Raw genomic sequence first — 81,538 nt, forward strand, 5'->3', positions numbered from 1 at the left:
TACGGCTACTGGCCGTCGATACGGACTTCTGGTTCGACAACCACTGGATCATCGACTCCACGCCGGTGGAGTGCGGCCGCTCGCGTCCGACGGTGAAGCGGTCGGACATGGCCGGCCGGGCCGGATACGGGTACTGCGCCTCGCACTCCCGGTTCTTCTGGGGCTGGACCGCGAACCGCACCTTGCCGCGGATCGGCCAAGCCTGCTGGTGATCGCGGACAAATGCTTCGCCTCCAAGGAGTTCGAGGCCGATCTGGCCTTCCGGGGCGCGGAGCTGCTGCGTCCTTCGTTCAAGCGTGAGAAGAAGCGCAAGGGCGAGAGCCTCCTGAAGTCGGTGCGGCAGCTGATCGAGTCGGTCAACGACACCCTCAAAGGCCAGCTTGACCTGGAACAGCACGGCGGCCGGACCTTCGAGGGCGTCGCCGTCCGCGTCGCCCAGCGCATCCTCGCGATGGCTGCCGCGATCTGGCACAACCACAAGACCGGCCAGCCCGTCATACGATCCTTGATCGCTTATGACCACTGAGCACATCGGAATGACTCGTCCAGGTGCAGGGTGCTGCAACCAGCACCCTTTCTCCACCCAGGGGAGTACAGCGGAGGCGGTCGGCTCATCCTCCGGGAGGCCCGGCATTCGGTACGCGGGCATGACGCCGGGTGGTTTCCGTCTCCGTAATCTTGAAGTCAAGCGGCGGGCGTGGAACTCGTCCCCCGAGGCCAGACGCCCGCCGCTCCGGAACAGGTCAGGAGAGGAACCATGGCGGACACGGCGACGCGGACCATGATCCGCACGCAAGGGCGCAGGGCGTACGCCTCGTTCGGCGTGCGTCCGTCCGGCACGCGCCACCCACTGGTGGCGACAGCCATGGTTCTTCCTCTGGCGGCCCTGCTGGTCGTCGTCTTCGGCGGCTGGGACGCAGTGGTCACACAAGCGTCGTCCGTGGGCGTGATGCTGGGGCGCTGAGCGGCGCCCCGGGTCCGGAAGAGCGGTTCGGACCGGGACATCCGGCCAACAGCCCCGTGGGGACGGGGGTGCGGCGGACGGCAGCGTTTGTCCGGCCAGCTGGGGAGCTGGCCGGACATCGCGCTGTCCGGACCCTTTTCGGAGCGGCCGCGTACGATCACCGCCGGGGCCGGCCGCGGAGCCGGCCGACCACCTCCGCGGGAGCCGAACCCATGACCACCACCCCTGTCGTGCGCGCACTCGGCGACCTCGCGCACGACAGCGCGCACGCCGGCACAGCGGCGTGCGCATGCGCCCCGCCACAGGTGCTCGCGGACCGGCCCGACGGCACGGTGGTCCGCAGCGGTCCGGTCGTCGCCAAGGCCCACGCCCCCGACTCGGAGACCTCGGCCCTGGCGGCCCGTCTGTCCCTGGCTGCCTCGGCCCCGCTGGCGGGCATCCTGCTCCCGCCGCTCGCCGTCCCGGACGGGCCGGGCGGCAGTGCCGTAGGCCGCACCGTGAGCCTCTGGCCGTACGGCGCACCCGTCGACCCCTGTGACCCCGACGCCGCGCCCTGGGAGGAGACCGCCGACCTCCTCGCCCGGCTGCACCGCACCCCGCCGCCCGATGCGCTCCCGCCGATGCGCGGACCGGTCAAGGCGGCCCGGGCCGTGGCGCGCCTGTGCGCGGCCCGCCCCGGCGACCCGGCTGTCACTCCCGTGCTGGCCGCCTGGCGCGGACTGCCCGGCTGGGCCCGTGCCGAGACCCCGACGCCCGAGCACCGGGACGGTTTCCTCTGCCACGGCGATCTGCACCTCGGTCAGCTCGTGCGGCACCCCGCGGAGCACGGTCCCTGGCTGCTGATCGACGTCGACGACGCGGGTCCGGGCGATCCCGCCTGGGATCTGGCGCGGCCCGCCGCCTGGTACGCGGCCGGGTTGATGCCGCCCGAGATCTGGCAGCGCTTCCTCGGTACCTACCGAGCCGCAGGCGGCCCGGCCGTGCGGGCCGAAGGGGACCCGTGGCCCGAGCTGGACGTCCCGGCGCGGGCGCTCACGGTACAGACGGCGGCTCTGGCCCTGGCCAAGTCCGTGGCGGAGGACCGCAGTCCGGATGAGGTGGAACAGTTGATGATCGACGCATGTGTCCGAATTGCCTCCCTCCCGCCCGAGTTGGTGACCGAACGAGCGTCGTAGGGTGAAGCGATCGCTGCCGGGCATGCTTGTCCGGTGACGTCGCCACGACCTGAGGAGCCCGCCCGATGTTCCAGTGCCCCAAGTGTCACGCGCAGATGCACACGTACAACCGCAACGGTGTCCAGATCGAGCAGTGCAGCGGCTGTCGCGGGATATTCCTCGACTACGGCGAGCTGGAGTCCCTGAGCCGCCTGGAGTCGCAGTGGGCGCAGCAGGCCCCGCCCGCGCCGCCCGCCCCGCAGGCCTACCCCGCCCCGCAGGCCCCGCACGCTCCGCAGGCCCCGCACGCTCCGCAGGCCTACCCCGCTGCGCAGCCCCCCGCCTGGGGAGCACCGCACCAGGGCGGTCACTACGGCGGCCACCACCGCCAGAAGAGCTTCGGCCGGATGCTGTTCAGCTCCTGACCCGGCCTCCCCTGCGGGGTGGTGTCGAAGGGCGGGTCCGGGCCGGCGCCCGGACCCGCATTGCATACGTCGCCCGACGCTCCTCATGATCTAGCCATGGCCATGGCTGATGCCTAGAGTGCGGATCCATGAACTTCCTCGACAGGTCCCGCACTGTCGCGCCCCCGGGGTGGAGCCGCTGGCTCGTACCGCCCGCCGCGCTCGCCGTGCACCTTTCCATCGGACAGGCCTACGCCTGGAGTGTGTTCAAGCCCCCGCTCGAATCCGCGCTCGACCTCTCGGGCACCGCAAGTGCTCTCCCGTTCCAGCTGGGCATCGTCATGCTCGGCCTCTCGGCCGCGTTCGGTGGCACTCTCGTCGAGCGCAACGGACCCCGCTGGGCGATGTTCGTCTCGCTCGTCTGCTTCTCCTCCGGCTTCCTCGTCGCCGCGCTCGGCGCCGCCACCGGCCAGTACTGGCTCGTCGTCCTCGGCTACGGTTTCATCGGCGGCATAGGCCTCGGTATCGGTTACATCTCGCCGGTCTCCACCCTCATCAAGTGGTTCCCCGACCGCCCCGGCATGGCGACCGGCATCGCCATCATGGGATTCGGCGGCGGCGCACTCATCGCCTCACCCTGGTCCACCGGGATGCTGGAGAGCTTCGGCGCGGACCGTTCCGGCATCGCCACGGCCTTCCTCGTCCACGGTGTCGTCTACGCCGCGTTCATGGCGCTCGGCGTCTTCCTCGTGCGGGTGCCGCCCGAGGGCTGGCTCCCCGACGGCTGGCAGCCGAAACAGGAGACCCGCAGGCTCGTCACGAACGCCCAGGTCTCCGCCCGCAACGCCCTGCGCACACCGCAGTTCTGGTGCCTGTGGGTCGTCCTCTGCATGAACGTCACCGCGGGCATCGGCATCCTCGAGAAGGCCGTGCCCATGATCCAGGACTTCTTCGCGGACAGCTCCACCCCGGTCTCGCTCTCCGCGGCGGCGGGTTTCGTCGCTCTGCTCTCGCTGGCGAACATGGGAGGCCGCCTCCTGTGGTCCTCCACCTCGGACCTGATCGGCCGTAAGAACATGTACCGGATCTACCTCGGCGTCGGCGCACTCATGTACGTGGTCATCGCCCAGCTGGGCAACGACTCCAAGCCGCTCTTCATCTGCTGCGCGCTCGTGATCCTGTCCTTCTACGGCGGAGGGTTCTCGACCGCTCCCGCCTATCTGCGGGACCTCTTCGGCACGTACCAGGTGGGAGCCATCCACGGCCGCCTCCTGACCGCGTGGTCCACGGCCGGCGTGCTCGGCCCGCTGATCGTCAACCGGGTCGCGGACGCGGGGGAGCGGGCCGGACACAGCGGCCCCAGCCTTTACTCGACCTCCCTGACGATCATGATCGGGCTGCTGATCGTCGGCTTCGTCGCCAACGAGTGCATCCGCCCGGTCCACGCACGCTTCCACGAGGCACAGGAAGGGAGCCCCCGTGTCCACCAGCAGTCGTAAGCCGCTCATGGTGTTCGTCTGGCTCGCGGTCGCCGTACCGTTCGCCTACGGACTGTACGAGCTCGTTCGCAAGGCCACCCAGCTCTTCACCGGCTGACCCGCACTGCCCACGACAAAACCCCCGGTCGTCGAGACGATCGGGGGTTTCGGCTGGTGCGCGATACTGGGATTGAACCAGTGACCTCTTCCGTGTCAGGGAAGCGCTCTCCCGCTGAGCTAATCGCGCAGGGCGACCCTGCGTGTACTGCGTGCGCGATACTGGGATTGAACCAGTGACCTCTTCCGTGTCAGGGAAGCGCTCTCCCGCTGAGCTAATCGCGCGGGGATCCTTGCGGACCGGTGGACGATACTGGGATTGAACCAGTGACCCCTTCCGTGTCAGGGAAGTGCTCTCCCGCTGAGCTAATCGTCCTTGGAGGTGGAGACGGGATTTGAACCCGTGTAGACGGCTTTGCAGGCCGTTGCCTCGCCTCTCGGCCACTCCACCAGGGATGGAAGTCGGCAAGACTCCCACCTTCTGCGAGCGGACGACCAGGTTCGAACTGGCGACCTCAACCTTGGCAAGGTTGCGCTCTACCAACTGAGCTACGTCCGCTTGTCTTTCCCGGCCCGCTTGCGCGTCCCGGCGACGTGTTGAACTCTAGCGGATTCCCGGGCCAGCACAAAAACGCGTTTGCGCAGCGTGCTGCGCCACCGCCGCCCGCCGCAGGTCACCCGCGTGCCGCCCGAGGGTCGTCCCGTCGTCCCTCGCGGGCGCGCGGCGACAGCTGCGGCACCTCGCCGGCTTGCCGGGACGCCCGAATACGCCCGGTATGCAGACGTCTTTTCCGCCTTGCGCGGTACCGCATCCGACGCCATGCGCTGATCTCTCAGGGGCGACGGGGCGGCCCTAGACTCGGTCACGTGCGCGACCTCACCCCCCTTGCCCGTTTCGGTGGCCTCGTGGCCTCCGGCCTACGGGACGTGACCAGCGATCCGGCGGCTCTCGAATCATCCGGCTTCTGGGCGGTATGTGACGACTTCGAAGGCCGCCTGGTCTGTGCCCGTTTCGCCACCGTACGGTCCGAAGAGGTCCCCCTCCCCGTGCCCGGTGCCTGGCGAGGGCCCGCCGCGGACGACTGGACGTCCTCACTCGACGAGCACGCCTACATGGCCGGCGTACGGCGGATCCGTGAACACATCGCGGCGGGTGAGGTCTACCAGGCCAATCTCTGCCGGGTCCTGTCCGCGCCGCTGCCCGGCCCGCAGGCCGAGGTGGCCGATGTGGACGCCCTCACCGCCCTGCTCGCCCGGGGAAATCCGGCTCCGTACGCGGGCACGATCCGGCTCCCGGAGCACGGCGTGGAGATCGCCACCGCGTCCCCCGAGCTCTTCCTGGCACGCGACGGCCGGACCGTCGAGTCGGGGCCGATCAAGGGCACCGGACGCACCGAGGGCGATCTGCTGGAGAAGGACCACGCCGAGAACGTGATGATCGTGGACCTGGTCCGCAACGACCTGGGACGCGTCTGCGCGCCCGGCAGCGTGAGCGTGCCCGACCTCTGCGCCGTGGAGAAGCACCCGGGACTGGTCCACCTCGTCTCCACCGTGCGCGGGCGGCTCGCCGACGGTGCCGGGTGGCCCGAACTGCTCACCGCCGCGTTCCCGCCCGGCTCCGTCACCGGCGCGCCCAAGTCCAGCGCGCTGGGAATCATCGACGCCCTGGAGACCGGCCCCCGCGGCCCGTACTGCGGAGCGGTCGGCTGGGTGGACGCCGACCGGGGTACCGCGGAACTGGCCGTCGGCATACGGACCTTCTGGATCGACCGCACCGGGCCCGTCCCCCTCCTTCGTTTCGGTACCGGAGCCGGCATCACCTGGGGATCCGATCCGGCGCGCGAATGGGCGGAGACCGAGCTCAAGGCCTCGCGGCTGCTCGCTGTAGCGTCGGGCGCCTACGAGGAAACAGGAAGGACCGCGTCATGAGGATTTGGGTCAACGGCGGACTGCGCGACGCCGATGACGCCCGGCTGTCCGTGCTCGACCACGGGCTGACCGTGGGGGACGGCATCTTCGAGACGGTCCGGGTGACCCGGGGCCGCCCCTTTGCCCTGACCCGGCACCTTGGCCGGCTGACACGCTCGGCGAGGGGCCTGGGCCTGGCCGACCCCGGTCACGACGAGGTCCGCCGCGCGGTGGCCGCCGTCATCGAGGCGAATCCCATGGAGCTCGGCCGGCTCCGGATCACCTGCACCGGCGGTCTCGCACCGCTCGGCTCCGACCGCGGCGACGCCGCACCCAGCCTGATCGTCGCCCTGGGCGAGGCGGCGCGCCGCCCCGACAGCACGGCCGTGGTCACCGTTCCGTGGACGCGCAACGAACGCAGCGCCGTGACCGGGCTCAAGACGACCTCGTACGCCGAGAACGTCGTCGCTCTCGCGCGCGCCCATGAGCGGGGCGCCTCGGAGGCGCTCTTCCCCAACACGGTCGGAGAGCTCTGCGAGGGCACCGGATCCAACGTCTTCGTGGTCCTCGACGGGCAGATCCACACGCCTCCGGTCACCTCGGGATGTCTCGCGGGGATCACCCGTGCCCTGGCCGTGGAGTGGACGGGCGCACAGGAGACCGACCTCCCGCTGGACGTGCTCGAGCGGGCCGACGAGATCTTCCTGACCTCGACGCTCCGCGACATCCAGGCCGTCCACCGGGTCGACGGGCGGGAACTGTCCGGCACCCCCGGTCCCGTGACGGCGAAGGCCATGCGGGTCTTCGACGAGCGCGCGGCCGGTGATCTCGATCCGTGAGCCGGCCCCTCCGCGGCCCGCATCCGGTGAGCCGGAATCCCTGAAGAGGATGACGCCCGGCCGTCCAGCGGATAGAACTCCCTGATGACCACGACCATTCGGCCGGCCGGGCCGGTCCAGCAAGGCGCCGACGGCGCGCGGGTACGCACCTATGACGTGTGCGACAACGGGCGGCCCGTTGGCGCCGTCGGCATCTCCACCGATCCGGCCTTCGGCCCCTCGGCGGGCATACTCACGACGCTCGGCATCGAGGAGGCGCACCGCAGGCGCGGCCGCGGGACCGTCGCCGCACTCGCCGCCGAGGAAGTGCTGCGCGGCTGGGGCTGTAATCAGGTCAGCCTGGTGGCCCCGGCTGAGAACGCTGCCGCCCAGGCCCTGGCGGCCGTGCTCGGCTACACCGAGCGCAGCCGGAACATGCTGAAGTCTCTCCGGCGGACCGCCCCCGCGCTGCCGGCCGGGGTCACCGGGCGGCCCATGACGGAGCTGGAATACGCCGAGTGGGCGGCCACCAGCGTCGGGACGTACGCGCGGGAATGGATGGAGCGCGGTGTGCCGGAGGAACAGGCCCGGCGCAAGTCCGAGAGGGACCACTCCATGAATCTGCCGGACGGCCTGGCCACTCCCGGCATGTACTTCCATGTCCTCGTCCACGACGGAGCCGTCGTCGGCAATGTCTGGGTGGCCCGACGTGAGATGCCGGACGGCGACGACCTCGGTTACGTGTTCGACGTCGAGGTCCGCGAGGAGCACCGGGGGCAGGGCTACGGCAGGGCGCTCATGCACCTCGCGGAGGACATCACGCTCGACGCCGGCCTCGGTCTGCTCGGCCTGCACGTCTTCGCCTCCAACACGCCCGCGCTACGGCTGTACGAATCACTCGGGTACGAGGTGACGCAGTACAACCTGGCCAAGGCGCTGTAGCCGCCCGGAGCTCCCGGTGGCCGGCGACGCCCGGCGGTCAGCCCTGGCCGTCGAGGAGACGGTCGGCGATCTCCTCGATGCGCGCGAGCAGCCCTTCCTGGCTCTTCCCGCCGTCCAGCCGCTCGTCGCCGATCACATACGTCGGAGTCCCGGTGACGCCGATCGCCTTGCCCTCCGCCTGGTCCGCGTCCACGATCAGCAGATGCCGGCCGTCGATCAGGGCGGTGTCGAACTCCTCGGCGTCCAGACCCAGTTCGCCCGCCACCTCGAGCAGCAGGGACTCGCCCGCACGGGCGAGGTCGGTGGTGCGGGCCAGTACGGCCTCGACGTACGGCCATCCCTTGCCCTGGACGACGGCTTCCTCGACGGCCTGTGCCGCCGCGTACGCGTGCTTGTGCCTCTCCAGCGGGAAGTGACGCAGCCGGACCTCCAGCCGGTTGCCGTAGCGGGCGCGCAAGGCGTGGACGTCGGAGAGGGCCCGATGGCAGTCGGGGCACTCGAGCTCGCACCAGAGGTCGAGGACGACCGGCGCGGCGGAGGGGGATTCGCTCATGCGGTCAGTCTTTCAGGCCGGACCGGCGCTTCCCAATCGGGACCTGGGGAGGGCCGCGGCCCTGAAATGACCCTGATGTGCTCCCGCACCGTGGCCTCTCCGGCAGTGGCCGGTGCAGGATGGAAGGGACGTATCCCGATCGCTGGAGGCCCTCATGCTTGCCGAGACCATCTGTTCCGCGGTGTCGGCGGCCGGTTTGGGCATCGCCGCGATCACCGCGTACCGCAAGCGGTTCCTCACGGCGACCCGGATCGCCGCCTACTCGCTGGTGCCCGTCGGGCTGGTGATGACCGGCGTCGTGGAGTGGCTGTCGGGCATCGCCTTCAAGCCGAGTGTCTGGATCGGCTTCGGGCTGCTGGCCGTGGCCTGGCTGCTCTTCATCACCACGCGCTCAGTGGAGCGCCGCAGCGGCTCCACCCGCAAGGAGCGCAAGGCCGCCCGGGCCGCGGAGCGGGGTGCCGCCGTCGCGCCGGCCGCGTCTTCGCCTTCGCTGACCTCCGGGGGCGGGACTGCCGAGCCGCAGGCGCGGGAGCGGCCGAAGAAGAAGGCGCAGCAGGCGGCCGCGCCCGGTGAGGACTTCAGTGACATCGAGGCCATCCTGAAGAAGCACGGGATCTGACCGGTCACCTGGGACTGTTCCTCGCAGCGCGCGGCGCTGCGAAGCGCCCGGTGTGAATCGATTCACTACCTTCGTAGGCATCGAAGTGCCCTTGCTCGCCTCGCGCCTCGGTATATTCGGGTTGCATCGCACCGATCTTGACGGTTTCCCGTGGGTGCGGTTAGCGTCCCGAACGGATTGAAACAATTCAATCCATCGGGCGCGGTTCGGGCGACGGCGCGACGGACCACGCCGTACGTCCGTCCATGGACCGAGGGACCCGGCGCCGACGCGCGGCGGCGGTACGTATCAGTGGGGCAGGACAAGTGGGGCGTGTGGCAGGGATCAAGGACGTGGCCCGGCAGGCCGGAGTCTCGGTGGGCACGGTCTCCAATGTGATCAACCGTCCCGAGGCGGTGCTGCCCGACACCCGGGCCCGTGTGCTCGCGGCGATCGAGGAACTCGGATACGTACGCAGCGAGTCGGCCAGACAGCTCCGGGCGGGCCGCAGCCGCATCATGGCCCTGCTCGTGCTGGACATGGGCAACCCGTTCTTCGTCGACATCGCCCGCGGCGCCGAGCGCGCGGCCCGGGAAGCCGGTCTCGGCGTGATGGTCTGCAACAGCGACCAGAGCCAGGAGGAGGAGGCCGAATACCTCGGGCTCTTCGCCGAGCAGCGGGTCTGCGGCGTGCTGGTCACCCCGGCCGACGCCACTGGGGGCAACCTCGAGGCCTTCGCCCGCCACCGGATTCCCTATGTGCTGGTCGACCGGGTGGCGGCGTCCATCGACAGCTGTGCCGTGTCCGTGGACGACGTACGCGGCGGCATGCTCGCCGTCGGGCACCTGGTCTCGGCGGGACACCGCTCCGTCGCCTATGTGAGCGGCCCCGGCGATCTCTACCAGATCAGGGACCGCCGCGAGGGCGCCCTCGCGGCTCTCACCGAGGCAGGGCTCGGCCCCGAAGCGCTCGTCGAGATCCCCTCCGACCGCCTGGACGTGGCGGCGGGCCGCGACGCCGGGGCCAGACTGCTCGGCCTCGTGCCCAGGCCGACAGCGGTGTTCTGCGCCAACGACCTGCTGGCGCTGGGCGTCCTTCAGTCGCTCTACGCCGCCGGCGTGCGGGTGCCGCAGGACGTCGCCATCGTCGGTTACGACGACATCGAATTCGCCGCGGCCGCCGCCGTACCCCTCACCTCGGTCCGGCAGCCCGCTGTGGTGATGGGCAGGATGGCGGCGGAGCTCCTCCTGGAGGAGGCGGACGACGAGGGCGGCGGCCACCGGCACCGCAGTGTGGTGCTCCAGCCCGAACTCGTCGTACGCGCTTCCAGCGCCGCCCCGCGCTGACCTCGGGGCGGGGGCGCCGACGCGATCCCGCCCCGGACGCCCCGGCGGGACGCACGCCAGGGCGAACGCGCGAAGCATCTTCGGACGCCTGAGTGGATTCCGTTCATCCTGGAGTGGGTGAACCGGCCCTTCGGCGGGTCCCGTTGATCGCCAACGGGGTCCACTCTGCGTCATGATCACTACGAGATGGTGGACACCTCCCGGGGCGACGCCCCCGCATCCCCTGCCGAAGAGCCGCGTGGCTGTCTCTTCGCGCTTTCCCAGCCCCCGCTGATGATTTTCCTGTCGGTGGTCGGCGGCCTGCTGCTGATGGCAGCCCTGCATGATCTCTTTCTCCTGTGAACGGCCGGCGGGCCCGGGTGCCCATCGCTCCGCAGGGCCGCACCCTTCCGAAGGGCGGTGGTACGGCGGGCGTGCGGACGGTCAGCGTGCCGCTTCCCGGCGTCGGGCGCGGTAGGCGGCGACATGGAGCCGGTTGCCGCAGGTGCGGCTCGAGCAGTAGCGGCGGGAGCGGTTGCGCGACAGGTCGACGAAGGCGTCCCGGCAGTCGGGGGCCTCGCAGCGCCGCAGCCGTTCCTGCTCGCCCGCCACCACGATGAAGGCCAGCGCCATGCCGCAGTCGGCCGCGAGGTGGTCCGCGATGGAGGCGTCCGGTGCGAAGTAGTGGATGTGCCAGTCGTAACCGTCGTGATCGGTGAGCTGCGGCGTGGTGCCGGCCGCGGCCACCAGGCTGTTGACGAGGTCCGCGGCGGTGCGGGCGTCGGGCGCCGCGAATATCTCGGCGAACCGGTCGCGGACGTCCCGCACGGCGCGCAGGTCCTTGTCGCCGAGGGTTCCGACGCCGCTGATGTCGTGGCGCTCCGCGAAGGTGTAGAGCGCGGAGAGCTCCGCGAGCCCGTCGCCCGCGTCGCTGTCCGGTGCGGTGTTCACCAGATCGACCACCGCTTCGAGGGCGATCCGGGTGTCGTGTGGGATCAGCACGCTTCGCTCCCTGGCCTCCGGCGGACGGGCGTCCACCGATGGCGGCTGACTCTACTGGCTCGGCGAAGGCGCCCACGGTCCGGTGCGGACCCGGAGGGGCGGGAAGGCTCCTTTTTCCCGGCCGGGGTTGCGCCGCCGGAGCCTGAAGGGCCCGCAGGCGGCGCAGGCAGCTCCAGAGGCGGTTCGGAGAGCAGTGGCGAGGTGCCTGGTGCGAATGATGCCGGGGCGCCACGTCGGCCTCCGCGCCGAGCCGACGTGACGCCCCGGCCCCCGCGCGCAGCGGCGCCGCCGCCGCGGTGGGTTCCGCGGCGACGGCGCCGGTGTCTGCCCTACGAGGTTGTCCGAGCGACGCCGTCTCCCCGAGTCGGACGGCGTCCCGCAGCTCTCGGCCTGGCTCAGCTCTCGGCCAGGATGTGTGAGAGCTCCGTATCGAGGTCGAAGTGACGATGCTCGGTGCCGGGCGGGACCGCGGCGTCGGTCCTCTTCAGGAACGACTCCAGAGCCCTGGCCGGGGCTTCCAGCAGGGCTTCGCCCTCCGGGGAGCTCAGTGCGATGCAGACGACGCCTTGGCCGTGACTTCGAGATGGCCAGACGCGGACGTCTCCGGTACCGGTGGGCCGGTGCAGCCCCTCGGCGAGGAGGTCACGGGCGAAAACCCATTCGACCGTCTCCTCCGCTCCGGTGTGGAAGGTGGCGTGCACGGCATAGGGATCGGCCGTGGCATACCGCAGGCCCGCGGGTACAGGCAGTGAGGACTCGCTCGACACAACGAGGCGCAGGTGCAGCTCGCAGCTGACCGTGGTGTTCATAAGCGCCAGGGCCTTTCGCTCAGTGTGCGCTCGGGGATTCGCACGTCGGCGAAATCGACATGCCACCTACGGTGGCGTTGTAAACCCCTCTGACCTATTTGTGATGCTTCAGCCCGCTCGTCCACTGATGTGTAACTTTGGGTCATGCGTCCATTTCGGTGACGATCGCCGTTCCGGTAGGTTGGGCTCCATGAATGCGGAGAGTGACGAGCGGAGAGAGGTCGCCGCGACGGTGGCCGCCGATTCCGCCGCGGGGGACGAGCAGACGACGGAGCGCGAGCTGGGCTCGCGGGCGCCCGGGTTCATCCGGAAGTCGAGGCTGCTTCATCTGGGCTGGCAGGTCGGGATCTTCGTCGTCGGCCTCGCCGTGGTCGGAGCGGGCGTCGCGATGCTGGCGCTGCCGGGCCCGGGATGGCTGGTGATCTTCGGTGGTATGGCGATCTGGGCGACCGAATTCGTCTGGGCGCAGATCGTCCTGCGCTGGACCCGGCGCAAGGTCACCGAAGCCGCCCAGCGCGCCCTCGACCCCAAGGTCCGGCGGCGCAACATCATCCTCACCGTGGTCGGGCTCGTGATCATCGCGGTGCTGGTCGGGATCTACGTCTGGGAGTTCGGCATAACGATGCCCTGGAAGATCGAGCAGTGACCCGGTAGTGGTCCGAAGGCGCCGCTGACATGGGGTAATGTTTGCGGTGCGCCGGGGCGATTAGCTCAGTGGGAGAGCGCTTCGTTCACACCGAAGAGGTCACTGGTTCGAACCCAGTATCGCCCACCGCGGAAACACCGATGGCCCGGAAGCTTCTCAGAAGCTTCCGGGCCATCGGTGTTTCCGCGGTGGGCGCACGGCACCGCTGCCCGCGCCGTTCGTTCGGCCCGTCGTCAGGCTGTCTGCCGGAATTTCGTCCTAACCGTTGACGCGCTCGGTGTCACTCCTTACTTTGACCCAGCAAGCGCTTTCTAAAACGATTCAATGCGAACGGTGGGGACGAGCTATGTCTCGTAACAACGGCATGGACAGGCGGCAGCTGCTGAAGCTGGCCGGCCTCTCGGCGGCCGGTCTCGGGCTGACCGCGGCCGGCTGCGGCTCGGGCAGCGGCGGCTCGGGTGGCCCTGTCACCCTCCGGCACTCGTGGTGGGGTGCGGACGACCGGGCCAAGAAGGTCCAGCAGTGCGTCGCCCTCTTCGAGAAGAAGCACCCGAAGATCAAGGTGAAGACGGACTTCCAGCAGTACCCGGACTTCTGGAAGAAGTTCAACACACAGGCGGCCGGCGGCAACCCCCCGGACGTCATCCAGAACGCCGTGACCTTCCTCCGGAAGTACGAGGCGAAGAACGTTCTCCTCGACCTCAACCCCCAGGCGGAGAAGGGCAACCTCGACCTCAGCGGCTTCCGCTCCGGGCTGGAGAAGTTCGCGGAGATCGACGGCAAGCTGCTCGGTGTGCCGGTCGGCAGTAACTCGATGGCCCTGGTCATCGACGAGCAGGTGTACGAGAAGGCGGCCATCACGCCCGAGATCGGCTGGACGTGGGACGACTGGTACGCGGGCATGCAGAAGATCAAGAGCACCCAGGGGATCGCCGGTGACTCCGGTCCGCACGGCGTGATGTACCTCTACGACCTGATACTCCGCCAGAACGGCAAGGCGTTCTTCACCGAAGACGGCATGGGTTTCGGCGAGGCCGAACTGCTGCCCTACTGGACCGAGGCCCTCGCGCGGGTGAAGTCCGGCGTCTACGCCGACCCCAAGAAGGTCGAGCAGATCAAGCCCGCTCTCGCCCTCGCGAAGGGTCTGTCGGCCGGCGAGTTCAACTGGGACAACTTCTCCGTCCGCTACAGCGCGGAAGGCAAGGGGAGGTACGGCCTGGCCCCCATCCCCAGCACGGACGGCAAGAAGACCAGCCAGTACCTGGGCTCGCTGATGCTCAGCGGCACGGCACGCACCAAGCACCCCGCCGAGGTCGCGACCTTCATCACCTTCATGACCCAGGACCCCGAGGTCGCCCGGATCATGGGCTACGACCGCGGCGTCCCCGCCACCACCTCGCAGTTCGAGGCCTATCAGCCCACCGACGCGCCGAACAAGGCGATCGCCGACTTCGAGACGAAGATCGCGGACGCGGGTCTCCTGGAGAAGATCACCCCGCACCCGGCCGGCGCGGATGTGGTCGAGGCCGCCTTCCTGCGCATCGGCGCCGACCTGTCCCTGGGCAAGGCCTCGCCGGAGGACGCCGTGAAGCAGTTCTTCTCCGAGGCGAAGACCGCCCTCGCCTCGAACTGAGAGGACAGTGGTGACTCACATCCACAGCTCCCCGGGCGTGCTCGCCGCCGGGGACGACCGCTCCGTCGCCAAGCGGAGCGGTCCAGGAGGAAGCGCGCCGCCCGACGCCTCGAAGCGACGGGACCGGCGGGAGAACCTGGCCGGCTATCTGTTCATGTCGCCCTGGATCGCGGGCTTCCTGTTCCTGATCGCCGGACCCATGGTGGTCTCGCTGTACCTCTCGTTCACCGAGTACAACCTGTTCGAAGCGCCCCGCTGGATCGGGCTGCAGAACTTCACCGACATGTTCGCCGACCCCCGTTGGCGCCAGTCGGTCGAGGTCACCTCCTGGTACGTGCTGATCGGCACCCCGATCAAGCTGGCCGCCGCACTCGCCGTCGCCATGCTGCTCGCCCAGAAGCGGTGGGGCCAGTCCTTCTACCGAGCGGCCTTCTACGCCCCGTCGCTGATCGGTGCGAGCGTCTCGGCGGCCATCGTCTGGCGCGCGCTGTTCTCGGACGACGCGCTCGTCGACCGTACGCAGAAGGTGTTCGGCGTCGACGCCGGCGGCTGGATCGGCGACCCCGCGATGATCGTCTACGCGCTGATCGCCCTCACCGTCTGGCAGTTCGGCGCGCCGATGGTCATCTTCCTGGCCGGCCTCAAGCAGGTCCCGGGCGAGCTCTACGAGGCGGCCGAGATGGACGGAGCCGGCCCCTGGCGCAGGTTCTTCCACATCACCCTGCCGATGATCTCGCCGGTGCTGTTCTTCAACGTCCTGCTGGAGACCATCCACTCGTTCCAGATCTTCGGTTCGGCCTACATCGTCAGCAACGGCAGCTGCGGACCGGCCGACGCCACGCTCGTCTACACCTGTTATCTGTACGAACAAGGCTTCGTGAACAGCCGCATGGGCTTCGCCTCGGCCATGGGTTGGCTGCTGCTGCTCGCGGTCGGCCTGGTCACCGCCGTGCTGTTCTGGTCCCAGAAGCGCTGGGTGCACTACGAGGAGGGCGGCCGATGAGTCTCCTGACAGCAGCCGTACGGCGCCGGGGACCCGGCGCACTCGCCTGGCACCTCGGTGCGCTCGTCATCCTCGGCGTGGTCCTCTACCCGGTGGTGTGGACGATCGGGGCCTCTTTCAAGCCCAGCGCCGAGATCATCGGCGCGCTCGACCTGTTCCCCGCCGATCCGATCGGTGACAACTACGCCAGGCTCACCGAGGGCATCGCCGACATACCGATCTCGACGTTCTTCCTGAACTCGACGTACATAGCCGTCGGTTCCGTGATCGGCGTGGTGCTGTCCTGCTCGCTGACCGCCTACGCGTTCGCGAAGGTGCGCTTCGCAGGCCGCAACATCATGTTCGCCATCATGATCGGCACCCTGCTGCTGCCGTATCACGTGCTGATCATTCCGCAGTACGTGATGTTCCAGAAGCTGGAGCTGATCAACACCTTCACGCCGCTGCTGATCGGCAAATACCTGGCCACCGACGCCTTCTTCGTCTTCCTGATGGTGCAGTTCATGCGAGGCCTGCCCAAGGAACTCGACGAGGCGGCGCGCCTGGACGGCTGCGGGCACCTGAGGACCTACTGGTCCATCGTCATGCCGCTCTGCCGGCCGGCGCTCGTCACCAGCGCGATCTTCACGTTCATCAATGCCTGGAACGACTTCATGGGCCCCCTGCTGTATCTCAACGAGCCGGGCAAGTACACCGTCTCCCTGGGGCTGAAGATGTTCATCGACCAGGACGCGGTGGCGGACTACGGCGGCATGATCGCCATGTCCCTGGTAGCCCTGCTCCCGGTGCTGGCCTTCTTCGTGGCCTTCCAGCGCTATCTGATCGACGGCATGGCCACCTCGGGCCTGAAGGGCTGACGCACCGTGGCGACGAAGACCCGCACCCCGGCCAGGCGTTCGCGCGTCATGGACCGCTTCGCCCTGTTCTCGGAATGTCTGCTCGTAGGCGTGTGGATCGCCGTCGCCGCCCTGCCTCTGTTCACGTTCCCCGCGGCCTTCGCCGCGGGGACCCGGCACCTGCGCCGCTACCTCGACGGTGAGCACGGCGGGCTGCGCGAATTCGCCTCCGACGCCCGGTCCGCTGCTCGCGGCGGGTGGATCGTCGGCGCGACGGTGTGGGCCGCCGCAGCCCTGCTCCTGCTCGACCTGGCTGCTGTACGCGCCGGGATACCCGGCGGCCCGTTCGTCGGCGCGGTCGGCATCCTCGCCATGATCGGTCTCCTGGTCGCCGTCCTGCGCGCCGCCTCGTGCTGGGAGCCCGGCGCCCTCTGGCGCCCCCTCCTGGCCGAGGCCGGCCGGAACACGGTCCGCGACCCGGCCGGCTCCCTGCTGCTCGTCTGCGGGATGACTGTCGTCGTGCTGTCCGGCGCCCTGGTGCTGCCGCTGGCCGTCCCCGTCGTCGGGGCCGTGGCGGCCGCGGCCACCGCGGTGCGGGCTCGCAAGCTCTCCCGCTGACCCGTTCTTCCTGTTCGTTCCCTGTCCCGAATGTGCGAGGAGAGAGGCATGCCCATGTCCAGGACGCTTCGCAGAACGGTCCTGAAGGCCGCGGCAGCGGCCGGCGCGGCCGCTCAGTTCAGCCGGTCCCCGGCACTGCTCCCGCGTCTGCGGCCCGGTACGCGGGCCACACCGACGAACCCGTCACTTTCAATGCCACCAAGAGCGAACAGGCGGCCCGCTACGGCTCCGACTTCGACAGCCTCCTCTTCCAGGGCCACTCACGGCTCGACGCCTGCGCCGCGGTCCGGACGGGCGACGAGAAACTCGCCGCCCGCGCCTGGGAGAAGTTCTACGACATTGACGGTTACAAGGAATCGGCCCCCTGGAAGACCGAGGAGGTGACCGGCCCCGTCACGACCGTCCCGGGCACCGAGGCCGACTGGGTCCACACCGACGACACCGCTCTAAGGACTCGCCGCCATCGAGAGCCTCGCCCTCATCGGGGCAGGATGCCCTAACGCATCCGGCCGAAGCTCTCCCGCACCCGGCGGGCGTCGCGCAGCCGCTGCTCGTACGTAGCACCGACGGCGAGCAGCAGCAGCCCGGCGAGCGCCGGGGGCGCCCAGCGGGGGAGTGCGTCGAAGACCTGGACCACATGCGGGGCCAGCTCGTGCAGGCCGTCCAGCGCAAGGACCGAACCACCCAGAACCAGGGGCGCCCGCAGCCGTAGGCGGGCGCCTGCCAGGGTGACCACCAGTGCGGCGACCCCCAGCAGCAGAGGCCGCAGCCAGTGCGGATCACCCCACGCCACCACGAGGCTCGGCACCATCGTCATGGACAGGGCAGGACCGTACGCCACCCACGAGGACGCGGCCGGCTCCCTGCGGCGACGCAGATACCCCACGACGAACGCGGCCACGGAGACCGGCAGCGTGTACGCCTCGGGGTCCGTCACCCCCGAAGCCGCCAGCCGCACCCACGCCGCCGCCACGAACAGTGCCGCCGCCGGGTACCCCGCCATCCGCCGGCGCTCCGGCCGCAGCGCCGTGGCCGCGGCCAGTACCCCGCACAAGCCCAGCACCAGGGCCAGGAACGGTGCGTCCGTCACCGCGAGACCCGCGGCGACCACCGCCGCGAACGCCCCCGTGAGCTCCACCGAAACCGCCACCACCGGCTCCCGCACCCGCGACCCGAGCAGCACGGTCACCGCCGTCACCACCAGCACCAGCGGGGCCGTGCGCGGGGCGCTCCACCCCAGCGACACCCCCGTGGCAGCGGCGACCGCGACCGCGCACAGCACCGAGGCGCAGGCGAGCACCGAGCGCATCGGGGGCACCTTCGAACCGGCCGAGGCGCCGGCGAACAGCACCACCAGCACCCCGAAGACCGCGTAGGTCGCGGGCTCGGCGGCCAGCCCGAGCACCCCCGCACCCCATGCCCCGACCAGCGCGCACACCAGCACCGTCACCCCGAGCGCGTCGGCACCGCGGCGTACGGCCACCGTCAGCAGCGCCGCCACCATCAGCAGCTCCGCGCACACCGCCACCGCGTAAGGCGCATCGGCCACCGCGAGCAGCGCCAACACCGCACCCCAGCCCAGGACCGAGGCTCCGGCCGCCGCCACGCGCCCACCCTTCTCCGCGAATGTTCGCGGCCACCAGACATGGAGCGCCGCCGAGAGACCCGCTGCGAGGGCGAGCACCACAGGGGAAGCCACCGCCTCCGACCACGGAAGCGAGGGGCCCAGCGCGCCACGGAAATCCTCCGGGGCACCGGACCACACCTCCGCGCTCACGGACACCGGCCCCAGCAGTGCAGCGGCCACCACGGGCGCCGCCCACAGCACCGCGCCCGCCACGACCGCCGCCGACGCGCACAGGACCCCCGAGGCCACCGGTCGCGGTACCCGGAGCCGCAGCACCACCGACAGGGCCGCACCGCACAGCAGATACACCACGACCGCCAGGTCCCACGGCAGCCCCGCCCCCGGTACACCACCGACCGCGGCCACCGCCGCGAGGCCCGCCACGACACCTCCGAGGACGGCCGTCTCCTTCGGTGCGCGCCACGCCCCGGCGGCCGCCACCGCCGCCCCTGCCAGCAGCAACGTGCTCGGGCCCACGGCCCCGAGCACGCCGTCGGCGGACACGGACAGGCTCAGCCCCAGTGCCAGCGAGATCAGTCCCGTCAGCAACGCACCGGCGCACGCCGTGATCCGCACCGCGAGCCCCCGGCCCCACAGGGCCACCGCGACATCCGCCGTCGCCGTCACCAGGAACGCCCAGCCGAAGCCGGTCGCGGACGCCCCGGCGGCCCAGGCGGTGAGCGCCAGCGGCAGTTGCCCCGCCACCACGGCAGCGGGCAGCGGCACCCTCAGCCGGCCGAGCAGCAGCCCGTACGCGGTCCACACCGCCGCCAGCACCGCCGACGCGACCGCCGAGAACAGGACCCCGTCGGCCCCCGGCGCCGCGACGGCGTGCAGCGCGACCGCGTCCAGCACCGTGAGTACCAGGGCCAGAGCAGCCACGGCCTCCGCCGTCGAGGGCAGCGCGCGGCCGAGCAGCGGCGCGGGCGCCACCAGCGCGCCCGCGGTCACCGCCGCCAGCACCGCCGAACGGCCCGCGATGCCCATCTCGCCCCAGCTGAACAGGGTGAACGCGATCGCCGCGACCGTCAACAGCAGACCACCGAGGACTAGCAGCACATTCTGCGTGCCGTGCGTGGGGGCGGCGGGCGGGGCGTACGGCCGGGGGAAAGGCGGGGCCACAGGAGCCGGAGGAGGCGCCGGCGCCTGTGGCGTACGCAGCACGCTCAGCAGCCAGGCACGGCGGTTCAGCAGCTGCAGCCGACGGGCGTCCAGCCGGACCAGTTCATGATCGAGGAGGGCCAATTCCTCGGCGGGCGGCGGCACATGTCTCATGTACGTGAGTGTGGCGGCCGCCACACCCGCGTACATGCGCTCGGGTACTCAGATCCTCGACGTTCCTCGGCCGGGTAGGGGTTTGAACCCAGGGCGCCAGGCCCTGTATGGTTCAACCCGTTCCCGGGCGATTAGCTCAGTGGGAGAGCGCTTCGTTCACACCGAAGAGGTCACTGGTTCGAACCCAGTATCGCCCACCTGGGAGAAGCCGGTCCGTCAGTGTCATCGACGGACCGGCTTTCGCGTACCCGGCCCGGATCAGGCGGCCGCAGGAAGCCCCGGACGCAGTGGCCATGCCGGATCCACCGCCTCCGCCGCACCGTTCTTCTCGAACCACGCCTGCAGCCCGCGTGCCTGAGCCCCATGCCACACCGCTTGCAGCGAGTGCACCTCCGCCGGTGACAGCCGCTCCAGCCGGGCGGAGAACCGCCGGCCCACCGCCCGCACCAGTTCGAGCGCGGCCGACGCGTCGGCCGCCGCGTCGTGCGCGCCGTCCAGCGTCACCCCGTACAGCTCGCACAGGCCCGTCAGTGTGCGACGGCCCTTGCGGTAGCGGTCCAGGTGATAGTCCAGCACCCGGGGGTCCAGTACGCACAGCGGCTTGTTCCCCGGACAGTCGGCCAGCGACGACGCCCGGTGGCGCCTCGGTTCCCGATCCAGCAGCACGGGGCACGAGGAGCAGGCGCCCCCGGTATCCCTTTCGCGTCGAGGCCCCCCGGCTCGGTACGATTCCTCTCGCGCGCGCAAGAGGAAAGCGACGCACCCCCTCAGTCAGGAGAGACCGGTGTCAGACGTCCGTGTGATCATCCAACGCGATTCCGAGCGGGAAGAGCACGTGGTGACGACGGGAACGACGGCCGCCGAGCTCTTCCCCGGGCAGCGCACCGTCGTCGCCGCCAGGGTAGAGGGTGAGCTGCGGGACCTCGCGTACGAGCTCAAGGACGGCGAGGTCGTCGAGCCCGTCGAGATCTCCTCCGAGGACGGCCTGAACATCCTGCGGCACTCCACCGCGCACGTCATGGCGCAGGCGGTGCAGGAGCTGCACCCTGAGGCCAAGCTGGGTATCGGCCCGCCGGTCAAGGACGGCTTCTACTACGACTTCGACGTCGAGACGCCGTTCACACCCGAGGATCTCAAGGCCATCGAGAAGAAGATGCAGGAGATCCAGAAGCGGGGCCAGAAGTTCTCCCGCCGCGTCGTCACCGAGGAGGCGGCCCGCGAGGAGCTCGCCGACGAGCCGTACAAGCTGGAGCTCATCGGCATCAAGGGCTCCGCGTCGTCCGACGACGGCGCGGACGTCGAGGTGGGCGGCGGCGAGCTGACCATCTACGACAACCTGGACGCCAAGACCGGCGACCTGTGCTGGCGGGACCTCTGCCGGGGCCCGCACCTGCCGACCACCCGGTTCATCCCCGCGTTCAAGCTGATGCGGAACGCGGCGGCGTACTGGCGGGGCAGCGAGAAGAACCCCATGCTCCAGCGCATCTACGGGACCGCCTGGCCGACCAAGGACGAGCTCAAGGCTCACCTCACGTTCCTGGAGGAGGCCGCCAAGCGCGACCACCGCAAGCTCGGCAACGAGCTGGACCTGTTCTCCTTCCCCGATGAGATCGGCCCCGGCCTCGCGGTCTTCCACCCCAAGGGCGGCGTCATCCGCCGCGCCATGGAGGACTACTCGCGGCGCCGCCACGAGGAGGAGGGCTACGAGTTCGTCTACAGCCCACACGCCACCAAGGGCAAGCTCTTCGAGAAGTCCGGCCACCTGGACTGGTACGCGGACGGCATGTACCCGCCCATGCAGCTCGACGACGGGGTGGACTACTACCTCAAGCCGATGAACTGCCCGATGCACAACCTGATCTTCGACGCGCGCGGCCGCTCGTACCGTGAACTGCCCTTGAGGCTCTTTGAGTTCGGGACCGTGTACAGGTACGAGAAGTCGGGCGTCGTGCACGGTCTGACCCGCTCGCGCGGCTTCACCCAGGACGACGCGCACATCTACTGCACCCGGGAGCAGATGGCCGAGGAGCTGGACCGGACGCTCACCTTCGTCCTGAACCTGCTCCGCGACTACGGTCTGACCGACTTCTATCTGGAGCTCTCCACCAAGGACCCGGAGAAGTTCGTCGGCTCGGACGAGGCCTGGGAAGAGTCCACCGAGACGCTGCGCCAGGTCGCTGAGAAGCAGGGCCTCCCCTTGGTCCCGGACCCGGGCGGCGCCGCGTTCTACGGCCCGAAGATCTCGGTGCAGTGCAAAGATGCCATCGGCCGTACCTGGCAGATGTCGACCGTGCAGCTCGACTTCAACCTCCCGGAGCGTTTCGACCTGGAGTACACCGGCCCGGACGGCACCAAGCAGCGCCCTGTGATGATCCACCGCGCGCTCTTCGGTTCCATCGAGCGCTTCTTCGCGGTGCTGCTGGAGCACTACGCGGGCGCGTTCCCGGTGTGGCTGGCCCCGGTCCAGGCGGTCGGCATCCCGATCGGCGACACGCACATCCCGTATCTCCAGGAGTTCGCCGCGGAGGCGCGCAAGAAGGGTCTGCGGGTCGAGGTGGACGCTTCTTCGGACCGGATGCAGAAGAAGATCAGGAACCACCAGAAGGCCAAGGTCCCGTTCATGATCATCGTCGGCGACGACGACATGAACGCGGGCACGGTGTCCTTCCGCTACCGCGACGGTACGCAGGAGAACGGCATCGCCCGTGACGAGGCCATCGCCAAGCTCGTTGACGTGGTGGAGCGGCGCGTACAGGTGTGATCCCTGCCGCAGGATGCCGGTGAGGCCCCCGGAGAGCTACGCGCTCCCCGGGGGCCTCTTCTCGTCCTCCCGGGTGAACACCTGCAACAGCCACGACGAGAACGACCCCGTCACCGCCCCAAGCAACGCCAGCCCGCAGGCCATCAGCCCCGTCGCTACGACCCGGCCGCCGAACGTGACCGGTACGGCGTCCCCGTACCCCACCGTCGTGAGCGTCGCGCACGCCCACCACACCGCGTCCCCGAACGTACGGATCGTGGAGCCCGGCGCGCCCCTCTCCTGGTGGTACACCGCGAGCGCCGCGGAGAAGCCGAGGAGCACGGTCGTCAGGCCCGCGTACGTCATCACCCGGGCGTACAGGCTCAGCCGGGGCCGCTCCCGTCGTCTCTGGACAGCCGTGTAGATCCGGACCACGCGCAGTGGGCGAAGCAGGGGCAGCAGGAGAACGACCGTGTCCAGCCAGTGGGTGCGTACGAAGTGCCGTCCCTCCCCGCTGAGCCGGAGCCGTACGCCGTAGTCCACGGCGAACAGAAGCCAGGTCCCGGCGACCAGCGCGAGGGCGATGTCGCGCCAGGGCTGGGCGCCGATGGGGGCGAGGACGCGGACCGCGTAGCCGGTGAGGAAGACCAATGCCGCGGCGAAGAGCGGCACTTCGGTGCGCTGCTCCCATGCCGTCAGCCGGTCGGAGGAGGCGGGGGCCGTGGGACGGTCGCTCATGGCGTCAGCATCGCGGTGCGCAGGTGGGCTCGGCCCCGGCGACACGCGCGGCGGGAGGGACGCAATATGCTGACGGGCATGACGAGTGAGCCGGAGCAGCAGATCGGAGTGGGGACGCCCGACGCGTTCCAGCGCCTGTGGACGCCCCACCGGATGGCCTACATCCAGGGCGAGAGCAAGCCGAGCGGCCCGGGAGCCGGGGACGGCTGTCCGTTCTGCGAGATTCCGTCGAAGTCGGATGAGGACGGGCTGATCGTCGCGCGGGGCGAGAAGGTCTACGCGGTGCTGAATCTGTACCCGTACAACGGCGGGCACCTGATGGTGGTGCCGTACCGGCACGTGGCCGACTACACGGAGCTCGACGGGCCTGAGACGGCGGAGCTGGCCGACTTCACCAAGCGGGCCATGGTCGCCCTGAGGGCCGCCTCCGGCGCGCACGGCTTCAACATCGGGATGAACCAGGGCGCGGAGGCCGGCGCCGGCATCGCGGCCCACCTCCACCAGCATGTGGTGCCGCGCTGGGGCGGCGACACCAACTTCATGCCGGTCGTCGGACACACGAAGGTACTCCCGCAGCTGCTCGGGGACACCCGGACGATGCTGGCCGGTGTGTGGCCGGCCGAGCTGCCGTCCGTCTGAGCGGGTGCCGCCCCGGGCGGGGTCACGCGTCGTAGACGTCGGCCTTCCTCGGGGCGGGGTCCTGGACCATGCCGCTGAGGATCATGGAGCGGTTGTCGAAGCGCTCGGTGTCGGCGCCGTGCTCCTTCAGGACCCGCATCGTCGCGGAGTGGACGACGCGCAGGACCGGGGTGGCCGTCCGCATGGCGTCGTCGGCCATGAAGCGGTGGCCCCAGGGCTTGGCCGCCCAGGCGTGGCGCAGACCGAAGGGCTCGGGCAGGACGATCTTGCCGCCCAGATAGTCGAGGAGCGGCGGGTACCAGGTGAAGGGGGCGCGCAGGGCGAGCCTGACGACCTCGGTCGCCTTGACGAGGGGGAGTGAGATCTTGCGGGTCTCCCAGAACCTGACCGCTTTCTTGACCGTCTTGGTCGGCGCCTCCGGCTTGGAGAGGAAGAGGGAGTGGATGGGGCCCAGCGCGTGTCCGGTGACCTCGATCCGCAGGGTCTCGTGGAGCACGGTGACGGTGATCAGCATCGTGATCACCAGCTGACCGTCCCAGAGGGTGAACTGGACGCCGAGGTAGTGCCGGTTGCCGCTGCCGAACTGCTGGTGGTTGCAGATGCGCTGTATCTCGTGGGGCTTGATCTGGAAGGTGGCGACGTCCTCGCCCTCCGGGCGGGAGACGGAGTCCGCGTTCTCTCCGATCGGCGAGACGATCCAGTGCTTGACGGACGGCGTGGGGAAACCACCGGTGTTCAGCGGGCCGCGCTCCAGCATCTTCAGCTGGTCGTGGATGGCGCGTACGACGTCCCAGCTGCGGAACTGGTGGATCTCCCGGGTGGGGTCCACCGGGGTGAGTTCTTCGGCGAGCTGCCAGCTGCCCCAGCGGGTGCCCATGCCGAGGATGCCCTTGGGGCCCGCGTAGAACACGGCGTTGGACTGCTGCTCGGCGGAGAGCTTCTCCAGGCCCTGGCGCAGGGCCTCGCGGGCGGTCTCGTTGGGATTCTTGGGTACGGCCTCGGGGATCTTCGCGCTGACGCCGGTGCCGGAGAGGAGTCCTTCCCAGCGGGCGCGCAGGTCCGTGGTGGAGGATTCGGCGATCCGTTTCGCGAGCAGCCAGCCGATCAGCGGGGCGACGGCGGCGGCGCGCAGGTAGAGGGCCAGGAAGCCGGTGAGCGGCATCGTGATCAGGAAGAATGCGGCGGCGCCGCCGAGCACGACGAGCAGGACGCCGCCCAGCGCCCGGAAGAACTTGTCCTTGGAGTTGGTCAGGGTGTCGCGCAGCCGGAAGGCGAGGACCCAGAGGACCAGGCCGGGCAGGAAGACGAAGCCGAAGACCGTGGTGACCAGGGTCAGCTTCGTGTCGCGGGCCTTACGCAGCCGGGTCGCGGAAAGGCAGTGCTCCACGACGGTCTGCGGGTCGGTGCCGAAGGACTGGATGAGCGCGTTGCGGCCGCCGCCGAGCATGCGTTCCTGGACGGCCCGGGAGAACGCCTCGCCCAGATTCGGCTTGAAATAGTCGGACTTGAACAGCTTCGACTCGCCCGGTTTCACCTCGGACTTGTGCCACTCGCTGTTGGCCTTGAGGATCTCCGACACGTCGCTGTCGCGGTACGCGGCGGAGGCGAGGGCGTTGGTCGCCACCGCCTGTCCTCCCGAACCCTGGAGCGGGATCTGCGCTCCGGGAGAGAAATCGAATCCGTCGTTGGCCACTGTCGCCCCCACTCGCCCGCACGGTCTGCTCCTGCGGCTGTTCCCAACTACGGTACTTCGCACACCTTCTGAGCTGGGACCACAGAGTATCGTCCGGGCCCCGCGCCCGCCCGGACGATGAGGCAGGGGCGGGCGTGAGGGGCTGTATCCAGTCGACTAGCTCACTTTTATGCTGTTTTCCGTGCTTCACGGATGCGGTCGGCGAGTTGCGGAGGCATCGGCTCGTGCCGGGCGTACGTCCGGTCGAACCGCCCGGTGCCATGCGTCAGGGAACGGAGGTCGACGGTGTAACCGCCGATCTCGATCTCCGGCACCTCGGCACGTACAAGCGTGCGCTCGCCGGTCTCCTGTTCGGTGCCGACAACCCGGCCGCGCCGCCCGGCGAGGTCGCTCATGACGGCCCCCACGTAGTCGTCGGGAACCAGGACGCCGACCGTCGCGACGGGTTCGAGGAGCTGGATACGGGTGTCGGCCGCGGCCTCGCGCAGCGCCAGCGCGCCCGCGGTCTGGAACGCGGCGTCGGAGGAGTCCACCGAGTGCGACTTCCCGTCGAGCAGGGTGACGCGTACGTCGACGAGCGGGTGTCCGGCCGCTACACCACGGGCCGCCTGGGTGCGTACGCCCTTCTCCACGGAGGCGATGAACTGCCGCGGTACGGAGCCGCCGACCACCTTGTCGACGAACTCGATGCCCGTACCGGGGGCCAGTGGTTCCACCTCGATCTCGCAGACGGCGTACTGGCCGTGGCCGCCGGACTGCTTGACGTGCCGGCCCCGGCCGACGGTCCGGGAGGCGAAGGTCTCACGCAGGGGTACGCGATGGGGTTCGGTGTCGACCTGCACGCCGTACCTGCTGCGCAGGCGTTCCAGCGCGACGTCCGTGTGCGCCTCGCCCATGCACCACAGGACGACCTGGTGGGTGTCCTGGTTCTGCTCCAGTCGCATGGTGGGGTCCTCGGCGACCAGGCGGGACAGGCCCTGCGAGAGCCTCTCCTCGTCGGCCTTGCTGTGGGCGCGGACCGCCAGCGGGAGCAGCGGGTCGGGCATGGCCCACGGCTCCATCAGCAGCGGGTCGCCGTTGCCGGAGAGGGTGTCCCCGGTCTCCGCCCCGCCCGCTTTGGAGACGCAGGCCAGATCGCCGGCGATGCAGCTGACCAGGGGGCGCTGCTGTTTCCCGAAGGGAGCGAAGAGGGCGCCGACGCGCACGTCGGCCTCGTGGCAGGGGTGTGTCCCGCCTCCGGGTTCGTCGAGGCCGCGGCCGCACACGTGCACGGTGTCGTCGGCGCGCAGGGTGCCGGAGAAGACACGGACGAGGGAAACCCGTCCGACGTAGGGGTCCGACGTGGTCTTCACGACCTCGGCGACCAGGGGCGCCGCCGGATCGCAGACGGGGGCGGGGCGCGGGGCGCCGTCCGGGGTGGTGACGGCGGGCAGGGCCCGTTCCTCGGGGGAGGGGAAGCCACGGGTGATCAGGTCGAGGAGTTCCACGGTGCCGATGCCCTGGCGGGCGACGCCGGTGGCTGGTGCGGCGGTGAGGACGGGGTGGAAGAAGCCGCGTGAGACGGCGCGCTCCAGGTCGTCGACGAGGGTCGTGGTGTGCATCTCGCCGCCGCCGAGGTAGTGGTCCATCAGGGATTCGTCCTCGCTCTCGGCGATGATCCCCTCGATGAGCCGGTCGCGGGCCTCCTGGAGCGGAGCCCGCTGGTCGCCGGCGGGCGGCGCCTCCTGCCGTTCCCCCGACGAGTAGTCGAAGATCCGCCCGGTGAGGAGGCCGGTGAGTCCGGTGAGCGGGGCGTGTCCGTCCGGGCCCTCGGGGCCCTGCACCGGCAGGTAGAGGGGCAGCACGGCGTCGGGGTCGTCGTGCCCGAAGATCCGGCCGCAGATCCGGGTCATCTCGTCGAACGACGTACGCGCGGTGTCCAGGTGGGTGACGACGATGGCCCGTGGCATCCCGACGGCCGCGCACTCCTCCCAGACCGCGCGGGTGGTGCCTGCCACCGCGTCGGCCTCCTGGGCGGCCGAGACGACGAAGAGGGCCGCGTCCGCCGCGCGCAGACCGGCCCTGAGCTCCCCGACGAAGTCCGCGTAGCCGGGGGTGTCCAGCAGATTGATCTTGTAGCCGTCCCATTCGACGGGGACCAGCGAGAGTTGTACGGAGCGTTGTCGGCGCTGTTCGATCTCGTCGTGGTCGGAGACGGTGGCGCCGTCCTCGACCCGGCCGGCCCGGTTGAGCGCCCCGGCCGTCAGCGCGAGTGCCTCGACCAGAGTGGTCTTGCCCGAACCGCTGTGGCCGACCAGCACCACGTTCCGCAGGGAAGAGGGCCGGTCGGCCGTCGCTGCCCTGCCGGCGGCCCCGGTGTGCGTATGCGTCCTGTCGCCCATGATGCGTGCCTCCCGGTCGGTGGTGCGGTGCCGCGAGAGCTGGGGAGTGGGAGCGGGCGGGGCCGACGCGGCGGCTTCGGCGACGCCCGCGGTCATTCGAGCTTTTCACCCGTGCCGGACGCCGTCCATACGTCGCGCACCGCGAAGCGTGACTTCCGGGACGTCCGGTGGGACGGGGTGCCCCGCCATGACCCGGCGAGGCTCGTGACTACGATGGGCCAGCCGGTGGCCGAATGGGCCGCGCGGTGCCCACCGAACCTCGGGAAGGCCATGCTGAACAAGTACGCGCGTGCATTTTTTACGCGTGTCCTCACACCGTTCGCCGCTCTGCTGCTCCGCCTCGGGGTCAGTCCCGACGCGGTCACGCTCGTCGGCACGGCCGGAGTGATGGCAGGTGCGCTGGTCTTCTTCCCGATGGGGGAATTCTTCTGGGGCACGATCGTGATCACGATCTTCGTCTTCTCGGACCTGGTCGACGGCAACATGGCCCGCCAGGCCGGGATCTCCAGCCGGTGGGGCGCGTTCCTGGACTCGACGCTCGACCGGGTGGCCGACGGGGCGGTCTTCGCAGGGTTCGCGCTCTGGTACGCGGGCAACGGCGACGACAACGTGCTGTGCGCGGTCGCGATCTTCTGTCTGGCCAGCGGCCAGGTCGTCTCGTACACGAAGGCGCGGGGCGAGTCGATCGGCCTGCCGGTCGCGGTGAACGGACTGGTGGAGCGCGCCGAGCGGCTCGTGATCTCGCTGGTCGCTGCGGGCCTCGCCGGTCTGCACGGCTTCGGGGTGCCAGGCATTCAGATCCTGCTGCCGATCGCGCTGTGGATCGTCGCCGTGGGCAGCGTGGTGACGCTGGTCCAGCGGGTGGTGACCGTGCGCAGGGAGTCGGCCGAGGCCGATGCCGCCACGGCCGCCCGGGACGGGGCGGCGGGACAGGGGAGCGAGGCCGCGCAGTGAGCGGCACTGGATCCGGTCTGCGGGGCCGGCTGGCCGATGGGCTCTACGGCCTCGGCTGGGGCGCGGCCAAGAAGCTTCCCGAGCCGGCCGCGGCCGCGCTCTTCCGCACTCTGGCCGACCAGGTGTGGAAGCGGCGCGGGAAGTCCGTGCTTCGGCTGGAGTCGAACCTCGCCCGGGTGGTGCCCGACGCGGACGCCGCCCGGCTCGCCGAGCTGTCGAAGGCCGGCATGCGCTCGTACATGCGCTACTGGATGGAGTCCTTCCGGCTGCCGGCCTGGAGTCAGCAGCGGATCAAGGCGTCGATCGAGGTCCGCGACGTCCACCGGCTCACCGAGGGCCTCGACGCGGGCCGGGGGGTCGTTCTCGCGCTGCCGCACCTGGGGAACTGGGACCTGGCGGGGGCGTGGGTCACCACGGACCTGAAGGTGCCGTTCACGACGGTCGCCGAGCGGCTCAAGCCGGAAACCCTCTACGACCGGTTCGTGGCCTACCGCCAGGGCCTGGGCATGGAGGTCCTGCCGCACAACGGAGGGGCCGCGTTCGGGGCCCTGGCCCGGCGGCTGCGTTCCGGCGGGCTGGTCTGTCTCGTAGCCGACCGCGACCTGTCGGCCTCCGGTGTCGAGGTCAGCTTCTTCGGCGACACCGCCCGCATGCCCGCCGGGCCGGCGCTGCTGGCCCAGCAGACCGGCGCGCTGCTGCTGCCCGTCACCCTCTGGTACGACGGTACGCCGGTCATGCGGGTACAGGTCCATCCCCCCGTCGCCGTTCCGGAGACAGGTACCCGGGCCGAGAAGACGTCCTCCATGACACAGGCGCTGGCCGATGCCTTCGCCACAGGGATCGCCGCACATCCGGAGGACTGGCACATGCTGCAGCGGCTCTGGCTGTCCGATCTGGAACCCCAGGGGGAAGCTCCGTGAAGATCGGCATCGTCTGCCCGTACTCCTGGGACGTGCCGGGCGGGGTGCAGTTCCACATCCGTGACCTCGCCGAGCACCTGATCCGCCTCGGCCACGGAGTCTCGGTGCTCGCGCCCGCCGACGACGAGACACCACTCCCGCCGTACGTCGTGTCCGCGGGCCGGGCCGTGCCCGTCCGGTACAACGGCTCGGTCGCCCGGCTGAGCTTCGGGTTCCTGTCCGCCGCGCGGGTCCGGCGCTGGCTGAACGACGGCACCTTCGACGTCATCCACATCCACGAGCCCACCGCGCCCTCGCTGGGCCTGCTGACCTGCTGGGCGGCGCAGGGCCCGATCGTGGCCACGTTCCACACGTCCAATCCGCGTTCCCGGGCCATGATCGCGGCGTACCCGATGCTCCAGCCGGCGCTGGAGAAGATCAGCGCGCGGATCGCGGTGAGCGAGTACGCGCGGCGGACGCTGGTCGAGCACCTCGGCGGGGACGCCGTGGTCATTCCCAACGGTGTCGACGTGGACTTCTTCGCCGGGGCCGAGCCGAAGGCCGAGTGGCAGGGTGACACGCTCGGTTTCGTGGGGCGCATCGACGAGCCGCGCAAGGGGCTGCCCGTCCTGATGAAGGCGCTCCCCGCGATCCTCGCCGCCCGCCCGGAGACCCGTCTGCTCGTCGCGGGACGCGGTGACGAGGAGGAAGCGGTCGCGTCGCTGCCGAAGGAGCTGCGCCCGCGTGTCGAGTTCCTCGGCATGGTGAGCGACGAGGACAAGGCACGACTGCTGCGCAGCGTCGATGTCTACGTCGCGCCGAACACCGGCGGCGAGAGTTTCGGCATCATCCTGGTCGAGGCTTTGTCGGCGGGAGCGCCCGTCCTCGCCAGCGACCTGGACGCCTTCGCGCAGGTCCTCGACCAGGGGGCCGCGGGCGACCTGTTCGCCAACGAGGACGCGGACGCGCTGGCCGCCGCCGCGATCCGGCTCCTGGGCGACCCGGAGCGGCGTACGGGGCTGGGGGAGCGGGGCAGCGCGCATGTGCGCCGCTTCGACTGGACGACGGTCGGCGCGGACATCCTGGGGGTGTACGAGACGGTCACGGACGGGGCGGCGGCCGTGGACACCGACGAACGCACGGGGCTCCGCGCGCGCTTCGGTCTCGCCAGGGACTGAGCGAGGGACACCGCCCAGGGGCGTACCGGCGGGCCCGGGTGCGTCCCACCGGCGGTAGCCTTGCCGCCCGTGATCGAAATCCTCATCTGGACCGTCGCCGCTCTTGTCGCGATCGGCCTGTATCTCAGCTGGACCGCCGGGCGGCTCGACCGGCTGCACGCCCGTATCGACGCGGCCCGGGCGGCGCTGGACGCCCAGTTGCTGCGCCGTGCCTCGGTCACCCAGGAACTCGCCACCTCCGGTGTCCTGGACCCGGCCGCGTCGATCGTGCTGTACGAGGCGGCGCATGCGGCGCGGCAGGCCGAGGAGGAGCAGCGCGAGGTCGCCGAGAGCGAGCTGAGCACCGCGCTGCGGGCCGTGTTCGGCGAGGCGGCGCAGGTCGAGGCGGTGAAGGGGTTCCCGGGCGGCGAGGACGCTGCCGAGGAACTGGCCGCAGCCGTACGCCGCGTACCGATGGCGCGCCGCTTCCACAACGACTCGGTGCGAGCCGCCCGCGCGCTGCGCAGGCACCGGACGGTGCGCCTCTTCCGGCTCGCGGGCCACGCCCCGTTCCCGCTCGCGTTCGAGATGGACGACGAGCCGCCGGTCGCCCTGGCGGACCGGCCCGGCAGCTGAGGGCTGGAGCCGACAGGCTCACGGAACGATCCACAGGCTACTCATTGGCCCTTGCTGTGGACTGCTCCCGGAGCGTTTGCTCAGGGCTGCAGGATCCAGCGCTTTCTCCACCCCAGTGAGGTCGATCCGTGTCCACGCTTCCCAGCACCCCGCAGTCCGCCGAGACCCCGGTCACCGGCACCGCCCGAGTCAAGCGCGGCATGGCCGAGCAGCTCAAGGGCGGCGTGATCATGGACGTCGTCGATGCCGAGCAGGCGAAGATCGCCGAGGATGCCGGCGCCGTGGCCGTCATGGCCCTGGAGCGGGTGCCGGCCGACATCCGCAAGGACGGCGGCGTGGCCCGGATGTCGGACCCCAACATGATCGAGGAGATCATCGAGGCCGTCTCCATCCCCGTCATGGCGAAGTCCCGCATCGGCCACTTCGTCGAGGCCCAGGTACTCCAGTCCCTCGGCGTCGACTACATCGACGAGTCCGAGGTGCTCACCCCGGCCGACGAGGTCAACCACAGCGACAAGTTCGCCTTCACCACCCCGTTCGTCTGTGGCGCCACCAACCTGGGCGAGGCCCTGCGCCGTATCACCGAGGGCGCCGCGATGATCCGCTCGAAGGGCGAGGCGGGCACGGGCAACGTCGTCGAGGCCGTCCGCCACCTGCGCCAGATCAAGAACGAGATCGCCCGGCTGCGCGGCTACGACAACAACGAGCTGTACGCCGCCGCCAAGGAGCTACGCGCCTCGTACGAGCTGGTCAAGGAGGTCTCCGAGCTCGGCCGGCTGCCCGTCGTGCTGTTCTCGGCCGGTGGCGTCGCCACTCCCGCGGACGCGGCCCTGATGCGTCAGCTCGGCGCCGAGGGCGTCTTCGTGGGCTCCGGCATCTTCAAGTCCGGTGACCCGGCCAAGCGCGCCGCCGCCATAGTGAAGGCCACTACCTTCTACGACGACCCGAAGGTCATCGCGGACGCCTCCCGCAACCTCGGCGAGGCGATGGTCGGCATCAACTGCGACACGCTGCCCGAGGGCGAGCGCTACGCCAACCGCGGCTGGTAAGCACCGATGACCGACACCCCTGTCATCGGAGTCCTGGCTCTCCAGGGCGACGTACGGGAACACCTGATCGCCCTGGCCTCGGCGGACGCCGTGGCCAGGCCGGTCCGGCGGCCCGAGGAGCTCGCCGAGGTCGACGGGCTCGTCCTGCCCGGTGGTGAGTCCACCACGATGTCGAAGCTGGCCGTCCTCTTCGGCATGCTGGATCCGCTGCGTGAGAGGGTGGCCGCCGGGATGCCGGTCTACGGCACCTGTGCCGGGATGATCCTGCTCGCCGACAAGATCCTCGACCCTTCCCCGAGCTCTCAACTCCGTTCGAGCAGGGGACACCCCATTTCCGGCCAGGAGACGGTCGGCGGCATCGACATGATCGTGCGGCGTAACGCTTTCGGGCGGCAGAACGAGTCCTTCGAGGCGGCCGTCGCCGTCGACGGAGTGCCGGGCGGACCCGTCGACGGCGTCTTCATCCGGGCCCCCTGGGTGGAGTCGGTCGGTGCCCGTGCGGAGGTCGTCGCGTCGCACGGCGGGCATATCGTGGCCGTACGCCAGGGAAACGCACTGGCCACGTCGTTCCACCCCGAGCTGACCGGGGACCACCGGGTGCACACGCTCTTCACCGACATGGTGCGCGCCGTGGCCTGATTCGATCCCCGGTAGGATCTCTCGGGTTCGGATCGATTTTGGTGACGCGAAGGAGAAGGCAGATGTCCGGCCACTCTAAATGGGCTACGACGAAGCACAAGAAGGCCGTGATCGACGCCAAGCGCGGCAAGCTCTTCGCGAAGATGATCAAGAACATCGAGGTCGCGGCCCGCACGGGCGGTGCCGACGTGTCCGGCAACCCGACCCTCTTCGACGCCATCCAGAAGGCCAAGAAGAGCTCGGTCCCGAACAAGAACATCGACTCGGCGGTCAAGCGCGGTGCCGGTCTCGAAGCCGGTGGCGCCGACTACGAGACGATCATGTACGAGGGCTACGGCCCGAACGGCGTCGCGGTGCTCATCGAGTGCCTCACCGACAATCGCAACCGTGCCGCGTCCGACGTCCGTGTCGCCATGACCCGCAACGGCGGTTCGATGGCTGACCCGGGCTCGGTCTCGTACCTGTTCAACCGCAAGGGTGTCGTCATCGTCCCCAAGGGCGAGCTGTCCGAGGACGACGTCCTCGGTGCGGTGCTCGACGCGGGTGCCGAGGAGGTCAACGACCTCGGTGACACCTTCGAGGTGCTCAGCGAGGCCACCGACATGGTCGCGGTCCGCACCGCGCTGCAGGAGGCCGGCGTCGACTACGACTCCGCCGAGGCCAACTTCGTCCCGACCATGCAGGTCGAGCTGGACGAGGAGGGCGCGCGCAAGATCTTCAAGCTGATCGACGCGCTGGAGGACAGCGACGACGTGCAGAACGTCTTCGCCAACTTCGACGTATCCGACGAGGTCATGGAGAAGGTCGACGCCTGAGACGGCGGCACGTAGTCCACCGACGGGCCGACGGGACACACCCCGTCGGCCCGTCGGATTGTCAGCGGCACCCGATAGCCTGCGGGAACAGATGACCGAGCGGGGGAGGGGCCCATTCATGCGGGTGCTGGGCGTGGACCCGGGGCTGACCCGGTGCGGTGTCGGAGTCGTCGAGGGAGTCGCCGGCCGGCCGCTCACGATGATCGGCGTCGGCGTCGTGCGGACACCGCCCGACGCGGAGCTGGGCCGCCGGCTCGTCGCCATCGAGCAGGGCATCGAGCACTGGCTCGACGAGCACCGGCCCGAATTCGTCGCCGTTGAGCGGGTGTTCAGCCAGCACAACGTGCGTACGGTGATGGGCACCGCCCAGGCCAGTGCGGTCGCCATGCTCTGCGCGTCCCGCCGCGGCATCCCGGTCGCCCTGCACACCCCCAGTGAGGTCAAGGCCGCCGTCACCGGTTCCGGACGGGCCGACAAGGCGCAGGTCGGGGCCATGGTGACCCGGCTGCTACGGCTCGACGCGCCGCCGAGGCCCGCCGACGCCGCCGATGCCCTCGCCCTCGCCATCTGCCACATCTGGCGTGCGCCCGCGCAGAACCGACTGCAGCAGGCCGTCGCCGCCCACCGCACGCTGAAAGGCCGTACCGCATGATCGCCTTCGTCTCCGGCCCGGTGGCCGCCCTCGCTCCAGCCACGGCCGTGATCGAGGTCGGCGGCATCGGCATGGCCGTCCAGTGCGCACCCGGCACCCTCGCGGGCCTGCGGATCGGCCAGGAGGCCAAGCTGGCCACCTCCCTCGTCGTACGGGAGGACTCGCTCACCCTCTACGGCTTCGCCGACGACGACGAGCGCCAGGTCTTCGAGCTCCTCCAGACTGCCAGCGGCGTCGGCCCCCGGCTCGCCCAGGCCATGCTCGCCACCCACAGCCCGGACGCCCTGCGCCTCGCCGTGGCCACGGGTGACGAGAAGGCACTCACCGCCGTGTCCGGCATCGGTAAGAAGGGCGCCCAGAAGCTCCTCCTCGAGCTCAAGGACCGGCTCGGCGAGCCCGTCGGCGCGCACATCGGGCAGCAGGGCATCGGCGCCGCCGTCAGCAGCTCCTGGCGCGATCAGCTGCAGGCCGCTCTGATCGGCCTCGGCTACGCGACCCGCGAGGCGGACGAGGCGGTGACCGCCGTGACACCGCAGGCCGAGGCCGCGATCGCCGAGGGCGGCCAGGCTCCCGTACCGCAGCTGCTGCGTGCCGCCCTGCAGACACTCAACCGCGCACGCTGACCGCAGGGGCACGACGCCCCGTACGCCGGCCGGAGCACCGCACGGACCGGCACCGAAACACCCGAGGCGGGACTGACGAGATGAACTGGGACGAGACCGGAGCCGACACGGGCGACCTCACGGACGAGCGGCTGGTCGACGCCGGAGCGGACGGCGAGGACACCGCGGTCGAGGCCGCCCTGCGCCCGAAGGACCTTCACGAGTTCGTCGGCCAGGAGAAGGTACGCGAGCAGCTCGACCTGGTCCTCAAGGCGGCCCGCGCCCGGGGTGCCACCGCCGACCACGTCCTGCTCTCCGGCGCTCCCGGCCTGGGCAAGACCACCCTCTCCATGATCATCGCGGCCGAGATGGGCGCGCCGATCCGGATCACCTCCGGCCCCGCCATCCAGCACGCCGGCGATCTCGCCGCGATCCTGTCCTCGCTCCAGGAGGGGGAGGTCCTCTTCCTCGACGAGATCCACCGCATGTCGCGGCCGGCCGAGGAGATGCTCTACATGGCGATGGAGGACTTCCGGGTCGACGTCATCGTCGGCAAGGGCCCGGGCGCCACGGCGATCCCCTTGGAACTGCCACCGTTCACCCTCGTCGGCGCCACCACCAGGGCAGGACTGCTGCCGCCTCCGCTGCGCGACCGCTTCGGCTTCACCGGCCACATGGAGTTCTACGCCCCTACCGAGCTGGAGCGGGTCATCCACCGCTCAGCCGGCCTGCTCGACGTCGCCATAGACACCGCGGGCGCCGCTGAGATCGCCGGACGCTCCCGGGGCACGCCCCGTATCGCCAACCGTCTGCTGCGCCGCGTCCGGGACTACGCCCAGGTCAAGGCCGAAGGACGGATCGACCGGGACATCGCCGCCGCGGCCCTGCGGGTGTACGAGGTCGACGCCAGGGGACTGGACCGGCTGGACCGCGCGGTGCTCAGCGCTCTGCTGAAACTCTTCGGCGGCGGCCCCGTGGGGCTCTCCACCCTCGCGGTGGCCGTGGGGGAGGAGCGCGAGACGGTCGAGGAGGTCGCCGAGCCCTTCCTCGTCCGGGAAGGCCTGCTCGCGAGGACCCCGCGAGGCAGGGTCGCCACCCCTGCGGCATGGACCCACCTCGGACTCGTTCCTCCGCAGCACGGCGCAAAGGGACAACAGGGCCTGTTCGGGGCGTGACACAGGACGGGCTGGCCAGTAGGGGAACCACGGTGCGATGCTGGACGTTGTTCCAATGATGCGGACTCGCCTAGACTCCGCCGATGCCGCCCGTACAGGTCGGTGTACCCACCCCCGTAGACCAGGCCGCGCGATTTCAGCGTGGTCGTGCGAAGGAAGTTCCGTCCCGTGAGTCTCGTGACCCTCCTCCCCTTCATCGTGCTCATCGGGGCCATGTTCCTGATGACCCGGTCCGCCAAGAAGAAGCAGCAGGCGGCTGCGCAGATGCGCAACGACATGCAGCCCGGCACCGGCGTCCGGACGATCGGGGGCATGTACGCCACCGTCAAGGAGATTCAGGAAGACACGGTTCTCCTCGAGGTCGCGCCCGGCGTCCACGCCGTCTACGCCAAGAACTCCATCGGCGCCGTGCTCGACGACGCGGAGTACAACCGCATCGTTCACGGTGACGACGAGCACGAGAGCGCCGGCACGATCGTGCCCGACGACGCCTCCTCGCTCACCGCCGGCGAGCCCGCGGACGCGGACGGGGACGACGATGTCGCGAAGATCGACCTGGGCAAGAAGGCCGAGGACGCCGCACCGAAGGAATCCGAGGTCAAGAGCGCCGAGACCAAGGACGCCAAGGCCGACGGCGAGGGCGACGCGAAGTAGTTCCACGACCCAGAGACGCCGGACACCCACAGGTGTCCGGCGTCTCACGGGCCGTGCGGTCTTCTGCGGGGGTGGGTCCCCACAACACTTCGTGGCCGCTCGGGCGCGTACCCGGCGCGGGGCGGTTGGACAGGGAGAAACGAAAAGGTGGCAGCACCGAAGAAAGGCCGGGGCTCAACCGGTGGACAGGGCAGGCCGGGGCGTGCCCTGGCTCTGATCCTCATCGCCATGGTCGCCCTGACCGGCGGGATGTTCCTGTCCGGGCACACCACGCCCCGGCTCGGGATCGACCTGGCCGGCGGCACCTCGATCACACTCAAGGCGAAGAGCCAGCCCGGCAAGCCTGAGGCGATCAACGAGACCAACATGAACACCGCGGTCAGCATCATCGAACGCCGTGTCAATGGTCTGGGTGTCTCCGAGGCCGAGGTTCAGACCCAGGGCGCATCGAACATCATCGTCAACATCCCCAAGGGGACGAATTCGAAGCAGGCCCGGGAGCAGGTCGGCACGACCGCCCAGCTCTACTTCCGGCCCGTGCTCACGGTCACCGGCGGCGCACCGACCCCCGAGGGTTCCGCCAGTCCGTCCGAGAGCGGCTCCGGAGAGGCGAGCGCCACGCCCAGTGCGAAGGCGACCGACCCGGAGACGGCCTCGGATCCGAAGACGACGCCCTCGGCGAGCGCCACCACCCAGGGCCGTGCCGTCACCGACGGGCTGAAGAAGGACACGACGCCGACCCCCTCGGGTGCCGCTGAGTCCTCCGGAGCCCCGGCGGCGACCGAGACGCCGGACGCAGCCACCGCGGCGCTCGAGAAGAAGTTCACCGCGCTGGACTGCACCGACGCGGCCGCCCGCGCCAAGGCCGGCGACGGCGTCAAGCCCGAGGACCCCACGGTCGCGTGCAGCTCCGAGGGTGACGCCAAGTACCTCCTCGGCCCGGCCGAAGTCTCCGGGACCGACGTCGACGACGCGAAGGCCCAGTTCGACCAGCAGCGCGGCATCTGGCTCGTCTCCATGGAGTTCACCGACAAGGGCTCCAAGAAGTTCCAGACGATCACCAAGAAGCTGTCGTCGCAGACGTCGCCGATGAACCAGTTCGCGATCTCCCTCGACGGTGAGGTCGTCTCGGCGCCCCAGGTGAACGAGACGCTCTCCGGGAGTGCCGAGATCTCAGGCAGCTTCACCCAGCAGTCCGCCGAGGACCTGGCCAACGTCCTGTCCTACGGTGCACTTCCGCTGTCCTTCAGCGAGGACACCGTCACCACGGTCACCGCGGCCCTCGGCGGCGAGCAGCTGGAGGCCGGTCTCATCGCCGGTGCCATCGGACTCGCCCTGGTCGTCATCTACCTGGTGGCCTACTACCGCGGCCTGGCGCTCATCGCGCTTCTCAGCCTGCTGGTCTCCGGCGTCCTGACCTACACGATCATGGCCCTGCTCGGCCCGGCCATCGGCTTCGCGCTGAACCTCCCAGCCGTATGTGGTGCCATCGTGGCGATCGGAATCACAGCGGACTCGTTCATCGTCTACTTCGAACGCATCCGGGACGAGATCCGGGAAGGCCGTACCCTCCGTCCGGCCGTCGAGCGCGCCTGGCCCAGGGCCCGGCGCACCATCCTCGTGTCCGACTTCGTGTCGTTCCTCGCCGCGGCCGTGCTCTTCCTCGTCACCGTCGGCAAGGTGCAGGGCTTCGCGTTCACGCTCGGTCTCACGACCCTGCTCGACGTCGTCGTGGTGTTCCTCTTCACCAAGCCCGTCATGACGCTGATGGCCCGTACGAAGTTCTTCGGCAGCGGTCATCCGTGGTCCGGCCTGGACCCGAAGCGGCTCGGGGCGAAGCCGCCGCTGCGCCGCTCACGCCGCGTCAACGTCCGCACCGACCACCCGAAGGAGGCCTGAGATGTCGCGACTCGGCAATCTCGGCGCCCGGCTCTACCGTGGCGAGGTCGGTTACGACTTCATCGGCAAGCGCAAGATCTGGTACGGCGTCTCCATCCTGATCACGATCGCTGCCATCCTCGGTGTGGTGGTCAGCGGCCTCAACATGGGCATCGAGTTCAAGGGCGGCGCGGTCTTCACGACCGACACGAAGGCCAAGATCTCGGTCACGCAGGCCCACGAGGTGGCGGTCGAGGCCTCCGGCCACGAGGCGATCGTCCAGGAGCTCGGCAACGGCGGGCTCCGGATCCAGATCACCGAGGTCGACACGGCCAAGGCCGACCAGATCAAGGCCGAGCTCTCCGACGAGCTGGGCATCCCCGAGGCGAAGATCAACGCGGACCTGGTCGGCCCCAGCTGGGGTGAGCAGATCGCCAACAAGGCCTGGGCCGGCCTCGGCATCTTCATGGTCCTCGTGGTGATCTACCTGGCCATCGCCTTCGAGTGGCGGATGGCCGTCGCCGCGCTCATCGCGCTGATCCACGACATCACCATCACCGTCGGTGTCTACGCCCTCGTCGGCTTCGAGGTGACCCCCGGCACCGTCATCGGTCTGCTGACCATCCTCGGTTACTCCCTCTACGACACGGTCGTCGTCTTCGACAGCCTCAAGGAGGGCGGGCAGGGGATCACCAAGCAGACCCGCTGGACCTACAGCGAGATCGCCAACCGCTCCATCAACGGCACGCTGGTGCGTTCCATCAACACCACCGTCGTCGCCCTGCTGCCCGTCGCCGGTCTGCTGTTCATCGGTGGCGGTGTCCTCGGCGCGGGCATGCTGAACGACATCTCGCTGTCGCTGTTCGTCGGCCTCGCCGCCGGCGCGTACTCCTCGATCTTCATCGCCACCCCGCTGGTCGCCGACCTCAAGGAACGCGACCCGCAGATAAAGGCACTGAAGAAGCGGATCCTCGCCAAGCGGGCCGCCGCTGCGGCCAAGGGCGAGTCCGTCGAGGACGAGCGCGACGACCGGGCCGACGAGGACACCGAGCCCGCCGGGACCGTCGTCGGCCAGCGCCGGCAGCCCGGGGGGCACGGCCGGAGCCCGAGGAACCGACGATGACCAGCACCAGCGTCACCGACGCCACCCGGGAGCTCCTGCTCAGCCGGATCCGTGACGTCCCGGACTACCCGAAGCCCGGAGTGCTGTTCAAGGACATCACTCCGCTGCTTGCGGACGCGGTCGCCTTCACCGCGCTCACCGACTTCTTCGCGGAGCTGTGCGTACGGCACGGGGCGACCAAGATCGTCGGCCTCGAGGCGCGCGGCTTCATCCTGGCCGCGCCGGTAGCGGTCCGGGCCGGGCTCGGCTTCGTACCCGTCCGCAAGGCCGGGAAGCTGCCCGGAGCCACACTCGGGCAGGCTTACGAGCTGGAGTACGGCACCGCGGAGATCGAGATCCACGCCGAGGACCTGTCCGCCGACGACCGCGTCATGGTCATCGACGACGTCCTGGCCACCGGCGGCACCGCCGAGGCCTCGCTGGAGCTGATCCGGCGGGCCGGTGCACAGGTGGCCGGGGTGTCGGTCCTCATGGAGCTCGGCTTCCTCGCCGGTCGTGCCCGGCTCGAGGCAGGGCTGCGGGACGCCCCGCTGGAGGCTCTGATCACCCTTTGACCTGCACCGCGCCGCACCGGCGCGCTCAGGGACGTACAGGACGGGCACCCGGGAACATCCGGGTGCCCGTCCCGCGTTGTCAGAGGTTCCGCACTCCCCGGGCGAGGACCTGCCCGGGGGTCGATACCATGGGCTTTCCGGTAGACCCCGGGATCCGCACGAGGAGCGCTCTTGCCAGACGAGGCCCAGCCAGTCGCCGCCCCGCAGCCCGAAAAGCCCGCGGCGGCCTCCGCCACGCCCGCGAAGGCGCAGCCCGACGCTGCGGGGCAGCCCGGGCCCGCAGGCGAGCCCACGCAGGGTCCCGCCCAGGCTCCGGCCCCCCAGACGCCCGCCGCACCGGCGAAACCCACCCCGCCGCCGGGCGCGAAGCCGACGCCCCCTCCCGGGACGAAGGCCGCGCCGGCCTCCGAGCCGAAGCCGACAACGCCGGCGGACCCCGCCTCCGGATCCACGGCACCGGCACCTGTGGCGAAGCCCCCGGCGCCCGTGCCCGCCGCGAAGCCCCCGGCCCGGCCCGCTGTCACCCCGCCGACCGCTCCCGCGCGCTCCGGCGGCTCCTCCAACCGGGTCCGGGCCCGCCTCGCCCGCCTGGGCGTCCAGCGCTCCAGTCCGTACAACCCGGTCCTCGAACCCCTCCTGCGCACGGTCCGCGGCAACGACCCCAAGATCGAGTCCGCAACGCTGCGCCAGATCGAGAAGGCCTACCAGGTCGCCGAGCGCTGGCACAGGGGCCAGAAGCGCAAGAGCGGCGACCCGTACATCACCCATCCGCTCGCCGTCACGACGATCCTCGCCGAGCTCGGCATGGACCCGGCGACGCTGATGGCCGGGCTGCTGCACGACACGGTCGAGGACACCGAGTACGGCCTGGACACCCTGCGCAAGGACTTCGGCGACCAGGTCGCGCTCCTCGTCGACGGCGTGACCAAGCTCGACAAGGTCAAGTTCGGCGAGGCCGCCCAGGCCGAGACCGTGCGCAAGATGGTCGTCGCCATGGCGAAGGACCCCCGGGTCCTGGTCATCAAGCTCGCCGACCGGCTGCACAACATGCGCACCATGCGCTACCTCAAGCGCGAGAAGCAGGAGAAGAAGGCCCGCGAGACCCTCGAGATCTACGCGCCGCTGGCACACCGCCTGGGCATGAACACCATCAAGTGGGAGCTGGAGGACCTCGCCTTCGCGATTCTCTACCCCAAGATGTACGACGAGATCGTCCGCCTCGTCGCCGAGCGTGCGCCCAAGCGTGACGAATACCTCGCCATAGTGACCGACGAGGTCCAGGCCGACCTGCGCGCTGCCCGGATCAAGGCCACCGTCACCGGACGGCCGAAGCACTACTACAGCGTCTACCAGAAGATGATCGTGCGGGGCCGCGACTTCGCGGAGATCTACGACCTGGTGGGCATCCGTGTCCTCGTCGACACCGTCCGTGACTGCTACGCGGCGCTCGGCACCGTCCACGCCCGGTGGAATCCGGTGCCCGGGCGGTTCAAGGACTACATCGCGATGCCCAAGTTCAACATGTACCAGTCGCTGCACACCACGGTGATCGGCCCCAGCGGGAAGCCCGTCGAGCTCCAGATCCGCACGTTCGACATGCACCGTCGCGCGGAGTACGGCATCGCCGCGCACTGGAAGTACAAGCAGGAAGCGGTCGCGGGCGCTTCCAAGGTCCGCACCGACATCCCCAAGAACACGGGCGGCGGCCGTGGCCAGGACACCGTCAACGACATGGCGTGGCTGCGCCAGCTCCTGGACTGGCAGAAGGAGACCGAGGACCCCAGCGAGTTCCTGGAGTCCCTGCGCTTCGACCTCTCACGCAACGAGGTCTTCGTCTTCACGCCGAAGGGCGACGTGATAGCGCTGCCGGCCGGTGCGACGCCGGTGGACTTCGCGTACGCCGTCCACACGGAGGTCGGCCACCGGACCATAGGGGCCCGCGTCAACGGGCGGCTCGTACCGCTGGAGTCGACCCTCGACAACGGGGATCTGGTGGAGGTCTTCACCTCCAAGGCGGCCGGTGCGGGACCCTCCCGCGACTGGCTCCAGTTCGTCAAGTCGCCCCGGGCACGCAACAAGATCCGCGCCTGGTTCTCCAAGGAGCGGCGCGACGAGGCGATCGAGCAGGGCAAGGACGCCATCGCGCGGGCCATGCGCAAGCAGAACCTGCCGATCCAGCGGATCCTCACCGGCGACTCCCTGGTCACGCTGGCGCACGAGATGCGCTACCCCGACATCTCGTCGCTGTACGCGGCGATCGGGGAGGGGCATGTCGCCGCGGCGGGTGTGGTCCAGAAGCTCGTCCAGGCGCTCGGTGGCGAGGACGCGGCCAACGAGGATCTGGCGGAGAGCTCGCCGCCCTCGCACGGGCGCAACAAGCGGCGCAGCAAGGCGGATCCGGGTGTGGTCGTCAAGGGCGTCGAGGACGTCTGGGTCAAACTGGCCCGATGCTGTACGCCCGTACCCGGCGACCCGATCATCGGGTTCGTCACGCGGGGCAGCGGCGTCTCCGTGCACCGCGCGGACTGCGTCAACGTCGACTCGCTCTCGCAGCAGCCGGAGCGGATCCTCGACGTCGAATGGGCGCCCACCCAGTCGTCGGTCTTCCTCGTCGCCATCCAGGTCGAGGCGCTGGACCGCTCGAGGCTGCTCTCCGACGTCACCCGCGTCCTGTCGGACCAGCACGTGAACATCCTGTCGGCTGCCGTGCAGACCTCCCGGGACCGGGTGGCCACCTCGCGCTTCACCTTCGAGATGGGCGACCCCAAGCACCTGGGACACGTCCTGAAGGCCGTACGCGGCGTCGAGGGCGTCTACGACGTCTACCGGGTCACCTCGGCGCGGCGGCCCTAGGTGTTGCGGGACATGACGTCGGTGGCACAGGCCGATGTCAGTGAAACCAAGATGCTTCGACGGGCATCGGTCGGGTAGCGTGCGGGCCATGTCGAGTCCTGAGTCAGACAAGGTGGGGGCTTTCGGTCACGCCGTCAGCCCCCTGAACCACTGAGCTCGTAGCCCTGTCGTCGCGCCGCTCTTCGCGGTGGGACGAGTGGCGCTTGGGGCTGGCCGCGGTGACGAGATGACCTTCTCGTACTTCTCCTCACCTCGGAGCCACTCGATGCCTCTCCCGCTGGACCTGCGTGCCATGGCGGTTTTCGTGGAGCGCTGCCGCACCCGTCCGATCGCGCACGTCGCCGCCGAGGCCGGTGTCTCCCGCGCCTGCCTGTCCAAGTGGAAGGACCGGTACGACACGCACGGTGAACTCGGGCTGCAGGACCGCACAAGCGTCCCGCGATCCTCACCGACCCAGACCCCAGCCGATGTCGTCGAACGGATCGAGCAGCTGCGGCGGGACAACGAGTGGTCCGCCCGCCGGATCACCCTTGAACTCGCAGGCCAGGGAGTGCAGATCAGCGAGCGCACCGTAGGCCGTCGGCTCGCGCGCCTGGGCATCAACCACCGCCGGTTCCTCGACCCTGACGGCTCGGCCAACAGGCGCCCGTCGAAACGGATCGTGGCCCGCTACCCGGGCCACATGGTCCACCTGGACGTCAAGAAGGTCGGACGGATCCCGGACGGCGGCGGGTGGCGGGCCCACGGACGCGGTTCCGAGCAGGCCGGAGCTGCACAGCGCGCGAAGACCGGTGGCGCCAAGGGCGGGTACGTCTACCTTCACTCTGCCGTCGACGGATTCTCCCGCCTGGCCTACACCGAGCCCCTTCCCGACGAGAAGGCCGCCACCACCGTGGCCTTCCTCAGCCGGGCCCGTGCGTTCTTCGCCGCCCACGGCATCCACCGGATCGTGCGCGTGGTCACCGACAACGGCGCGAACTACCGCGCAGCGATCTTCGTGCGCTCTGTGATCTCGTGGGCCTCCCGGCGAGAAGGAGAGCCGGGGTCAGAGCGGTGGCCGCGACGGTGAGGGCGGTACGGGTGAGTCTCATACGGTGGACCTGCCGCAGGTACGTAGTGATCTCGGTACCGGCGGCCGTGCGGCCGCCGGTACCGAGATCATCGCGCCGTCGGCCGCCCGGGGTCACTGCAGGGTTCCGAACCAGTCGTCATGGCTCCTTGACTGCCGCCCGGCACGCGGAAGGGGCCTCGGTACGCGTCACGTACCGAAGCCCCTCCCATGGATCCTGCGGTCAGCCGCCGAACTCCTCCAGGCCCTTCAGCGCCTGGTCCAGCAGCGCCTGACGGCCCTCCAGCTCACGGGAGAGCTTGTCGGCCCTGGCGTTGTTGCCCGAGGCGCGTGCCGTGTCGATCTGCGAGCGCAGCTTGTCGACGGCCGCCTGGAGCTGACCGGTCAGCCCCTCGGCGCGTGCCCGCGCCTCCGGGTTGGTCCGGCGCCACTCGGACTCCTCGGCCTCCTGGAGGGCACGCTCCACGGCCTGCACCCGGCCCTCGACCTTCGGGCGGGCGTCACGCGGGACGTGGCCGATGGCCTCCCAGCGCTCGTTGACGGAGCGGAACGCGGCCCTGGCCGCCTTCAGATCCTTCACCGGGACCAGCTTCTCGGCCTCGGTGGCGAGCTCCTCCTTGAGCTTGAGGTTCTCGCCCTGCTCCGCGTCCCGCTCGGCGAAGACGCCGCTGCGGGCCGCGAAGAACACGTCCTGGGCGCCGCGGAAGCGGTTCCACAACTCGTCCTCGGCCTCGCGCTGGGCGCGGCCCGCGGCCTTCCACTCCGTCATCAGGTCGCGGTAACGCGCGGCCGTCGTACCCCAGTCGGTCGATTTCGAGAGTGACTCGGCCTCGGCGACCAGCTTCTCCTTGACCTTGCGGGCCTCCTCGCGCTGGGCGTCCAGCGCGGCGAAGTGGGCCTTGCGGCGCTTGGAGAAGGCGGACCGGGCATGCGAGAAGCGGTGCCACAGCTCGTCGTCGGACTTGCGGTCCAGACGAGGCAGCCCCTTCCACGTGTCGACGAGCGCTCGCAGACGCTCGCCCGCCGACCGCCACTGTTCGCTCTGCGCCAGCTCCTCGGCCTCGACGACGAGCGCCTCCTTGGCCAGCCGGGCCTCGTCGGCCTGCTTCGCCTTCTGGGCCTTGCGCTCCTCGCGGCGTGAGTCGACCGTCGCGACGAGCGCGTCCAGCCGCTTGCCGAGCGCCGCGAGGTCGCCGACGGCGTGGTGTTCGTCGACCTGCTGACGCAGGTGTTCGATTGCCGTCGTGGCGTCCTTCGATGACAGGTCGGTGGTCTTCACCCGCCGTTCGAGGAGGCCGATCTCGACCACCATGCCCTCGTACTTGCGCTCGAAATAGGCCAGAGCCTCCTCGGGGGAACCGGCCTGCCACGATCCGACGACCTGCTCGCCCTCGGCTGTACGCACGTACACGGTGCCCGTCTCGTCGACACGGCCCCACGGGTCGCTGCTCACAGCGCCTCCTCCACCTGATGCATCGAAGGGGTTCGCCCCCCGTGCATCGTCCACAGTTTCCTGGGGCGGGCAGCGCCCGCCCTGCACAACGCCAATCTAGGCGACCGGCCGCCCGGCTGTCCGCACTCAGCGCGGCTGAAATTCTCCGGTGCGCTCCAGGAACCTCGCGCCGGGCGGCCACGGGCACGGTCAGGCCTTGTCGACCGTCGCCTTCTCGACCGTGACGGTCTTCTTCGGAGCACCGTCACCCGCCCCATCGGCGACGCCCGCCTCGGCGATCTTCTTGACAGCATTCAGGCCGGCGTCGTCCATGGTGCCGAACGGCGTGTAGCTGGGCGGGAGTTTGGTGTCCTTGTAGACCAGGAAGAACTGGCTGCCGCCCGTGCCCGGCTGGCCGGTGTTCGCCATCGCGACCGTACCCGCGGGGTAGGTCACCGCACCGTCGTCGCCCGCCTTGCCCAGCGCGGTCAGATTCTCGTCCGGGATGGTGTAACCGGGACCGCCCGTCCCGTCGCCCTTCGGGTCACCGCACTGCAGGACGAAAATGCCCTCCGTGGTCAAGCGATGACACTTCGTGTTGTCGAAGTACTGCTTGTCCGCGAGCGCCTTGAACGAGTTCGTGGTGTGCGGGGTCTTCGCCGCGTCCATCGCGATGCCGATGTCGCCCTGGCTGGTCTTGAGCGACATCGAGTACGTCGCCTTCTTGTCGATCTTCATCGCCGGCTCCGGCGTACTGCTCTCGCTCTCCGAGGGCGTTGCCGACGGGTCGGCGGTCGCCGCCGCGTCCGCGGTGTCCTTCGTGTCGTCGCCGTCGAGCGAGACATACGCGCCCGCACCGATGACCGCCACCACGGCCACCGACGAGGCGATGATCACCGTGAGGCGCCTGGTCCTCCGGCGCGTTTCCTCCCGGCGCTGCTGCTGCCGCTCGAACTTCTCCCGGGCGAGCTGCCGCCGCCGCTGATCGCTGCTGACCACCGGATGGTCTCCTTGTACGTCGTGTGATCGGGCCTGGAATGCCCGTACGGTATATGGGTTAGCTGTGGAATGCGGAGCGCCGGTAGTCTCTGATCTGCCGTATCTCCCTCCGCGGACCTCCTCGTCGGACGAACACTAAGGACGATCGTGCTCATTGCCGGGTTCCCCGCCGGGGCCTGGGGGACCAATTGCTACCTGGTCGCCCCCGCCGCCGGTGAGGAATGCGTGATCATCGACCCGGGCCACCAGGCCGCCCAGGGCGTCGAGGAAGCGCTGAAGAAGCATCGGCTCAAGCCCGTCGCCGTCGTCCTCACCCACGGCCACATCGACCACGTCGCCTCGGTCGTCCCCGTGTGCGGCGCCCATGACGTCCCCGCCTGGATCCACCCCCGGGACCGCTACATGATGAGCGACCCCGAGAAGGCGCTGGGCCGGTCCATCGGGATGCCGCTGATGGGCGAGCTGACCGTCGGAGAGCCGGACGACGTCAAGGAGCTGACCGACGGTGCCCGGCTGGAGCTGGCCGGCCTGGAATTCGGCGTCGCGCACGCGCCCGGCCATACCAAGGGGTCGGTGACCTTCAGGATGCCCGAGGCCGCGGATGTCCCGCAGGTCCTCTTCTCGGGCGACCTGCTCTTCGCCGGCTCCGTCGGACGTACCGATCTGCCCGGAGGCGACCACACCGAGCTGCTCGAGTCGCTGGCCCGCGTGTGCCTGCCGCTCGACGACTCGACCGTGGTGCTGTCCGGCCACGGCCCCCAGACGACCATCGGCCGCGAGCGCGCCTCCAACCCGTACATGAACGGTCTGGCCGCGCCCCGCCGAGGAATGTGACGAGAGAGAACAACCGTGAGTACCTTCCAGGCCCCCAAGGGCACGTACGACCTGATCCCGCCGCGCTCCGCGAAATTCCTCGCGGTGCGCGAGGCGATCTCCGCACCCCTGAAGAACTCCGGCTACGGCTACATCGAGACGCCCGGCTTCGAGGACGTCGCTCTGTTCTCACGCGGTGTCGGTGAGTCCACCGACATCGTGTCCAAGGAGATGTACGCCTTCGAGACCAAGGGCGGCGACCAGCTCGCGCTGCGCCCCGAGGGCACCGCGTCCGTGTTGCGCGCGGCGCTGGAGGCCAACCTGCACAAGGCGGGCAACCTTCCCGTCAAGCTCTGGTACTCCGGCTCGTACTATCGCTACGAGAAGCCGCAGGCGGGCCGTTACCGTCACTTCTCGCAGGTGGGCGCCGAGGCCATCGGTACCGAGGACCCGGCGCTGGACGCCGAGCTGATCATCCTCGCCGACCAGGCGTACCGCTCGCTCGGCCTCAGCCAGTTCCGGATCCTGCTGAACTCGCTGGGCGACAAGGAGTGCCGTCCCGTCTACCGGGAAGCGCTCCAGACGTTCCTGCGCGATCTCGATCTCGACGAGGAGGCCCGCCGCCGCATCGAGATCAACCCGCTGCGGGTCCTCGACGACAAGCGGTCCGACGTCCAGAAGCAGTTGACCGGTGCTCCGATGCTGCGCGACTTCTTGTGCGACGCCTGCAAGGCGTACCACGAGGAGGTCCGCGACCTGCTGACGGCGGCCGGTGTGGTGTACGAGGACGACGAGAAGCTGGTCCGGGGCCTCGACTACTACACCCGCACGACCTTCGAGTTCGTCCACGACGGTCTGGGCTCCCAGTCCGCGGTGGGCGGGGGTGGCCGGTACGACGGCCTGTCCGAGATGATCGGCGGCCCGGCCCTCCCGTCCGTCGGGTGGGCGCTCGGTGTGGACCGTACGGTGCTGGCCCTGGAGGCCGAGGGCGTCGAACTCGAGATCCCCGCCACCACCAGCGTGTACGCCGTACCGCTCGGCGACGAGGCGAGGCGAGTGCTCTTCGGCCTGGTCACGGAACTGCGCAAGGCCGGGGTCGCCGCGGACTTCGCGTACGGCGGCCGTGGTCTGAAGGGCGCGATGAAGAACGCGAACCGTTCCGGCGCCCGCTACACGATCGTGGCCGGCGAGCGTGATCTCGCCGAGGGCGCGGTCCAGCTCAAGGACATGGAGTCGGGTGACCAGGAGGCGGTCGCGCTCGGCGCGCTCGTGGCCACGGTGATGGCCAAGCTGGCCTGAACGCGGACTGTCCGTACCGTGCCCGCCCGGTTCCTCCGGGCGGGCACGGTGCGTCGAGGCGGCCTCAGCTCCAGAGGTTCTCAGGGCACAGGGGCGGGCCACGTCTCCCGTAGCGTCAATTCGGCGGGTGCGGATTCATCCTGCCGGATGCTTCCGATGCGGGGCCGTCGTCGTCGGCGGCGGCAGCGGGTCCGTGCCGAGCGCGGGTCGCCGTTCCGGCGTCGCGCGCGCAACCCCCGCACGTCGACCGCCAGTTCTGCCAGGTGGAGGAGGGGCCCCGGAGCTCTGCGTTCCACGTTCCGTTCACGCACACCTTTATGTTCAGCGAACGGTTGTCCGCGTCGGCGGTGCGGCACAATGTCCATGCCCGGCCGGCTACTCAGTGATGGAACGGCGATATGACGATGGCAGCGGTAGACCAGTCCTCCTCCCGGCAGGACGAGGACAACGGCGCGACGACCTTCGGCGGCAGTCGCGCGCTCGCGCTTCTGCTGGTGATCACGGGTGCGGCCGGGCTGCTCGCCGCCTGGGTGATCACGATCGACAAGTTCAAGCTGCTCGAGGACCCGAGCTTCACCCCGGGCTGCAGTCTGAACCCGGTGGTCGCCTGCGGCAACATCATGAAGAGCGAGCAGGCGTCCGCCTTCGGCTTCCCCAACCCGATGCTCGGCATCGCCACCTACTCGGTGGTCATCGGCATCGGCATGGCGCTCCTCGCCGGTGCCCGCTTCCGCGCCTGGTACTGGCTGGGCCTCAACGCGGGCACGCTGTTCGGCGTCGGCTTCTGCACCTGGCTGCAGTACCAGTCGCTGTACAACATCAACTCGCTCTGCCTGTGGTGCTGCCTGGCCTGGGTCGCCACGATCTTGATGTTCTGCTATGTCACCACACACAACATCAAGCGCGGCATCCTGCCCGCCCCCGCCTGGCTGCGGAACACCCTCACCGAGTTCCACTGGGTGCCGCCGGTTCTCTGGACCGGGATCATCGGCATGCTGATCCTGACCCGCTGGTGGGACTTCTGGACCAGCTGACGCGCCAGGCGTTGCTGTCAGTGGGGTGACATAGGCTTCGTCACGTGGAGCCCGACCTCTTTACCGCAGCAGCCGAAGACCGCCAGGAGAAGGACCCGTCCAGCAGCCCCCTCGCTGTCCGGATGCGTCCTCGTACGCTGGACGAGGTGGTCGGCCAGCAGCATCTGCTCAAGCCGGGCTCCCCGCTGCGCCGCCTCGTCGGCGAGGGCAGCGGAGGGCCCGCGGGCCCTTCGTCGGTGATCCTGTGGGGCCCGCCCGGTACGGGGAAGACGACCCTGGCGTACGTGGTCAGCAAGGCCACCAACAAGCGCTTCGTCGAGCTCTCCGCCATCACCGCGGGCGTCAAGGAGGTCCGGGCCGTCATCGAGGGCGCGCGCCGCGCCACGGGCGGCTTCGGCAAGGAGACCGTCCTCTTCCTCGACGAGATCCACCGCTTCTCCAAAGCCCAGCAGGACTCCCTGCTCCCCGCCGTGGAGAACCGCTGGGTCACGCTGATCGCGGCCACCACGGAGAATCCGTACTTCTCGATCATCTCCCCACTGCTGTCGCGCTCCCTGCTCCTCACCTTGGAGCCCCTCACGGACGAGGACCTGCGGGCGCTGCTGCGCCGGGCCATGACCGACGAGCGCGGTCTGGCCGCCGCGGTCACGCTGGCCGAGGCCGCAGAGGCGCACCTGCTGCGGATCGCGGGCGGCGACGCCCGGCGAGCGCTGACCGCCCTGGAGGCTGCGGCCGGAGCGGCCCTCGCCAAGCACGAGCCGGAGATCACGCTGGAGACGCTCGAGGAGACCGTCGACAGGGCCGCCGTGAAGTACGACCGCGACGGCGACCAGCACTACGACGTGGCGAGTGCCCTGATCAAGTCGATCCGCGGGTCCGACGTGGATGCGGCCCTGCACTATCTGGCCCGGATGATCGAGGCGGGGGAGGACCCGCGCTTCATCGCCCGGCGGCTGATGATCTCCGCCAGCGAGGACATCGGGCTCGCCGATCCCACGGCGCTCCCCACGGCGGTGGCGGCGGCCCAGGCGGTCGCCATGATCGGCTTTCCCGAGGCGGCTCTCACCCTCAGCCACGCCACGATCGCGCTGACGCTCGCCCCCAAGTCGAACGCGGCGACGCTGGCGATCTCCGCAGCGCAGGAAGACGTGCGCCGGGGCCTCGCGGGCCCGGTCCCGGCCCATCTGCGCGACGGCCACTACAAGGGCGCCGCCAAACTGGGCCACGCCCAGGGCTATGTCTACCCGCACGATGTGCCCGGCGGTATCGCCGCCCAGGAGTACGCCCCGGAAGCCGTCCGCGGCAGGCGCTACTACGAACCCACGCGGTACGGCGCGGAGGCGCGCTACGCCGACGTGGCGGACCGCGTCCGTGAGCGGCTCGGCCGCGGCGAGCAGGGCGGTCCGGTGTCCTCGTGACCGCCGCTCAGCAGGACGCGGCTTCGAAGAGGGTGTGCATCGCGCGGCGCAGCTCGCTGATGTCGCGTACGGGATCGGGGAATTCGAACCGCGCGTCGAAGCAGGCGCTGCCGCCCTCGACGAACCGCACCCTGAGGCCGAACCGGTCGAGCGAGACCGGGACGGCGTCGAGCCGTTGCTCCGCACGGCCGCACTCGGCGCGGTCACCGAGCAGCGCGGACAGCGTGGTCATCTGCTCGTCGTGGGCGGCGTGCAGATGCTGGAGCAGCTCGGCCTCATGAGTGACCAGCGGGTCGGCGACGGCGTCCCGGAGGGCCTCCGGCTCCACCTCTTCGCATCCCCACAAATCGTCGACCGAGGCCTCGCCGGTCTCCAGCCGGAGCATCATCCTGCCGGGCTGTGCGAGCCCGGGCACAGCGGTGAGCCAGCCGGCGATCCGGGCGCGGCCGCGGATGCGGTGCGGGACGGAGACCGGTGCGACATCGGTGAGCTCCAGCACAGCGGTCAGTTCGTCGCCCTGGGCACGCGTCGCGGCCCGTACGACCGGGGAATCGGCGGGGAAACCGAGGAACAGGTCCCCCTCGGGCCCCATGCTCCTGCTGTCGGGCATGAGCTGGTCCGGGTGGATCACCGACAGCCCGGGTACGAGCAGCACCGCGGAGCAGGTACTCTGTACGAGAGTTCGTGTGCGTTCGGCTGCTGACGGCATCCGAGTGTTTTCAAGCCCGCTGGGACGCGGCTGACCACGATCAGATCGGCCTTCCGTCGTAGCAGCACCTTCTGGTGTGCTGCCGCTGTCTGTGCTGTCCGTGACGTGTGTGGTGTTCCCAGGGCGAGACATGCGATCTCCTTGAGTAAGGTAAGCCTAACCTACATGGAGGTCTGGAGAACGTGCCTAACCAGTCGCGTCCCAAGGTCAAGAAGTCGCGTGCCCTCGGCATCGCCCTGACGCCGAAGGCTGTCAAGTACTTCGAAGCCCGCCCCTACCCGCCGGGCGAGCACGGCCGTGGCCGCAAGCAGAACTCGGACTACAAGGTCCGTCTGCTCGAGAAGCAGCGTCTGCGTGCGCAGTACGACATCAGCGAGCGTCAGATGGCGCGTGCCTACGACCGCGCCCGTAAGGCCGAGGGCAAGACGGGCGAGGCGCTGGTCGTCGAGCTCGAGCGCCGCCTCGACGCCCTGGTCCTGCGTTCGGGCATCGCCCGCACCATCTACCAGGCCCGCCAGATGGTCGTCCACGGCCACATCGAGGTCAATGGTGGCAAGGTCGACAAGCCTTCCTTCCGCGTCCGCCCCGACGACGTCGTGATGGTCCGCGAGCGCAGCCGCTCCAAGGTCCCCTTCCAGGTGGCCCGCGAGGGTGGCTACGACACCGACGGCGAGACCCCGCGCTACCTCCAGGTGAACCTGAAGGCCCTGGCCTTCCGCCTGGACCGGGACCCGAACCGCAAGGAAATCCCCGTCATCTGCGACGAGCAGCTCGTCGTCGAGTACTACGCCCGCTGATCCAGGCGTAGCTCTCAGCCGAGCTCGGGCCCGCCCCTCCCTGTCGTACGGGAGGCGGCGGGCCTTCGCGTTTCCTCAACCGTGGGGGTTCCCTCCGGCCTCTCCGGGGGCGAACCGTCGTCCGTACCGGCACGGACCGCTCGCGTCACCGCTGCCTACGTGCCCAGCCGGCGGCCGGAGCTCCGTTCCGGCCCGCTCCTCGCACTCGGCCCGGACCCAGGACCGCCCCGGCCGCCCGTAATGCGGTACGGGGCGAGACGTCCGGCGCGATAGGCTCGGGGGACGACGATCGGCAGTGGTGGCAGGACGCGCCGGCCGAGCAGTGACAGGAAGATGCCGGCCGGGACAGGCCCCGGCCGATGCGGGCGACGAGCAGAGAGCGGTGCACTGTGTCCGGTGGAGAGGTGGCCGGTATCCTGGTGGCTGTCTTCTGGGCGATCCTGGTCTCCTTCCTTGCCGTGGTACTGGTGAGGCTGGCCCAGACGCTGAAGGCGACCACCGCCCTGGTGGCGGACGTGACGGAACAGGCGGTTCCGCTGCTCGCCGACGCTTCCGCCACACTGCGCACCGCGCAGACGCAGCTCGACAAGGTCGACGCCATCGCCAGCGACGTCCAGGAGGTCACCTCCAACGCCTCCGCGCTCTCCACCACCGTCGCGTCGACGTTCGGCGGCCCGCTCGTGAAGGTGGCCGCATTCGGCTACGGCGTACGGCAGGCGCTCGGCCGCCGTACCGCCGCGGAGCCGGAACCGGCGCGCCGGACCGTGGTCGTCGGCCGTACCGTGCCGTCCGCCCGTGCCAGGAAGCGGAACGGCCGAAGCTCCCGCGGACAGAAGGACTGACCCAGCGATGTTCCGCCGTACCTTCTGGTTCACCGCCGGCGCAGCCGCCGGCGTCTGGGCCACCACCAAGGTCAACCGAAAGATCCGGCAGCTGACTCCCGAGAGCCTCGCGGCGCAGGCCGCGGACAAGGCGCTCGAGGCGGGCCACAAGCTGAAGGACTTCGCCCTCGACGTGCGTGAGGGCATGGTCAGGCGCGAGGCCGAACTGGGCGGGGCGCTCGGCATCGAGGCACCGGCCGACCCTGAACTCGTCGCCCACCGCACACTCCCCTACAAACCGAACAACCGGAATGAGGACCACTGATGGAGTCGGCTGAAATTCGCCGCCGCTGGCTGAGTTTCTTCGAGGAGCGCGGTCACACCGTCGTGCCTTCGGCGTCGCTCATCGCGGACGACCCGACTCTGCTGCTGGTCCCCGCGGGCATGGTTCCCTTCAAGCCCTACTTCCTCGGTGAGGTCAAGCCGCCCGCCCCGCGCGTCACAAGTGTGCAGAAGTGCGTGCGTACGCCGGACATCGAAGAGGTCGGCAAGACCACCCGGCACGGCACGTTCTTCCAGATGTGCGGCAACTTCTCCTTCGGCGACTACTTCAAGGAAGGCGCCATCGAGTTCGCCTGGGCGGCGCTCACGAACTCCGTGGAGGACGGCGGCTTCGGGCTCGACCCCGAGCGGCTGTGGATCACCGTCTACCTCGACGACGACGAGGCCGAGCAGATCTGGCGCGAGAAGATCGGCGTCCCGGCCGAGCGCATCCAGCGCCTGGGCAAGAAGGACAACTTCTGGTCCATGGGCGTCCCGGGCCCCTGTGGACCGTGCTCCGAGATCAACTACGACCGTGGTCCCGAGTTCGGGGTCGAGGGTGGCCCCGCCGTCAACGACGAGCGTTACGTGGAGATCTGGAACCTGGTCTTCATGCAGTACGAGCGCGGCGCCGGTGACGGCAAGGAAGACTTCCCGATCCTCGGGGACCTGCCGTCGCAGAACATCGACACCGGTCTCGGCCTCGAACGCCTCGCGATGATCCTGCAGGGCGTACAGAACATGTACGAGACCGACACCCTGCGCGTCGTCATGGACAAGGCCACCGAGCTCACCGGTGTGCGCTACGGCGCCGACCACGGTTCCGACGTCTCCCTCCGCGTCGTCGCCGACCACATCCGCACATCGGTGATGCTCATCGGTGACGGCGTCACCCCGGGCAACGAGGGCCGTGGCTACGTCCTGCGCCGCATCATGCGCCGCGCCATCCGCAACATGCGGCTGATGGGCGCCACCGGCCCGGTCGTCCGTGAGCTCGTCGACGTCGTCGTCGACACCATGGGGCAGCAGTACCCGGAGCTGATCACCGACCGCAAGCGCATCGAGACCGTCGCCCTCGCCGAGGAGGCCGCCTTCCTCAAGGCACTCAAGGGCGGCACGAACATCCTCGACACCGCCGTCACCGATACCAAGGCCTTCGGTGGCAAGGTCCTGGCCGGCGACAAGGCGTTCCTGCTCCACGACACCTGGGGCTTCCCGATCGACCTCACGCTGGAGATGGCCGCCGAGCAGGGCCTCGCGGTCGACGAGGACGGCTTCCGCCGTCTGATGAAGGAGCAGCGGGAGCGCGCCAAGGCCGACGCCAAGGCCAAGAAGACCGGGCACGCCGACCTGTCCGCCTACCGCGAGGTCGCCGACAACTCGGGCGTCACCGAGTTCACCGGCTACACCTCCACCGAGGGCGAATCGAAGATCGTCGGTCTGCTCGTCGACGGCGTGCCCTCGCCCGCCGCCACCGAGGGCGACGAGGTCGAGGTCGTCCTCGACCGCACCCCCTTCTACGCCGAGGGCGGCGGCCAGCTCGCAGACCAGGGCCGGATCCGGCTCGAGACAGGCGCCGTCATCCAGATTCGCGACGTGCAGCAGCCCGTCCCGGGCGTCTCGGTCCACAAGGGCTCGGTCCAGGTCGGCGAGGTGACGGTCGGCGCCTCCGCGTTCGCCGCCATCGACAACACCCGCCGCCGTGCCATCGCCCGTGCCCACAGCGCCACGCACCTGACGCACCAGGCGCTGCGCGACGCCCTGGGTCCGACGGCCGCCCAGGCCGGTTCGGAGAACTCGCCCGGACGCTTCCGATTCGACTTCGGCTCGCCCGCCGCCGTACCCGGCACGGTCCTGACCGACGTGGAACAGAAGATCAACGAGGTCCTCTCCCGGGAGCTCGACGTCCAGGCCGAGGTCATGTCCATCGACGACGCCAAGAAGCAAGGCGCCATCGCCGAGTTCGGCGAGAAGTACGGCGAGCGCGTCCGCGTCGTCACCATCGGCGACTTCTCCAAGGAGCTGTGCGGCGGTACGCACGTCGGCAACACCGCCCAGCTGGGCCTGGTGAAGTTGCTCGGCGAGTCCTCCATCGGTTCCGGAGTGCGCCGCATCGAGGCCCTCGTCGGCGTCGACGCGTACAACTTCCTCGCCAGGGAGCACACGGTCGTCGCCCAGCTCCAGGAGCTGCTCAAGGGCCGCCCCGAGGAGCTTCCCGAGAAGATCTCCGCCATGCTCGGCAAGCTGAAGGACGCCGAGAAGGAGATCGAGAAGTTCCGGGGCGAGAAGGTCCTCCAGGCCGCTGCCGGGCTCGTCGACTCCGCCAAGGACGTACGGGGCGTCGCCCTGGTGACCGGCCAGGTCCCGGACGGCACCTCGGCCGACGACCTGCGCAAACTGGTCCTCGATGTCCGCGGGCGCATCCAGGGTGGCCGCCCGGCCGTCGTGGCTCTGTTCACCACGGCCAACGGCCGCCCGCTGACGGTCATCGCCACCAACGAGGCCGCCCGCGAGCGTGGCCTCAAGGCCGGTGACCTGGTGCGCACCGCCGCGAAGACCCTCGGCGGCGGTGGCGGCGGCAAGCCGGACGTCGCCCAGGGCGGTGGCCAGAACCCGGACGCCATCGGTGACGCCGTCGCCGCTGTCGAACGCCTCGTCACCGAGACGGCGTGACGCCGGACATGTCGCAGATGCGCCGTGGACGCCGACTTGCCGTCGATGTCGGCGACGCCCGTATCGGGGTCGCCTCGTGCGACCCCGACGGGATCCTCGCCACGCCGGTGGAGACCGTGCCAGGACGCGACGTCCCGGCTGCCCACCGGCGGCTCGGGGTGATCGTCGAGGAGTACGAGCCGATCGAGGTCATCGTCGGGCTGCCCCGCTCCCTGGGCGGGGGTGAGGGCCCGGCGGCGGCCAAGGTCCGTGCCTTCGCGCAGGTGTTCGCCCGCGCGATCGCACCGATCCCCGTGCGTCTCGTGGACGAGAGGATGACCACAGTGACGGCCACTCAGGGGCTGCGCGCTTCGGGCGTGAAGTCCAAGAAGGGCCGGTCTGTCATCGACCAGGCTGCCGCTGTGGTGATCCTTCAGAACGCTCTGGAGTCCGAACGGGCGTCAGGCTCCGCACCCGGCGAGGGCGTCGAAGTGGTTGTCTGATCGCAATACGGTAACGTTCCGCGCGATGCGCCGGTGTTCGAACAGGCACCGCACAGCAAAGCGAAGAGACGGAGCGTCGTCTCGCGGCTCAAGGGGATCGATGACTGAGTATGGCCGGGGCCCCGGCTCCGAACCGTGGCATCCCGAGGACCCCTTGTACGGGGATCAGGGATGGGGGGGCCAGCAGGCCGACCACGGCCAGGGCCAGTACGAAGGCCAGCAGCAGCCCTACCCGCAGGACCCTTACGCCCAGCAGGGCTACCAGCAGGATGCGTACGCGCAGCAGCAGCAACAACAACATCAGCAGCAACAACATCAGCAGTACGGCGCGCCGCAGGACCCGTACGCGCAGCAGCAGCAGCCGCAGCAGCCCCAGTACGACGGCGGCTGGGACACCGGCCAGCAGCCGGCGATGCCGTACGGGGCCCAGCAGCCCCAGTACGGCAACGAGCCCGGCGGCTACGGCGAACAGGCCGACTACTACGGCACCCCCGAGGCCTACCCTCCGCCGCAGCCCCCGGGCCACCGCGAGCAGGCACCCCAGCAGCAGGGTCAGGACTGGGACCCGGACGGGCCGCAGGAGGAGACGCATCCCTTCTTCACGGGTGCGGACGAGCCTGCCGACGACCGTGACTCCCGTTCCCGCTCCGGCGAGGACGACGAGCACGACGACGACCCGCGTGAGTCCCGCAGGGGCGGCAGCGAGCGTCGCGGCAAGGGCAAGAAGAAGAGCCGCAACGGCTGTGCGTGCCTGGGAGTCGCGGCTGTCCTCGTCGGCGGCCTCGGCGGGGTGGGCTACTTCGGTTACTCGTACTACCAGAGCCAGTTCGGCGCGGCGCCCGACTACGCGGGCGAGGGTACGGGCTCGGTCGAGGTGGAGATCCCGGCCGGTGCGCTCGGCAACGAGATCGCGAGCATTTTGAAGAAGGCGGGCGTCGTGAAGTCCGTCGATTCCTTCATCTCGGCGCAGAACGGGAACCCCAAGGGGGGTTCCATTCAGGCAGGTGTCTATCTCCTGAAGAAGGAGATGTCCGCCGACAGTGCCATTGAATTGATGCTTGACCCGAAGAGCCAGAACGGACTGGTCGTCCCCCCCGGCACGCGCAACGCCAAAGTGTACGAGGCCATCGACGAAAGGCTTGGCCTCGAGGCCGGGACGACCGCGAGGGCCGCCGAAACGAATGCGGGCAGCCTTGGTCTGCCCGACTGGGCGGACAACGACCCGCTCATAAAGGATCCGCTGGAAGGCTTCCTCTATCCGGCCACCTATCCGGTCTCCAAGGGAACGAAGCCCGAGGCCGTGCTGAAGAAGATGGTCAGCCGGGCCAGCGCCGAGTACGACAAGCTCGACCTGGAAGCCTCTGCCGAGAAGCACGATCTGGATGGTCCCTGGCAGGTGATCACGGTCGCGAGTCTCGTCCAGGCCGAGGGGAAGACGCACGATGACTTCCGGAAGATGAGTGAAGTCATCTACAACCGTCTCAAGCCCACCAATACCGAGACGAATCAGTTGCTTCAGTTCGACTCGACGTTCAATTACCTCATGAAGCAGAGCAAGATCAATATCGGCGTGTCCGAGATTCACAAGAACAAGGACCCGTACAACACCTACACGCAGCGTGGTCTCACACCTGGCCCCATCGGCAACCCGGGCACCGACGCGCTGACCGCCGCACTGAACCCGACCGCGGACGGCTGGATCTACTTCGTGGCTACCGACGGGCAGCACAAGACCGAGTTCGCCAAGACCTACGACGACTTCCTGAAACTCAAGGACAAGTTCGATGCCCTCGAATGAGGCTCACAGGGCGGCCGTCCTCGGCTCGCCCATCGCCCACTCCCTCTCCCCGGTCCTGCACCGGGCCGCGTACGCGGAGCTCGGTCTCGACACCTGGTCGTACGAGCGCTTCGACGTGGACGAGGCGGCCCTCCCCGGCTTCGTCGAAGGGCTGGATCGCTCCTGGGCAGGGCTCTCGCTGACCATGCCGCTCAAGCGGGCGATCATCCCGCTGCTGGACGGCATCAGCGACACGGCGGCGTCGGTCGAGACCGTCAACACGGTCGTCTTCACCGAGGACGGCCGACGGGTCGGCGACAACACGGATATCCCCGGCATAGTCGCCGCCCTGCACGAACGCGGCGTCGAGAAGGTCGAGTCCGCAGCCGTTCTCGGCGCGGGTGCCACGGCGTCCTCGGCGCTGGCCGCTCTCGCGGAGATCTGCACCGGGCCGGTCACGGCCTATGTGCGCAGCGCGGCACGCGCCGACGAGATGCGCGGCTGGGGCGATCGTCTCGGTGTCGATGTCAGGATCGCGGACTGGGCCACGGCGGCCGAGGCCCTGTACGCCCCCCTGGTGATCGCCACCACGCCGGCCGGTACCACCGACGCGCTGGCGGACGCAGTTCCCGCGGGACCCGGCACCTTGTTCGACGTACTGTACGAGCCCTGGCCGACCGCGCTGGCCACGCGCTGGTCGTCGGCCGGGGGGACCGTCCTGGGCGGCCTCGACCTCCTCGTCCACCAAGCGGTTCTCCAGGTCGAGCAGATGACCGGACGGAGCCCGGCCCCGGTCGGGGCCATGCGGGTGGCCGGCGAGCAGGCTCTCGCGGCACGGGAACGCCGGTAGGACCGGTCACGGACGGACCGCCGAGCGTCCGTCTGCTGGACCGGCGGCGGGCCATCTCTCCTGATCGTGGGAGGATCGGGGGTGGCGGGCCAGGGCCGCGCACCCGGTCGCGCCGTTGCAGTTACAGGCGCGAGCATGAGGAGCACCGTTGAGCAGGTTGCGCTGGCTGACCGCCGGAGAGTCGCACGGCCCCGCACTGGTGGCGACGCTGGAGGGTCTTCCCGCCGGTATCCCCGTCACCACGGAGATGGTGGCGGACGCGCTCGCCAGGCGACGGCTCGGATACGGGCGCGGCGCCCGGATGAAGTTCGAGAGGGACGAGGTCACCTTCCTCGGCGGCGTCCGGCACGGCCTGACCATGGGCTCGCCCGTCGCCGTCATGGTGGGCAACACCGAGTGGCCCAAGTGGGAGCAGGTCATGTCGGCCGACCCGGTCGATCCCGAGGTGCTGGCCGCGCAGGCCCGTAACGCCCCGCTGACACGCCCCCGGCCCGGCCACGCCGACCTGGCCGGTATGCAGAAGTACGGCTTCGACGAGGCCCGGCCCGTCCTGGAGCGCGCCAGCGCCCGGGAGACCGCGGCACGTGTCGCCCTCGGCGCCGTCGCCCGCTCCTACCTCAAGGAGACCGCGGGCATCGAGATCGTCTCCCACGTCGTCGAGCTGGCCGCGGCCAAGGCGCCCTACGGCGTCCACCCCAAGCCCTCCGACGTCGAGCGGCTCGACGCCGACCCCGTGCGCTGCCTGGACGCCGACGCGTCGAAGGCGATGGTCGCGGAGATCGACCAGGCCCACAAGGACGGTGACACCCTGGGCGGAGTCGTCGAGGTGCTGGCGTACGGCGTCCCCGTCGGGCTCGGTTCGCACGTGCACTGGGACCGCAGGCTCGACGCCCGGCTGGCCGCCGCGCTGATGGGCATCCAGGCCATCAAGGGTGTCGAGGTCGGCGACGGCTTCGACCTCGCCAGGGTGCCTGGCTCCCAGGCGCACGACGAGATCGTGGCCACCGAGGACGGGATCAGGCGCGCCTCCGGCCGCTCCGGCGGCACCGAGGGCGGGCTGACCACGGGTGAGCTGCTGCGGGTCCGCGCCGCGATGAAGCCCATCGCCACCGTGCCCCGTGCGCTCGCCACGGTGGATGTCGTCACCGGTGAGGCGGCCAAGGCACACCACCAGCGCTCGGACGTGTGCGCCGTTCCCGCCGCCGGGATCGTCGCCGAGGCGATGGTCGCGCTGGTCCTGGCCGACGCGGTGGCGGAGAAGTTCGGCGGCGACAGCGTCGCCGAGACCCACCGCAACGTGCAGTCGTACCTCTCCCACCTCCAGATCCGGTGAGCGGCCCGCTGATCGTCCTGGTCGGCCCGATGGGGGTGGGCAAGTCCACCGTGGGTGAACTGCTCGCCGACCGCCTGGGCAGCGCTTACCGTGACACCGACGCGGACGTCGTGGCCACGGCGGGCAAGGCGATTCCCGAGATCTTCTTCGACGAAGGCGAGGAACGCTTCCGCGCTCTGGAGCGGCAGGCGGTGCGGGACGCGATCGACCGGCACACAGGCGTCCTCGCCCTCGGCGGCGGCGCGGTGCTCGACGCGGAGACCCGCGCCCTGCTCGCCGGCCGTCCGGTCGTCTATCTCTCCATGGACGTCGACGAGGCCGTCCGGAGGGTCGGGCTGAACACGGCCCGCCCCCTCCTCGCGGTCAACCCCCGACGGCAGTGGCGCGAGCTCATGGATGCCCGGCGCCCTCTCTACGAAGAGGTGGCCGTCGCCACCGTCGCCACCGACGCACGTACCCCCGACGAGGTCGCTCAGGCGATCCTCGAGGCACTGGAACTGCCGGAGCGTACGGGCGAGTCCGTACCGTCCGGCCAGGAGAACACACGTATGACCGAGCAGGGCACCACGCGCATCCAGATCGCCGGCACGGCAGGCACCGACCCGTACGAGGTGCTCGTCGGCCGGCAGCTCCTGGGCGAGCTGCCGAACCTCATCGGTGACCGTGCCAAGCGGGTCGCCGTCCTGCACCCGGAAGCGCTCGCCGAGACCGGGGAGGCGGTCCGTGAGGACCTCGCCTCCCAGGGCTACGAGGCCATCGCGATCCAGCTGCCGAACGCGGAAGAGGCGAAGACCGTCGAGGTCGCCGCCTACTGCTGGAAGGCGCTCGGCCAGACCGGCTTCACCCGCACCGACGTGATCGTCGGCATCGGCGGCGGCGCCACCACCGACGTCGCGGGCTTCGTCGCCGCGTCCTGGCTGCGCGGGGTGCGCTGGATCGCCGTACCGACGACCGTGCTCGCCATGGTCGACGCGGCGGTCGGCGGCAAGACGGGCATCAACACCGCCGAGGGCAAGAACCTCGTGGGCGCCTTCCACCCGCCGGCCGGGGTGCTCTGCGACCTCGCCGCCCTGGACTCACTGCCGGTCAACGACTACGTCTCCGGCATGGCCGAGATCATCAAGGCCGGCTTCATCGCCGACCCGGTCATCCTCGACCTCGTCGAGGCGGACCCCCAGGGCGCCCGTACGCCCGCCGGACCGCACACCGCCGAGCTGATCGAGCGCTCCATCCGGGTCAAGGCCGAGGTGGTCTCCAGCGACCTCAAGGAGTCCGGGCCGAGGGAGATCCTCAACTACGGCCACACGCTGGCCCACGCCATCGAGAAGAACGAGCGCTACAAGTGGCGCCACGGCGCCGCCGTCTCGGTCGGCATGGTCTTCGCCGCAGAGCTGGGCCGGCTCGCCGGGCGCCTCGACGACGCCACCGCCGACCGGCACCGCGCCGTCCTGGAGTCCGTCGGGCTGCCGCTCACCTACCGCGGTGACCAGTGGCCCAAGCTCCTGGAGAACATGAAGGTCGACAAGAAGTCCCGTGGCGACCTGCTGCGCTTCATCGTCCTGGACGGCATCGGCAAGCCCACCGTGCTGGAGGGCCCCGACCCGGCCATCCTGCTCGCCGCCTACGGGGAGGTCTCCGCATGACGACCCGCAGGGTCTTCGTGCTCAACGGGCCGAACCTCGGACGGCTCGGCTCCCGCGAGCCCGACGTCTACGGTGCGACGTCCTACGCCGGTCTCGTCGACGCCTGCCAGGCCGTCGGCAAGGAACTCGGCTTCGAGGTCGACGTCCGCGAGACCAACGACGAGGGCGAGCTGATCCGCTGGCTCCACGAGGCGGCGGACGGTTCGATTCCGGTCGTTCTCAACCCGGGTGCCTTCACGCACTATTCGTACGGAATGCGCGACGCCGCAGCCCAGCGGACGGCCCCGCTGATCGAGGTGCACATCTCGAATCCGTACGCACGGGAAGAATTCCGCCACACCTCGGTGGTCGCCCCGGTGGCCACCGGTACCGTGGCAGGGTTCGGGATCGGCTCCTACCGGCTCGCCCTGCGCGCCCTGGCCGACGAACTGACGGACTGACACCGGGGCACCTCGTACCTTCCACGCCCGTTCACAGGGTGGCGGCCGGGAGAGGTACGGTTGCCGTCGACCAGCGCCAGTTGCCTGTACGAGACGGAGTGGCCGGATGCAGCACGCAGTGGGGGCCCCGCTGCCGCCGCCCCAGGGTCCCGGAAACGGACCGTGGACGCACCAGGCCCAGCACTCAGGCCACCCCGGCCCCGCCGGGCCGCCGCCTCCCCCCATGGCGCCCGGGCCCCAGCACGCCCCGGTACCGCCCTCCCTCGAGGCCACCGGGCACATCCAGCTGCCGCCCGGCGGGCCCGTCCCGCTGCCCGCGCCGCCCGCGGAGGCGGGCACAGGCGCCGCGACCCTGGCCGTGCTCCTCATCGGGCCGGCCGGGGCCGGCAAGACCACGGTCGCCAAGCTCTGGGCGGCCCGCCGCCGGGTCTCCACCGCACACGTGTCCCTGGACGACGTCCGCGAATGGGTCTGCTCCGGCTTCGCCGACCCGCAGGCCGGGTGGAACGACCACTCCGAGGTGCAGTACCGTCTGGCCCGGCGCACCTGCGGCTTCGCCGCCCGCAATTTCCTGGCCAACGGCATCTCCTGCATCGTCGACGACGCCGTCTTCCCCGACAGGCCCGTCGTCGGCCTCGGCGGCTGGAAGCGCCACGTGGGTCCCGGGCTGCTGCCCGTGGTCCTCCTGCCCGGCCTGGAGGTCGTCCTCGAGCGCAACGCGGCCCGCAGCGGGAACCGCAGGCTCTCCGACGAGGAAGTCGCCCGGATCCACGGCCGCATGGCCGGCTGGTACGGCTCCGGTCTGCCGATCATCGACAACTCCACCTACGACGTCGAGACGACCGCACGGGTTCTCGACGACGTCCTGGCCCGCTCCATAGCCAGCCCACCGGCCTGGTGACGACCGCGCGGGCCCACGGTCGGGTGCGCTGACCGGGCGGGGCCCCACCGGCGCTCGTAGGCTCGGAACATGTCAGAGGTGTACGCCGTCCGACGCGGACTGCTGCGTGACCGGTACGCCGCCACCGGATCCGCGGCCGCTCTGGTCTCCAGCCCCGCCAACGTCCGCTATCTCGCGGGCGGAGCACCGCCCGGCGCCGTGCTGCTGCTCGGCCCCGGCGAGGACGTCCTGCTCTGCCCCCGCGCACCGGCCGGGGATCCCGCCCGCGGGCGCCCCGACGAGCAACTGCGGCTGAGGGTCCTTCCCGAGGCCGGCGGCGACCCGGTGGTCGAGGCGGCCGGCCTCGCCGGCGGCCTGGACGCCGATTACCTCGCGGTCGAGGAACACTATCTGACCGTCTCCCGCCACCGTGCCATGAGTTCCGCGGCCCCCGGCCTGCGCCTGAGCGATCTCGGCAGCACGGTGGAGCAGCTGCGCCTGGTGAAGGACGAGGAGGAGATCGCCTGTCTGCGGATCGCTGCGGAGATCACCGACCAGGCGCTCGGCGAACTCCTCGAATCCATCCTGGTGGGGCGCACGGAACGCCATCTGGCCCTGGAGCTCGAGCGCCGGCTGGTGGACCACGGTGCCGACGGCCCGGCCTTCGCCACCTCCGTGGGGACAGGCCCCCACTCGGGGCTGGGCCGCCACCGGCCCACCGACCGCAGGGTCGAGGAAGGCGATTTCCTTTCCGTCTGCCTGGGCGCCAACTACGGTGGATACCGCTGTGAGATCGGCCGGACGTTCGTCATCGGGACCAGCCCCGCGGACTGGCAGATCGAGCTCTACGACCTTGTTTTCGCCGCTCAGCGGGCCGGACGCGAGGCTCTCGTCCCCGGCGCGGCCTACCGTGACGTGGACCACGCGGCCCGCCATCTCCTGGACTCGGCGGGTCACTCGGACGGTCTCCAGCCCAGCACCGGGCACGGGGTCGGACTCGAAATCGACGAGGACCCGCAGTTGGCACCGACAGCCATGGGTAAACTGGACGCTTGCGTGCCGGTCACCGTCGAACCGGGGGTCCACCTCCCGGGCCGGGGCGGTGTCCGGATCGATGACACGCTCGTCGTGCGCCCCGAGGCGGACGGCGGACCCGAGCTACTCACCATTACGACCAAGGAGCTGCTCGCGCTCTAGAGAACTCCTCGCGGAGACTCCGGCGCGCATCCTTGGCCGTCCACCAGCTTCAGTCCAGGAGATTCCGCAACCGTGGCTTCCACGAACGACCTCAAGAACGGCCTGGTGCTCAAGCTCGACGGAGGCCAGCTCTGGTCCGTCGTCGAGTTCCAGCACGTCAAGCCCGGCAAGGGCCCCGCCTTCGTGCGCACCAAGCTCAAGAACGTGCTCTCCGGCAAGGTCGTCGACAAGACGTTCAACGCCGGCGTGAAGGTCGAGACGGCCACCATTGACCGCCGCGACATGCAGTTCTCGTACATGGACGGCGAGTACTTCGTCTTCATGGACATGGACACGTACGACCAGCTCATGGTCGACCGCAAGGCCGTCGGTGACGCCGCCAACTTCCTGATCGAGGGCTTCACCGCCTCCGTCGCGCAGCACGAGGGCGAGGTGCTCTACGTCGAGCTGCCCGCCGCGGTCGAGCTGACCATCCAGCACACCGACCCGGGCGTCCAGGGCGACCGCTCCACCGGCGGCTCCAAGCCCGCCACCCTGGAGACCGGTTACGAGATCGGTGTCCCGCTCTTCATCACGACCGGCGAGAAGATCAAGGTCGACACCCGTACGGGCGACTACCTCGGCCGGGTGAACAGCTAACCGTGGCTGCCCGGAACAAGGCCCGCAAGCGCGCCTTCCAGATCCTTTTCGAGGCCGACCAGCGCGGTGAGTCCGTGCAGACGGTCCTCGCGGACTGGGTACGGCTCTCGCGGACCGACGACCGTCAGCCGCCGGTCGGTGAGTTCACGATGGAGCTGGTCGAGGGGTACGCGCAGTACGCGGACCGGATCGACGACCTCATCGTCACCTACGCCGTGGACTGGGAGATCGACCGTATGCCGGTCGTCGACCGGAGCATTCTGCGGCTCGGCGCGTACGAGCTGATCTGGATGGACTCCACCCCGGACGCCGTGGTGATCGACGAGGCGGTCCAGCTCGCCAAGGAGTTCTCCACGGACGACTCCCCGGCCTTCGTGAACGGCCTGCTGGCCCGGTTCAAGGACCTCAAGCCGAATCTCCGCCGGGAGCAGTAACCTCCCCGGCGGCTTCGAGCCGGACGAAGAGCCCACGGTCGCATGTGACCGTGGGCTCTTCGGCGTGACCGTGCGGTGGCCGCGGGCGGCGCCGGGGTAAAGGAAACGCCGGGCCGGCGGGTCCTCAGGACCCCGCCGGCCCGGCGGCAGTGTGTGGTGGGGCGGGTCAGCCCTCGTCGTGGGCCACCGCGCGACGCGCGTCGGCGTCCAGCACACCCCAGCTGATCAGCTGTTCCGTGAGCACGGAAGGCGACTGGTCGTAGATCACGGCCAGCGTGCGCAGGTCGTCCTGGCGGATGGAGAGGACCTTGCCGTTGTAGTCGCCGCGCTGGCTCTGGATCGTCGCGGCGTAACGCTGGAGAGGACCGGCCTTCTCCTGCGGCACGTGGGCGAGGCGCTCCAGGTCGAGGACCAGCTTCGGCGGCGGCTCGGCGGCACCGCCGGGGGTCGTGCCGGGCAGGAGCTCCTGCACCGGAACGCCGTAGAAGTCGGCCAGCTCGGCAAGGCGCTGCACGGTCACGGCGCGGTCGCCGCGCTCGTAGGAACCGACCACGACGGCCTTCCAGCGGCCCTGCGACTTCTCCTCCACGCCGTGGAGGGAGAGGCCCTGCTGGGTGCGGATGGCGCGGAGCTTGGCCCCGAGCTGCTTTGCGTATTCGCTGGACATAAGGCTCCCCGGACGCTGGAACATTCTGCGGCTGGGCCGCGTGGCTGGTAACTCACTGTGAGGTTACGCAGCGTTACTTGGCTGCGTCAAGCCGAAAGGTCCGGAACTGTCTCCTCCCGGGGGTGGGGCCAGGGCCTCACCCAAGCCCTGGTAACGTGGGTGAGGCAATTTTCGACGTCCTTTAACGTCCGTCCAGTGAGGCGGAGAAGGAGGTCCGTTTCTTATGGACGCACAGCATGACCACACCGGCAATGCGGCACGCCCCGTTCTCGAGGCTCCCGACATCGCCCGGGTACTGACCCGCATCGCCCACGAGATCGTCGAACGAGCCAAGGGCGCCGACGACGTGGTGCTGCTCGGCATCCCGACGCGAGGGGTTTTCCTCGCCGATCGGCTCGCCGGAAAGCTCGAAGAGATCACCGGCCGGAAGACGCCGGTCGGGTCGCTCGACATCACCATGTACCGCGACGATCTGCGGATGCGCCCGGCGCGCGCCCTGGGACGCACCGAGATCCCCGGTGAGGGCATCGAAAACCGTCTCGTCGTGCTGGTCGACGACGTGCTCTTCTCCGGCCGCACGATCCGCGCCGCACTTGACGCGCTCGGCGACATCGGCCGGCCGCGCGCCGTGCAGCTCGCGGTCCTCGTCGACCGCGGACACCGGGAACTCCCGATCCGTGCCGACTACGTCGGCAAGAACCTCCCCACGTCGCTGCGGGAGACGGTCAAGGTCCAGCTCTCCGAGGAGGACGGACGCGACGCCGTACTGCTCGGCGTCAAGCAGACCGTCCCGGCAGGCGAGCAGTAGTCGAGTCCCGTTCCGTGCGCCCACCGGCCGCACGGCTGCTTCCGCACGCCCGCTGCCTGATCCCTCCACCCTTCACGGAGACTCCCAGATGCTGCGCCCTCCCGGGGACACCCCCCGGACTCCCCGCCACCTCATCTCGGCCGCGGACCTCACCCGCGACGACGCCGTCCTGATCCTCGACACCGCCGAGGAGATGGCCAGGGTCGCGGACCGGCCGATCAAGAAGCTCCCCACTCTGCGTGGACGAACGGTCGTCAACCTTTTCTTCGAGGACTCGACCCGGACCCGGATCTCGTTCGAGGCCGCCGCCAAGCGCCTCTCGGCCGACGTCATCAACTTCTCCGCGAAGGGCTCGTCCGTCTCCAAGGGCGAATCGCTCAAGGACACCGCCCTGACCCTGGAGGCCATGGGCGCCGACGCCGTCGTCATCCGGCACGGCGCCTCCGGTGCCCCGTACCGCCTCGCGACCTCGGGCTGGATCGACAGCGCGGTCGTCAACGCCGGTGACGGCACCCACGAGCACCCCACCCAGGCTCTGCTGGACGCGTTCACGATGCGCCGCAGGCTGGTCGGGCCCGACGCGGGCATCGGCCGCGACCTCGAAGGCCGCCGGATCACGATCGTCGGCGACATCCTGCACAGCCGCGTGGCCCGCTCCAACGTCCACCTGTTGCACACGCTCGGTGCGCACGTCACGCTGGTGGCCCCGCCCACCCTCGTCCCGGTCGGCGTCGAGCAGTGGCCCTGCGACGTCAGCTACCGCCTCGACGACGTGCTGCCGGGGTCGGACGCCGTCATGATGCTCCGTGTGCAGCGCGAGCGCATGAACGCCGCCTACTTCCCGACCGAGCGGGAGTACTCCCGCCGCTACGGCCTGGACGGCGAACGCATGGCGAGGATGCCGGAGCACGCCATCGTGATGCACCCCGGCCCGATGGTCCGCGGCATGGAGATCACGGCCGAGGTCGCGGACTCCGACCGCTGCACCGCCGTCGAACAGGTCGCCAACGGCGTCTCCACCCGCATGGCCGTCCTGTACCTGCTGCTCGGCGGTTCCGAGACCGCTCTGCCCTCCGCCTCCGCCCGTACCGAGGAGAACAAGTAACCATGAGCAAGATCCTGATCCGCGGTGCGAAGGTTCTCGGCGGCGAGCCGCAGGACGTCCTCATCGACGGCGAGACCGTCGTCGGGACCGGCACCGGCATCGAGGCCGGCGACGCCACAGTGATCGAGGCTGCGGGCCAGATCCTGCTGCCCGGCCTCGTCGACCTGCACACCCACCTGCGCGAGCCCGGCCGCGAGGACTCCGAGACCGTCCTCACCGGCACCAAGGCCGCGGCGGTCGGCGGATTCACCGCCGTCCACGCCATGGCCAACACCTTCCCCGTCGCCGACACCGCCGGTGTCGTCGAGCAGGTCTGGCGGCTCGGCAAGGAGTCCGGCTACTGCGACGTGCAGCCCGTCGGCGCCGTCACCGTAGGCCTGGAGGGCAAGCAGCTCGCCGAGCTCGGCGCGATGCACGACTCCGCCGCCGGAGTGAAGGTCTTCTCGGACGACGGCAAGTGCGTCGACGACGCCGTGATCATGCGCCGCGCCCTGGAGTACGTGAAGGCGTTCGACGGTGTCGTCGCCCAGCACGCCCAGGAGCCCCGCCTCACCGAGGGCGCCCAGATGAACGAGGGCGTCGTCTCGGCCGAGCTCGGACTCGGCGGCTGGCCCGCCGTCGCCGAGGAGTCGATCATCGCCCGCGATGTCCTCCTCGCCGCCCACGTCGGCTCCCGGGTGCACATCTGTCACCTCTCGACCGCCGGCTCCGTGGAGATCGTCCGCTGGGCCAAGTCCAAGGGCTGGAACGTCACCGCCGAGGTCACCCCGCACCACCTGCTGCTCACCGATGAGCTCGTACGGACCTACAACCCGGTCTACAAGGTGAACCCGCCGCTGCGCACCGAGGCCGACGTCATGGCCCTGCGCGAAGCCCTCGCCGACGGCACCATCGACTGCGTGGCCACCGACCACGCGCCGCACCCGCACGAGGACAAGGACTGTGAGTGGGCCGCCGCCGCCATGGGCATGGTGGGTCTGGAGACCGCGCTCTCCGTGGTCCAGCAGACCATGGTGGACACCGGCCTCCTCGACTGGGCGGGCGTCGCCGACCGCATGTCGTTCCGCCCCGCGGCCATCGGCAGGCTCGAAGGACACGGCCGGCCCGTCTCGGCGGGTGAGCCCGCCAACCTCACTCTGGTCGATCCGGCATACCGTGGAGCCGTGGACCCCGCGGGCTTCGCCTCCCGCAGCCGCAACACTCCGTACGAGGGTCGCGAGCTGCCCGGCCGAGTGACCCACACCTTCCTGCGGGGCCGTGCCACGGTCGTCGACGGGAAGCTCGCGTGACAACACTCCGCCCTGATTTTCAGCTGTACCGACTGGCCGCCGAGCAGAAGTCGGCCGAAGTGACGGACTGGTCCGCCCGCATCAGCTGGGTCCTCGGACTGATCGTCTTCATCGCCTTCGTCTACTGGCTGATGCGCCAGGGATGGAAGTGGCGAGGGAGCCTGCAGTCCGGACTGCCCGAGCTCGCGATCACCCCCGAAGGGTTCGCGGACGGCGAGACGCTGCTCACACTGACCGGCCGCTACCACGCCTCGACGACCGCCGGGCAGTGGCTCGACCGGATCGTCGCGCACGGTCTCGGCACCCGCAGCCGGGTCGAGCTGACCCTCACGGAGCAGGGCCTCGAGGTCGTACGCCCCGGGGCGGCCGACTTCTTCGTACCGGCCGCCGCACTGCGCGAGGCCAGGCTCGACAAGGCGCTCGCCGGCAAGGTCCTGCCCGAGGGCGGCCTCCTGGTCATCACCTGGGCGCACGGCGACCGGCTGATCGACTCGGGCTTCCGCTCCGACCACGCGGCCGAGCACCAGGCCTGGGTCGACACCGTCAACCACCTCACCAGCACTACGGAAGGCACCGCACGATGACGATCTCCACCCGGGGAGCCGGAAAAGCTCCCGCCGTACTCGTCCTGGAGGACGGCCGCTCCTTCCGCGGCCGCGCCTACGGGGCCGTGGGGGAGACCTTCGGCGAGGCCGTGTTCTCGACCGGCATGACCGGTTACCAGGAAACGCTGACCGATCCCTCGTACCACCGCCAGGTCGTCGTCATGACAGCCCCGCACGTCGGCAACACCGGCGTGAACGACGAGGACCACGAGTCGAAGCGGATCTGGGTCTCCGGCTACGTCGTGCGCGACCCCGCCCGGGTGCCCTCCAACTGGCGCTCCCGCCGGTCGCTGGACGAGGAGCTGGCGAGCCAGGGAGTCGTCGGCATCAGCGGCATCGACACCCGTGCGCTCACCCGCCACCTGCGTGAGCGCGGCGCGATGCGCGTCGGCATCTTCTCGGGGAACGCCATCCAGGACGAGGGTGTGCTGCTCGCCAAGGTGCGCCAGGCCCCCGAGATGGCCGGTGCCGACCTCGCGGCCGAGGTCGCCACCAAGGAGGCGTACGTCGTCCCCGCCGTCGGCACCAGGAAGTTCACCGTCGCGGCGATCGACCTCGGCATCAAGGGCATGACCCCGCACCGCATGGCCGAGCGCGGCATCGAGGTGCACGTCCTGCCCGCCACCGCCACGCTGGACGAGGTGTACGCGGTGCGGCCCGACGGAGTCTTCTTCTCCAACGGCCCCGGCGACCCGTCCACCGCCGACCACCCCGTCGCCCTCATGAAGGGTGTCCTGGAGCAGAAGACACCCCTCTTCGGTATCTGCTTCGGCAACCAGATCCTCGGCCGATCGCTCGGCTTCGGTACCTACAAGCTGAAGTACGGCCACCGGGGCATCAACCAGCCCGTGCAGGACCGCACGACCGGCAAGGTCGAGGTCACCGCGCACAACCACGGCTTCGCCGTCGACGCACCCCTCGACAAGGTCTCCGACACGGAGTTCGGCCGCGCCGAGGTCTCCCACGTATGCCTGAACGACCAGGTCGTCGAAGGGCTCCAGCTGCTCGACCAGCCGGCCTTCAGCGTCCAGTACCACCCCGAAGCAGCCGCGGGCCCGCATGACGCCGCGTACCTCTTCGACCGGTTCGTCGAGCTCATGCGAGACAACAATCAGTCCAGCGTCACCCTGAGGGAGGGCCAGCGTGCCTAAGCGCTCCGATATCCAGTCCGTCCTGGTCATCGGCTCCGGTCCGATCGTCATCGGGCAGGCCGCCGAGTTCGACTACTCCGGCACCCAGGCCTGTCGCGTGCTCAAGGCCGAGGGCCTGCGCGTCATCCTGGTGAACTCCAACCCGGCGACGATCATGACCGACCCGGAGATCGCCGACGCCACGTACGTCGAGCCGATCACCCCCGAGTTCGTCGAGAAGATCATCGCCAAGGAGCGCCCCGACGCGCTGCTCCCGACCCTGGGCGGCCAGACCGCTCTCAACACCGCGATCTCCATGCACGACAACGGTGTGCTGGAGAAGTACGGCGTCGAGCTCATCGGCGCCAACGTCGAGGCCATCAACAAGGGCGAGGACCGAGACCTCTTCAAGGGCGTCGTCGAGGCCGTCAAGGCGAAGATCGGGTACGGCGAGTCCGCCCGCTCCGTCATCTGCCACACCATGGACGACGTCATCTCGGGCGTCGACACGCTCGGCGGTTACCCCGTAGTCGTCCGCCCCTCCTTCACGATGGGCGGCGCCGGCTCCGGCTTCGCCCACGACGAGGAGGAGCTCCGCCGCATCGCCGGACAGGGTCTCACCCTCTCGCCGACCACCGAGGTGCTCCTTGAGGAGTCCATCCTCGGCTGGAAGGAGTACGAGCTGGAGCTGATGCGCGACAAGAACGACAACGTCGTGGTCGTCTGCTCCATCGAGAACTTCGACCCGATGGGGGTCCACACCGGCGACTCCATCACGGTCGCCCCGGCGATGACGCTCACCGACCGTGAGTACCAGCGGCTGCGTGACATCGGCATCGCGATCATCCGAGAGGTCGGCGTCGACACCGGCGGCTGCAACATCCAGTTCGCGATCGACCCTGCCGACGGCCGGGTCATCGTGATCGAGATGAACCCGCGCGTCTCCCGCTCCTCGGCGCTCGCCTCGAAGGCCACCGGCTTCCCGATCGCGAAGATCGCCGCCAAGCTGGCCGTCGGCTACACGCTCGACGAGATCCCCAACGACATCACCGAGAAGACGCCGGCCTCCTTCGAGCCGACGCTCGACTACGTCGTCGTCAAGGCCCCGCGCTTCGCCTTCGAGAAGTTCCCGTCCGCCGACTCCACCCTCACCACCACCATGAAGTCGGTGGGCGAGGCCATGGCGATCGGCCGCAACTTCACCGAGGCCCTGCAGAAGGCCCTGCGCTCCCTGGAGAAGAAGGGCTCGCAGTTCGCCTTCACCGGCGAGCCCGGCGACAAGGCCGAGCTGCTCGCCGAGGCGGTCCGCCCCACGGACGGCCGCATCAACACCGTGATGCAGGCGATCCGCGCCGGCGCCACCCAGGAGGAGGTCTTCGACGCCACGAAGATCGACCCCTGGTTCGTCGACCAGCTCTTCCTGATCAAGGAGATCGCCGACGAGCTGGCCGCCACCGAGCGCCTCGACGTCGACCTGCTCGCCGAGGCCAAGCGGCACGGCTTCTCCGACGCCCAGATCGGCGAGATCCGCGACCTGCGTGAGGACGTCGTGCGCGAGGTCCGGCACGCGCTCGGCATTCGCCCGGTCTACAAGACGGTCGACACCTGCGCCGCGGAGTTCGCCGCGAAGACGCCGTACTTCTACTCCAGTTACGACGAGGAGAGCGAGGTCGCGCCCCGCACCAAGCCCGCGGTGATCATCCTCGGCTCCGGCCCGAACCGCATCGGTCAGGGCATCGAGTTCGACTATTCGTGCGTCCACGCCTCCTTCGCCCTGAGCGACGCGGGTTACGAGACCGTGATGGTCAACTGCAACCCGGAGACCGTCTCCACGGACTACGACACCTCCGACCGGCTGTACTTCGAGCCGCTCACCCTCGAGGACGTCCTGGAGATCGTGCACGCCGAGTCGCTGGCCGGCCCGATCGCCGGTGTCATCGTGCAGCTCGGCGGCCAGACGCCGCTCGGCCTCGCGCAGGCACTCAAGGACAACGGCGTGCCCGTCGTGGGGACCTCCCCCGAGGCGATCCACGCCGCCGAGGACCGGGGCGCCTTCGGCCGCGTGCTCGCCGAGGCCGGTCTGCCGGCCCCCAAGCACGGCACCGCCACCACCTTCGCCGAGGCCAAGGCCATCGCCGACGAGATCGGCTACCCCGTCCTCGTACGCCCCTCGTACGTGCTCGGCGGCCGCGGCATGGAGATCGTCTACGACGAGACCCGTCTGTCCTCGTACATCTCCGAGTCCACCGAGATCAGCCCCACCCGCCCCGTCCTGGTGGACCGCTTCCTCGACGACGCGATCGAGATCGACGTCGACGCGCTCTACGACGGCACCGAGCTCTACCTCGGCGGTGTCATGGAGCACATCGAGGAGGCCGGCATCCACTCCGGCGACTCCGCCTGCGCACTGCCCCCGATCACCCTCGGCGGCTTCGACATCAAGCGGCTGCGCGCCTCCACCGAGGGCATCGCCAAGGGCGTCGGCGTACGCGGACTGATCAACATCCAGTTCGCGCTCTCCGGCGACATCCTCTACGTCCTCGAAGCCAACCCGCGCGCCTCGCGGACCGTCCCCTTCACCTCGAAGGCGACCGCGGTCCCGCTCGCGAAGGCCGCCGCCCGCATCTCGCTGGGCGCGACCGTCGCGGAGCTGCGCGCCGAGGGCCTGCTGCCGAAGCACGGCGACGGCGGCACCCTGCCGCTGGACGCGCCGATCTCCGTCAAGGAGGCCGTCATGCCGTGGTCGCGCTTCCGCGACATCCACGGTCGCGGCGTCGACACGGTCCTGGGCCCCGAGATGCGCTCCACCGGTGAAGTCATGGGCATCGACTCGGTGTTCGGCACGGCGTACGCCAAGTCGCAGGCCGGTGCCTACGGCCCGCTGCCGACCAAGGGCCGTGCCTTCATCTCCGTCGCCAACCGCGACAAGCGCTCGATGATCTTCCCGGCGCGCGAGCTCGTCGCGCACGGTTTCGAGCTGATGGCGACATCGGGCACGGCCGAGGTCCTCAGGCGCAACGGCATCAACGCCGCCGTCGTGCGCAAGCAGTCCGAGGGTGAGGGTCCGAACGGCGAGAAGACCATCGTCCAGCTGATCCACGACGGCGAGGTCGACCTCATCGTCAACACCCCGTACGGAACGGGCGGCCGGCTCGACGGCTACGAGATCCGCACCGCGGCCGTCGCCCGGTCCGTGCCGTGCCTCACCACGGTCCAGGCGCTCGCCGCCGCCGTCCAGGGCATCGACGCGCTCAACCACGGTGGCGTCGGCGTACGTTCCCTCCAGGAACACGCGGAACATCTGACCGCGGCCCGCGACTAGGCAAGACGGCAAGGGGGACACCGGAAACGGTGTCCCCCTCTTCATGAGGACACCTGTGATGTACAAATTCTTCTTCCAGCTGGTCTTCAAGCGGATGGACCCCGAGCAGGCCCACCACCTGGCCTTCCGCTGGATCCGCCTCGCCGCCCGGACGCCCGTACTGCGCACCTTCGTGGCCGCCGCGCTCGCGCCCCGCTTCGAGGAACTGCGCACCGAGGCGCTCGGCCTGCGGATGCACGGCCCCTTCGGGCTCGCCGCCGGCTTCGACAAGAACGCCGTAGCGATCGACGGCATGTCGATGCTCGGCTTCGACCACATCGAGATCGGCACGGTCACCGGCGAGCCGCAGCCCGGCAACCCGAAGAAGCGGTTGTTCCGCCTCGTCGCCGACCGGGCGCTGATCAACCGCATGGGCTTCAACAACGAGGGCTCCGCGGCCGTGGCCGAGCGCCTCGCCGCCCGCACCCCGGTCTTCCGCACGACCGTCGGCGTCAACATCGGCAAGACCAAGGCCGTCCCCGAGGGCGAAGCCGTGGGCGACTACGTGAAATCCACCGAGCGGCTCGCCGCCCACGCCGACTACCTCGTCGTGAACGTCTCCTCGCCCAACACGCCCGGCCTGCGCAACCTCCAGGCCACCGAGGCGCTCCGCCCGCTGCTCACCGCGGTCCGCGAGGCCGCCGACCGCACCGTCACCGGCCGACGGGTCCCGCTGCTCGTCAAGATCGCCCCGGACCTCGCGGACGAGGACGTCGACGCGGTCGCCGACCTCGCCGTCGAGCTCGGCCTGGACGGCATCATCGCCACCAACACCACGCTCGCCCGCGACAGCCTCGGCCTGAGGTCAGCGGCGTCCTTGGCCGAGGAGACCGGCGGACTCTCCGGCGCCCCCCTCAAGGGGCGCTCCCTGGAGGTCCTGAGCCGCCTGTACGCCCGTGTGGGGACCCGGATCACCCTGGTGGGCGTCGGGGGCATCGAGAACGCCGAGGACGCCTGGCAGCGCATCCTGGCCGGCGCCACGCTCGTCCAGGGCTACAGCGCCTTCATCTACGAGGGCCCGCTCTACGCCCGCGCGATCCACAAGGGCCTGGCCGCCCGCCTGGCCGCATCTCCGTACGCCACCCTCGCCGAAGCCGTCGGCGCCGAGACCCGGAAGAAGGCCATGCAGTGACCCCTGAACCCTTCGGTGCGCGCCTGCGCCACGCCATGGACACCCGCGGGCCGCTCTGCGTCGGCATCGACCCGCACGCCTCCCTGCTCACCTCCTGGGGCCTGAACGACGACATCGCGGGCCTCGAGCGCTTCACGCGTACGGTCGTCGAGGCGCTGGCCGACCGGGTCGCCGTCCTCAAACCGCAGTCCGCGTTCTTCGAGCGCTTCGGATCGCGCGGTACCGCCGTGCTGGAGAAGGCCGTCGAAGAGGCCCGCGCGGCGGGGGCCCTCGTGCTCATGGACGCCAAGCGCGGCGACATCGGCTCCACGATGGGCGCCTACGCGGCGACCTACCTCGACAAGGACTCGCCGCTGTTCTCCGACGCGGTCACCGTCTCGCCGTACCTCGGCTTCGGCTCGCTGCGCCCGGCGCTCGACGCGGCCGCGGTCTCCGGCTCGGGTGTCTTCGTGCTCGCCCTCACCTCCAACCCGGAGGGCGCCGAGGTCCAGCGCGCCACCGCGGCCGACGGGCGTTCGCTGGCCCAGCTGATGCTGGACCACATGGCGGCCGAGAACGCGGGCGCGACGCCCCTCGGGTCCGTCGGCGCCGTGGTCGGCGCCACGCTCGGGGACGTCGGCGCCGATCTGTCGATCAACGGTCCGCTGCTCGCCCCCGGCATCGGCGCCCAGGGCGCCACCCCCGCGGATCTGCCTCGCGTCTTCGGCACCGCGGTAGGCAACGTGGTGCCGAGCGTGAGCCGGGGCGTGCTGCGTCATGGACCGGACGCGTCAGGGCTGCGCGAAGCCGCCGGACGGTTCGCGGACGAGGTCCGTACGGCCGTCTCGGAAAGCTGACCATGCCACGTAACAGCCTGTTGACGGAATCCTGACCAAAATTCTTGGTGGTTATGGCCGGAATGTCCGGGTCGGTGGAGGCTGACCAGGACTTTTCGTCTGTTCTCGCTGACTCAGGCGGCCTTGGCCGCTAGTCTCCGTCGAGGGCCAACGAGCACAGGTTGTTCGTTGCTCACCAGGTGTGGAGCCACCAGGTTCCGCACCGGTCCGTATCCGACAGATCGACATCCGAGGTGACGTAGGCGTGGCTCTTCCGCCCCTTACCCCTGAACAGCGCGCAGCCGCGCTCGAAAAGGCCGCCGCGGCTCGCCGGGAGCGGGCCGAGGTCAAGAATCGACTCAAGCACTCCGGCGCCTCGCTCCATGAGGTCATCAAGCAGGGCCGGGAGAACGACGTCATCGGCAAGATGAAGGTCTCCGCCCTCCTGGAGTCCCTGCCGGGCGTGGGCAAGGTCCGCGCCAAGCAGATCATGGAGAGGCTCGGCATTTCCGAGAGCCGCCGGGTCCGGGGTCTTGGCTCCAACCAGATCGCATCCCTGGAGCGTGAGTTCGGCGGCAGCGCCGCCTGACGTTCTCAGGCACTCCTGAGAACCTGGATAATCGCACCATGGCTGCAACATCCCGGGGGACGTCCCCCGTACCCCCGGACGCACGTCCGCGGCTGACCGTGCTCTCCGGCCCCTCGGGGGTCGGCAAGAGCACGGTCGTCGCTCATATGCGCAAGGTTCACCCCGAGGTATGGCTCTCGGTGTCCGCCACGACCCGTAAGCCCCGCCCCGGCGAGCGCGACGGTGTCCACTACTTCTTCGTGGAAGACGAGGAGTTCGACAAGCTGGTCGCCAACGGCGAGCTGCTGGAGTGGGCCGAATTCGCGGGCAACCGCTACGGCACGCCCCGCCGGGCCGTGCTCGACCGCCTGGAGGCGGGCGAGCCGGTGCTGCTGGAGATCGACCTGCAGGGCGCCCGGCTGGTCCGCCAGACGATGCCCGAGGCGCAGCTCGTCTTCCTCGCACCGCCCAGCTGGGACGAGCTGGTACGCCGGCTCACCGGCCGCGGGACGGAGGCGCCCGACGTCATCGAGCGCCGTCTCACGGCGGCGAAGGTCGAGCTGGCCGCCGAGGCCGAGTTCGACACGACGCTCGTCAACACCTCCGTCGAGGACGTGGCACGCGAGCTGCTAACGTTGATGCTGCAGGCTTCCGGCCTCCGCGGTACCGACGACTGACCTCGCCGCTCCTCACCACACCGCGGACGCAGAGCATCACCACTGCGGAACCAGCATGATCAAAGATCTCTTTGATCTCTATCCCCTTCGGAAGGCAGAGAGTGTCCTCTTCCATCACCACGCCCGAGGGCATCATCAACCCCCCGATTGATGAGCTCCTCGAGGCCACCGACTCGAAGTACAGCCTCGTGATCTACGCCGCCAAGCGCGCGCGCCAGATCAACGCGTACTACTCGCAGCTCGGTGAAGGCCTCCTCGAGTACGTCGGTCCGCTCGTCGACACGCACGTGCACGAGAAGCCGCTCTCGATCGCGCTCCGCGAGATCAACGCGGGTCTGCTGACCTCCGAGGCCATCGAGGGCCCCGCGCAGTAAGCAGGCGGTACGCAGGAAACGCACCTTCACCACAGGCCCGGCGGACGGTATCCGCCGGGCCTGTGGTGTGCCCGCCCCGGAGACCCGGCTGAGCGCGTCCGGGGCGGTGAGGCAGCATGGAGTGCGTACGTCATGAGGCCGCACGTGAGTGCGGCCAGACACGAGTGCGGGGAGACGCAGTGGACAAGCCGAAGGTCGTCCTGGGGGTCAGCGGCGGCATCGCCGCGTACAAGGCGTGCGAACTGCTGCGCAGGCTGACCGAGTCCGGCCACGACGTACGGGTCGTCCCGACCGACGCGTCGCTGAACTTCGTCGGAGCGGCCACCTGGTCCGCCCTCTCCGGGAATCCCGTGTCGACCGAGGTCTGGGAGAGCGTGCACGAGGTGCCCCACGTCCGGATCGGCCAGGGGGCCGATCTCGTCGTGGTCGCCCCCGCCACCGCCGACATGCTGGCCAAGGCCGCCCACGGCCTGGCCGACGACCTCCTCACCAACACCCTGCTCACCGCACGCTGCCCGGTCGTCTTCGCACCCGCGATGCACACCGAGATGTGGGAGCACCCCGCCACCCAGGAGAACGTCGCCACTCTGCGCCGCCGTGGCGCCGTCGTCATCGAGCCCGCCGTCGGCCGGCTCACCGGTGTCGACACGGGCAAGGGCCGGCTGCCCGACCCGGGGGAGATCTTCGAGGTCTGCCGACGCGTCCTGACCCGCGGACCCGGCACCCCCGACCTCGCGGGCCGGCACGTGGTGATCAGCGCGGGCGGCACCCGTGAGCCGCTCGACCCGGTGCGCTACCTGGGCAACCGGTCCTCGGGCAAGCAGGGCTACGCCCTCGCCCGCACCGCCGTCGCGCGTGGCGCCCGGGTGACGCTGATCGAGGCCAACACGGGGCTCCCGGACCCGGCGGGCGCCGACGTCGTGCGTGCCGGGACCGCCGTGCAGCTGCGCGAGGCCGTGCTGAAGGCGGCGGCCGACGCCGATGTGGTGGTGATGGCCGCGGCGGTCGCCGACTTCCGGCCCGCCGCCTACGCGACGGGGAAGATCAAGAAGAAGGACGGCCAGGAGCCCGCCCCCGTCGCGCTCGTCCGTAATCCTGACGTCCTGGCCGAGGTCGCCACGCACCGGGCCCGGCCGGGGCAGCTCGTCGTCGGTTTCGCCGCCGAGACCGACGACGTCCTCGCCAACGGCCGCGAGAAGCTCCGCCGTAAGGGCTGTGATCTCCTCGTCGTGAACGAGGTGGGGGAGCGCAAGACCTTCGGGTCCGAGGAGAACGAGGCGGTCGTGCTCGGCGCCGACGGCGGCGAGACCGCGGTGCCGTACGGGCCGAAGGAGGCCCTCGCCGACACGGTATGGGACCTGGTGGCGGCGCGTTTCGGTTAGATTGCGTAGGTGCCGCCCCGGTGGGAAGAAATCAGCCACAACCGGCCATGTCTCGCGCTCCGGAGGAGGGATTGTCGTAATGCTGTCAACAGTGCCGCAGATCACAGACCTCCCAAGGGGCGAGACGCGTGACCCGATCACCGGAAGCGACCGATAAACTGGTCGACGGAATGTGCCGGGCGCAGCTCCCGGAGTTCCATCAATGATCAGCCAGCAGCCGCTGCAACCCCAGGGAGCGATGTGTCCCGCCGTCTCTTCACCTCGGAGTCCGTCACCGAGGGCCACCCCGACAAGATCGCTGACCAGATCAGCGACACGATTCTCGACGCGCTCCTGCGTGAGGACCCTTCCTCGCGCGTCGCCGTCGAGACCTTGATCACCACTGGTCTGGTGCATGTCGCGGGTGAGGTCACGACCAAGGCCTACGCCGACATCCCCAACCTTGTGCGCAACAAGGTCCTGGAGATCGGCTACGACTCCTCCAAGAAGGGCTTCGACGGAGCCTCCTGCGGCGTCTCGGTGTCCATCGGTGCGCAGTCCCCGGACATCGCCCAGGGTGTCGACACCGCGTACGAGAAGCGTGTCGAAGGCGATGAGGACGAGCTCGACAAGCAGGGCGCGGGCGACCAGGGGCTGATGTTCGGCTACGCCTGTGACGAGACGCCCGAGCTGATGCCTCTGCCGATCCACCTCGCGCACCGGCTCTCGCGCCGGCTGTCCGAGGTCCGCAAGAACGGGACCATCCCGTACCTGCGCCCCGACGGCAAGACCCAGGTCACCATCGAGTACGACGGCGACAAGGCCGTCCGCCTCGACACGGTCGTCGTCTCCTCGCAGCACGCCTCCGACATCGATCTGGACTCGCTGCTCGCGCCCGACATCCGCGAGTTCGTCGTCGAGCACGTCCTGGCCCAGCTCATCGAGGACGGCATCAAGCTGGACACCGCGGGCTACCGTCTGCTGGTGAACCCGACCGGCCGTTTCGAGATCGGCGGTCCGATGGGTGACGCCGGCCTCACCGGCCGCAAGATCATCATCGACACCTACGGCGGCATGGCCCGCCACGGCGGCGGCGCTTTCTCCG

General features: G+C 69.9%; 75 protein-coding genes, 7 tRNA genes and 4 pseudogenes. 69 read left to right on the forward strand and 17 right to left on the reverse strand.

Annotated features, from left to right (window positions below):
- The 6 genes and pseudogenes from ACWD04_RS26750 to ACWD04_RS26775 form a co-directional block, all read left to right on the forward strand.
- Window positions 1-526 (forward strand): annotated as a pseudogene (locus tag ACWD04_RS26750) (IS982 family transposase); the annotation flags it as partial.
- Window positions 527-757: 231 nt separating this feature from the next.
- Window positions 758-964 (forward strand): hypothetical protein, encoded by a 207-nt coding sequence (locus tag ACWD04_RS26755; RefSeq protein WP_203185087.1) that lies wholly within the window; start codon window positions 758-760, stop codon window positions 962-964.
- 212 nt (window positions 965-1,176) lie between these two features.
- Window positions 1,177-2,139 (forward strand): phosphotransferase family protein, encoded by a 963-nt coding sequence (locus ACWD04_RS26760; protein ID WP_451136069.1) that lies wholly within the window; start codon window positions 1,177-1,179, stop codon window positions 2,137-2,139.
- A gap of 65 nt (window positions 2,140-2,204) precedes the next feature.
- Window positions 2,205-2,543, forward strand: coding sequence for a TFIIB-type zinc ribbon-containing protein (locus tag ACWD04_RS26765; protein ID WP_451136071.1), 339 nt, complete (start codon window positions 2,205-2,207; stop codon window positions 2,541-2,543).
- A gap of 128 nt (window positions 2,544-2,671) precedes the next feature.
- Window positions 2,672-4,021 (forward strand): L-lactate MFS transporter, encoded by a 1,350-nt coding sequence (locus ACWD04_RS26770; RefSeq protein ID WP_451136073.1) that lies wholly within the window; start codon window positions 2,672-2,674, stop codon window positions 4,019-4,021.
- A gap of 7 nt (window positions 4,022-4,028) precedes the next feature.
- Window positions 4,029-4,118: an MFS transporter small subunit gene (locus ACWD04_RS26775; protein ID WP_451136191.1), complete on the forward strand. Its 90-nt coding sequence runs from the start codon at window positions 4,029-4,031 to the stop codon at window positions 4,116-4,118.
- 54 nt (window positions 4,119-4,172) lie between these two features.
- Here the strand turns inward: ACWD04_RS26775 and ACWD04_RS26780 are convergent.
- The 5 genes from ACWD04_RS26780 to ACWD04_RS26800 all read right to left on the reverse strand — a co-directional run bounded on the left by ACWD04_RS26780 (window position 4,173) and on the right by ACWD04_RS26800 (window position 4,616).
- A tRNA-Val gene (locus ACWD04_RS26780) sits at window positions 4,173-4,247 on the reverse strand.
- Between the two features lie 23 nt (window positions 4,248-4,270).
- Window positions 4,271-4,342 (reverse strand) — tRNA-Val (locus ACWD04_RS26785).
- Between the two features lie 19 nt (window positions 4,343-4,361).
- Window positions 4,362-4,433: transfer RNA gene (locus tag ACWD04_RS26790), tRNA-Val, on the reverse strand.
- 1 nt (window position 4,434) lies between these two features.
- Window positions 4,435-4,508: transfer RNA gene (locus ACWD04_RS26795), tRNA-Cys, on the reverse strand.
- 35 nt (window positions 4,509-4,543) lie between these two features.
- Window positions 4,544-4,616, reverse strand: a tRNA-Gly gene (locus tag ACWD04_RS26800).
- Between the two features lie 308 nt (window positions 4,617-4,924).
- Here ACWD04_RS26800 and ACWD04_RS26805 point away from each other — a divergent pair.
- The 3 genes from ACWD04_RS26805 (at window position 4,925) to ACWD04_RS26815 (ending at window position 7,725) form a co-directional block, all read left to right on the forward strand.
- Complete coding sequence (locus ACWD04_RS26805) at window positions 4,925-5,986, forward strand: chorismate-binding protein (protein ID WP_451136075.1); 1,062 nt, start codon at window positions 4,925-4,927, stop codon at window positions 5,984-5,986.
- Window positions 5,983-6,804, forward strand: coding sequence for an aminotransferase class IV (locus ACWD04_RS26810; RefSeq protein WP_451136077.1), 822 nt, complete (start codon window positions 5,983-5,985; stop codon window positions 6,802-6,804). The genes ACWD04_RS26805 and ACWD04_RS26810 overlap by 4 nt, the downstream gene beginning before the upstream one ends.
- Before the next feature lie 84 nt (window positions 6,805-6,888).
- The gene (locus tag ACWD04_RS26815) at window positions 6,889-7,725 is read left to right on the forward strand and encodes a GNAT family N-acetyltransferase (protein WP_451136079.1); all 837 of its coding nucleotides are present in this window, start codon (window positions 6,889-6,891) and stop codon (window positions 7,723-7,725) included.
- A 37-nt stretch (window positions 7,726-7,762) separates the two neighbouring features.
- Here ACWD04_RS26815 and ACWD04_RS26820 read toward each other — a convergent pair whose 3' ends face one another.
- Window positions 7,763-8,278 carry a DsbA family protein gene (locus ACWD04_RS26820; RefSeq protein WP_451136081.1) on the reverse strand — a complete coding sequence of 172 codons (516 nt, stop codon included), beginning with the start codon at window positions 8,276-8,278 and terminating at the stop codon, window positions 7,763-7,765.
- 154 nt (window positions 8,279-8,432) lie between these two features.
- On the opposite strand from ACWD04_RS26820, the gene ACWD04_RS26825 reads away from it, so the two are divergent.
- The 3 genes from ACWD04_RS26825 (at window position 8,433) to ACWD04_RS26835 (ending at window position 10,564) form a co-directional block, all read left to right on the forward strand.
- Window positions 8,433-8,897, forward strand: a complete 465-nt coding sequence (locus ACWD04_RS26825) for a hypothetical protein (RefSeq protein WP_451136083.1) — start codon at window positions 8,433-8,435, stop codon at window positions 8,895-8,897.
- 314 nt (window positions 8,898-9,211) lie between these two features.
- Entirely contained in the window at window positions 9,212-10,222 is a 1,011-nt protein-coding gene (locus ACWD04_RS26830; protein ID WP_451136085.1) for a LacI family DNA-binding transcriptional regulator, read from the forward strand.
- Between the two features lie 186 nt (window positions 10,223-10,408).
- Window positions 10,409-10,564: a hypothetical protein gene (locus ACWD04_RS26835; RefSeq protein WP_451136087.1), complete on the forward strand. Its 156-nt coding sequence runs from the start codon at window positions 10,409-10,411 to the stop codon at window positions 10,562-10,564.
- Window positions 10,565-10,645: 81 nt separating this feature from the next.
- On the opposite strand, the gene ACWD04_RS26840 is transcribed toward ACWD04_RS26835, so the two are convergent.
- Window positions 10,646-11,203: a CGNR zinc finger domain-containing protein gene (locus ACWD04_RS26840; RefSeq protein WP_451136089.1), complete on the reverse strand. Its 558-nt coding sequence runs from the start codon at window positions 11,201-11,203 to the stop codon at window positions 10,646-10,648.
- A 395-nt stretch (window positions 11,204-11,598) separates the two neighbouring features.
- A complete protein-coding gene (locus ACWD04_RS26845; RefSeq protein ID WP_030589699.1) occupies window positions 11,599-12,012 on the reverse strand; it encodes an SsgA family sporulation/cell division regulator in 414 nt (137 codons plus the stop codon).
- 190 nt (window positions 12,013-12,202) lie between these two features.
- On the opposite strand from ACWD04_RS26845, the gene ACWD04_RS26850 reads away from it, so the two are divergent.
- The 7 genes and pseudogenes from ACWD04_RS26850 to ACWD04_RS26880 form a co-directional block, all read left to right on the forward strand.
- A complete protein-coding gene (locus ACWD04_RS26850) occupies window positions 12,203-12,658 on the forward strand; it encodes a TIGR02611 family protein (protein WP_451136091.1) in 456 nt (151 codons plus the stop codon).
- Window positions 12,659-12,712: 54 nt separating this feature from the next.
- Window positions 12,713-12,784 (forward strand) — tRNA-Val (locus ACWD04_RS26855).
- A 220-nt stretch (window positions 12,785-13,004) separates the two neighbouring features.
- Complete coding sequence (locus tag ACWD04_RS26860; protein WP_451136093.1) at window positions 13,005-14,291, forward strand: ABC transporter substrate-binding protein; 1,287 nt, start codon at window positions 13,005-13,007, stop codon at window positions 14,289-14,291.
- 10 nt (window positions 14,292-14,301) lie between these two features.
- Window positions 14,302-15,294, forward strand: coding sequence for a carbohydrate ABC transporter permease (locus ACWD04_RS26865; protein ID WP_451136095.1), 993 nt, complete (start codon window positions 14,302-14,304; stop codon window positions 15,292-15,294).
- Window positions 15,291-16,151 carry a carbohydrate ABC transporter permease gene (locus tag ACWD04_RS26870; protein ID WP_451136097.1) on the forward strand — a complete coding sequence of 287 codons (861 nt, stop codon included), beginning with the start codon at window positions 15,291-15,293 and terminating at the stop codon, window positions 16,149-16,151. The genes ACWD04_RS26865 and ACWD04_RS26870 overlap by 4 nt, the downstream gene beginning before the upstream one ends.
- Window positions 16,152-16,199: 48 nt before the next feature.
- The gene (locus tag ACWD04_RS26875; protein ID WP_451136193.1) at window positions 16,200-16,748 is read left to right on the forward strand and encodes a hypothetical protein; all 549 of its coding nucleotides are present in this window, start codon (window positions 16,200-16,202) and stop codon (window positions 16,746-16,748) included.
- Between the two features lie 188 nt (window positions 16,749-16,936).
- A pseudogene (locus tag ACWD04_RS26880) lies at window positions 16,937-17,246 on the forward strand (exo-rhamnogalacturonan lyase family protein); the annotation flags it as partial.
- On the opposite strand, the gene ACWD04_RS26885 reads toward ACWD04_RS26880, so the two are convergent.
- Window positions 17,245-19,650, reverse strand: a complete 2,406-nt coding sequence (locus ACWD04_RS26885; RefSeq protein WP_451136098.1) for an SCO7613 C-terminal domain-containing membrane protein — start codon at window positions 19,648-19,650, stop codon at window positions 17,245-17,247. The pseudogene ACWD04_RS26880 and the gene ACWD04_RS26885 overlap by 2 nt on opposite strands.
- Before the next feature lie 125 nt (window positions 19,651-19,775).
- Here ACWD04_RS26885 and ACWD04_RS26890 point away from each other — a divergent pair.
- Window positions 19,776-19,847, forward strand: a tRNA-Val gene (locus ACWD04_RS26890).
- Between the two features lie 61 nt (window positions 19,848-19,908).
- Here ACWD04_RS26890 and ACWD04_RS26895 read toward each other — a convergent pair.
- Window positions 19,909-20,313 (reverse strand): annotated as a pseudogene (locus tag ACWD04_RS26895) (3'-5' exonuclease); the annotation flags it as partial.
- Window positions 20,314-20,434: 121 nt separating this feature from the next.
- On the opposite strand from ACWD04_RS26895, the gene thrS reads away from it, so the two are divergent.
- Complete coding sequence (gene thrS, locus ACWD04_RS26900) at window positions 20,435-22,411, forward strand: threonine--tRNA ligase (protein ID WP_451136099.1); 1,977 nt, start codon at window positions 20,435-20,437, stop codon at window positions 22,409-22,411.
- Between the two features lie 36 nt (window positions 22,412-22,447).
- On the opposite strand, the gene ACWD04_RS26905 is transcribed toward thrS, so the two are convergent.
- Window positions 22,448-23,128, reverse strand: a complete 681-nt coding sequence (locus ACWD04_RS26905) for a potassium channel family protein (protein ID WP_451136101.1) — start codon at window positions 23,126-23,128, stop codon at window positions 22,448-22,450.
- A gap of 66 nt (window positions 23,129-23,194) precedes the next feature.
- Here ACWD04_RS26905 and ACWD04_RS26910 point away from each other — a divergent pair, with 66 nt between their 5' ends.
- A complete protein-coding gene (locus tag ACWD04_RS26910) occupies window positions 23,195-23,767 on the forward strand; it encodes an HIT family protein (protein WP_451136103.1) in 573 nt (190 codons plus the stop codon).
- Between the two features lie 22 nt (window positions 23,768-23,789).
- On the opposite strand, the gene ACWD04_RS26915 is transcribed toward ACWD04_RS26910, so the two are convergent.
- Window positions 23,790-25,460, reverse strand: coding sequence for a hypothetical protein (locus ACWD04_RS26915; protein WP_451136195.1), 1,671 nt, complete (start codon window positions 25,458-25,460; stop codon window positions 23,790-23,792).
- Between the two features lie 167 nt (window positions 25,461-25,627).
- Window positions 25,628-27,841: an elongation factor G-like protein EF-G2 gene (locus ACWD04_RS26920; RefSeq protein ID WP_451136197.1), complete on the reverse strand. Its 2,214-nt coding sequence runs from the start codon at window positions 27,839-27,841 to the stop codon at window positions 25,628-25,630.
- A 270-nt stretch (window positions 27,842-28,111) separates the two neighbouring features.
- Here ACWD04_RS26920 and pgsA point away from each other — a divergent pair, with 270 nt between their 5' ends.
- From pgsA to ACWD04_RS27000, 16 genes and pseudogenes are all read left to right on the forward strand, one after another.
- A complete protein-coding gene (pgsA, locus tag ACWD04_RS26925) occupies window positions 28,112-28,795 on the forward strand; it encodes a phosphatidylinositol phosphate synthase (RefSeq protein WP_451136105.1) in 684 nt (227 codons plus the stop codon).
- Window positions 28,792-29,715: a phosphatidylinositol mannoside acyltransferase gene (locus tag ACWD04_RS26930; protein ID WP_451136107.1), complete on the forward strand. Its 924-nt coding sequence runs from the start codon at window positions 28,792-28,794 to the stop codon at window positions 29,713-29,715. The genes pgsA and ACWD04_RS26930 overlap by 4 nt, the downstream gene beginning before the upstream one ends.
- On the forward strand, window positions 29,712-30,872 hold the full coding sequence (locus ACWD04_RS26935) for a glycosyltransferase family 4 protein (RefSeq protein WP_451136109.1): 1,161 nt from the start codon (window positions 29,712-29,714) through the stop codon (window positions 30,870-30,872). The genes ACWD04_RS26930 and ACWD04_RS26935 overlap by 4 nt, the downstream gene beginning before the upstream one ends.
- Window positions 30,873-30,941: 69 nt before the next feature.
- Window positions 30,942-31,487: a hypothetical protein gene (locus tag ACWD04_RS26940; protein ID WP_451136111.1), complete on the forward strand. Its 546-nt coding sequence runs from the start codon at window positions 30,942-30,944 to the stop codon at window positions 31,485-31,487.
- A 128-nt stretch (window positions 31,488-31,615) separates the two neighbouring features.
- Window positions 31,616-32,536: a pyridoxal 5'-phosphate synthase lyase subunit PdxS gene (gene pdxS, locus ACWD04_RS26945; protein ID WP_451136113.1), complete on the forward strand. Its 921-nt coding sequence runs from the start codon at window positions 31,616-31,618 to the stop codon at window positions 32,534-32,536.
- 6 nt (window positions 32,537-32,542) lie between these two features.
- Entirely contained in the window at window positions 32,543-33,175 is a 633-nt protein-coding gene (pdxT, locus tag ACWD04_RS26950) for a pyridoxal 5'-phosphate synthase glutaminase subunit PdxT (protein WP_451136115.1), read from the forward strand.
- A 62-nt stretch (window positions 33,176-33,237) separates the two neighbouring features.
- Entirely contained in the window at window positions 33,238-33,990 is a 753-nt protein-coding gene (locus ACWD04_RS26955; RefSeq protein WP_451136117.1) for a YebC/PmpR family DNA-binding transcriptional regulator, read from the forward strand.
- A 118-nt stretch (window positions 33,991-34,108) separates the two neighbouring features.
- Window positions 34,109-34,642: a crossover junction endodeoxyribonuclease RuvC gene (gene ruvC / locus ACWD04_RS26960; RefSeq protein WP_451136119.1), complete on the forward strand. Its 534-nt coding sequence runs from the start codon at window positions 34,109-34,111 to the stop codon at window positions 34,640-34,642.
- Window positions 34,639-35,265 (forward strand): Holliday junction branch migration protein RuvA, encoded by a 627-nt coding sequence (gene ruvA, locus ACWD04_RS26965; RefSeq protein ID WP_451136121.1) that lies wholly within the window; start codon window positions 34,639-34,641, stop codon window positions 35,263-35,265. The genes ruvC and ruvA overlap by 4 nt, the downstream gene beginning before the upstream one ends.
- Window positions 35,266-35,345: 80 nt before the next feature.
- Complete coding sequence (gene ruvB, locus ACWD04_RS26970; protein WP_451136123.1) at window positions 35,346-36,419, forward strand: Holliday junction branch migration DNA helicase RuvB; 1,074 nt, start codon at window positions 35,346-35,348, stop codon at window positions 36,417-36,419.
- A gap of 168 nt (window positions 36,420-36,587) precedes the next feature.
- On the forward strand, window positions 36,588-37,073 hold the full coding sequence (yajC, locus tag ACWD04_RS26975; protein ID WP_451136125.1) for a preprotein translocase subunit YajC: 486 nt from the start codon (window positions 36,588-36,590) through the stop codon (window positions 37,071-37,073).
- 147 nt (window positions 37,074-37,220) lie between these two features.
- Entirely contained in the window at window positions 37,221-38,972 is a 1,752-nt protein-coding gene (gene secD, locus ACWD04_RS26980) for a protein translocase subunit SecD (protein ID WP_451136127.1), read from the forward strand.
- Window position 38,973: 1 nt separating this feature from the next.
- Complete coding sequence (gene secF, locus ACWD04_RS26985) at window positions 38,974-40,074, forward strand: protein translocase subunit SecF (RefSeq protein ID WP_451136129.1); 1,101 nt, start codon at window positions 38,974-38,976, stop codon at window positions 40,072-40,074.
- Window positions 40,071-40,628: an adenine phosphoribosyltransferase gene (locus ACWD04_RS26990; RefSeq protein WP_451136131.1), complete on the forward strand. Its 558-nt coding sequence runs from the start codon at window positions 40,071-40,073 to the stop codon at window positions 40,626-40,628. The genes secF and ACWD04_RS26990 overlap by 4 nt, the downstream gene beginning before the upstream one ends.
- Before the next feature lie 171 nt (window positions 40,629-40,799).
- Entirely contained in the window at window positions 40,800-43,481 is a 2,682-nt protein-coding gene (locus ACWD04_RS26995) for a RelA/SpoT family protein (RefSeq protein WP_451136133.1), read from the forward strand.
- A 265-nt stretch (window positions 43,482-43,746) separates the two neighbouring features.
- Window positions 43,747-44,514, forward strand: a pseudogene (locus ACWD04_RS27000) (helix-turn-helix domain-containing protein); the annotation flags it as partial.
- Window positions 44,515-44,773: 259 nt separating this feature from the next.
- On the opposite strand, the gene ACWD04_RS27005 reads toward ACWD04_RS27000, so the two are convergent.
- Both ACWD04_RS27005 and ACWD04_RS27010 read right to left on the reverse strand, forming a co-directional pair.
- Complete coding sequence (locus tag ACWD04_RS27005; RefSeq protein ID WP_451136135.1) at window positions 44,774-46,003, reverse strand: DUF349 domain-containing protein; 1,230 nt, start codon at window positions 46,001-46,003, stop codon at window positions 44,774-44,776.
- A 189-nt stretch (window positions 46,004-46,192) separates the two neighbouring features.
- Window positions 46,193-46,981: a peptidylprolyl isomerase gene (locus ACWD04_RS27010; RefSeq protein WP_451136137.1), complete on the reverse strand. Its 789-nt coding sequence runs from the start codon at window positions 46,979-46,981 to the stop codon at window positions 46,193-46,195.
- A 147-nt stretch (window positions 46,982-47,128) separates the two neighbouring features.
- On the opposite strand from ACWD04_RS27010, the gene ACWD04_RS27015 reads away from it, so the two are divergent.
- The 4 genes from ACWD04_RS27015 to ACWD04_RS27030 all read left to right on the forward strand — a co-directional run bounded on the left by ACWD04_RS27015 (window position 47,129) and on the right by ACWD04_RS27030 (window position 51,545).
- The gene (locus tag ACWD04_RS27015) at window positions 47,129-47,815 is read left to right on the forward strand and encodes an MBL fold metallo-hydrolase (RefSeq protein ID WP_451136139.1); all 687 of its coding nucleotides are present in this window, start codon (window positions 47,129-47,131) and stop codon (window positions 47,813-47,815) included.
- A gap of 15 nt (window positions 47,816-47,830) precedes the next feature.
- A complete protein-coding gene (gene hisS / locus ACWD04_RS27020) occupies window positions 47,831-49,093 on the forward strand; it encodes a histidine--tRNA ligase (RefSeq protein WP_451136141.1) in 1,263 nt (420 codons plus the stop codon).
- A gap of 398 nt (window positions 49,094-49,491) precedes the next feature.
- Window positions 49,492-50,127: a vitamin K epoxide reductase family protein gene (locus ACWD04_RS27025; RefSeq protein WP_451136143.1), complete on the forward strand. Its 636-nt coding sequence runs from the start codon at window positions 49,492-49,494 to the stop codon at window positions 50,125-50,127.
- Window positions 50,128-50,171: 44 nt separating this feature from the next.
- Window positions 50,172-51,545 (forward strand): replication-associated recombination protein A, encoded by a 1,374-nt coding sequence (locus tag ACWD04_RS27030; RefSeq protein WP_451136145.1) that lies wholly within the window; start codon window positions 50,172-50,174, stop codon window positions 51,543-51,545.
- Window positions 51,546-51,552: 7 nt separating this feature from the next.
- On the opposite strand, the gene ACWD04_RS27035 is transcribed toward ACWD04_RS27030, so the two are convergent.
- A complete protein-coding gene (locus ACWD04_RS27035; RefSeq protein WP_451136147.1) occupies window positions 51,553-52,254 on the reverse strand; it encodes a DUF2470 domain-containing protein in 702 nt (233 codons plus the stop codon).
- A gap of 182 nt (window positions 52,255-52,436) precedes the next feature.
- Between ACWD04_RS27035 and rpsD the strand changes: the two genes are divergently transcribed.
- The 14 genes from rpsD (at window position 52,437) to nusB (ending at window position 66,541) form a co-directional block, all read left to right on the forward strand.
- On the forward strand, window positions 52,437-53,051 hold the full coding sequence (rpsD, locus tag ACWD04_RS27040; RefSeq protein ID WP_103516281.1) for a 30S ribosomal protein S4: 615 nt from the start codon (window positions 52,437-52,439) through the stop codon (window positions 53,049-53,051).
- Window positions 53,052-53,455: 404 nt separating this feature from the next.
- On the forward strand, window positions 53,456-53,893 hold the full coding sequence (locus tag ACWD04_RS27045) for a DUF948 domain-containing protein (RefSeq protein WP_451136149.1): 438 nt from the start codon (window positions 53,456-53,458) through the stop codon (window positions 53,891-53,893).
- A 7-nt stretch (window positions 53,894-53,900) separates the two neighbouring features.
- Complete coding sequence (locus ACWD04_RS27050) at window positions 53,901-54,197, forward strand: DUF6167 family protein (RefSeq protein WP_451136151.1); 297 nt, start codon at window positions 53,901-53,903, stop codon at window positions 54,195-54,197.
- Window positions 54,197-56,866, forward strand: coding sequence for an alanine--tRNA ligase (gene alaS / locus ACWD04_RS27055; RefSeq protein WP_451136153.1), 2,670 nt, complete (start codon window positions 54,197-54,199; stop codon window positions 56,864-56,866). The genes ACWD04_RS27050 and alaS overlap by 1 nt, the downstream gene beginning before the upstream one ends.
- An 8-nt stretch (window positions 56,867-56,874) precedes the next feature.
- Entirely contained in the window at window positions 56,875-57,348 is a 474-nt protein-coding gene (gene ruvX, locus ACWD04_RS27060) for a Holliday junction resolvase RuvX (RefSeq protein WP_451136199.1), read from the forward strand.
- A 100-nt stretch (window positions 57,349-57,448) separates the two neighbouring features.
- Window positions 57,449-59,146, forward strand: coding sequence for an endolytic transglycosylase MltG (mltG, locus tag ACWD04_RS27065; RefSeq protein WP_451136155.1), 1,698 nt, complete (start codon window positions 57,449-57,451; stop codon window positions 59,144-59,146).
- A complete protein-coding gene (locus ACWD04_RS27070) occupies window positions 59,133-59,975 on the forward strand; it encodes a shikimate dehydrogenase (RefSeq protein ID WP_451136157.1) in 843 nt (280 codons plus the stop codon). Before mltG ends, ACWD04_RS27070 begins: the two co-directional genes overlap by 14 nt.
- Before the next feature lie 148 nt (window positions 59,976-60,123).
- Window positions 60,124-61,308: a chorismate synthase gene (aroC, locus tag ACWD04_RS27075; RefSeq protein WP_359475520.1), complete on the forward strand. Its 1,185-nt coding sequence runs from the start codon at window positions 60,124-60,126 to the stop codon at window positions 61,306-61,308.
- Window positions 61,305-62,951, forward strand: a complete 1,647-nt coding sequence (gene aroB / locus ACWD04_RS27080; RefSeq protein WP_451136159.1) for a 3-dehydroquinate synthase — start codon at window positions 61,305-61,307, stop codon at window positions 62,949-62,951. Before aroC ends, aroB begins: the two co-directional genes overlap by 4 nt.
- Window positions 62,948-63,391 (forward strand): type II 3-dehydroquinate dehydratase, encoded by a 444-nt coding sequence (aroQ, locus tag ACWD04_RS27085; RefSeq protein ID WP_451136161.1) that lies wholly within the window; start codon window positions 62,948-62,950, stop codon window positions 63,389-63,391. Before aroB ends, aroQ begins: the two co-directional genes overlap by 4 nt.
- 106 nt (window positions 63,392-63,497) lie before the next feature.
- Window positions 63,498-64,292, forward strand: a complete 795-nt coding sequence (locus ACWD04_RS27090) for a Pro-rich N-terminal domain-containing protein (RefSeq protein WP_451136163.1) — start codon at window positions 63,498-63,500, stop codon at window positions 64,290-64,292.
- A gap of 69 nt (window positions 64,293-64,361) precedes the next feature.
- On the forward strand, window positions 64,362-65,468 hold the full coding sequence (locus ACWD04_RS27095; protein ID WP_451136165.1) for an aminopeptidase P family protein: 1,107 nt from the start codon (window positions 64,362-64,364) through the stop codon (window positions 65,466-65,468).
- Between the two features lie 72 nt (window positions 65,469-65,540).
- A complete protein-coding gene (gene efp, locus ACWD04_RS27100; protein WP_014044814.1) occupies window positions 65,541-66,107 on the forward strand; it encodes an elongation factor P in 567 nt (188 codons plus the stop codon).
- Between the two features lie 2 nt (window positions 66,108-66,109).
- Window positions 66,110-66,541, forward strand: coding sequence for a transcription antitermination factor NusB (gene nusB / locus ACWD04_RS27105; RefSeq protein WP_031097763.1), 432 nt, complete (start codon window positions 66,110-66,112; stop codon window positions 66,539-66,541).
- Window positions 66,542-66,707: 166 nt separating this feature from the next.
- On the opposite strand, the gene bldD is transcribed toward nusB, so the two are convergent.
- Window positions 66,708-67,208, reverse strand: a complete 501-nt coding sequence (gene bldD / locus ACWD04_RS27110) for a transcriptional regulator BldD (protein WP_023542978.1) — start codon at window positions 67,206-67,208, stop codon at window positions 66,708-66,710.
- Window positions 67,209-67,431: 223 nt separating this feature from the next.
- Here bldD and pyrR point away from each other — a divergent pair, with 223 nt between their 5' ends.
- From pyrR to metK, 13 genes are all read left to right on the forward strand, one after another.
- Complete coding sequence (gene pyrR, locus ACWD04_RS27115; protein ID WP_451136168.1) at window positions 67,432-68,016, forward strand: bifunctional pyr operon transcriptional regulator/uracil phosphoribosyltransferase PyrR; 585 nt, start codon at window positions 67,432-67,434, stop codon at window positions 68,014-68,016.
- A gap of 88 nt (window positions 68,017-68,104) precedes the next feature.
- Window positions 68,105-69,121: an aspartate carbamoyltransferase catalytic subunit gene (locus tag ACWD04_RS27120; protein WP_451136170.1), complete on the forward strand. Its 1,017-nt coding sequence runs from the start codon at window positions 68,105-68,107 to the stop codon at window positions 69,119-69,121.
- Between the two features lie 2 nt (window positions 69,122-69,123).
- Window positions 69,124-70,410 carry a dihydroorotase gene (locus ACWD04_RS27125; protein WP_451136172.1) on the forward strand — a complete coding sequence of 429 codons (1,287 nt, stop codon included), beginning with the start codon at window positions 69,124-69,126 and terminating at the stop codon, window positions 70,408-70,410.
- Window positions 70,407-70,994, forward strand: a complete 588-nt coding sequence (locus ACWD04_RS27130; protein WP_451136174.1) for a PH-like domain-containing protein — start codon at window positions 70,407-70,409, stop codon at window positions 70,992-70,994. Before ACWD04_RS27125 ends, ACWD04_RS27130 begins: the two co-directional genes overlap by 4 nt.
- Window positions 70,991-72,166, forward strand: a complete 1,176-nt coding sequence (gene carA / locus ACWD04_RS27135) for a glutamine-hydrolyzing carbamoyl-phosphate synthase small subunit (RefSeq protein ID WP_451136176.1) — start codon at window positions 70,991-70,993, stop codon at window positions 72,164-72,166. Before ACWD04_RS27130 ends, carA begins: the two co-directional genes overlap by 4 nt.
- Window positions 72,159-75,467: a carbamoyl-phosphate synthase large subunit gene (gene carB / locus ACWD04_RS27140; RefSeq protein WP_451136178.1), complete on the forward strand. Its 3,309-nt coding sequence runs from the start codon at window positions 72,159-72,161 to the stop codon at window positions 75,465-75,467. Before carA ends, carB begins: the two co-directional genes overlap by 8 nt.
- A gap of 58 nt (window positions 75,468-75,525) precedes the next feature.
- Window positions 75,526-76,638, forward strand: a complete 1,113-nt coding sequence (locus tag ACWD04_RS27145; RefSeq protein ID WP_451136180.1) for a quinone-dependent dihydroorotate dehydrogenase — start codon at window positions 75,526-75,528, stop codon at window positions 76,636-76,638.
- Window positions 76,635-77,474, forward strand: a complete 840-nt coding sequence (pyrF, locus tag ACWD04_RS27150) for an orotidine-5'-phosphate decarboxylase (protein WP_451136182.1) — start codon at window positions 76,635-76,637, stop codon at window positions 77,472-77,474. Before ACWD04_RS27145 ends, pyrF begins: the two co-directional genes overlap by 4 nt.
- Window positions 77,475-77,718: 244 nt before the next feature.
- The gene (locus tag ACWD04_RS27155; protein ID WP_266702292.1) at window positions 77,719-78,042 is read left to right on the forward strand and encodes an integration host factor; all 324 of its coding nucleotides are present in this window, start codon (window positions 77,719-77,721) and stop codon (window positions 78,040-78,042) included.
- 38 nt (window positions 78,043-78,080) lie between these two features.
- Window positions 78,081-78,698 (forward strand): guanylate kinase, encoded by a 618-nt coding sequence (gmk, locus tag ACWD04_RS27160; RefSeq protein ID WP_451136184.1) that lies wholly within the window; start codon window positions 78,081-78,083, stop codon window positions 78,696-78,698.
- Window positions 78,699-78,799: 101 nt separating this feature from the next.
- Window positions 78,800-79,072: a DNA-directed RNA polymerase subunit omega gene (gene rpoZ, locus ACWD04_RS27165; protein WP_003970369.1), complete on the forward strand. Its 273-nt coding sequence runs from the start codon at window positions 78,800-78,802 to the stop codon at window positions 79,070-79,072.
- Between the two features lie 179 nt (window positions 79,073-79,251).
- The gene (gene coaBC, locus ACWD04_RS27170; protein WP_451136187.1) at window positions 79,252-80,454 is read left to right on the forward strand and encodes a bifunctional phosphopantothenoylcysteine decarboxylase/phosphopantothenate--cysteine ligase CoaBC; all 1,203 of its coding nucleotides are present in this window, start codon (window positions 79,252-79,254) and stop codon (window positions 80,452-80,454) included.
- 240 nt (window positions 80,455-80,694) lie between these two features.
- The coding region (gene metK, locus ACWD04_RS27175) for a methionine adenosyltransferase (protein WP_451136189.1) at window positions 80,695-81,538 on the forward strand (844 nt) is incomplete at its 3' end.

This window comes from Streptomyces sp. NPDC002911 (assembly GCF_053591835.1).

Bases quoted from the DNA above. Each gene is read 5' to 3' on its own strand.
- ACWD04_RS26850 (WP_451136091.1), top strand. From the start codon at position 12,203: ATGAATGCGGAGAGTGACGAGCGGAGAGAGGTCGCCGCGACGGTGGCC.
- ACWD04_RS26810 (WP_451136077.1), top strand. From the start codon at position 5,983: ATGAGGATTTGGGTCAACGGCGGACTGCGCGACGCCGATGACGCCCGG.
- ACWD04_RS26990 (WP_451136131.1), top strand. From the start codon at position 40,071: ATGACCAGCACCAGCGTCACCGACGCCACCCGGGAGCTCCTGCTCAGC.
- aroQ (WP_451136161.1), top strand. From the start codon at position 62,948: ATGACGACCCGCAGGGTCTTCGTGCTCAACGGGCCGAACCTCGGACGG.
- ACWD04_RS26910 (WP_451136103.1), top strand. From the start codon at position 23,195: ATGCTGACGGGCATGACGAGTGAGCCGGAGCAGCAGATCGGAGTGGGG.
- ACWD04_RS27050 (WP_451136151.1), top strand. From the start codon at position 53,901: ATGTTCCGCCGTACCTTCTGGTTCACCGCCGGCGCAGCCGCCGGCGTC.
- ACWD04_RS27120 (WP_451136170.1), top strand. From the start codon at position 68,105: ATGCTGCGCCCTCCCGGGGACACCCCCCGGACTCCCCGCCACCTCATC.
- ruvC (WP_451136119.1), top strand. From the start codon at position 34,109: ATGCGGGTGCTGGGCGTGGACCCGGGGCTGACCCGGTGCGGTGTCGGA.
- pyrR (WP_451136168.1), top strand. From the start codon at position 67,432: ATGGACGCACAGCATGACCACACCGGCAATGCGGCACGCCCCGTTCTC.
- ACWD04_RS26820 (WP_451136081.1), bottom strand. From the start codon at position 8,278: ATGAGCGAATCCCCCTCCGCCGCGCCGGTCGTCCTCGACCTCTGGTGC.
- ACWD04_RS26870 (WP_451136097.1), top strand. From the start codon at position 15,291: ATGAGTCTCCTGACAGCAGCCGTACGGCGCCGGGGACCCGGCGCACTC.
- ruvX (WP_451136199.1), top strand. From the start codon at position 56,875: ATGTCGCAGATGCGCCGTGGACGCCGACTTGCCGTCGATGTCGGCGAC.
- ACWD04_RS26835 (WP_451136087.1), top strand. From the start codon at position 10,409: ATGGTGGACACCTCCCGGGGCGACGCCCCCGCATCCCCTGCCGAAGAG.
- ACWD04_RS26825 (WP_451136083.1), top strand. From the start codon at position 8,433: ATGCTTGCCGAGACCATCTGTTCCGCGGTGTCGGCGGCCGGTTTGGGC.
- pgsA (WP_451136105.1), top strand. From the start codon at position 28,112: ATGCTGAACAAGTACGCGCGTGCATTTTTTACGCGTGTCCTCACACCG.
- ACWD04_RS26875 (WP_451136193.1), top strand. From the start codon at position 16,200: ATGGACCGCTTCGCCCTGTTCTCGGAATGTCTGCTCGTAGGCGTGTGG.
- ruvA (WP_451136121.1), top strand. From the start codon at position 34,639: ATGATCGCCTTCGTCTCCGGCCCGGTGGCCGCCCTCGCTCCAGCCACG.
- ACWD04_RS27145 (WP_451136180.1), top strand. From the start codon at position 75,526: ATGTACAAATTCTTCTTCCAGCTGGTCTTCAAGCGGATGGACCCCGAG.
- ACWD04_RS26860 (WP_451136093.1), top strand. From the start codon at position 13,005: ATGTCTCGTAACAACGGCATGGACAGGCGGCAGCTGCTGAAGCTGGCC.
- ACWD04_RS26755 (WP_203185087.1), top strand. From the start codon at position 758: ATGGCGGACACGGCGACGCGGACCATGATCCGCACGCAAGGGCGCAGG.
- gmk (WP_451136184.1), top strand. From the start codon at position 78,081: ATGGCTGCAACATCCCGGGGGACGTCCCCCGTACCCCCGGACGCACGT.
- pdxT (WP_451136115.1), top strand. From the start codon at position 32,543: ATGACCGACACCCCTGTCATCGGAGTCCTGGCTCTCCAGGGCGACGTA.
- ACWD04_RS26760 (WP_451136069.1), top strand. From the start codon at position 1,177: ATGACCACCACCCCTGTCGTGCGCGCACTCGGCGACCTCGCGCACGAC.
- ruvB (WP_451136123.1), top strand. From the start codon at position 35,346: ATGAACTGGGACGAGACCGGAGCCGACACGGGCGACCTCACGGACGAG.
- ACWD04_RS26905 (WP_451136101.1), bottom strand. From the start codon at position 23,128: ATGAGCGACCGTCCCACGGCCCCCGCCTCCTCCGACCGGCTGACGGCA.
- ACWD04_RS26770 (WP_451136073.1), top strand. From the start codon at position 2,672: ATGAACTTCCTCGACAGGTCCCGCACTGTCGCGCCCCCGGGGTGGAGC.
- bldD (WP_023542978.1), bottom strand. From the start codon at position 67,208: ATGTCCAGCGAATACGCAAAGCAGCTCGGGGCCAAGCTCCGCGCCATC.
- alaS (WP_451136153.1), top strand. From the start codon at position 54,197: ATGGAGTCGGCTGAAATTCGCCGCCGCTGGCTGAGTTTCTTCGAGGAG.
- ACWD04_RS27070 (WP_451136157.1), top strand. From the start codon at position 59,133: ATGCCCTCGAATGAGGCTCACAGGGCGGCCGTCCTCGGCTCGCCCATC.
- ACWD04_RS26920 (WP_451136197.1), bottom strand. From the start codon at position 27,841: ATGGGCGACAGGACGCATACGCACACCGGGGCCGCCGGCAGGGCAGCG.
- carA (WP_451136176.1), top strand. From the start codon at position 70,991: ATGACGATCTCCACCCGGGGAGCCGGAAAAGCTCCCGCCGTACTCGTC.
- mltG (WP_451136155.1), top strand. From the start codon at position 57,449: ATGACTGAGTATGGCCGGGGCCCCGGCTCCGAACCGTGGCATCCCGAG.
- ACWD04_RS26765 (WP_451136071.1), top strand. From the start codon at position 2,205: ATGTTCCAGTGCCCCAAGTGTCACGCGCAGATGCACACGTACAACCGC.
- ACWD04_RS26955 (WP_451136117.1), top strand. From the start codon at position 33,238: ATGTCCGGCCACTCTAAATGGGCTACGACGAAGCACAAGAAGGCCGTG.
- ACWD04_RS27095 (WP_451136165.1), top strand. From the start codon at position 64,362: ATGTCAGAGGTGTACGCCGTCCGACGCGGACTGCTGCGTGACCGGTAC.
- ACWD04_RS26775 (WP_451136191.1), top strand. From the start codon at position 4,029: ATGGTGTTCGTCTGGCTCGCGGTCGCCGTACCGTTCGCCTACGGACTG.
- secF (WP_451136129.1), top strand. From the start codon at position 38,974: ATGTCGCGACTCGGCAATCTCGGCGCCCGGCTCTACCGTGGCGAGGTC.
- ACWD04_RS26885 (WP_451136098.1), bottom strand. From the start codon at position 19,650: ATGAGACATGTGCCGCCGCCCGCCGAGGAATTGGCCCTCCTCGATCAT.
- ACWD04_RS27025 (WP_451136143.1), top strand. From the start codon at position 49,492: ATGACGATGGCAGCGGTAGACCAGTCCTCCTCCCGGCAGGACGAGGAC.
- ACWD04_RS26845 (WP_030589699.1), bottom strand. From the start codon at position 12,012: ATGAACACCACGGTCAGCTGCGAGCTGCACCTGCGCCTCGTTGTGTCG.
- ACWD04_RS27090 (WP_451136163.1), top strand. From the start codon at position 63,498: ATGCAGCACGCAGTGGGGGCCCCGCTGCCGCCGCCCCAGGGTCCCGGA.
- ACWD04_RS27125 (WP_451136172.1), top strand. From the start codon at position 69,124: ATGAGCAAGATCCTGATCCGCGGTGCGAAGGTTCTCGGCGGCGAGCCG.
- ACWD04_RS26815 (WP_451136079.1), top strand. From the start codon at position 6,889: ATGACCACGACCATTCGGCCGGCCGGGCCGGTCCAGCAAGGCGCCGAC.
- ACWD04_RS27035 (WP_451136147.1), bottom strand. From the start codon at position 52,254: ATGCCGTCAGCAGCCGAACGCACACGAACTCTCGTACAGAGTACCTGC.